The 94,056-nt window shown below is 72.6% G+C and carries 93 protein-coding genes and 3 pseudogenes (1 of these 96 only partly in view); 47 read left to right on the top strand and 49 right to left on the bottom strand.

Features of this window, described 5'->3' with window-relative positions:
* Positions 1 to 804, bottom strand: an 804-nt coding sequence (locus tag ABZ497_RS06000) for an acyl-CoA dehydrogenase family protein (RefSeq protein WP_359803658.1), incomplete at its 3' end; no start/stop codon positions are given.
* Between the two features lie 74 nt (positions 805 to 878).
* The gene (locus ABZ497_RS05995; protein ID WP_359803656.1) at positions 879 to 2,132 is read right to left on the bottom strand and encodes an LCP family protein; all 1,254 of its coding nucleotides are present in this window, start codon (positions 2,130 to 2,132) and stop codon (positions 879 to 881) included.
* Between the two features lie 214 nt (positions 2,133 to 2,346).
* On the opposite strand from ABZ497_RS05995, the gene ABZ497_RS05990 reads away from it, so the two are divergent.
* Positions 2,347 to 3,684 carry a UDP-glucose/GDP-mannose dehydrogenase family protein gene (locus tag ABZ497_RS05990; RefSeq protein WP_329487948.1) on the top strand — a complete coding sequence of 446 codons (1,338 nt, stop codon included), beginning with the start codon at positions 2,347 to 2,349 and terminating at the stop codon, positions 3,682 to 3,684.
* A gap of 56 nt (positions 3,685 to 3,740) precedes the next feature.
* On the opposite strand, the gene ABZ497_RS05985 is transcribed toward ABZ497_RS05990, so the two are convergent.
* From ABZ497_RS05985 to ABZ497_RS05970, 4 genes are all read right to left on the bottom strand, one after another.
* The gene (locus ABZ497_RS05985) at positions 3,741 to 4,166 is read right to left on the bottom strand and encodes a CoA-binding protein (RefSeq protein ID WP_359803654.1); all 426 of its coding nucleotides are present in this window, start codon (positions 4,164 to 4,166) and stop codon (positions 3,741 to 3,743) included.
* Between the two features lie 149 nt (positions 4,167 to 4,315).
* The gene (locus tag ABZ497_RS05980) at positions 4,316 to 5,551 is read right to left on the bottom strand and encodes a dipeptidase (protein WP_359803652.1); all 1,236 of its coding nucleotides are present in this window, start codon (positions 5,549 to 5,551) and stop codon (positions 4,316 to 4,318) included.
* Positions 5,552 to 5,574: 23 nt separating this feature from the next.
* Positions 5,575 to 6,111, bottom strand: coding sequence for a 5-(carboxyamino)imidazole ribonucleotide mutase (gene purE / locus ABZ497_RS05975; protein ID WP_329487951.1), 537 nt, complete (start codon positions 6,109 to 6,111; stop codon positions 5,575 to 5,577).
* The gene (locus ABZ497_RS05970; RefSeq protein ID WP_352297982.1) at positions 6,108 to 7,298 is read right to left on the bottom strand and encodes a 5-(carboxyamino)imidazole ribonucleotide synthase; all 1,191 of its coding nucleotides are present in this window, start codon (positions 7,296 to 7,298) and stop codon (positions 6,108 to 6,110) included. The genes purE and ABZ497_RS05970 overlap by 4 nt, the downstream gene beginning before the upstream one ends.
* A 207-nt stretch (positions 7,299 to 7,505) precedes the next feature.
* Between ABZ497_RS05970 and ABZ497_RS05965 the strand changes: the two genes are divergently transcribed.
* Complete coding sequence (locus ABZ497_RS05965; protein ID WP_329487953.1) at positions 7,506 to 8,045, top strand: GtrA family protein; 540 nt, start codon at positions 7,506 to 7,508, stop codon at positions 8,043 to 8,045.
* 103 nt (positions 8,046 to 8,148) lie between these two features.
* Positions 8,149 to 8,439, top strand: a pseudogene (locus tag ABZ497_RS05960) (ester cyclase); the annotation flags it as partial.
* A 53-nt stretch (positions 8,440 to 8,492) separates the two neighbouring features.
* Here ABZ497_RS05960 and ABZ497_RS05955 read toward each other — a convergent pair.
* Both ABZ497_RS05955 and ABZ497_RS05950 read right to left on the bottom strand, forming a co-directional pair.
* Positions 8,493 to 9,740: an ATP-binding protein gene (locus tag ABZ497_RS05955; protein WP_329487954.1), complete on the bottom strand. Its 1,248-nt coding sequence runs from the start codon at positions 9,738 to 9,740 to the stop codon at positions 8,493 to 8,495.
* A gap of 58 nt (positions 9,741 to 9,798) precedes the next feature.
* Complete coding sequence (locus tag ABZ497_RS05950) at positions 9,799 to 10,473, bottom strand: response regulator transcription factor (protein WP_073924168.1); 675 nt, start codon at positions 10,471 to 10,473, stop codon at positions 9,799 to 9,801.
* A 327-nt stretch (positions 10,474 to 10,800) separates the two neighbouring features.
* Here ABZ497_RS05950 and ABZ497_RS05945 point away from each other — a divergent pair, with 327 nt between their 5' ends.
* Together ABZ497_RS05945 and ABZ497_RS05940 are read left to right on the top strand one after the other, a co-directional pair.
* The gene (locus tag ABZ497_RS05945; RefSeq protein ID WP_359803648.1) at positions 10,801 to 12,309 is read left to right on the top strand and encodes an oligopeptide:H+ symporter; all 1,509 of its coding nucleotides are present in this window, start codon (positions 10,801 to 10,803) and stop codon (positions 12,307 to 12,309) included.
* A 118-nt stretch (positions 12,310 to 12,427) separates the two neighbouring features.
* Positions 12,428 to 14,521, top strand: a complete 2,094-nt coding sequence (locus ABZ497_RS05940) for a prolyl oligopeptidase family serine peptidase (RefSeq protein WP_359803646.1) — start codon at positions 12,428 to 12,430, stop codon at positions 14,519 to 14,521.
* A 55-nt stretch (positions 14,522 to 14,576) separates the two neighbouring features.
* On the opposite strand, the gene hutI is transcribed toward ABZ497_RS05940, so the two are convergent.
* The 6 genes from hutI to ABZ497_RS05910 form a co-directional block, all read right to left on the bottom strand.
* Positions 14,577 to 15,746 (bottom strand): imidazolonepropionase, encoded by a 1,170-nt coding sequence (gene hutI / locus ABZ497_RS05935; protein WP_359803644.1) that lies wholly within the window; start codon positions 15,744 to 15,746, stop codon positions 14,577 to 14,579.
* A gap of 103 nt (positions 15,747 to 15,849) precedes the next feature.
* Positions 15,850 to 17,196: a formimidoylglutamate deiminase gene (locus ABZ497_RS05930; protein WP_359803642.1), complete on the bottom strand. Its 1,347-nt coding sequence runs from the start codon at positions 17,194 to 17,196 to the stop codon at positions 15,850 to 15,852.
* 20 nt (positions 17,197 to 17,216) lie between these two features.
* Positions 17,217 to 18,419, bottom strand: coding sequence for an allantoate amidohydrolase (locus ABZ497_RS05925; protein WP_359803686.1), 1,203 nt, complete (start codon positions 18,417 to 18,419; stop codon positions 17,217 to 17,219).
* Positions 18,420 to 18,430: 11 nt separating this feature from the next.
* Complete coding sequence (gene hutU / locus ABZ497_RS05920; protein WP_359803640.1) at positions 18,431 to 20,119, bottom strand: urocanate hydratase; 1,689 nt, start codon at positions 20,117 to 20,119, stop codon at positions 18,431 to 18,433.
* A 319-nt stretch (positions 20,120 to 20,438) separates the two neighbouring features.
* The gene (locus ABZ497_RS05915; RefSeq protein ID WP_359803638.1) at positions 20,439 to 20,786 is read right to left on the bottom strand and encodes a hypothetical protein; all 348 of its coding nucleotides are present in this window, start codon (positions 20,784 to 20,786) and stop codon (positions 20,439 to 20,441) included.
* Positions 20,787 to 20,855: 69 nt separating this feature from the next.
* Positions 20,856 to 21,725 (bottom strand): MurR/RpiR family transcriptional regulator, encoded by an 870-nt coding sequence (locus ABZ497_RS05910; RefSeq protein WP_359803636.1) that lies wholly within the window; start codon positions 21,723 to 21,725, stop codon positions 20,856 to 20,858.
* A 210-nt stretch (positions 21,726 to 21,935) separates the two neighbouring features.
* Between ABZ497_RS05910 and ABZ497_RS05905 the strand changes: the two genes are divergently transcribed.
* Positions 21,936 to 22,349 carry a hypothetical protein gene (locus tag ABZ497_RS05905; protein WP_359803634.1) on the top strand — a complete coding sequence of 138 codons (414 nt, stop codon included), beginning with the start codon at positions 21,936 to 21,938 and terminating at the stop codon, positions 22,347 to 22,349.
* Between the two features lie 31 nt (positions 22,350 to 22,380).
* Here the strand turns inward: ABZ497_RS05905 and hutH are convergent, their stop codons facing one another.
* Positions 22,381 to 23,964, bottom strand: a complete 1,584-nt coding sequence (gene hutH, locus ABZ497_RS05900) for a histidine ammonia-lyase (protein ID WP_359803632.1) — start codon at positions 23,962 to 23,964, stop codon at positions 22,381 to 22,383.
* A gap of 323 nt (positions 23,965 to 24,287) precedes the next feature.
* Here hutH and fdhD point away from each other — a divergent pair, with 323 nt between their 5' ends.
* The gene (fdhD, locus tag ABZ497_RS05895) at positions 24,288 to 25,112 is read left to right on the top strand and encodes a formate dehydrogenase accessory sulfurtransferase FdhD (protein ID WP_359803630.1); all 825 of its coding nucleotides are present in this window, start codon (positions 24,288 to 24,290) and stop codon (positions 25,110 to 25,112) included.
* 116 nt (positions 25,113 to 25,228) lie between these two features.
* Complete coding sequence (locus ABZ497_RS05890) at positions 25,229 to 25,825, top strand: TetR/AcrR family transcriptional regulator (RefSeq protein ID WP_359803628.1); 597 nt, start codon at positions 25,229 to 25,231, stop codon at positions 25,823 to 25,825.
* A 51-nt stretch (positions 25,826 to 25,876) separates the two neighbouring features.
* On the opposite strand, the gene ABZ497_RS05885 is transcribed toward ABZ497_RS05890, so the two are convergent.
* From ABZ497_RS05885 to ABZ497_RS05870, 4 genes and pseudogenes are all read right to left on the bottom strand, one after another.
* The gene (locus tag ABZ497_RS05885; RefSeq protein WP_359803626.1) at positions 25,877 to 26,236 is read right to left on the bottom strand and encodes a hypothetical protein; all 360 of its coding nucleotides are present in this window, start codon (positions 26,234 to 26,236) and stop codon (positions 25,877 to 25,879) included.
* An 882-nt stretch (positions 26,237 to 27,118) separates the two neighbouring features.
* A pseudogene (locus tag ABZ497_RS05880) lies at positions 27,119 to 28,144 on the bottom strand (sensor domain-containing diguanylate cyclase); the annotation flags it as partial.
* 413 nt (positions 28,145 to 28,557) lie between these two features.
* A complete protein-coding gene (locus ABZ497_RS05875; RefSeq protein WP_329487966.1) occupies positions 28,558 to 29,682 on the bottom strand; it encodes an adenylate/guanylate cyclase domain-containing protein in 1,125 nt (374 codons plus the stop codon).
* 169 nt (positions 29,683 to 29,851) lie between these two features.
* A complete protein-coding gene (locus ABZ497_RS05870) occupies positions 29,852 to 30,745 on the bottom strand; it encodes a biotin--[acetyl-CoA-carboxylase] ligase (protein WP_359803624.1) in 894 nt (297 codons plus the stop codon).
* Between the two features lie 236 nt (positions 30,746 to 30,981).
* On the opposite strand from ABZ497_RS05870, the gene ABZ497_RS05865 reads away from it, so the two are divergent.
* From ABZ497_RS05865 to ABZ497_RS05840, 6 genes are all read left to right on the top strand, one after another.
* Positions 30,982 to 32,574: an acyl-CoA carboxylase subunit beta gene (locus ABZ497_RS05865; protein WP_329487968.1), complete on the top strand. Its 1,593-nt coding sequence runs from the start codon at positions 30,982 to 30,984 to the stop codon at positions 32,572 to 32,574.
* A gap of 24 nt (positions 32,575 to 32,598) precedes the next feature.
* Positions 32,599 to 32,820 carry an acyl-CoA carboxylase subunit epsilon gene (locus ABZ497_RS05860; RefSeq protein WP_093861821.1) on the top strand — a complete coding sequence of 74 codons (222 nt, stop codon included), beginning with the start codon at positions 32,599 to 32,601 and terminating at the stop codon, positions 32,818 to 32,820.
* A 126-nt stretch (positions 32,821 to 32,946) separates the two neighbouring features.
* Complete coding sequence (locus ABZ497_RS05855) at positions 32,947 to 33,072, top strand: hypothetical protein (protein WP_329487969.1); 126 nt, start codon at positions 32,947 to 32,949, stop codon at positions 33,070 to 33,072.
* Positions 33,073 to 33,152: 80 nt separating this feature from the next.
* On the top strand, positions 33,153 to 33,752 hold the full coding sequence (locus tag ABZ497_RS05850; protein WP_329487970.1) for a nucleoside triphosphate pyrophosphatase: 600 nt from the start codon (positions 33,153 to 33,155) through the stop codon (positions 33,750 to 33,752).
* Positions 33,753 to 33,870: 118 nt separating this feature from the next.
* Positions 33,871 to 34,608, top strand: coding sequence for a hypothetical protein (locus ABZ497_RS05845; protein WP_359803621.1), 738 nt, complete (start codon positions 33,871 to 33,873; stop codon positions 34,606 to 34,608).
* Positions 34,609 to 34,828: 220 nt separating this feature from the next.
* Positions 34,829 to 36,604 carry a biotin carboxylase N-terminal domain-containing protein gene (locus ABZ497_RS05840; protein ID WP_329487972.1) on the top strand — a complete coding sequence of 592 codons (1,776 nt, stop codon included), beginning with the start codon at positions 34,829 to 34,831 and terminating at the stop codon, positions 36,602 to 36,604.
* A gap of 123 nt (positions 36,605 to 36,727) precedes the next feature.
* Here ABZ497_RS05840 and ABZ497_RS05835 read toward each other — a convergent pair whose 3' ends face one another.
* The gene (locus ABZ497_RS05835) at positions 36,728 to 37,687 is read right to left on the bottom strand and encodes a DeoR/GlpR family DNA-binding transcription regulator (RefSeq protein WP_359803684.1); all 960 of its coding nucleotides are present in this window, start codon (positions 37,685 to 37,687) and stop codon (positions 36,728 to 36,730) included.
* Between the two features lie 236 nt (positions 37,688 to 37,923).
* Positions 37,924 to 39,378, bottom strand: coding sequence for an NAD(P)H-quinone dehydrogenase (locus tag ABZ497_RS05830; RefSeq protein WP_352295404.1), 1,455 nt, complete (start codon positions 39,376 to 39,378; stop codon positions 37,924 to 37,926).
* A gap of 78 nt (positions 39,379 to 39,456) precedes the next feature.
* On the opposite strand from ABZ497_RS05830, the gene ABZ497_RS05825 reads away from it, so the two are divergent.
* The 3 genes from ABZ497_RS05825 (at position 39,457) to ABZ497_RS05815 (ending at position 42,836) form a co-directional block, all read left to right on the top strand.
* The gene (locus ABZ497_RS05825) at positions 39,457 to 39,894 is read left to right on the top strand and encodes a gamma-glutamylcyclotransferase (protein ID WP_329487974.1); all 438 of its coding nucleotides are present in this window, start codon (positions 39,457 to 39,459) and stop codon (positions 39,892 to 39,894) included.
* Positions 39,895 to 40,144: 250 nt separating this feature from the next.
* Positions 40,145 to 40,966: a purine-nucleoside phosphorylase gene (locus ABZ497_RS05820; RefSeq protein ID WP_329487975.1), complete on the top strand. Its 822-nt coding sequence runs from the start codon at positions 40,145 to 40,147 to the stop codon at positions 40,964 to 40,966.
* Between the two features lie 154 nt (positions 40,967 to 41,120).
* The gene (locus ABZ497_RS05815) at positions 41,121 to 42,836 is read left to right on the top strand and encodes a phospho-sugar mutase (protein WP_359803618.1); all 1,716 of its coding nucleotides are present in this window, start codon (positions 41,121 to 41,123) and stop codon (positions 42,834 to 42,836) included.
* Between the two features lie 67 nt (positions 42,837 to 42,903).
* Here ABZ497_RS05815 and ABZ497_RS05810 read toward each other — a convergent pair whose 3' ends face one another.
* A complete protein-coding gene (locus tag ABZ497_RS05810; protein WP_329487977.1) occupies positions 42,904 to 43,581 on the bottom strand; it encodes a PH domain-containing protein in 678 nt (225 codons plus the stop codon).
* A gap of 249 nt (positions 43,582 to 43,830) precedes the next feature.
* Between ABZ497_RS05810 and deoC the strand changes: the two genes are divergently transcribed.
* From deoC to ABZ497_RS05785, 5 genes are all read left to right on the top strand, one after another.
* A complete protein-coding gene (gene deoC, locus ABZ497_RS05805) occupies positions 43,831 to 44,817 on the top strand; it encodes a deoxyribose-phosphate aldolase (RefSeq protein ID WP_329487978.1) in 987 nt (328 codons plus the stop codon).
* 5 nt (positions 44,818 to 44,822) lie between these two features.
* Positions 44,823 to 46,304, top strand: a complete 1,482-nt coding sequence (locus ABZ497_RS05800; RefSeq protein WP_359803615.1) for an aldehyde dehydrogenase family protein — start codon at positions 44,823 to 44,825, stop codon at positions 46,302 to 46,304.
* A complete protein-coding gene (locus tag ABZ497_RS05795; protein WP_329487980.1) occupies positions 46,297 to 47,199 on the top strand; it encodes an aldehyde dehydrogenase family protein in 903 nt (300 codons plus the stop codon). The genes ABZ497_RS05800 and ABZ497_RS05795 overlap by 8 nt, the downstream gene beginning before the upstream one ends.
* 282 nt (positions 47,200 to 47,481) lie before the next feature.
* Positions 47,482 to 47,901, top strand: coding sequence for a hypothetical protein (locus ABZ497_RS05790; protein WP_359803614.1), 420 nt, complete (start codon positions 47,482 to 47,484; stop codon positions 47,899 to 47,901).
* 47 nt (positions 47,902 to 47,948) lie between these two features.
* Positions 47,949 to 48,584, top strand: a complete 636-nt coding sequence (locus ABZ497_RS05785) for an ATP-binding protein (protein ID WP_359803612.1) — start codon at positions 47,949 to 47,951, stop codon at positions 48,582 to 48,584.
* Between the two features lie 231 nt (positions 48,585 to 48,815).
* On the opposite strand, the gene ABZ497_RS05780 is transcribed toward ABZ497_RS05785, so the two are convergent.
* Positions 48,816 to 49,478 (bottom strand): SigE family RNA polymerase sigma factor, encoded by a 663-nt coding sequence (locus ABZ497_RS05780; protein WP_329492126.1) that lies wholly within the window; start codon positions 49,476 to 49,478, stop codon positions 48,816 to 48,818.
* A 600-nt stretch (positions 49,479 to 50,078) separates the two neighbouring features.
* Here ABZ497_RS05780 and ABZ497_RS05775 point away from each other — a divergent pair.
* The 4 genes from ABZ497_RS05775 (at position 50,079) to ABZ497_RS05760 (ending at position 53,601) form a co-directional block, all read left to right on the top strand.
* Positions 50,079 to 50,756 (top strand): response regulator transcription factor, encoded by a 678-nt coding sequence (locus ABZ497_RS05775; protein ID WP_329487983.1) that lies wholly within the window; start codon positions 50,079 to 50,081, stop codon positions 50,754 to 50,756.
* 66 nt (positions 50,757 to 50,822) lie between these two features.
* Positions 50,823 to 52,415 (top strand): HAMP domain-containing sensor histidine kinase, encoded by a 1,593-nt coding sequence (locus tag ABZ497_RS05770; RefSeq protein ID WP_359803610.1) that lies wholly within the window; start codon positions 50,823 to 50,825, stop codon positions 52,413 to 52,415.
* Positions 52,412 to 52,840, top strand: coding sequence for a hypothetical protein (locus tag ABZ497_RS05765; protein WP_359803608.1), 429 nt, complete (start codon positions 52,412 to 52,414; stop codon positions 52,838 to 52,840). Before ABZ497_RS05770 ends, ABZ497_RS05765 begins: the two co-directional genes overlap by 4 nt.
* 188 nt (positions 52,841 to 53,028) lie before the next feature.
* Positions 53,029 to 53,601, top strand: a complete 573-nt coding sequence (locus ABZ497_RS05760) for a VanZ family protein (protein WP_359803606.1) — start codon at positions 53,029 to 53,031, stop codon at positions 53,599 to 53,601.
* On the opposite strand, the gene ABZ497_RS05755 is transcribed toward ABZ497_RS05760, so the two are convergent.
* The 3 genes from ABZ497_RS05755 to ABZ497_RS05745 form a co-directional block, all read right to left on the bottom strand.
* Positions 53,568 to 53,924, bottom strand: coding sequence for a hypothetical protein (locus tag ABZ497_RS05755; protein ID WP_359803605.1), 357 nt, complete (start codon positions 53,922 to 53,924; stop codon positions 53,568 to 53,570). The genes ABZ497_RS05760 and ABZ497_RS05755 overlap by 34 nt on opposite strands.
* 113 nt (positions 53,925 to 54,037) lie before the next feature.
* Positions 54,038 to 55,465, bottom strand: coding sequence for a hypothetical protein (locus tag ABZ497_RS05750; protein WP_359803603.1), 1,428 nt, complete (start codon positions 55,463 to 55,465; stop codon positions 54,038 to 54,040).
* Positions 55,466 to 55,659: 194 nt separating this feature from the next.
* Positions 55,660 to 56,304 carry a PhzF family phenazine biosynthesis protein gene (locus ABZ497_RS05745; protein WP_359803602.1) on the bottom strand — a complete coding sequence of 215 codons (645 nt, stop codon included), beginning with the start codon at positions 56,302 to 56,304 and terminating at the stop codon, positions 55,660 to 55,662.
* 141 nt (positions 56,305 to 56,445) lie between these two features.
* Here ABZ497_RS05745 and ABZ497_RS05740 point away from each other — a divergent pair, with 141 nt between their 5' ends.
* The gene (locus tag ABZ497_RS05740; RefSeq protein ID WP_359803601.1) at positions 56,446 to 56,889 is read left to right on the top strand and encodes a hypothetical protein; all 444 of its coding nucleotides are present in this window, start codon (positions 56,446 to 56,448) and stop codon (positions 56,887 to 56,889) included.
* Between the two features lie 106 nt (positions 56,890 to 56,995).
* On the opposite strand, the gene ABZ497_RS05735 is transcribed toward ABZ497_RS05740, so the two are convergent.
* The 3 genes from ABZ497_RS05735 to ABZ497_RS05725 are packed head-to-tail and all read right to left on the bottom strand — an operon-like array spanning position 56,996 to position 58,613.
* Complete coding sequence (locus ABZ497_RS05735) at positions 56,996 to 57,844, bottom strand: helix-turn-helix transcriptional regulator (protein ID WP_359803599.1); 849 nt, start codon at positions 57,842 to 57,844, stop codon at positions 56,996 to 56,998.
* Positions 57,845 to 57,847: 3 nt separating this feature from the next.
* Positions 57,848 to 58,366, bottom strand: coding sequence for a DUF6879 family protein (locus tag ABZ497_RS05730; RefSeq protein ID WP_359803598.1), 519 nt, complete (start codon positions 58,364 to 58,366; stop codon positions 57,848 to 57,850).
* On the bottom strand, positions 58,347 to 58,613 hold the full coding sequence (locus tag ABZ497_RS05725; RefSeq protein WP_359803596.1) for a hypothetical protein: 267 nt from the start codon (positions 58,611 to 58,613) through the stop codon (positions 58,347 to 58,349). The genes ABZ497_RS05730 and ABZ497_RS05725 overlap by 20 nt, the downstream gene beginning before the upstream one ends.
* 341 nt (positions 58,614 to 58,954) lie before the next feature.
* On the opposite strand from ABZ497_RS05725, the gene ABZ497_RS05720 reads away from it, so the two are divergent.
* Together ABZ497_RS05720 and ABZ497_RS05715 are read left to right on the top strand one after the other, a co-directional pair.
* The gene (locus tag ABZ497_RS05720; protein WP_359803595.1) at positions 58,955 to 59,107 is read left to right on the top strand and encodes a hypothetical protein; all 153 of its coding nucleotides are present in this window, start codon (positions 58,955 to 58,957) and stop codon (positions 59,105 to 59,107) included.
* Positions 59,104 to 60,297: a methyltransferase domain-containing protein gene (locus tag ABZ497_RS05715; RefSeq protein ID WP_359803593.1), complete on the top strand. Its 1,194-nt coding sequence runs from the start codon at positions 59,104 to 59,106 to the stop codon at positions 60,295 to 60,297. The genes ABZ497_RS05720 and ABZ497_RS05715 overlap by 4 nt, the downstream gene beginning before the upstream one ends.
* Positions 60,298 to 60,351: 54 nt before the next feature.
* Here ABZ497_RS05715 and ABZ497_RS05710 read toward each other — a convergent pair whose 3' ends face one another.
* The 3 genes from ABZ497_RS05710 to ABZ497_RS05700 form a co-directional block, all read right to left on the bottom strand.
* Positions 60,352 to 60,552: a DUF397 domain-containing protein gene (locus ABZ497_RS05710; RefSeq protein ID WP_359803591.1), complete on the bottom strand. Its 201-nt coding sequence runs from the start codon at positions 60,550 to 60,552 to the stop codon at positions 60,352 to 60,354.
* A 313-nt stretch (positions 60,553 to 60,865) separates the two neighbouring features.
* Positions 60,866 to 61,066: a DUF397 domain-containing protein gene (locus ABZ497_RS05705; RefSeq protein WP_359803589.1), complete on the bottom strand. Its 201-nt coding sequence runs from the start codon at positions 61,064 to 61,066 to the stop codon at positions 60,866 to 60,868.
* 10 nt (positions 61,067 to 61,076) lie between these two features.
* Positions 61,077 to 61,967, bottom strand: coding sequence for a helix-turn-helix transcriptional regulator (locus tag ABZ497_RS05700; RefSeq protein ID WP_359803587.1), 891 nt, complete (start codon positions 61,965 to 61,967; stop codon positions 61,077 to 61,079).
* Between the two features lie 261 nt (positions 61,968 to 62,228).
* Here ABZ497_RS05700 and ABZ497_RS05695 point away from each other — a divergent pair, with 261 nt between their 5' ends.
* The 5 genes from ABZ497_RS05695 (at position 62,229) to ABZ497_RS05675 (ending at position 64,176) form a co-directional block, all read left to right on the top strand.
* Positions 62,229 to 62,594: an ATP-binding protein gene (locus ABZ497_RS05695; RefSeq protein WP_359803585.1), complete on the top strand. Its 366-nt coding sequence runs from the start codon at positions 62,229 to 62,231 to the stop codon at positions 62,592 to 62,594.
* Positions 62,591 to 62,854, top strand: coding sequence for a hypothetical protein (locus ABZ497_RS05690; protein ID WP_359803584.1), 264 nt, complete (start codon positions 62,591 to 62,593; stop codon positions 62,852 to 62,854). Before ABZ497_RS05695 ends, ABZ497_RS05690 begins: the two co-directional genes overlap by 4 nt.
* Positions 62,842 to 63,081: a hypothetical protein gene (locus ABZ497_RS05685; protein ID WP_359803582.1), complete on the top strand. Its 240-nt coding sequence runs from the start codon at positions 62,842 to 62,844 to the stop codon at positions 63,079 to 63,081. Before ABZ497_RS05690 ends, ABZ497_RS05685 begins: the two co-directional genes overlap by 13 nt.
* Positions 63,078 to 63,233 carry a hypothetical protein gene (locus tag ABZ497_RS05680; protein WP_359803580.1) on the top strand — a complete coding sequence of 52 codons (156 nt, stop codon included), beginning with the start codon at positions 63,078 to 63,080 and terminating at the stop codon, positions 63,231 to 63,233. The genes ABZ497_RS05685 and ABZ497_RS05680 overlap by 4 nt, the downstream gene beginning before the upstream one ends.
* A 715-nt stretch (positions 63,234 to 63,948) precedes the next feature.
* Complete coding sequence (locus ABZ497_RS05675; protein ID WP_359803579.1) at positions 63,949 to 64,176, top strand: hypothetical protein; 228 nt, start codon at positions 63,949 to 63,951, stop codon at positions 64,174 to 64,176.
* Between the two features lie 260 nt (positions 64,177 to 64,436).
* On the opposite strand, the gene ABZ497_RS05670 is transcribed toward ABZ497_RS05675, so the two are convergent.
* From ABZ497_RS05670 to ABZ497_RS05660, 3 genes are read right to left on the bottom strand one after another with little or no spacing between them, the layout of a single operon-like run.
* Positions 64,437 to 65,528 carry a hypothetical protein gene (locus tag ABZ497_RS05670; protein WP_359803577.1) on the bottom strand — a complete coding sequence of 364 codons (1,092 nt, stop codon included), beginning with the start codon at positions 65,526 to 65,528 and terminating at the stop codon, positions 64,437 to 64,439.
* The gene (locus tag ABZ497_RS05665) at positions 65,525 to 66,484 is read right to left on the bottom strand and encodes an ABC transporter ATP-binding protein (protein ID WP_359803575.1); all 960 of its coding nucleotides are present in this window, start codon (positions 66,482 to 66,484) and stop codon (positions 65,525 to 65,527) included. The genes ABZ497_RS05670 and ABZ497_RS05665 overlap by 4 nt, the downstream gene beginning before the upstream one ends.
* A complete protein-coding gene (locus ABZ497_RS05660; RefSeq protein ID WP_359803681.1) occupies positions 66,481 to 66,891 on the bottom strand; it encodes a GntR family transcriptional regulator in 411 nt (136 codons plus the stop codon). Before ABZ497_RS05660 ends, ABZ497_RS05665 begins: the two co-directional genes overlap by 4 nt.
* A 322-nt stretch (positions 66,892 to 67,213) precedes the next feature.
* On the opposite strand from ABZ497_RS05660, the gene ABZ497_RS05655 reads away from it, so the two are divergent.
* Positions 67,214 to 67,396, top strand: a complete 183-nt coding sequence (locus ABZ497_RS05655) for a PspC domain-containing protein (RefSeq protein ID WP_329488007.1) — start codon at positions 67,214 to 67,216, stop codon at positions 67,394 to 67,396.
* 146 nt (positions 67,397 to 67,542) lie between these two features.
* On the opposite strand, the gene ABZ497_RS05650 is transcribed toward ABZ497_RS05655, so the two are convergent.
* From ABZ497_RS05650 to ABZ497_RS05640, 3 genes are all read right to left on the bottom strand, one after another.
* A complete protein-coding gene (locus tag ABZ497_RS05650) occupies positions 67,543 to 67,896 on the bottom strand; it encodes a hypothetical protein (protein WP_359803573.1) in 354 nt (117 codons plus the stop codon).
* Positions 67,897 to 68,100: 204 nt separating this feature from the next.
* Positions 68,101 to 69,249, bottom strand: coding sequence for an adenosine deaminase (locus tag ABZ497_RS05645; protein ID WP_329488009.1), 1,149 nt, complete (start codon positions 69,247 to 69,249; stop codon positions 68,101 to 68,103).
* A 112-nt stretch (positions 69,250 to 69,361) separates the two neighbouring features.
* Positions 69,362 to 70,276 (bottom strand): LysR family transcriptional regulator, encoded by a 915-nt coding sequence (locus ABZ497_RS05640; RefSeq protein ID WP_359803679.1) that lies wholly within the window; start codon positions 70,274 to 70,276, stop codon positions 69,362 to 69,364.
* A gap of 155 nt (positions 70,277 to 70,431) precedes the next feature.
* Here ABZ497_RS05640 and ABZ497_RS05635 point away from each other — a divergent pair, with 155 nt between their 5' ends.
* The 3 genes from ABZ497_RS05635 to ABZ497_RS05625 all read left to right on the top strand — a co-directional run bounded on the left by ABZ497_RS05635 (position 70,432) and on the right by ABZ497_RS05625 (position 73,107).
* Positions 70,432 to 71,721 (top strand): MFS transporter, encoded by a 1,290-nt coding sequence (locus ABZ497_RS05635; RefSeq protein ID WP_359803571.1) that lies wholly within the window; start codon positions 70,432 to 70,434, stop codon positions 71,719 to 71,721.
* A 115-nt stretch (positions 71,722 to 71,836) separates the two neighbouring features.
* Positions 71,837 to 72,511, top strand: coding sequence for an alpha/beta hydrolase (locus ABZ497_RS05630; protein ID WP_359803569.1), 675 nt, complete (start codon positions 71,837 to 71,839; stop codon positions 72,509 to 72,511).
* A gap of 41 nt (positions 72,512 to 72,552) precedes the next feature.
* Positions 72,553 to 73,107 carry a Uma2 family endonuclease gene (locus ABZ497_RS05625; RefSeq protein ID WP_359803567.1) on the top strand — a complete coding sequence of 185 codons (555 nt, stop codon included), beginning with the start codon at positions 72,553 to 72,555 and terminating at the stop codon, positions 73,105 to 73,107.
* 27 nt (positions 73,108 to 73,134) lie between these two features.
* Here ABZ497_RS05625 and ABZ497_RS05620 read toward each other — a convergent pair whose 3' ends face one another.
* The 7 genes from ABZ497_RS05620 to ABZ497_RS05590 form a co-directional block, all read right to left on the bottom strand.
* Positions 73,135 to 74,412 (bottom strand): thymidine phosphorylase, encoded by a 1,278-nt coding sequence (locus ABZ497_RS05620; RefSeq protein WP_359803565.1) that lies wholly within the window; start codon positions 74,410 to 74,412, stop codon positions 73,135 to 73,137.
* Positions 74,413 to 74,509: 97 nt separating this feature from the next.
* Positions 74,510 to 74,908 carry a cytidine deaminase gene (locus ABZ497_RS05615; RefSeq protein ID WP_329488014.1) on the bottom strand — a complete coding sequence of 133 codons (399 nt, stop codon included), beginning with the start codon at positions 74,906 to 74,908 and terminating at the stop codon, positions 74,510 to 74,512.
* Complete coding sequence (locus ABZ497_RS05610; protein ID WP_352291250.1) at positions 74,905 to 76,170, bottom strand: ABC transporter permease; 1,266 nt, start codon at positions 76,168 to 76,170, stop codon at positions 74,905 to 74,907. Before ABZ497_RS05610 ends, ABZ497_RS05615 begins: the two co-directional genes overlap by 4 nt.
* Positions 76,167 to 77,321 (bottom strand): ABC transporter permease, encoded by a 1,155-nt coding sequence (locus ABZ497_RS05605; protein ID WP_359803563.1) that lies wholly within the window; start codon positions 77,319 to 77,321, stop codon positions 76,167 to 76,169. The genes ABZ497_RS05610 and ABZ497_RS05605 overlap by 4 nt, the downstream gene beginning before the upstream one ends.
* Before the next feature lie 4 nt (positions 77,322 to 77,325).
* A complete protein-coding gene (locus ABZ497_RS05600; protein WP_359803677.1) occupies positions 77,326 to 78,984 on the bottom strand; it encodes an ABC transporter ATP-binding protein in 1,659 nt (552 codons plus the stop codon).
* 251 nt (positions 78,985 to 79,235) lie between these two features.
* Positions 79,236 to 80,288 (bottom strand): BMP family ABC transporter substrate-binding protein, encoded by a 1,053-nt coding sequence (locus ABZ497_RS05595; RefSeq protein ID WP_329488017.1) that lies wholly within the window; start codon positions 80,286 to 80,288, stop codon positions 79,236 to 79,238.
* A gap of 309 nt (positions 80,289 to 80,597) precedes the next feature.
* Complete coding sequence (locus ABZ497_RS05590) at positions 80,598 to 81,842, bottom strand: amidohydrolase (protein ID WP_359803675.1); 1,245 nt, start codon at positions 81,840 to 81,842, stop codon at positions 80,598 to 80,600.
* A gap of 354 nt (positions 81,843 to 82,196) precedes the next feature.
* Here ABZ497_RS05590 and ABZ497_RS05585 point away from each other — a divergent pair, with 354 nt between their 5' ends.
* From ABZ497_RS05585 to ABZ497_RS05575, 3 genes are all read left to right on the top strand, one after another.
* Positions 82,197 to 82,937: an SDR family oxidoreductase gene (locus tag ABZ497_RS05585; protein WP_359803561.1), complete on the top strand. Its 741-nt coding sequence runs from the start codon at positions 82,197 to 82,199 to the stop codon at positions 82,935 to 82,937.
* Between the two features lie 78 nt (positions 82,938 to 83,015).
* Positions 83,016 to 84,677 (top strand): alpha/beta hydrolase, encoded by a 1,662-nt coding sequence (locus ABZ497_RS05580; RefSeq protein ID WP_359803560.1) that lies wholly within the window; start codon positions 83,016 to 83,018, stop codon positions 84,675 to 84,677.
* 312 nt (positions 84,678 to 84,989) lie between these two features.
* Positions 84,990 to 85,475, top strand: coding sequence for a 2-oxo-4-hydroxy-4-carboxy-5-ureidoimidazoline decarboxylase (locus tag ABZ497_RS05575; protein WP_329488020.1), 486 nt, complete (start codon positions 84,990 to 84,992; stop codon positions 85,473 to 85,475).
* Between the two features lie 13 nt (positions 85,476 to 85,488).
* Here ABZ497_RS05575 and ABZ497_RS05570 read toward each other — a convergent pair whose 3' ends face one another.
* Entirely contained in the window at positions 85,489 to 86,256 is a 768-nt protein-coding gene (locus tag ABZ497_RS05570) for a hypothetical protein (protein ID WP_359803558.1), read from the bottom strand.
* Between the two features lie 265 nt (positions 86,257 to 86,521).
* Between ABZ497_RS05570 and sdhC the strand changes: the two genes are divergently transcribed.
* The 4 genes from sdhC to ABZ497_RS05550 are packed head-to-tail and all read left to right on the top strand — an operon-like array spanning position 86,522 to position 89,950.
* Positions 86,522 to 86,902: a succinate dehydrogenase, cytochrome b556 subunit gene (sdhC, locus tag ABZ497_RS05565; protein WP_329488022.1), complete on the top strand. Its 381-nt coding sequence runs from the start codon at positions 86,522 to 86,524 to the stop codon at positions 86,900 to 86,902.
* Positions 86,903 to 86,910: 8 nt separating this feature from the next.
* Complete coding sequence (locus ABZ497_RS05560; protein WP_329488023.1) at positions 86,911 to 87,402, top strand: succinate dehydrogenase hydrophobic membrane anchor subunit; 492 nt, start codon at positions 86,911 to 86,913, stop codon at positions 87,400 to 87,402.
* A 32-nt stretch (positions 87,403 to 87,434) separates the two neighbouring features.
* Complete coding sequence (sdhA, locus tag ABZ497_RS05555) at positions 87,435 to 89,177, top strand: succinate dehydrogenase flavoprotein subunit (RefSeq protein WP_329488024.1); 1,743 nt, start codon at positions 87,435 to 87,437, stop codon at positions 89,175 to 89,177.
* Entirely contained in the window at positions 89,177 to 89,950 is a 774-nt protein-coding gene (locus tag ABZ497_RS05550) for a succinate dehydrogenase iron-sulfur subunit (RefSeq protein ID WP_352291254.1), read from the top strand. The genes sdhA and ABZ497_RS05550 overlap by 1 nt, the downstream gene beginning before the upstream one ends.
* 64 nt (positions 89,951 to 90,014) lie before the next feature.
* Here the strand turns inward: ABZ497_RS05550 and ABZ497_RS05545 are convergent, their stop codons facing one another.
* The gene (locus ABZ497_RS05545) at positions 90,015 to 90,272 is read right to left on the bottom strand and encodes an SCO4848 family membrane protein (RefSeq protein WP_352291255.1); all 258 of its coding nucleotides are present in this window, start codon (positions 90,270 to 90,272) and stop codon (positions 90,015 to 90,017) included.
* Positions 90,273 to 90,414: 142 nt separating this feature from the next.
* Between ABZ497_RS05545 and ABZ497_RS05540 the strand changes: the two genes are divergently transcribed.
* Positions 90,415 to 91,629, top strand: a complete 1,215-nt coding sequence (locus tag ABZ497_RS05540; protein WP_359803555.1) for a D-alanyl-D-alanine carboxypeptidase — start codon at positions 90,415 to 90,417, stop codon at positions 91,627 to 91,629.
* 25 nt (positions 91,630 to 91,654) lie between these two features.
* Here the strand turns inward: ABZ497_RS05540 and ABZ497_RS05535 are convergent, their stop codons facing one another.
* Complete coding sequence (locus ABZ497_RS05535) at positions 91,655 to 92,710, bottom strand: YihY/virulence factor BrkB family protein (RefSeq protein ID WP_359803553.1); 1,056 nt, start codon at positions 92,708 to 92,710, stop codon at positions 91,655 to 91,657.
* Between the two features lie 230 nt (positions 92,711 to 92,940).
* A pseudogene (locus ABZ497_RS05530) lies at positions 92,941 to 93,795 on the bottom strand (glycosyltransferase); the annotation flags it as partial.
* A gap of 196 nt (positions 93,796 to 93,991) precedes the next feature.
* On the opposite strand from ABZ497_RS05530, the gene ABZ497_RS05525 reads away from it, so the two are divergent.
* Positions 93,992 to 94,056 carry the 5' end (the start) of a bifunctional glycosyltransferase family 2 protein/CDP-glycerol:glycerophosphate glycerophosphotransferase gene (locus tag ABZ497_RS05525; RefSeq protein WP_359803551.1) on the top strand. 3,508 nt of this gene lie beyond the right edge of the window, so 65 of the gene's 3,573 nt are visible here — the first part of the coding sequence; the start codon lies at positions 93,992 to 93,994; its stop codon lies off the right edge, out of view.

The raw sequence follows: 94,056 nt of genomic DNA, 5'->3' as shown, positions 1-94,056 counted from the left end.
GTCCAACGCCCCCTGCGCGATCCCCACCGCCTGCGCCGCGATCGTCACCCGCGTGTGGTCCAGCGTCCGCATCGCCGTCGCGAACCCCGACCCCTCCACACCGATCATCCGATCCGCCGGAATCCGCACATCGTCGAAGTACACCTCACGCGTCGGCGACCCCTTGATCCCCAACTTCCGCTCCGGCGCCCCGAACGACACCCCCTCGTCACCCTTCTCCACCACGAACGCCGAGATCCCCTTCGACCGAAGCTCCGGATCCGTCACCGCCATCACCGTATAGAACTCCGACACCCCCGCGTTCGTGATCCAGCGCTTCACCCCGTTCAACACCCAGAAATCACCGTCCCGCACCGCACGCGTACGCATCCCCGCCGCGTCCGAACCCGCCTCCGGCTCCGACAGGCAGTACGAGAACATCCCCTCACCCCGCGCCAGCGCCCCCAGGTACTTCGCCTTCAACTCCTGCGACCCCGCCAACTGCACCGGCAACGACCCCAGCTTGTTCACCGCCGGGATCAACGACGACGAGGCACACACCCGCGCCACCTCCTCGATCACGATCACCGTCGCCAGCGCGTCCGCCCCCGCACCACCGAACTCCTCCGGCACGTGCACCGCGTGCAGGTCATTGCCCCGCAACGCGTCCAACGCCTCCTGCGGGAACCGACCCTCCTCGTCCACCTCCGCCGCGAACGGAGCGATCTTCGCCTCGGCCAGCGAACGCACCGCCTCACGCAGCATCTCGTGCTCCTCGGAGATCCGGAAGAGATCGAAGTCCGCCGACCCTGCGCTGCCCGCCATGATGCCTGCCTCGCCGCTCAGTTGTTAGTTACCGTTAAGTAGATCCTAGGGCTCCGACCTGCGGCTGCCTAGGTTCAGTCGACGTCGGACCCGAGGGTGTCGCCGGCCCGGTGCTCCTGGAAGTACTCCGGCATCCGGTCGTTGCGCATCGCCTCCCAGAGCTGCGCCGCCGGACGCTCGTCCAGCAGCACGACGCTCTGGCCGTCGCGGGTGTCGAAGCCGCCGAACGGCGCGTTCATGAAGCGGACATCGTCGGCGCGCAGCGAGCGCAGGCCCCAGGCGAGCTGGAAGAGGTCGGTGTTGGAGAGCCGGTCGTCCACGCTGACCACCTCGCCGACCGACTGCAGCAGGCCGCCGAGGCGGGACGGACTGGCCAGCGTGCCGGAGTCCATGACCCGGAGCATCAGCGCGCGCAGGAAGTTCTGCTGCCGCTTCGTGCGGTCGAGGTCCCCACCGGGCAGGCCGTAGCGCTCACGGACGTACAGCAGCGCCTGGGCGCCGTCCATGTGATGGGTCCCGGCCTCCCAGGCGCGGGCCTCGCCGGCCGCCTCGATGGTGCGCGGAATGGTGATGTCCACGCCACCGACGGCGTCGGTGAGGGCGCGGAAGCCGTTCCAGTCGACCACGGCGAGGTGGTCGATCCGGATGCCGGTGAGGTTCTGCACGGTCTCGGTCATCAGGGCCGGGCCTCCCCAGGAGTACGCGGCGTTCAGCTTGGCCTTGCCGTGCCCGGGGACGTCCACCCAGGTGTCGCGGGCCAGCGAGACCAGCGAGGCGCTGCGGCCGTCCTCGGACAGGTGCAGCAGCATCATGGTGTCACTGCGGGCCGCGCCCTCCTGCCAGACCGGGGCCTTCGCCACGCTGCCGGTGGTCGGCACGTCGGAGCGGGCGTCCAGGCCGACCAGCAGCAGGTTGAGGCCGCTCGCCGGGACGGGCCTCGGCTGGGCGGACTCCGGCGCGGTCGGGAAGGCGTCCGGGATCCGGGTGACCGAGGAGGCGTAGTGCTCGGCCGCCCAGAAGAGCGCGCCGCCCGTACCGAGGACCAGCACCAGCAGCGCGGAGAGCGTCCACAGCAGGACGCGGCGGGTGCGACGGCGGCGGGCCGGCGGCTCGGGGCCCCGGCCCGGCCCGGCGGCCTCCGCGCCGCCGGCGCGCGGCTCGAAGAGGCTGAGCCCCTCCGCCCGCCCGCCGGACCCGTCGGGACGCGGCGGTTCTTCGGTGGGGGGCGCCTCGTCGGCGTGGGGCGGTTCTGCGGCGTGGGGCGGGCGCGGCGGTTCTTCGGCGTGGGGTGTGTCCGGTGTGTCCGTGCTCTCGGGCTTCGGATCCATGCGCGCATTGTGCCGCCGGTCACAGCACCCGTGTGGGGGTTCCGCCGGATCGCGCCCGGCGCACACCCGGCGCCCGGCGGCAGCGCCCGGGTGCCCGAAACATCGGCGCAGGCGGGACGGCCTGGGCCGGGTCCGGACGGGCGGATAGCATCGGTGCTCACACGTCCTGCCCGTCCCACGGCAGGCAAGGTCGAGATTCCGCAAAGGGGAACCCGTGACCCTCCGCATCTCCGTGATCGGCACCGGCTATCTCGGTGCCACCCACGCCGCCGCCATGGCGGAGTTCGGCTTCGAGGTGCTGGGTCTGGACATCGACCCCGAGAAGATCGCCACGCTGACCGCCGGCCGGGTGCCGATGTACGAGCCGGGCCTGTCCGAGCTGCTGCTCAAGCACGTGGCGGGCCACGAGGGTTCGACCGGCCGGCTGCGCTTCACCACCTCCGCCCAGGAGGCCGCGGAGTTCGGCGACGTGCACTTCGTCTGCGTCAACACCCCGCAGCGCAAGGGCGAGTTCGCCGCCGACATGTCCTACGTGGACGCCGCGATCGACGAGCTGGCCCCGCACCTGACCCGGCCGGTGCTGGTGGTCGGCAAGTCCACCGTGCCGGTCGGCTCCGCGAACCGGCTGGCCGAGCGGCTGGCCGCGCTGGCGCCGGTCGGCGAGGACGCCGAGCTCGCCTGGAACCCGGAGTTCCTGCGCGAGGGCTTCGCCGTCCAGGACACCCTGCGGCCGGACCGGATCGTGGTCGGCGCCCGCAGCGAGCGCGCCGAGCGGCTGCTGCGCGAGGTGTACGCCGAGCCGATCGCGGCCGGCGTGCCGTTCGTGGTCACCGACTTCGCCACCGCCGAGCTGGTCAAGGCCGCCGCCAACTCCTTCCTGGCCACCAAGATCTCGTTCATCAACGCGATGGCCGAGGTCTGCGAGGCGGCCGGCGCCGACGTCACCCTGCTCTCCACCGCGCTCGGCCACGACGACCGGATCGGCCGCAAGTTCCTCAACGCGGGCCTGGGCTTCGGCGGCGGCTGCCTGCCCAAGGACATCCGCGCGTTCATGGCCCGGGCCGGGGAGCTGGGCGCCGACCAGGCGCTGGCCTTCCTGCGCGAGGTCGACTCGATCAACATGCGGCGCCGCTCCCGGATGGTCGAGCTGGCCCGCGAGCAGTGCGGCGGCGGCTTCCTCGGCCGCCGGGTCGCCGTCCTCGGCGCCGCCTTCAAGCCCAACTCCGACGACATCCGGGACTCCCCCGCGCTCAACGTCGCCGCCCAGATCCAGCTCCAGGGCGCGCAGGTCACGGTGTACGACCCGAAGGCGATGGACAACGCCCGCAAGATGTTCCCGGGACTGGCCTACGCGCAGTCCCCGCTGGAGGCCGCCGAGGGCGCGCACGTGGTCCTGCACCTCACCGAGTGGCAGGAGTTCCGCGACCTCGACCCGGCCGAGCTGGGCACGGTGGTCGCCGAGCGCCGCCTGCTGGACGGCCGCAACGCCCTGGACGCCGACGCCTGGCGCGCGGCCGGCTGGACGTACCGGGCGCTGGGCCGCCCGAGCTGACGCGGCACGCGCCGAGGCCCGCCGGTCGTTCCGACGACCGGCGGGCCTCGTGCGTGCTAACCGAACCGCCCGCCGAGCCCGAGCCGGGGGATCTCGATGGCGGGGCACTTGTCCATCACCATCGCGAGACCGGCCGCGCGGGCCCGCTCGTAGGCGGCCTCGTCCACCACGTCGAGCTGGAACCAGACGCCCTTGGCACCGATGGCCACGGCTTCGTCGGCCACCGCGCCGGCGAGGTCGGACCGGACGAAGGTGTCGACCACGTCGACCTCGAACGGGATGTCCGCCAGCGAGGCGTACCCCTGCTCCCCGTGAACGGTCTCGGCCTTCGGGTGCACGGGCACGATCCGCTTCCCGAAGCGCTGCAGCACCTCGGCGACGCCGTACGCGGCGCGCCGGCGGTTGGACGACAGGCCGACCACGGCCCAGGTGTCGCCCAGCTCGGTAAGGATCTTGCGGACCGTCTCCGGGTCGCCGTACATGCCCTGCCTCCTCGCAGCCGCGGACTCAACCACTGGCAGCACCCCGGTCCGTCCGGCCATTCCCGGGCGGACCGGGCCGGGAACGGCCGTCCGTGCTGGTGCTCAGCCGTCGAGGCCGTGGACGTCGTGCTCAGCCGTCGACGTCGTGCTCAGCCGTCGAGGCCGTCGAGCTGCGCGAGGGTGGCGATGGACGGACGGCGGGTGGTCCGCAGCTCACGCGCGACGGCCTCGGCGTCGCGCAGCACGCGTACCGCGTTGTGCCAGGTGAGCTTCCCGAGGTCGGTCGGCGACCAGCCCCGGCCGAGCAGTTCGGCGATCAGGTTGGGGTAGCCGGCCACGTCGTCCAGCCCGGCCGGGAGGAACGCCGTGCCGTCGAAGTCGCCGCCGATGCCGATGTGGTCGATGCCGGCCACCTCGCGCATGTGGTCGAGGTGGTCGGCGACGGTGGCCGGGGTGGCGACCGGGCGCGGGGTGGCCTGCTCGAAGGCCCGCTGGCAGGCCATCCCGGCCGGGGTGGTGTCGAGGTGGTCGAAGCCGTGGGCGCGCATGTTCTCGTCCGCGGCGGCGGTCCACTCGATGGCGGCGGGCAGGATGAACTTCGGGACGAAGGTGGCCATCGCCACGCCGCCGTTGGCCGCCAGCCGGCCGAGCACGTCGTCCGGGACGTTGCGCGGGTGGTCGCAGACGGCGCGCGCCGAGGAGTGCGAGAAGAGCACCGGCGCCTCGCTGACCCGCAGCGCGTCGCGCATGGTGTCGGCGGAGACGTGCGAGAGGTCGACCAGCATGCCGAGCCGGTTCATCTCCCGGACGACCTCCTCGCCGAACCGGGTCAGGCCCCCGGCCGCCGGCTTGTCGGTCGCGGAGTCGGCCCACGGGGTGTTGTCGTTGTGGGTGAGCGTCAGGTACCGGACGCCGAGCTCGTACAGGGCGCGCAGGGTGGCCAGCGAGGAGTCGATGGAGTGGCCGCCCTCGGCGCCCATCAGGGAGGCGATCCGGCCGTCGGCGCGGGCGGCCTCCATGTCCTCGGCGGTGAACGCGAGGCGGAGCCGGTCGGGGAAGCGCGCGGCCAGGGCCCGGACGAAGTCGATCTGCTCCAGGGTGGCGCTGACGGCGTGGTCGCCGGCCAGCCGCGAGGGGACGTAGACGGACCAGAACTGCGCGCCGACCCCGCCCGCGGCGAGGCGGGCGAGGTCGGTGTGCAGCCGTGAACTCTGGTCGGCGGCCAGGTCGAGCGTGTCGAGGTCGTAGCCGACCTGCTCGCGCATCGCCCAGGGGAGGTCGTTGTGGCCGTCCACCACGGGGGTGTCGCGGAGGAGGGCGCGGGCACGGTCCAGCAGGGCGGCCGGGTCGGGCTGCTCAGCGGAGTCCAACAGCTCAGAGGTCATACGAGCTGTTGTATCCGATATGACTACTTTCCAAAGCCGAAGGAGGCGGAACCCGCCACCTTGGCCCGCAGCTTCTTCCCCTTCTCGGTGGCCTGGCTGTTCAGCTCGGCCTGGAAGTCGGTCATCTTCTCGGTCAGCTCCGGGTCGAACGCGGCCAGCATCCGCACCGCCAGCAGGCCCGCGTTGCGCGCGCCCGCCACCGAGACGGTGGCCACCGGCACCCCGGCCGGCATCTGGACGATCGACAGCAGGCTGTCCATGCCGTCCAGGTAGCGCAGCGGCACCGGGACGCCGATGACCGGCAGCGGGGTGACCGAGGCGAGCATGCCCGGCAGGTGGGCGGCGCCGCCGGCGCCCGCGATGATCGCCTTCAGGCCGCGCCGGTGGGCCTCCTCGCCGTACGCGACCATCTCGCGCGGCATCCGGTGCGCGGAGACGACGTCCACCTCGTAGGGGATCTCGAACTCGTCGAGGGCCTGGGCCGCGGCCTCCATGACCGGCCAGTCGGAGTCCGAGCCCATCACGATGCCGACCAGGGGGCCGTGGGAAGAGGAGGTCATTCGGTGATCGTTCCTCGCAGGTAGGCGGCCGCGTGACGGGCGCGCTCGCGGACGTCGTCGAGGTCGTCCCCGAAGACGTTGACGTGACCGACCTTGCGGCCGGGCTTCACGTCCTTCCCGTACATGTGGATCCGCAGGCCGGGGTCACGGGCCATGCAGTGCAGGAAGGCGTGGTACATGTCCGGGTAGTCGCCGCCGAGCACGTTGACCATGACGGTCCACTTGGCGCGCGGCCGGGGGTCGCCGAGCGGCAGGTCGAGCACGGCCCGCAGGTGGTTCTCGAACTGCGAGGTGACGGCGCCGTCCTGGGACCAGTGCCCGGAGTTGTGCGGGCGCATGGCCAGCTCGTTGACCAGGATCCGGCCGTCCCGGGTCTGGAACAGCTCGACCGCCAGGTGGCCGGTGATGTCCAGCTCGCCGGCGATCCGCAGGGCCAGCTGCTGGGCCTCGTCGGACAGCGCCGGGTCGAGGTCCGGCGCCGGGGCGGTCACCTCGGCGCAGACGCCGTTCTCCTGGACGCTCTCCACCACCGGGTAGGCGACGGCCTGGCCGCTGGGCGAGCGGACCACGTTGGCGGCCAGCTCGCGGACGAAGTCCACCTTCTCCTCGGCCAGCACGGGGACGCCGGCCAGGAACGGCGCGTGCGCCTGCTCCTCGTCGTCGACGACCCAGACGCCCTTGCCGTCGTAGCCGCCGCGGACGGTCTTGAGGACGACCGGGTAGCCGGCGCCCTCCTCGGCGAAGGCCGTCACGTCGGCCGGGCCGGAGACGATCCGGTGCCGGGGGCAGGGCACCCCGATGGAGTCGAGCCTGGCCCGCATCACGCCCTTGTCCTGGGCGTTGACCAGCGCCTCCGGGCCGGGCCGGACGGCCACGCCGTCGGCCTGCAGGGCCCGCAGGTGCTCGGTCGGCACGTGCTCGTGGTCGAAGGTGATCACATCGCAGCCGGCCGCGAAGCGGCGCAGCGTGTCGAGGTCGCGGTAGTCGCCGAGGACGGTGTCGGAGACCACCTGCGCGGCGGAGTCCTGGGGCGTGTCGGCGAGGAGTTTGAACCGGACCCCGAGCGGGATGCCCGCCTGGTGTGCCATCCGGGCCAGCTGCCCGCCGCCGATCATGCCCACTACTGGAAAATTCGCATTGCCCGGGGAAGTCACCCCGCCAGGATATCCGGGCCGGTCGGGGGCCATGGAACCGCCATGGAACCGCACGGCCGGCGGGCACCGTCCCAGGGAGCGAGGAGCCCGGGGGGCTGAGCCGATCGGCGGAACCGGGTAGCCTGGACCGCTAGGTCCTGGTACGCGTGGTCCGATCATGTGCGTGCACGCAGGGCTCAAGGGGCCAGCCGCGCATCCGCTCCGGGCCCCCTCGTCCGCAGCACATGGAGGCAGCCCGGTATGGCGACGACCGCAGCGTCGAACCCCCCGCTGACGCAGAGACTGCGCGGTCTGTCGGGCGAGGTGGTGAAGTTCGGCATCGTCGGCCTGAGCGGTGTGGTGGTCAACTTCGCCGTCTTCTGGATCTGCATCAACGGGTTCCACCTGGCCTCGCTACGGTCCAACATCGCCGCCACCCTGGTGGCCATCGCGACCAACTACCTCGGCTACCGCTACTGGCTGTACCGGGACCGCGACGCCGCCTCGCGCAAGCGCGAGATCACGCTGTTCCTGCTGTTCAGCGGCGCCGGGATGCTGATCGAGACCGGGGTGCTGGGCTTCTCGGTCTACGTGCTCGGCCTGGACTCGCACTTCGAGCAGCTGGCCGCCAAGGTGGCCGGCCTCGCGGTGGCCACGGTGTTCCGCTTCGTCTCCTACCGGACGTGGGTCTTCACGGCCGTCCCGGAGACCGGCGCCGAGCCCGCCCCGGCGGCCGAGGTCGTCGCGCAGGCCGAGCTGGTGCTCGCCGCCGAGGAGATCCGGTACGCCAAGGCCGAATAGGCCCACCCCCTTGCCCCGCCCGCTCGGGCGGGAGGACAGTGGTGACCGAGGGCGAGCACGGCCGGCGAACGATCGAGGCCCGGGGGATCACAGGAGGCTCGCCATGGCGTTCGTCCAGATCATCGACTGCAAGACCGACAAGGTGGACGACCTCAACCGGCTGATGGACAGCTGGGCCGAACAGACCGAGGGCCGGCGGACGGTCGGACACGCGATGGTCGGCGCCGACCGCGCGGACCCGCGGCACCTGGTGGAGATCGTCGAGTTCGCCTCCTACGAGGACGCGATGAAGAACTCCGCGCTGCCCGAGACCGACCGGATCTTCCGGGAGATGGTCGCGCTCTGCGACGAGCCGCCGACCTTCACCGACCTGGACGTGGTCCGCGACACCCGGTTCTGAGGGCACCGCACGGGCCGGACCGGGAGCGCCGCGCGAAGACCTGCCGCTCAGGCCTCGCGCTGGCTGCGGCCCAGGAAGATGGCGAACACCGGCGGCTTCAGCGAGAGCAGTTCGAGCCGGCCGCCGTCCGCCTCCGCGAGGTCGCGGGCCACCGCCAGGCCGATCCCCGTCGAGTTGCGCCCGCTGACCGCCCGTTCGAAGACCCGGTTGCCCAGCTCCGGCGGCACCCCGGCGCCCTGGTCCTGCACCTCGACCACCACCGACGTCCCCGACGGCCGCACCCGCAGGGTGATCAGCCCGGCGCCGTGCATCAGCGAGTTCTCGATCAGGGTGGCCAGCACCTGGGCCACCGTGCCGGGGGTGCCGACGGCGGTGACCCCGTGCAGGCCCTCCACCTGGAGCACCCGGCCGGTGCCGCGCAGCGACGGGCCCCACTCCTCCACCTGCTGCTTGACCACGTCGTCCAGGTCGAAGGCGACGGCGGTGGGGCTGCGCGGGTCCCGCTGGGTGGTGAGCAGCCGCTGGACGACGTCGGTGAGCCGCTCGACCTGCTGGAGGGCGATGGTCGCCTCCTCCTTGACGGTCTCCGGATCCTCGGCGACCGCGGTGATCTCCTCCAGCCGCATGGAGAGCGCGGTGAGCGGGGTGCGCAGCTGGTGCGAGGCGTCGGCGGCGAGCCGCCGTTCGGCGGTGAGCATCCGGGCGATCCGCTCGGCGCTGACGTCCAGCACCTCGGCGACCCGGTCCAGCTCGGGCACGCCGTAGCGGCGGTCGCGCGGGCGCGGGTCGCCGGAGCCGAGCCGCTCGGCCGTCTCGGCGAGGTCGGTGAGCGGCCGGGCCAGCCGCTTGGCCTGCCAGACGGCCAGGGCGACGGCCGCCTGGACGGCGAGCAGTGCCACCACGCCGAGCAGCAGCAGCATGTTGGCGATCTCGTGGTCGACGCCGGCCCGGGACTGCTCGACGGTGACGGTCTCCCCGCTGGCGCCCTGCTCGACGGACTTCAGCAGATGGGTCCCGGCCGGCCGCTCGCCGCTGGAGACGACGGACTTGCCGGGGATGTCCACCTCGACGTACTGGCCGTCGGTGACCTGGTTGGCGAACTTGTCGCCGGTGACCGGCTCGCCCGCGGAGAGCCGGTTCTCCACCAGCGCGAGCACCCGGACGGCGGCCGCGTCCACCCGGTCCTGCGCCGAGTTCACGATGGTGCGCTTCTCGACCAGGGCGAGCGGGACGCAGAACACCGCGACCACCACCAGGACGACGCCCAGCAGCGAGTTGATCATCCGGCGCTTCACGCTGCCGCTCCCCGTGGTGGTTCGTTCCCCTTACGGGGGCCAGTTCTTCTTACAGGGGCTAGTTCTTCTCGAAGCGGAAGCCCACTCCGCGCACGGTGGCGATGTAGCGGGGGTTGGCCGCGTCGTCGCCGAGCTTCTTGCGCAGCCAGGAGATGTGCATGTCCAGCGTCTTGGTGGAGGTCCACCAGGTGGTGTCCCAGACCTGGCGCATGATCTCCTCCCGGGTGACCACCCGCCCGGCGTCCCGAACCAGCACCCGCAGCAGCTCGAACTCCTTGGCGGAGAGCGTCAGCTCCTCCTCGCCGAGCCAGGCGCGGTGGGACTCGATGTCGATCTTCACCCCGTGCGCGCCGGTGGTGAGCTGGTCCACGTTGCCGCGCCGGAGCAGGGCCCGGACGCGGGCGAGCAGTTCGGCGAGGCGGAAGGGCTTGGTGACGTAGTCGTCGGCACCGGCGTCCAGGCCGACCACGGTGTCCACCTCGTCCGCACGGGCGGTGAGGACGAGGACGGGGCAGCTCTTGCCGTCGGCCCGCAGGCGGCGGCAGACCTCCAGGCCGTCCATCTCGGGAAGACCGAGGTCGAGGACGACGAGGTCGACCTCCTCGGTGAGCCCGGCGGCCAGTGCGGCCGGACCGTCCTCGCGGACGAGCACCTCATAGCCCTCGCGTCGCAGGGCCCGGGCGAGCGGTTCGGAGATCGCCGGATCGTCCTCGGCGAGCAGCACACAGGTCATGTGGTGATGGTAGTCCGCCGGGGATAGGGGGCCTGCGCTGTGAGGTAGTTCACAGAGCGTGATCGTTATACGGAGCGCGATCACCGCTCAACGGACATGCCCCAACCGCCTGTTCGGCGAAGATTCCACGGCTGGGTCTTGCATCCGAAGGAACATGTCCAGCCCTACCATGGATCTATCGATCAGATTGATCGCAGACTTTGCCATCGCCATACCTAATTGGCGTGTTTTGTCAGCTGATAACGCCAAATCTGGCCACGTACAGTGGTTTGGTCCACGTCCGCCGTACCCCCCTAGGCGGACGCTGTCAGCAAGGAACCACTACACATGGCGTCTACGACCCTGGAGTCCGGCGTTCAGTCGGCCTCTCCCAGCGGCAAGACCTTCCTCGGGCACCCCCGTGGACTCGCCACTCTCTTCATGAGTGAGATGTGGGAGCGCTTCAGCTACTACGGCATGCGCGCCCTGCTGGTCCTTTACATGACCGCCTCCATCACGGAGGGCGGTCTCGGCATGAAGATGGCCGTGGCCAGCGCGGTCTACAGCGTGTACACGGCCATGGTCTACCTGCTGGCCCTGCCGGGCGGCTGGATCGCCGACCGATTCCTCGGTGCCCGCAAGACCGTCGCGGTGGGCGGCTCGATCATCATGATCGGCCACTTCCTGCTGGCCGTTCCGGCGAGCGTGTCGTTCTTCGTCGGCCTGGCGTTCATCGCGCTCGGCTCCGGCCTGCTGAAGGCCAACATCTCGACGATGGTCGGCCACCTGTACGACGGTCCGAACGACCCGCGCCGTGACGGTGGCTTCACCATCTTCTACATGGGCATCAACCTCGGTGCCTTCGCGGCGCCGCTGGTGATCGGCACCATCGGCCAGAGCGTCAACTGGCACCTCGGTTTCGCCCTCGCCGGTGTCGGCATGGCGATCGGCCTGATCCAGTTCATGCTGGGCAGCCGCCACCTGAGCGCCAAGAGCGACGTGGTGACCTCGCCGATCTCGGCAGCCGAGAAGCGCGTGATCTTCAGGAAGGCCGGCTTCTGGCTGGCGCTGGCCACCGTGTTCTACGCGGTCGTCGCGCTGACCGGCCACTTCACGATCAACTGGGCGATCTGGCCGCTCTCCATCGCCGGCATCGCGCTTCCCGTGTTCGTCTTCGCCAAGGTGAAGCGCGACAAGGACCTCGACGCGGGCGAGCAGTCCAAGATGAGCGGTTACATCTGGTTCTTCGTGGCCGCCGCCGTGTTCTGGATGATCTACGACCAGTCGGGCTCGACTCTGAGCATCTTCGCGGACGAGAACACCTCGTCCACGCTGTTCGGCTTCGACTTCCCGTCGACCTGGTTCCAGTCGCTGAACCCGCTGTACATCATGGCGCTGGCCCCGGTCTTCGCCTGGCTCTGGGTGGCCCTGTCCCGCAAGGCCAAGAACCCCAGCACCACCATGAAGTTCGCGTTCGGTCTGCTGATGATCGGCGCCTCCTTCCTCGTCATGATGCTGGCCATGGCGGCTGCCGCGGGCGGCACCAAGGTCACCCCGCTCTGGCTGGCCATGGTGTACCTGATCCAGACCGTCGGTGAGCTGACGCTCTCCCCCGTGGGCCTGTCCGTCACCACCAAGCTGGCCCCGGCGAAGTACGCCAGCCAGATGATGGGCGTCTGGTTCCTCGCCGTCACCGCCGGTGACTGCGTCGCGGCCATCTTCCAGCTCGTCCTCGGCGACAGCGTGGTCGGCAGCACCTGGTACTTCGCGGTCCAGGGTGCGATGGCGATCGTCGCGGGCATCGGTCTGGCGATGTACCGCAAGAAGGTCGTGAAGCTGATGGGCAACGTCCACTGACGCACCCCGAAGCACCGCCGGGCACGCCCCGGCACGAGGGGCCGGTACGGATCGGAAGATCCGTACCGGCCCCTTTTTCGGACGCGTGACCGCCCCGAGGCGTGTCAGGGTGTCGGGCATGTCGAGTGAATCGCTGCCCCGTCAGCTCGCCCGTACCCGTCGGTTCTCCCTCGGGGTGCCCGCCCATCCGGTCGTCTGCGACGGCGGGCGGACGGTGCTGTTCCTGCGCAGCCGGGCCGGGGACGACCCGGCCGGCTGTCTCTGGGCGCTGGACGCCGACAGCGGCGAGGAGCGGCTGCTGGCCGATCCGGCCGGGCTGGGCGGCGAGGGCCGGGACGTCCCCGAGGCGGAGCGGATCCGCCGCGAGCGCTCCCGCGTGCACGCCACCGGAATCACCGCCTTCGCCGCCGACCGGGCCGGCCGGACGGTCGTCTTCGCCCTGGGCGGGGAGCTCTGGGTGGCGGACCCCGTCGGTGGCGGCGTCCGCCGGATACCGACCGCCACCGGCGTCTACGACCCGCGCCCGGACCCGACCGGCCGCCGGATCGCCTACGTGGGCGACGGGGCGCTGCGCGTCATCGGGGTGGACGGCACCGGGGACCGCGCGCTGGCCGAGCCCGAGCACGCCGAGGTCGCGTACGGCGTCCCCGACCACGTCGCCGCCGAGTCCATGCACCGCACCCGGGCGTACTGGTGGTCGCCGGACGGCACCCGGCTGCTGGCCGCCCGGGTGGACAACGGCCCGCTCGCCCGCCTCCACCTCGCCGACCCGGCCGATCCGGCGCGGCCGCCGCGCGTCCTGCGCTACCCGCTGGCCGGCACCGCCAACGCCGACGTCTCGCTCTGGCTGCTGGACCTCGACGGCGGCCGTACCGAGGCCCGCTGGGACCGCGCCGGGTTCGAGTACCTGGCCGCCGCCGGCTGGGACGCCCACGGCCCCTTCGCCGCCGTGCAGAGCCGGGACCAGCGCACCGTCCGCACCCTCGCCGTGGATCCGGCCGACGGCGCCACCCGGACGCTCGCCGAGCAGCGGGACGAGCACTGGGTCGAACTCGTCCCCGGCCTGCCCGTCCGCACCGCCGCCGGGGTCCTGGTCGACGCCGCGGACCTCGGCGACACCCGCCGGCTCACCGTGGGCGGCGAGCCCGTCACCCCGCCCGGTCTCCAACTGCGCTCGGTGCTCGGGACCGACGGCGAACAGGTCCTCTTCACCGCCTCCACCGAGCCGACCGAAACCCACCTGTGGTCGTACGACCCGGCCGAGGGCGCCGTACAACTCAGCTCCGCGCCCGGCGCGCACACCGGCGTACGGAGCGACGGCACCCTCGTCCACACCGCGCGGACGCCCGGTGCGCCCGGCGGGCACACCACCGTCCACCGGAACGGGCGCCCCGCCGTCGACCTGCGCTCGCACGCGCAGCGCCCCGTCCTCACCGCCCGGCCCGAGCTGCTCCGGCTGGGCCCGCGCGAGCTTCGCGCGACGCTCTTCCGGCCCACCGGCCACCGCCCCGGCGACGGCCCGCTGCCCGTCCTGCTCGACCCCTACGGCGGGCCCGCGCTGCAGAAGGCCACCGCGGCCGGCGGCTGGCCCGACCTGGTCGCGCAGTGGTTCGCCGACCAGGGCTTCGCCGTCCTGGTGGTGGACGGGCGTGGCACTCCCGGCCGGGGCCCGCAGTGGGAGAAGGCCGTGTTCGCGGACATCGCCACGCCGGTCCTGGACGACCAGGTCGAGGCCCTGCGGGAGGCCGCACTGGCCCGCCCGGGGCTGCTGGACCTCGACCGGGTGGCCGTCCGGGGCTGGTCCTTCGGCGGCTTCCTGGCCGCCCTGGCCGTGCTGCGCCGCCCGGACGTCTTCCACGCCGCGGTGGCCGGGGCCGCGCCCACCGACCACCGGCTGTACGACACCCACTGGAAGGAGCGCTTCCTCGGCCACCCGGACGAGCACCCGGAGCGCTACGACGCCTGCTCGCTGATCCCCGACGCCGCCGGCCTGCGCCGGCCGCTGCTGCTGGTGCACGGCCTGGCCGACGACAACGTGCTGCCCGCGCACACGCTGAGGCTCTCCGCCGCCCTGCTCGCCGCCGGCCGCCCGCACGAGCTGCTGCCGCTCAGCGGGGCCACCCACTCCCCCAGCGACGAGACGGTGGCGGAGAACCTGCTGCTGCACCAGCTGGACTTCCTGCGCCGCGGCCTCGCCGCGCGGGGCCGGTAACGGCCGGGGGGCGACGGCGGTCGCCGTCGCCCCCCGGCCCCCGGAGCCGTGAAGGTCAGACCTCGCGGACCCCGGCCCGCCAGACCGCCGCCGTCAGCGGGACGCCCGGCCGGTACGCGAGGTGGACGTGCGAGGGCGCCTCCAGCAGCTGGAGGTCGGCCCGGGCGCCGACCGTCACCACGCCGACGTCGGTGCGCCGCAGCGCCCGGGCGCCGCCCGCGGTGGCGGCCCAGACCGCCTCGTCCGGCGTCATCCCCATCTCCCGGACCGCGACCGCGATGCAGAACGCCATCGAACTGGTGAAGCTGGAGCCCGGGTTGCAGTCGGTGGAGAGCGCGACGACGGCGCCCGCGGCGAGCAGCCGGCGCGCGTCCGGGTAGGCGGCGCGGGTGGAGAACTCCGCGCCCGGCAGCAGCGTCGCCACCGTCTCCGAGCCGGCCAGCGCGGCCACGTCCTCGTCGGTGAGGTGGGTGCAGTGGTCGGCCGAGGCCGCCCCCAGCTCGACGGCGAGCTGGACGCCCGGGCCGTAGGAGAGCTGGTTGGCGTGCACCCGGGGGGTGAGACCGCGCTCGATCCCGGCGGTCAGGATCGCCCGGGCCTGGTCCCCGTCGAAGGCGCCGTTCTCGCAGAAGACGTCCACCCAGCGGGCGTAGGGCGCGCAGGCGTCCAGCATGTCGCCGGTGACCAGGTCCACGTAGCCCGCCGGGTCGTCGGCGTACTCGGGGGCGACCACGTGGGCGCCCAGGTAGGTGGTCTCGGAGGTGTACGAGGAGGCGATCCGCAGCGCCCGGGCCTCGTCGACGATGGTCAGCCCGTAGCCGGACTTGCACTCGATCGCGGTCGTCCCCTGCCGCAGCGCCTCGCGCACGAACCGGGCCAGGTTGGCGTCGAGTTCGGCGTCGCTCGCGGCCCGGGTGGCGGCCACCGTCGTCCGGATCCCGCCCGCGGTGTACGACTGGCCGGACATCCGGGCGTTGAACTCCGCGGTGCGGTCCCCGGCGAACACCAGGTGGGCGTGCGAGTCGACGAAGCCGGGCAGCAGCGCCCGCCCGGCCGCGTCGAACCGCTCGTCCGCGGCGGGCGCCTCGGCCGCCGGCCCGACCCAGGCGACCGTGCCGCCGTCCACCACCACGGCCGCGTCGGTGAGCAGGCCGAGCGGCCCGGTCCCGTACGCGGGGTCGTTGGTGACCAGGCTGCCGATCCCGGTGATCAGGGTGCTCGGCATGCCCTGACTCTGCGGGCTGCTCGGGGTGCTCACATCAGGCCTTTCGGGGCTGGACCCGGGGCGGGCGGGGTCGGCCCCGCCCGCCCCCGGGAGGTACGGGGACTCAGCAGCTCAGCGCGGCGATCGAGGACCGCAGCGCGGCCGGGACGTCGGGCACCAGCTGGTGGACGCCGTCCCGGACGATCTGCCGTCCGCCGACCACCACGTGCCGCACGTCGGCGGCCGAGGCGGCGAACACCGCGATCTCGGCGCCGAGCCGGCTCGGCGGCCCGGCGGTGCGCACCGAGTCCAGGGCGATCACGGTGAAGTCGGCCAGGGCGCCGGCCTCGATCCGCCCGGCCTCCGGCCAGCCGAGCGAGGCGTGTCCGTCCTCGGTGCCCGCCCGCAGCAGCGAGTTGGCCGTCCAGTGGCCCCGGGTCCTGGTCCGCAGCCGCTCGTCCAGCTCCAGCGCGCGGGCCTCCTCGAACGGGTCGATGACGGCGTGGCTGTCACTGCCCAGGGTGATCGGGCAGCCCGCCGAGGCGAGCCGGCGGGCCGGACCGATGCCGTCGGCGAGGTCCCGCTCGGTGGTGGGGCACATGCAGATGGCGGTCGAGGAGTCGCTGAGGAGCTTGATGTCCTCGTCGGTGAGGTGGGTGGCGTGCACCGCCGAGGTGCGCGGGCCGAGCGCGCCGTGGTCGGCGAGCAGCCTGGTCGGGGTGACGCCGTGCGCGGTGAGGCAGGCGTCGTTCTCGGCGGTCTGCTCGGAGAGGTGGACGTGCAGCGGGGCCCGGCGGCCGTCCGTCCACCGCGCGACAGTGCCGAGCTGCTCGGCCGGTACCGCCCGCACCGAGTGGATCGCGGCGCCGATCCGGGCGTGCTCGCGCGGCTTGAGCGCCTCCACCCGCTCGGCCCAGGCGTCGGCGTCGCCGTCGCTGAACCGGAGCTGCGGCCTGGTCGGCTCGGCGCCGAAGCCGGCCGACAGGTAGCAGGTGTCCAGCAGGGTGATCCGGATCCCGGCCCGGGCGGCGGCCTCGATCAGCGCCTCGCCCATCGCGTTCGGATCGTCGTAGCGGCTCCCGCCGGGCGCGTGGTGCAGGTAGTGGAACTCCCCCACCGCGGTGATCCCGGCCAGCGCCATCTCGGCGTAGACGGCGGTGGCGAGCTCCAGGTAGCTGTCCGGGTCGAGCGCCCCGGCGAACCGGTACATGGTGTCGCGCCAGGTCCAGAAGGTGCCGGAGCCGACCTGCACGTGGCCGCGCAGCGCCCGGTGGAAGGCGTGCGAGTGCGCGTTGGCCTGGCCGGGCAGCAGCAGCCCGGCCAGCCGGACGGCGCCGGGCGGGCAGGGCCCGCTGTCCGGCGTCACCGCGGTGATCCGGCCGCCGGGGCCGGTGGCGATCAGCACGTCCTGCTCGACCACCGGCCCGTTGGCGTGCGGCAGCCAGGCGTGCTCCGCCCAGTAAGTCGTCATGTGCGCGCCTCCGGCACGGCCTACTGACACGCCAGGTCCTCCAGTACGTCGGCGAGGGCGGTCACGCCGGCCAGGCAGTCGGCCGTCTCCGCGTGCTCGGCCGGGGAGTGCGAGACCCCGCTCGGGTTACGTACGAACAGCATGGCGGTCGGGATCGCCGATGCCAGGATTCCGGCGTCGTGTCCCGCGCCGGTGGGCAGGACGGGCACGCCGTCGGGGGCGCCCGCCGCGTTGAGCCGCCGGGCGAGCCGGTCGCGCAGCGGGCCGTCGAACTCCACCACCGGGGTGTAGGACTCGCGGGTCAGTTCGACCCGGACGCCGTCGCGGTCGCCGCGCTCGTACGCCGCCCGCTCGATCTCCTCGACCAGGGCGGTGAGCGTCTGCTCGTCGGCGGCCCGGGAGTCCAGCCAGCCGCGCACCAGGGAGGCGATCGCGTTGGTGCCGTTGGGCTCGACCGCGACCTTGCCGAAGGTGGCCAGCGCCCCTGCCGTCCGCGCCTTCTTCCGCGCCGCGAGCACGGTGTTGGCGTAGGTGAGCATCGGGTCGCGGCGGTCCTCGATCCGGGTGGTGCCGGCGTGGTTCGCCTCCCCGTGGAAGTCGAACCGCCAGCGGCCGTGCGGCCAGATCGCGCCGGCCACGCCGACCGGCTGGTCCTCGGCGAGGTAGCGGCCCTGCTCGACGTGGAGTTCGACGAAGGCGCCGATCCGGGCCAGCCGATCGCCGTCCGCGCCGATCCCGGCCGGGTCGTAGCCGGCCTTCTCCATCGCGTCGGGCAGCCGGACGCCGTCGGCGTCGCGCAGCTCGTACGCCTGGTCGCGGCCGAGCACGCCCGCGCTCAGCCGGGAGCCGATGCAGGCCACGCCGAACCGGGCGCCCTCCTCGTCACCGAAGTTGACGATGGCCAGCGGCCGGTCGAACTCGGCTCCCCGCCCGCGGAGTTCGTCCAGCGCGGCGAAGGAGGAGACCACCCCTAGCGGGCCGTCGAAGGCGCCGCCGTCGGGGACGGAGTCCAGATGCGAGCCGGTGACGATCGCGCCCTCGCCCGCCGGGTCGCCCAGCCAGGCCCACTGGTTGCCGTTGCGGTCCAGCTCGTAGGTCAGCCCGCGGCCGCGGGCCTGCTCCTCGAACCAGGACCGGCACTCGGCGTCGGCGGAGTTCCAGGCGAAGCGGCGGTAGCCGCCGGAGGAGGCGGAGCGGCCCACCGGGAGCAGCTCCGCCCACATCTCTTCGAAGGTCACAGCTCACCCATCGGGCCGTGCTCGTTCATCGGGACGCGGACGCCGCGCTCGGCGGCGACCTCGTCGGCCCGGTCGTAGCCGGCGTCGACGTGGCGGATCACGCCCATGCCCGGGTCGTTGGTGAGCACCCGGCGGATCTTCTCGCCGGCCAGCGCGGTGCCGTCGGCCACCGTGACCTGGCCCGCGTGGATCGAGCGGCCGATGCCGACGCCGCCGCCGTGGTGGATGGAGACCCAGGACGCGCCGGAGGCGACGTTGACCATGGCGTTGAGCAGCGGCCAGTCGGCGATCGCGTCGGAGCCGTCCAGCATCGCCTCGGTCTCCCGGTACGGGGAGGCGACCGAGCCGCAGTCCAGGTGGTCGCGGCCGATCACGATCGGCGCGGACAGCTCGCCGGAGGCGACCATGTCGTTGAACCGCTCGCCGGCCTTGTCGCGCTCGCCGTAGCCGAGCCAGCAGATCCGCGCCGGCAGGCCCTGGAAGTGCACCTTCTCCTGGGCCATCTTGATCCAGCGGTGCAGCGACTCGTTCTCCGGGAAGAGGTCGAGCACGGCCTTGTCGGTCTTGGCGATGTCCTGCGGGTCGCCGGAGAGCGCCGCCCAGCGGAACGGGCCCTTGCCCTCGCAGAACAGCGGTCGGATGTAGGCCGGGACGAAGCCCGGGAAGGCGAACGCGCGTTCGTAGCCGGCCAGCTGGGCCTCACCGCGGATCGAGTTGCCGTAGTCGAACACCTCGGCGCCGGCGTCCATGAAGCCGACCATCGCCTCGACGTGCCGGGCCATCGACTCGCGCGAGCGCTGGGTGAACTCGGCGGGCTTCTCGGCCGCGTAGGTCGCCATGTCGTCGAAGGCGACGCCGACCGGCAGGTAGCTCAGCGGGTCGTGGGCGCTGGTCTGGTCGGTGACGATGTCGATCGGCGCGTCCATCGAGAGCAGCTGCGGGAACACCTCGGCGGCGTTGCCCAGCAGGCCGATGGAGAGCGGCTCGCGGCGGTCGCGGGCGGCGGTGGCCAGCTCCAGCGCGTGCGCGAGGTTCTTGGCCTCGACGTCCAGGTAGCGGTGCTCGATCCGGCGGGAGATCCGGGACGGGTCGCAGTCGACGCAGATCGCCACGCCGCCGTTCATCGTCACGGCCAGCGGCTGGGCGCCGCCCATGCCGCCGAGGCCGGCGGTGAGGGTGATCGTCCCCGCCAGGGTGCCGTCGAACCGCTTGTTGGCGACCGCGGCGAAGGTCTCGTAGGTGCCCTGGAGGATGCCCTGGGTGCCGATGTAGATCCACGATCCGGCGGTCATCTGGCCGTACATGGTGAGGCCGAGGCTCTCCAGCCGCCGGAACTCCTCCCAGTTCGCCCAGTCGCCGACCAGGTTGGAGTTGGCGATCAGCACGCGCGGCGCCCACTCGTGCGTCTGCATGACGCCGACCGGCCGCCCGGACTGGACCAGCATGGTCTCGTCCTGCTTCAGCGTCTCCAGCGTGCGCACCATGGCGTCGAACGAGCGCCAGTCCCGCGCCGCCTTGCCGGTGCCGCCGTAGACGACGAGCTTCGACGGGTGCTCGGCCACCTCGGGGTCGAGGTTGTTCATCAGCATCCGCAGGGCAGCCTCCTGCTGCCAGCCCTGCGCCGTCAGCCCTGTACCGCGCGCCGCCCGCACCTCGCGCGGCCCGCTCGCCTGCTGCTGCACCATGTCCCGGCTCCCTACGGATGAATTCATTCAAGCTCGACTTGGCTGAATATATCCAATCATTCAGTCTCCGGCCAGACCTGAGCGCATCCGATCAGCCGGCATCGCGACAACCCCGCCGCGCTACCCCGAGTCGGGCGAACACCAGCCACTCGGCCCAGGCGCCGCCGGGTGGAGGGCACGGCGACGCCCCCCGCCGTACGCCCCGGACGGCCGCCGCGGAGTCCGGGCGAGGCATGGGCCGGCGCGCGCGGGATCGTCGCGGGAGCCGCCCGGCCCTGCGCGGCGGGCGCGCGAGGCGGACGGCCGACCCGACCCGGCGTCAGGCCGCCGCGCCGCCGTCCCAGTCGATGCCGATCTCGGCGAGCCAGCGGCGGTCGTCGGCGTCGGGGTCCGCGGGCGCGGCCGGGGCGGCCTCTGCGGCCGGGCGCGGCGGGCGGGGGATCTCCTGGACGGGGCCGAGGCCGTACTTGTCGGCGGCCGCCGCGGCGCGGCCGTCGGGCTCGATGACGCCGACGTGGACGGCGCTCTCGTCACCGGCGTCGAGGACGACGAGTTCGGGTTCGGGCAGCCGCCGCAGAGTGACGCGGCGTCCGCAGGCCGGGCAGGACCATTCGTCGGCGCCCGAGGCGAGTCGGCCGACGAACTTCATCTCGTGGATCACGCGCATCACAGGCTCCCCCTGCCGGTCGGCCCTGCTCCGGGGCCTGTTGACAGGATTCCCGCCCCGGGTACGGTCCTACTCCAAAAACAGCCCACGAGCCGTCGCGGACTGCTCGATCGACTCCAACCGGGCCTCGGCGCCGGGGAGTTCGTCGCACATCGTCTGGAGCAGCACCCGGCCGAGCATCATCGGCGCGCACGCGGTGTCGAAGACCAGGCCGGTGCCGACGGCGGCCGGCAGCATCAGGTCGGAGAGCTTGGCGACCGGCGCGAAGGCGCTGTCGGCGACGGTCAGCACCGTCAGACCGCAGTCCCGGGCCACCGTCAGGGCGTCCATCAGCTCGCGCGGGTAGCGCGGCAGGGCGAAGCAGAGCAGCGCGGAGGCGCCGGCGGCGGCGGCCTGTTCCAGGCGGTCGGCGAGCATGCTGCCGCCCTCGTCGAGCAGCCGGATGTCCGGGTGCACCTTGGCCGCGAAGTAGGCGAAGCCGCGGGCCTGCGCGGAGGCGGCCCGCAGGCCGAGGACGGGCAGCGGACGGGAGGCGGCGAGCAGCCGGGCCGCGCGGATGATCGGCTCGGGGTCGGCGAGCAGCTCGGCGAGCAGCCGCAGGTGCTCGATCTCGGCGAGGACGGCCTGCTGATGCTCGTTGCGCACCACGTCGTCCGGGGTCTCCGGGGCGCTCGGCTCCCCCGCGCCCAGCTCGCGCAGCTGCTTGCGCAGTGCCGGGTAGCCGTCGTAGCCGAGGGCCACCGCGAAGCGGGTGACCGAGGGCTGGCTGACGCCGGCCAGTTCGGCGACCTCGACGCTGGAGAGGAACGGCGCCTCGGTGGCGTGCCGGACGAGCGAGTGGGCGATCCGGCGCTGGGTGGGGGTGAGCCGGTGGCCCTCGAAGAGCTGGAGGAGTCGGGCGGAGGGGCCTACCGTGCCGGTGTCGTCGGTGGCGGTCATCAGCGGTACCTCCGGGTGCGAGCTGTTCGGACGACGACTGTGCAGCAGCGGACTGCCGCTGGCAAAGACGTCTCGTACGCCGGGACGCCCGATGAGACCCCCCGGCGGTGCGGATCACCCCTCCGGGTGACCCTGATTTCCCCCTGATCCGCCCCGATCCCGGCGCGAACCGATGGACTGGAGCCCCGGCGCTGCACCAGGCTGAGCGCCATGGACACACGCCAGGACGAACTGCGACGCGACCTCGACGCGGCTCTGCAGACCCGCAAGGAGCTGGGCGAGGAGTACGAGTCGGAGATCGTCGACTCGTTCCTCGCCCGGCTGGACGCCCGGTTGGACGCCCGTCTCGACGCCCGGGTGGAGCGCCGGGTCGCGGAGCGGCTCGACGGCTACGGCCCGGCGGAGCACCTGCGCCGGCGCCCCTTCGGCCGTTCCGGCTCGAAGCTGCCGCTGATCTCGCTGGTCCTCGGCATCCCGCTGACCGGCATCGCGACCAGCGGCTCGAACGGCTTCATGGGCCTGCTGGTCTGCTGGGCCGGCATCGTCGGCGTCAACTACGCCGCCATCGCCGCCGACCGGCGCGAGGAGAAGCGCGCCCGGCCGCCGCGGGGCGAGTGGGACTGACTCCCGCCCGCCCCGGGCGGTGGCGGCCTCGTCAGGCCAGCGGCCCGGTGACCTTCTCGACGGCCCGCACCAGCTCGCCGGAGGCGACCAGCGCGGCGGCGGCCTCCAGGTCCGGCGAGAGGAAGCGGTCGCGGCCGGCGCCGCCGACCCCGGCCTCCCGGGCGACGGCCAGCGCGGCGAGGGTCGCCGGCGAGGGCGTGCCGCTGGCGTCGGCCTGCCGACGGATCTCCAGCGCGCGGGAGGCGGCGGTCAGCTCGACGGCCAGGATCCGGCCGAGGTTCTCGACGGACTGGCGCAGCTTGCGGGCGGCCGACCAGCCCATCGAGACGTGGTCCTCCTGCATCGCGGAGGACGGGATCGAGTCGACCGAGGCCGGCACGGCGAGCCGCTTGTTCTCGCTGACCAGGGCCGCCTGGGTGTACTGGGCGATCATCAGACCGGAGTCCACGCCCGGGTCGTCGGCGAGGAAGGCCGGCAGGCCGTGCGAGCGGGCCTTGTCCAGCAGCCGGTCGGTACGGCGCTCGGAGATCGAGCCGAGGTCGGCGGCGGCGATGGCGAGGAAGTCCAGCACGTAGGCGACCGGGGCGCCGTGGAAGTTGCCGTTGGACTCGACCCGGCCGTCCGGCAGCACCACCGGGTTGTCGACCGAGGCGGCCAGCTCGCGGGAGGCGACCAGGGCGGCGTGGGCCACCGTGTCGCGGCCGGCGCCGGCGACCTGGGGGGCGCAGCGGATCGAGTAGGCGTCCTGGACGCGCGGAGCGTCGTCCTGGTGGTGGCCGGTGAGGCCGGAGCCCTTGAGGACGGCCAGCATGTTGGCGGCGCTCAGCGCCTGGCCGGGGTGGGGGCGGATCGGGGCGTGCAGCTCGGGGGCGAGCACCTTGTCGGTGCCGAGCAGCGCCTCCAGGGTCATCGCGGCGGTGATGTCGGCGGTGGTGAACAGGCGCTGGAGGTCGGCGATGGCCATCACCAGCATGCCGAGCATGCCGTCGGTGCCGTTGATGAGGGCCAGGCCCTCCTTCTCCAGCAGCTCGACCGGCTCGATGCCGGCCGCGGCGAGCAGCTCGCCGGAGGGCTTGTCGACGCCGTCCGGGCCGGTCGCCACGCCCTCGCCCATCAGGACCAGCGCACAGTGCGAGAGCGGGGCGAGGTCGCCGGAGCAGCCGAGCGAGCCGAACTCGCGGACCACCGGCGTGATGCCGGCGTTCAGGATGGCCGCCATGGTCTGGGCGACCACCGGGCGCACGCCGGTCCGGCCGGAGGCCAGCGTCTTCATCCGCAGGAACATCAGCGCGCGGACCACCTCGCGCTCCACCGCCGGGCCCATCCCGGCGGCGTGCGAACGCACCAGCGAGCGCTGCAGCTGGGCGCGGAGCTCGGGGCTGATGTGCCGGACGGCGAGCGCGCCGAAGCCGGTGGAGACGCCGTAGACGGGGCGCGGCTCGGCCGCGAGGGCCTCGATCCGGGCCCGCGCGGTCGCCATCTCGGCGAGCGCGTCCGGACCGATCTCTACCCGGGCGTTGCCCCGGGCGACGGCCAGCACGTCCTCGGCGCTGACGTCGGCCTTGCCGACCTGGACGAGGGGCGCATCGGGGGCCACAGCACTGTGCATATCCATATGCATCATCACACCAGCTGAATGAAGATATGACAACCAGTGGATCCCACCTGGCGGACTCCCGCCCGCCGGACGGAGCCGGCCGCGGCCGCCCTCCACGTCCCGCCGGAGGACGCGCCGGCTCCGACGGCCCCGGCCGGGACCTCCACGCCACCTTCGCCGATGGCGGGCGCCGGCCGCCTCACGGCATCGCCGATCAGGTGACGGGCGCCCGCCCACGAGTCGCCCCCACCGGCGCCCGGCCACCGGCCCCACCCCGATTTCCGAAGCGCCACCCCGATACCGCACGCTGGGGTCGACGGACGGCACGGAGCGGAGGACCGATGACGCGGGCGACGGCACGGCGGCGAGTGGTGCGGCTGCACGGGGACGGCCGCAGCACGCGACCGGACGCCCTCGCGGCGGAGGAGCCGCTGGAGATCCGGGTCGGCGGCGAGCCGCTGACGGTGACCATGCGCACGCCCGGCCAGGACTTCGACCTGGTGGCCGGCTTCCTGGTCGGCGAGGGGCTGGTGCACACGGCCGAGGACCTCGCGGCCCTGCGCTACTGCGCCGGGACGGACGAGGACGGCGCGAACACCTACAACGTGGTGGACGCGGCCCTGCGCGGCGCCCGCGCCCTCCCGCTCTCCGCCCACCGCAACCTGCTCACCACCAGCGCCTGCGGCCTCTGCGGCCGCGACACGGTGGACGCCGTCCGCACCCACGTCCGCCACCCCGTCGGGGACGACCCGCTGACCGTCCCCCCGGCCCTGCTGTACGGGCTGGCGGACCGGCTCCGGGCCACCCAGCGGACCTTCGACTCGACCGGCGGCCTGCACGCGGCCGGGCTGTTCGACGGGGCGAGCGGCGCACTGCTCTGCGCCCGCGAGGACGTGGGCCGGCACAACGCGGTGGACAAGGTGGTCGGCTGGGCGCTGCGCGCGGGCCGGCTACCGCTGACCGGGCACGTGCTGCTGGTCAGCGGTCGCGCCTCGTTCGAGCTGACCCAGAAGGCCGCGCTGGCGGGCGTCCCGCTGCTGGCCGCCGTCTCCGCGCCGTCCTCCCTCGCGGTGGACCTCGCCGAGGAGCTGGGCCTGACCCTGGTCGGCTTCCTGCGCGGCGAACGCGCCAACGTCTACACCCGCCCGGACCGGATCAGCGGCTGACCGGCCGGTCACCGCCCGCCCCACCGGCGAGCCGACCCGCCGCGGAGCGTGCGGGCTCGGTCCGAACCTCCAGTAAGACGAGACGTATCGTTTCGTCAGCGCCCTAGAATGGGCCCATGACCCGCAGCAGCTCTCCCGATCCCGCCCGCCGCAGCGAGCGCTCCCGCCAGGCCGTCCTCACCGCCGCCGCCGAACTGGTGGCCGAGGTGGGCTTCGGCAAGCTGACCATCGAAGCGATCGCCGCCCGGGCCGGCGTCGGCAAGCAGACCATCTACCGCTGGTGGCCCTCCAAGGGCGCGGTGGTCTTCGACGCCTTCCAGGCCGCCAACGAGAACGCCTCCGGCAGTCTGGCGCTGCCCGACACCGGCGACCTCGCCGCCGATCTGCGCGCCGTCCTGCGGCCGACGGCCGACCAGCTCGCCGACCCGGGCTTCGACAACACCGGCCGCGGCCTGGTCTCCGAGCACCTGCGCGACCCGGCCCTGCTGCGGGAGTACCGCGAGCGCCTGCTGGACCCTCTGCTGGAGGTCACCCGGGAGCGCCTGCGCACCGCCCGCGAGGCCGGGCAGATCACCGCCGACGCCGACCTCGACCTCGCCGTCGAACTGCTCTACGGCCCGATGTACTACCGCTGGCTGCACGGCCTCGGCCCGCTCGACCACGCCTACGCGGACCGCCTGGTGGCGGGCGTCCTGCGCGCCCTGCGGCCGTGACCGGTCCGGCGGCCGGCCCGTGGACCCACCGGGTCCACGGGCCCGCGCGGTCTACTGCCGGTTGCGGCGGCGGAGCATCACGACCACCGCGATGATCACGGCGATCACGATCAGCACCACCACGATGCCGATCACCACACCGATGATCTTGCCGAAGAAGCCCTTCTTCTTTTTCTTCGACTTCGACTTGGACTTGTCCTTGGACCCGGCCAGCCGGGTGCCGTCCTGCTGCCCGGCCACGGCCGGGGCCGCCTGGGCCGCCTGGACGGCGCCCCCCGCGGCGGCAGCACCGGCGGCGGTGCTGACCGCGGCGGCGCGCGGCGCGGCCTCGGCCGCCGGGGCGGCTGCCAGCGTGGCACCGCCCAGCGCCAGCACCGCGGAGAGGACAAGGCTCGTCAGACGAGCGCGCATGGGTTTCGACCCCCGTTCCGGCCCGGCCCCCGTGGCCCGCCGACGGCGGATACCATCCCACGTCCGGGGCTCGCCGCCCAGCCCCGCGGCAGCCTCCGCACCGGACCGCGACCGGCTCGGAACAGGCCGGTCACCGAACCGGCACAAGCCCCCCGCCCGGTCCGTCCACGAACCGGGCCCGCCTCAGCCCGGCGGCGGGGAGGCCGGGCCGGAGAGCGCCACGGCGACCAGGGCCCGCATCGCGCTGGCGACCTGTCCGAGCGGCAGCGTCGCGTCGTCGGCGAACAGTTCCACCAGCCAGCCGCCGGCCGGGTTCTGGCCACCCGCCGCGACCATCCCCCGGTAGCCGCTGACCACCAGCATGGCCTCCTCGGACGGGTCGTTCCCGGCCGCGCCCGCGCGCAGCGCGAAGGACCCGCCGCGCACCGCCTGCCGGGTCATCGGGTAGTGCCGCAGGTCGAAGACGGCGTCCGGGGCCTCGATCTGGGCCCGCTGGGTCTCCGCCCGCGAGCTGCTCGGTCCGCTGGTCATCCGGTACACGGCGTGCTGGGCGGTGCGCATCAGGTGCGAGCCGGGCGGCACGTAGGAGACCCACCAGCCGACCGCGTCGAGCAGCCGGGAGGCCGTCTCCGCGACCACCGCCAGCTTGCCGATGGTGTCGGCGGGGTGGACCGAGCGGGTGACCCCGCGCTGGTCCAGGGCGGCGAGCACGGCGGTGAGCAGCTGTCCCGGGTCGGCGCTGTGCGCGGCGCCGCGGAACCGCCGCCGGTCGCCGGCGCCCGGCCGGCCCGGGACGCGCCCCCGGCCGTCGGCCCGGTGGTGCGGATCGGCGGCGTCGGCCAGCAGCACCGTCGGGTCCGGCGACAGGCCGGGGCCGTGGCTGCGGCCGGCCACCACGGGATGTGCGGCGCGGGCGGCCTTGGCCCGGTACTGCGCGGCGTCGGCGAGCCGGAACAGCCGGTCGGGCGTGGTGACCGGGCCGATCGAGTCCCCGGTGGAGGCGACCCCGCAGGCGACGCCCTCGCCCTCGGCCAGCGCCAGGGCCCGCGCGCACAGCTCCTCGGCGACGGCGACCACCTCGTCCGCCTTCTGGCCCTCCACCAGCAGGCAGAACTCGTCGCCGCCGAGACGGGCGGCGAGGCTGCCGGGCAGCCTGGCGGCGGCCAGCGACAGCTGGTGGGCGAAGCGCTCCAGCAGCCGGTCGCCCATCTCGTGCCCGAGCTGGTCGTTGACCCGCTTCAGGCCGTTGACGTCGCAGACCACCAGCGAGACCACCGTGCCGTCGCGGTTGTGCGCCTCCAGCGCGCTCTCCAGCCGGGCGTCCACCGCCCGCCGGTTGGCCAGCCCGGTCAGCGGGTCGGAGAAGGCGAGCTTGCGCAGGTCGGCGAGGCGTTCGGTCTGCGCGAGCCCGGCCGAGATCTGGGCGGCGAGCAGGGTGGCGTACTCGGCGTCGCCCTCGGTGAACTCCGCCGTCCCGGTGGACCTGGCCAGGTAGAGCTCCCCCCAGGCCTGTCCGTGCAGCACGATCGGGGCGACCACGCAGCAGCCCCGGCCGCGCCGGCGCAGCGCGGCGGCCCGCTCCTGGCAGTAGGCCCCGGCGGTGGGGTGGGCGTGCCCGGCGTGGAGTTCGGTGTTCTCGGCGCTCTGCAGCCAGGCGCGGGGCAGCCGTCCGGTGGTCCAGCGCTCCTCCAGGTAGGTGACGATCTCGGGGAAGTCCGCCACCGGGTAGGACTCGTCCTCCGGCAGCTCCTCCTCGCCCGGCGCCAGCTCCCCGTAGTTGACCAGGACCCGCAGCCGGCCGGACTCCCGGTCCCAGACCGAGACGGCCGCCATGGTGGCGCCGAGGGCCTCGGTGGCGCGGACGGCGGCCGCGCGGACCGCCTCCAGCGGGGTGAGCGCCCCCGCCATGTCCTGGGCGAGCTCCACCACGGACGTCAGCCGCGGGTCGGGGACGGCCGGCAGCTCCGGGCGGTCGCACACGCAACCGCGGTCCGTCGTGATCGCCTCACTGCCCACCGGCTCGCCCCGTTCCCTGTGCTCGGTCCCGTCCGGCGCGGTGGCTCACCCACCGCGAACCGGACCCGTCCGCCTGCACCAAGACTAGGGCGGTTTCGCTCGGTTATGCCCCGTTTGCCCGCACGGATCCGCCCGGCCGGACCGGTTTCAGCCGTACGGCTTTCGGACGACGGCCACCGGCCCCGCCGGGTGACCGTGCCGCCGGCCCGGACTCCGCCGCGCCCTGCCCGGACGTCGGCCTACCCCGTGAGCGGCCGGGTACTCCCCGCGGCCTCCGGGAGCCCGGCGGTACGTGGCGGCGCCCGCTACTCGCCGCGCGGCCGCCGCGACAGCAGCCACGGCTCGACCAGCCCCAGCCCGCGCACCGGCCGGCGCCACATCGGCTGGAGGCTGAACCGGCGCCCCGCGTCCGGCGCCGGCACCGGGAGCCCGGAGGCGGGCAGTCCGGAGGCGGCCGACAGCGCCTCGGCCAGCCCCGGCCCGTCCGCGTCGGCCGGGGCGACACTGCCGTTCTGCTCCAGCGCGGCCGCGAACTCGCCGTCGATCAGCACCGCGTCCTTCGGGGCGATCGAGGTGAGCCGGCTGGCCAGGTTGACCGTGGTGCCGAAGACGTCGCCCATCCGCGAGGTGACGGTGCCGAAGGCCATGCCGACCCGCAGCGCGGGGATGGTGTCGTCCTCGGCCAGCGCCTCGATCAGGCTGAACGCGATCTCGGCGGCCGTCCCCGGGTCCTCGGAGACGTACAGGATCTCGTCGCCGAGGGTCTTGATCACCCGGCCGCCCTGGCCGGCGATCAGGTCGGAGCAGGTGTTCTCGAAGGTCTCGACCAGCTCGCCGAGCTCCTCCTCCTCCAGCCGGCGCGAGAGCCGGGTGAAGCCGACCAGGTCGGCGAAGCCGACGGCCAGCCGGCCACTGGTGATCTCGGTGTCCTCGGCGGCCTGCACCACCCGGCCGGTGACGGCGGCCAGCTGGCGGCGCCAGACGTACACCAGGAACTGCTCCAGCTCCGGCAGCAGCAGCTCGACCAGCGGGTAGGCCACGTCGGCGCGGGTCAGCCCGGGCTCGACGGACTGGGTGAGGTTCTCCAGGAAGGTGTCCATCTGCCAGCCGGCCAGCCGGGCGGTGGTCTGCCCGGTCGAGCGGGCGACCTGGATCGCCATCGGCTCGCTGAGCAGGCCCGACTCCACCAGACCGGCGAGCCGGCGCAGCGCGATCACGTCGCCGTCGGTGAGCGCCCGGGACTGCCCGATGTCCGGGAAGCCCATCGCCCGCCAGAAGCGGGTGGCCAGCTCCATCGGGACGTCGGCGGCCCGCGCGGCCTGGTACGGGGTGTAGCGGCGTGGCGCGTCCAGGATCAGGCGTTCCAGGTCGAGCGCGACCGTCTGGTCGTCGGAGCCCGCCGTACCGCCGTTGCCGCCGTCCTCTGCCACCGGTCCGTCCCCGTGCGGTCGCCGCACTTGCCTCGTGTCCTGCCTGTCCGAACGCGCCCGCCACCCGCCGGGCAGTGGCGCGCCTCACACTGCTGCCAGGTGGAATGTTCGCACGGAATCCCGCGATCCGGGGCATCCGCCCGGGTCAAGGAGAGGTGAAGAGTGCCGCTCAGCGCGGCTCGGGGCGCACATGGACGACGTCTCCCGCGCCCACCGGACGCCGTGCACCGTCGGGGGTGCGGACCACCAGCCGGCCGTCGCCGTCGATCGCCACCGCCTCGCCGACGAGCTCACGGTCGCCCGGCAGGTGGACCTTGACCGGACGGCCGAGCGTGGTGCACCGGTCCGCGTAGGCGGCCAGCAGACCGCTGGCGTGCGGGTCGCCGGCCGCGGCCGTCCACTCGGTGTAGAGGACGGCGAACTCGCGCAGCAGCGCGCGGAGCAGGGTGGACCGGTCGGTCACCGCGGCGCCGGCCAGCAGCAGCGAGGCGGCGGTCGGGACGGGCAGCTCGCCCTCGCGCAGCGACACGTTGAGGCCGAGGCCGGCCACCACCGCGCCACCGCTGAGCTCGGTGAGGATGCCGCCGAGCTTGCGCTCCGCGCCGTCGACGGTGACCTGGAGGTCGTTGGGCCACTTCAGGCCGACCTCGACCTCGGCGACCCGGCTCAGCGTGGCGGCCGCGGCGACGCCGACCAGGATCGGCAACCAGCCGTACCGTTCGACGGGTACCTCGTCCGGGCGAAGCAGGACGGAGAGGAAGAGCCCCGACCGGGGCGGCGCCGTCCACTGCCGCTCCAGCCGCCCGCGCCCGGCGCTCTGCGCCTCGGCGACCAGCACGGCGCCCTGCGGCGCGCCGGCCCCGGCCCGGGCGGCGAGGTCGCTGTTGGTGGAACCGGTCTCGGTGACGATGTCCAGCGCGGTCCAGAACCCGCCCGGCCGGACGAGGTCGCGGCGCAGCGCCTCGGCGTCCAGCGGCGGCCGGTCCAGATCGGTCCAGGGCGACGGCCCGGCGTGGCCGAAGCCGCGCAGTCCACTGCGGCGGGGGGTGTCGGATTCGGTCATGACCACGAGACTAGGGGTTTCGCCCCGCCCGCCGCGCGGTGGCCGTAGGCCGCCATATCGTCCCGCAGAACGGGCGTTGACACACTGTGTCGCTGGCCATAACCGGAAAGCCCCGGTGCTGGCTACGCTACTCGACGGTAGTTCGTTGCGCCGCCCTGCCCTCATGCGCGTGTCCCCGCCCAGACGCGCGTACCACCGAACAGGCCGCGGCCCATGGATCAGGGAGAGCCCACCCGATGACCGAGGCCCCGTACGACCCCCACACCACCGCCGGCAAGCTCGCCGACCTGCGGCGCAGGATCGACGAGGCGGTGCACTCCGGCTCCGCCAAGGCCGTGGAGAAGCAGCACGCCAAGGGGAAGCTGACCGCGCGTGAGCGCGTCGTCGAGCTGATGGACGAGGGCTCCTTCGTGGAGTTCGACGAGTTCGCCCGGCACCGCTCGACCAACTTCGGCCAGGAGAAGAACCGCCCGTACGGCGACGGCGTGGTGACCGGCTACGGCACCGTCGACGGCCGTCAGGTCGCCGTCTTCGCGCAGGACTTCACCGTCTTCGGCGGCTCGCTCGGCGAGGTGTTCGGCGAGAAGATCGTCAAGGTGATGGACTTCGCGCTGAAGACCGGCTGCCCGGTCATCGGCATCAACGACTCCGGCGGCGCCCGGATCCAGGAGGGCGTGGTCTCGCTCGGCCTGTACGGCGAGATCTTCCGCCGCAACGTGCACGCCTCCGGGGTCGTCCCGCAGATCTCGCTGATCATGGGCCCCTGCGCGGGCGGCGCGGTGTACTCGCCCGCGATCACCGACTTCGTGGTGATGGCCGATCAGACCTCGCACATGTTCATCACCGGCCCGGACGTGATCAAGACCGTCACCGGTGAGGACGTCGGCATGGAGGAGCTGGGCGGCGCGCGCACCCACAACACCAAGTCCGGCAACGCGCACTACCTGGCCGCGGACGAGAAGGAGGCGATCGAGTACGTCAAGAGCCTGCTCTCGTACCTGCCCTCCAACAACCTCTCCGACCCGCCGGCCTTCCCCGAGGAGGCGGACCTCTCCGTCACCGACGAGGACCTCGAACTCGACACCCTCGTGCCGGACTCGGCGAACCAGCCGTACGACATGCACACGGTGATCGAGCACGTCCTGGACGACGGCGAGTTCCTGGAGACCCAGGCGCTGTACGCGGGCAACATCATCACCGGCTTCGGCCGGGTCGAGGGCCACCCGGTCGGCATCGTCGGCAACCAGCCGATGGACCTGGCCGGCTGCCTGGACATCAACGCCAGCGAGAAGGCCGCCCGGTTCATCCGGACCTGCGACAGCTTCAACATCCCGGTGATCACCTTCGTGGACGTGCCCGGCTTCCTGCCCGGCACCGAGCAGGAGTGGGACGGCATCATCCGCCGCGGCGCCAAGCTGATCTACGCCTACGCCGAGGCCACCGTGCCGATGATCACCGTGATCACCCGCAAGGCCTTCGGCGGCGCGTACGACGTCATGGGCTCCAAGCACCTGGGCGCCGACCTCAACCTGGCCTGGCCGACCGCGCAGATCGCGGTGATGGGCGCGCAGGGCGCGGCCAACATCGTCTACCGGCGCGAGCTGGCCGAGGCCGCCGCCGCGGGCGCCGACGTCGACGCCCGCCGGGCCGAGCTGGTCTCCGAGTACGAGGACACCCTGCTCAACCCGTACCTGGCCGCCGAGCGCGGCTACGTGGACGCCGTCATCGCGCCGAGCGACACCCGCCGGCACATCGTCCGCGGGCTGCGCGCGCTGCGCGGCAAGCGTGAGGTGCTGCCGCCGAAGAAGCACGGAAACATCCCCCTGTAAGCGCTGCCGCGAGAGGATTGAGCCATGGCCCCGATCCACGTGCTGCACGGGCAGCCGACCCCCGAGGAGCTGGCCACCGTCCTGGCGGTGGTCCAGTCCCGGGCCGCCGCCGCGCAGGCGGCCGCCGAGGCGGCCCGCCGGGCCGGCGCCGGCCCGGACTCCGCCTGGAACGACCGCGCCCGCCGGCTGCGCGCCACCCCCCGCCCGGGCGTCAACGCCTGGCGCACCTCGGGCTGGGCCGGCTAGCACCGCCGGGAGGGGGTGGGAGGCCGGCCCGTCCGGCGTCCCACCCCCTTCGCGCGCCCGGATTGCCCCGAAAGCTGAGTACGCGTACTCAGGCGTCACCGCGGCGGCGCGACGCACCCTGGACAGGTGCTCTGGTCCGACCCCCGCGACGAGCCCTCCCCGGAGGCCCGCCGACTGCAGGAGAGGCTCCGCCGCGCCGGCCATGTGCTCGCGGCCTGCCTCCTGCTGATCGCCGTCCTGCTGATGGTCTGACCGGTGTGGTCTGACCGGCGCCCGGACCGGCCCCCGGCGGGCGGGCGGAGCGACGGCGGCCACCCCCTACCCTGGTGGGCATGACCGACCGCCGCGCCCTCGTCCTCGCCTCCGCCTCCCCCGCCCGCCTCGGGCTGCTGCGCCAGGCGGGCCTCGACCCGCGCGTGGTGGTCAGCGGCGTCGACGAGGACGCGATCACCGCCGCGAGCCCCGCCGAGCTCGCCCTCGTCCTCGCCGAGGCCAAGGCCAAGGCGGTCGCCGCCGAGCTGACCGGCGGCGAGCTGGTGATCGGCTGCGACTCGGTGCTGGAGCTGGACGGGCAGGCGCTCGGCAAGCCCGCCGACGCCGCCGAGGCCCTCGCCCGCTGGCAGGCGATGCGCGGCCGGTCCGGGGTGCTGCGCACCGGGCACTGCGTGATCGACACCGCCACCGGCGAGCAGTCCTCGGCCACCGCCTCCACCACCGTCCGCTTCGGCACCCCGGACGACGACGAGGTCGCCGCCTACATCGCCTCCGGCGAGCCGCTGCACGTGGCCGGCGCGTTCACCCTGGACGGCCGCTCGGCGCCGTTCGTCGAGGGCATCGACGGCGACCCGGGCAACGTCATCGGCCTCTCCCTGCCGCTGCTCCGCCGGCTGCTCGCCGACCTCGGCGTCCGGATCACCGACCTCTGGGCCTGATCCGCCGCCGGCTCCCCCGCCACGAGGCCCGACCGGTCCCCTCACCGGCCGTCCCCGTGGCCCTCGCGGGAGCCCGCTAGGCTGACCGCCGCCGTTCGAACGGGGAGGGGACAGGCCGATGACCGACAGTCTGCTCAACGTGCTGCTGGGGCTGGTGGCGAGCGCGATCAGTGCCGCGCTCGCCTGGCTCGCGCAGAACCTGCGCCGCCGCCGGCGGCTGGAGCGGGTCCGCGCCTTCTTCGGCCTGCCGGCCGGCAGCGAGTGCCTGATCGTGGTGAACCGCAGCGTCGGGGTCGGGGCGCACGCCCGGACGGTCACCCGGCGCGACGCCTACGCGCTGATGGAGCTGGCCGCACTGGTGAAGGAGTGCGACGCGCGGACCGACCTGGTCGCGCACGACGCCGTCCACCGCGGCCTGGGCACCAAGACCGAGTTCTGCTTCGGCGGCCCCAGCAGCAACGAGCGGATGGCCGCCCACCTGGCCTGGGGGCTGCCCGGAGTGACGGTCACCAACGGCTCGGAGGGCCCGAACAACGTCATCGTGGTGGGCGACCGGACCTTCACCGTCGACTGGGACACCGAGGTGTACGCCCTGCTGGCGCGCCTCGCCACCCCCGAGGGCGGGCACCCGGTCTTCCTGATATCCGGCCAGACCGGCATCGCCAACCACGCCGGCGTCCGCTACCTCGTCGCCAACCACCGCCGGCTCGCCCGCCGGTACGGTGAGGACGGTTCGTTCGCCCTGGTCCTGAAGGTCGTCAACCCGAAGGCCTACGGCCCCGATGTGGTGGAACTGGCCGCCGACATCACCGCGCCGGCCCGCGAGCGGGCCGCCTCCGCGGCCCCCGCGGGGTGAGTGTGGCCAAGGCCACCGCGTCGCCGCGCCGCCCCGTCACCGTCCGCACGGGACGGCTCGCGGCGACGGCACCGGCACCCACCTGGGAAGACCCCGACCGGGTCGCGGATCGGGTCCCCGAACGCATCACCCTCCGTGTGGGATAGTTCACAACCTGGGGCTACTCGCCGGTACCACCCAGAAATCCATAAACTCGACCAGGTTCAAGAAGGGAGCCACAGTGCGCAAGGTGCTCATCGCCAACCGCGGAGAAATCGCCGTCCGCGTCGCCCGGGCCTGCTCGGACGCCGGTATCGCCAGCGTCGCCGTCTACGCCGAGCCGGACCGGGATGCGCTGCACGTCCGCGCGGCCGACGAGGCTTACGCGCTGGGCGGCGACACCCCCGGTACCAGCTACCTCGACATCGCGAAGGTCCTGAAGGCCGCCGCCGACTCGGGGGCGGACGCCGTCCACCCCGGCTACGGCTTCCTGTCGGAGAACGCCGAGTTCGCCCAGGCCGTCCTCGACGCGGGCCTGACCTGGATCGGCCCGCCCCCGCAGGCCATCCGCGACCTCGGTGACAAGGTCACCGCCCGGCACGTGGCGCAGCGCGCCGGTGCCCCGCTGGTCGCCGGCACGCCGGACCCGGTCTCGGGCGCCGACGAGGTCGTCGTCTTCGCCCAGGAGCACGGCCTCCCGGTCGCCATCAAGGCGGCGTTCGGCGGTGGCGGCCGCGGCCTCAAGGTCGCCCGCACGCTGGAGGAGATCCCGGAGCTCTACGAGTCCGCGGTTCGCGAGGCGGTCGCCGCCTTCGGTCGCGGCGAGTGTTTCGTCGAGCAGTACCTGGACAACCCCCGGCACGTCGAGACCCAGTGCCTGGCCGACCGGCACGGCAACGTGGTGGTCGTCTCCACCCGTGACTGCTCGCTGCAGCGCCGGCACCAGAAGCTCGTCGAGGAGGCGCCCGCGCCGTTCCTCACCCCCGAGCAGAACGCCGAGCTGTACCGGGCGTCCAAGGCCATCCTCAAGGAGGCCGGCTACGTCGGCGCCGGGACCTGCGAGTTCCTGGTCTCCCAGGACGGGCTGATCTCCTTCCTGGAGGTCAACACCCGCCTCCAGGTCGAGCACCCGGTCTCCGAGGAGGTCACCGGGATCGACCTGGTCCGCGAGATGTTCCGGATCGCCGACGGCGAGGAGCTCGGGTACGACGACCCGGAGGTGCGGGGTCACTCGATCGAGTTCCGCATCAACGGCGAGGACCCGGGCCGCGGCTTCCTGCCCGCGCCCGGCACGGTGACGCTGTTCGCGCCGCCGTCCGGCCCCGGCGTCCGGCTGGACGCGGGCGTCGAGACCGGCTCGGTCATCGGCCCCGCCTGGGACTCGCTGCTCGCCAAGCTGATCGTCACCGGCACCACCCGCAAGCAGGCGCTGCAGCGCGCCGCCCGGGCGCTGGCCGAGTTCAAGGTCGAGGGCATGGCCACGGCCATCCCGTTCCACCGCGCGGTCGTGACCGACCCGGCGTTCGCGCCCGAGGTGCACGGCGGCGACGGACCGTTCACGGTCTTCACCCGGTGGATCGAGACCGAGTTCCAGAACACCATCCCCGCGTTCGCCGGTGCGCCCGGCGAGGGCGAGGAGGCCGAGGGCCGCGAGACCGTGGTGGTCGAGGTGGGCGGCAAGCGGATCGAGGTCTCGCTGCCGTCCTCGCTGGGCGTCGCGTCCGCCCCGGCGGCCGCCACCGGCGGTGCGGCCAAGGCCAAGCGCCGGGTCGGCGCCAAGAAGGCCGGCTCGGCGGTCAGCGGTGACACCCTGGCCTCCCCGATGCAGGGCACCATCGTCAAGGTCGCCGTCGAGGAGGGCCAGGTCGTCGCCGAGGGCGAGCTGATCGTCGTCCTGGAGGCGATGAAGATGGAGCAGCCGCTGAACGCCCACAAGGCGGGCACCGTGGTCGGCCTCAAGGCCGAGGTCGGCGGCAGCGTCAGCAGCGGCGCCGCGCTCTGCGAGATCAAGGACTGACGGCTCAGGCCGCCGGACCGGTCCGTACGCCCCTCGGGGTGTGCGGACCGGTTCCGTTTCCGGCCCCGCGACGGCGGTACCGGTCGGCGCCGCCACCGGCACGGCGCCCGCCCGGTGGCGGCGTCAGCGCCCGCGCGGGACGGCCCCCAGCTCGGCGAGCCGGGCCGGCAGTGGGCCGCCCGGCCCACCGGGGCCGCCGTGCGCGCCGGGGCGGCGCTGACCGGGCAGCGGGGCACCGGGCGGCGGGGCCGCGCGCCGGGCCAGCGGGCCGGGCTGGGTCTGGTGGACGGGCCCGCTGCCGGTGCCGTGCACGGGGGCGTCCCCGGTCGGCGCGGCGCTCAGCGGCGCCAGGCCGATCTGCACCCCGCAGTCGGCGAGCGCGTCCAGCTCGCGGGCGGTGGTGTCGTCGGCGGCGGCGTGCTCGTCGGTGACCAGCCGGGTGATGGTCTCGGTCGGGACGGTCTGGAACATGGTGTCCGCGCCGAGCTTGGTGTGGTCGGCGAGGACGATGACCTCGGCAGCCGACTGCACCAGAGCCCGGTCCACGCTCGCGGAGAGCATGTTCGTGGTCGACAGCCCGCGCTCGGCGGTCAGTCCACTGCCGGAGATGAACGCCTTGGAGACCCGCAGCCCGTGCAGCGACTGCTCGGCGCCACTGCCCACCAGGGCGTAGTTGGAACCCCGCAGGGTGCCGCCGGTCATCACCACCTCCACCCGGTTGGCGTGCGCCAGCGCCTGCGCGACCAGCAGGGAGTTGGTGACCACCGTCAGCCCGGGCACCCGGGCCAGTCGGCGGGCCAGCTCCTGCGTGGTGGTACCGGCGCCGACCACCACCGCGTCACCCTCCTCCACCAGGCCCGCGGCGAGATCGGCGATGGCGCTCTTCTCGGCCGCGGAGAGGTGGGTCTTCTGCGGATAGCCGGGTTCGCGGCTGAAGCCGCCGGGGAGCACCGCGCCGCCGTGCCGGCGGTCGAGGAGCCCTTCTGCCTCCAGTGCCCGTACGTCACGACGTACGGTCACTTCCGAGGTCTGGACGACGCGGGCCAGTTCGCGGAGCGACACAGCTCCGTTGGCGCGCACCATTTCGAGGATCAACTGGCGACGTTCTGCTGCAAACACAGAACCGACGGTAACCTGCGTGACCGTCTGCTTTCAGGCGTTTGCAGCTAGTAGCGGGAATTGCTCACGCACGAGCGGCGCGTGACCGTACAATACGCGCCGTCAGCAATCCGGGACTGCGCCCGCCGTCCGGGTGACGGGCCCGCCCGCGCGAAGGGCGGCCACCGACCGGCAGCCGCCCCCAACTGCGCGTCCGGTGCTCAGGATTCGCCGTCGGCCCGCTTGCGGATGTGCAGCTGCCGGGCGGCCTCGGCGGTCGAGCCGGAGACGGACGGGTAGACGGTGAAGGCGCTGGCCACCTGTTCGACCGTCAGATTGGCGTCCACCGCGAGCGCGATCGGGTGGATCAGCTCGCTGGCGCGCGGGGCGACCACCACGCCGCCGACCACGATGCCGGTGCCCGGGCGGCAGAACAGCTTCACGAAGCCGTCCCGGATGCCCTGCATCTTCGCCCGCGGGTTGCCCCGCAGCGGCAGCTTGACCTCGACCGCGTCCATCTTGCCGCAACTCACGTCGGCGGCGGTGTAGCCGACGGTGGCGATCTCCGGGTCGGTGAAGACGTTGGAGGCCACGGTCTTCAGGTTCAGCGGCTGCACCGCGTCGCCGAGCGCGTGGTACATCGCGATCCGGCCCTGCATGGCCGCCACCGAGGCGAGCATGAAGACGCCGGTGCAGTCACCGGCCGCGTACACGCCGGGGGCACTGGTGCGGGAGACCCGGTCGACCTTGATCTGACCCCAGTCGTTGAGCTTCACCCCCGCCTCCTCCAGGCCCATCTCGGCGGTGTTGGGGATCGAGCCGACCGCCATCAGGCAGTGCGTGCCCCTGATCACCTTGCCGTCGGAGAGCGTCACCTCGACGTGGTCGCCGACCCGCTTGACCGTCTCGGCCCGGCTGCGGCCCATCACGTTCATGCCGCGGCGGCGGAAGACCTCCTCCAGCACCTCGGCGGCGTCCGGGTCCTCGCCCGGCAGCACCCGGTCGCGGCTCGACACCAGGGTGACCTTGGAACCGAGCGCCTGGTAGGCGCCCGCGAACTCGGCGCCGGTCACACCGGAGCCGACCACGATCAGCTCGGCCGGCAGCTCCTCCAGGTCGTACACCTGGGTCCAGGTCAGGATCCGCTCGCCGTCCGGCTGGGCGTCCGGCAGCTCGCGCGGGTGCGCGCCGGTGGCGATCAGCACCGCGTCCGCGTGCAGCGACTGGACGCTGCCGTCGGGCGCGTCCACCAGCACCTCGCGGGAGCCGTCCACGGCCTGCCCGCCGCCGCCGAGCCGGCCCCGGCCGCGCAGCACGGTGACCCCGGCCCGGGTCACCGACTGGGTGATGTCGTGGGACTGCGCGATGGCGAGGCGCTTGACGCGTCGGTTGACCTTGCCGAGGTCCACGCCGACCACCCGGGCCTGCCGCTCCAGCGGTGGGGTGTCGTCGGCGACGATGATGCCCAGCTCTTCGTACGAGCTGTCGAAGGTCGTCATCACCTCCGCGGTCGCGATCAGGGTCTTCGACGGCACGCAGTCCGTGAGCACCGCCGATCCGCCCAGACCGTCGCGGTCGACGACGGTCACCTCCGCGCCGAGCTGGGAGGCGACGAGCGCCGCCTCGTAGCCGCCGGGTCCGCCACCGATGATCACGATCCGAGTCACGTCCACCATTGTCCCGTATGCCGAGCGCGCTGCCACGCCGGGGTCGGGGCTTCTGTCCGATCGCCCAGTCGCCGTAGGCTGCACCCCATGCCCCTCTACGCCGCGTATGCCACCAACCTCGATGCTCGGCAGATGACCCGCCGCGCTCCGCACTCCCCGCTGCGCGGTACCGGGTGGCTGGACGGCTGGCGGCTCACCTTCGGCGGCGAGCAGCTCGGCTGGGAGGGCTCGCTGGCCACCGTGGTCGAGGACGAGAAGGAGCAGGTCTTCGTCTCGCTCTACGACGTCGCGCCGATGGACGAGGAGGGCCTGGACCGCTGGGAGGGCGTCCAGCTCGGCATCTACCGCAAGATCAAGCTGCGCGCGCACACCCTGGACGGCGACATCCCGGTCTGGACGTACGTGCTCAACGACTACGAGGGCGGCCTGCCCGCCGCCCGCTACCTGGGCCTGGTCGCCGACGCGGCGGAGAGCGCCGGGGCGCCGCACGACTACGTCCTGGACCTGCGCCGCCGCCCCTGCTGACCTCCGGGCCCGCGCGGCACCGCCGCCCTCGACTCCCCCCGGCCCCGACTCCCCCCGGCCCGGGCGCCCGCCGCCCCGGGCCGGCGCACGGCTCGGCGGCCGCGCGGCGCCGGACGGCTGTAGCTTGCTCCCACCAGAGCCGCCGGAAGCAGGCCTGCGAGCTGTACTTTCACGCCATCCGGGTAACGATCCGGCACGTCGTACCGGGATCTTCTACGCGCGTAGCCGATTCCCGTCTATCCTCGGACCTGTGAACGCATCTCCTCAGTCGGTCGTCTCCGCCGACCCCTACGCCGCCGCCCAGGCCGCCGCCGAGCGCCTGCGCGAGCTGACCGGCGCCGAGCGCCACGACGTCGCCCTGGTGATGGGCTCCGGCTGGGTGCCGGCCGCCGACGCCCTCGGCGAGACCGTGGCGGAGTTCCCGGTCACCGACCTCCCGGGCTTCCCCGCCCCCGCCGTGGCCGGCCACGCCGGCACGATCCGCTCGGTGAAGATCGGCGACAAGCGCGCCCTGATCTTCCTGGGCCGCAACCACTACTACGAGGGCCACGGCGTGGCCACCGTGGTCCACGGCGTGCGCACCGCCGCCGCCGCCGGCTGCGGCATCATCGTGCTGACCAACGGCTGCGGCGGTCTGCGCGACGGCTGGGTCCCCGGCCAGCCGGTCCTGATCAGCGACCACATCAACCTGACCGCGGACTCCCCGATCGTCGGCGCCAACTTCGTCGACCTGACGGACCTCTACTCCAAGCGGCTGCGCGACCTCTGCCGCGAGGTGGACTCCACCCTCGACGAGGCCGTCTACGTGCAGTTCCGCGGCCCGCACTACGAGACCCCGGCCGAGGTCCACATGGCCCGGGTGATCGGTGGCGAGCTGGTCGGCATGTCCACCACGCTGGAGGCCATCGCCGCCCGCGAGGCCGGCGCCGAGGTGCTCGGCATCTCGCTGGTCACCAACCTGGCGGCCGGCATCACCGGTGAGCCGCTCAACCACGCCGAGGTGCTGGAGGCCGGCAAGGCCTCCGCCGAGCGCATGGGCGCGCTGCTCGCGAAGGTCCTTGAGCGGATCTGATCCGGCTCTGACGCACAATCGTGAGCGACGGGGTTCGCGGGCGGCTGTGATCCGCTGATCACACCCGCCCGCGGGCCCCGTCCGCATGCGCGCCCCACTCTCGCGGAACCCTCCGGCCGACCGAACCGACGCACTTCCCCATGGAGTCGCAGCCATGACGCAGGCACCCACCACCGATCTCCTCGCCCGGGCCCGGACCTGGCTGGCCGAGGACCCCGACCCGCAGACCCGCGAGGAGCTGGCCGCGCTGCTGGCCGCGGCCGAGGGCCCGGACGCCGAGTCGGACAGCAAGCTCGCCTGGTCGCGGCTGGCCGAGCGGTTCTCCGACCGCCTCCAGTTCGGCACCGCCGGCCTGCGCGGCGAGCTGGGCGCGGGCCCGATGCGGATGAACCGCGCCGTGGTGATCCGGGCCGCCGCCGGCCTGGTGGCGTACGTGAAGAAGGAGAACCTGGGCGACCTCGTCGTCATCGGCTACGACGCCCGGCACAAGTCCTTCGACTTCGCCCGGGACACCGCCGCCGTGGTGGTCGGCGCCGGCCTGCGGGCCGCCCTGCTGCCGCGCGCGCTGCCCACCCCGGTGCTCGCCTTCGCGGTCCGCCACCTGGGCGCGGCCGCCGGCGTCACCGTGACCGCCAGTCACAACCCGCCGCAGGACAACGGCTACAAGGTCTACCTGGGCGACGGCTCGCAGATCGTCCCGCCGGCCGACGCCGGGATCGCCGCCGAGATCGACGCGATCGGCTCGCTCGCCGAGGTCCCGCTCGCCGAGGACGGCTGGGACGTCGTCGGCGAGGACGTCGTGGACGCCTACCTGGCCCGCGCCGTCTCCATCGTGGACCCGCACAGCCCGCGCGACCTGGCCGTCGTCTACACCCCGATGCACGGCGTCGGCCGGGACACCCTGGTCGCCGCCTTCGACCGGGCCGGCTTCCCCGCGCCCACCGTGGTCGCCGAACAGGCCGAGCCCGACCCGGACTTCCCGACCGTGGCCTTCCCCAACCCGGAGGAGCCGGGGGCGATGGACCTCGCCTTCCGCACCGCCGCCGCGGTCGGCCCGGACATCGTCATCGCCAACGACCCGGACGCCGACCGCTGCGCGGTGGCCGTCCCGGCCAACGGCACCGCCGACGGCGACGGCACCGGCTGGCGGATGCTGCGCGGCGACGACGTGGGGGCGCTGCTGGGCGCCGCGCTGGTCGCCAAGCGGGCCACCGGCACCTTCGCCACCACCATCGTCTCCTCCACCCTGCTCGGCCGGATCGCCGAGGCGGCCGGGCTTGGTTACGCCGAGACGCTGACCGGCTTCAAGTGGATCGCCCGCGCCGACGGCCTGCGCTACGGCTTCGAGGAGGCGCTGGGCTACTGCGTCGACCCGCAGGGCGTGCGCGACAAGGACGGCATCACCGCCGCCCTGCTGGTCGCCGAGCTGGCCGCGACCCTCAAGCGGTCCGGCCGCACCCTGGCCGACCTGCTGGACGACCTGGCGCTGGAGCACGGCCTGCACGCCACCGACCAGCTCTCCGTCCGGGTGGAGGACCTCGCGCTGATCGCGGAGGCGATGCAGCGCCTGCGCGAGCGGCCGCCGACCGTGCTGGCCGGCCTGACGGTCACCCGGGCCGACGACCTGACCGCCGGCTCCGCCGACCTGCCGCCCACCGACGGCCTGCGCTACTACCTGGCTGGCGAGGGCGTGCGCTCGGCCCGGATCGTGGTCCGGCCGTCCGGCACCGAGCCCAAGCTGAAGTGCTACCTGGAGGTCGTCCTCCCGGTCGGCTCGGCCGCCGACCTGGCCCCCGCCCGGGAGCGCGCCGCCGAGCTGCTGGGCGCGATCAAGCGCGACCTGGCCGCGGCCGCCGGCATCGACGCCTGATCCACCCGCGCATGCCGAAGGGGCCCGCCGTTCCCGGCGGGCCCCTTCGTCGTGCTCCTCGGCGTGCTCAGGCGACGATCGCGGCGATCAGCGCGACCAGACCGAGCAGGGTCGGCGCGATGATCCACCAGCACCACCGCACGACCAGCGGGCCTGCCGCGTCGGGGCGGCCCGCGTTCCGCTCGGCGGTCTCCTGGAGGATCGCGACCACCTGGTCGGACCAGGCCCGGTTCGGGTCCGGCGCGCCCTCGACCACCGACGGCGCCGGCCGCCCGAAGGCCGTGCCCAGCCGGGACGCGTGCTGCTGCCCGCCGCCGCGCTGCTGGATCCGGTTGGCCCGCTTGCGCTGGCGCAGCGACACCGGCACGGCCCACACCTGGTACTTGTGGCCCCCGGCCAGCAGTTCCACCGAGTACCCCGCGCGCAGGGCGTCCACGGCCGCCCACGGCGCGGTGATCGTCCGCAGCGGGTTGCGCACCACCAGCCGGCGGTCGTTCACCCGCACGGCCGGCCGCAGCGTGTAGGCGATCACCGGGAAGGCGAACACCGGTACCGCGGCCAGCGCGACGTACGGGGTCCTGCCCGTCCCGTTCAGCACCGCGTCCCCGATCAGCCACCCGGCCACGGCCAGCAGGAGCACACCGGAGATCACACCGGGAATGGAGCGGTACACGCGGTCGGCGTACACGGGCTCCCCGTCGGAGCCGGCCGAGCCCTGGTGGGGCTTGCCGTCGGATTCGGTCATGGCGACGATTCTGCCCCATGCACCCCGTGATCTACAGGGGTGGCGATCACCGTGGTGGCCCCGGCCGTCGCCCCCCGGCCCGACGGCCGGACCCCGCCGTTCCTCCCGCCGCTCCCCGCCACTCCCCGGCCACTCCCCCGCCGCGAGCCGCTCCCGGGCCGCGCCCACCGGGCCGAGATCTCGGTCCGGCATCGAAAAGCGGGCCCCCTAGCGGTTGGCTACGCGCGTAGATATGCTGGTGTGGTGACTATGTCCACTCTTGCAGCCAATGCCCCCGGCGCTGCGGGCAGCGGTCTTGAGGACGTTGCGGCGTCCGAGGCCTCGCTCCGCCGCTTCCTGCACGGCCTGCCCGGCGTCGACCAGGTCGGCCTGGAGGCGCGCGCCGCCACTCTCGGTACCCGCTCGATCAAGACCTCGGCGAAGGCGTACGCCATCGACCTGGCCATCTCGATGATCGACCTGACCACCCTCGAAGGCGCGGACACCGCCGGCAAGGTGCGCGCGCTGTGCGCCAAGGGCCGGACCCCGGATCCGTCCGACCCGGCCACCCCGCGCGTCGCCGCCATCTGTGTCTATCCGGACATGGTCGCCACCGCGAAGGACGCCCTGCGCGGCACCGACATCCAGGTCGCCTCCGTCGCCACCGCCTTCCCCGCCGGGCGCGCCGCGCTCCCGGTCAAGCTCGCCGACACCGCCGACGCGGTCGCGGCCGGCGCCGACGAGATCGACATGGTGATCGACCGGGGTGCCTTCCTCTCCGGCCGCTACCTGGACGTCTTCAACGAGATCGTCGCCGTCAAGGAGGCGTGCAAGCGCCCCGACGGCACCGCCGCCCACCTCAAGGTGATCTTCGAGACCGGCGAGCTGCAGACGTACGACAACGTGCGCCGCGTCTCCTGGCTGGCGATGCTGGCCGGCGCCGACTTCATCAAGACCTCCACCGGCAAGGTCGCCGTCAACGCGACCCCGCCGGTCACCCTGCTGATGCTGGAGGCCGTCCGCGACTTCAAGGCGCAGACCGGCGTCCAGGTCGGCGTGAAGCCCGCCGGTGGCATCAAGACCACCAAGGACGCCATGAAGTACCTGGTGATGGTCAACGAGACCCTCGGCGACGACTGGCTGACCCCGCACTGGTTCCGCTTCGGCGCCTCCAGCCTGCTCAACGACCTGCTGATGCAGCGTCAGAAGCTGACCACCGGACGGTACTCCGGCCCCGACTACGTGACGGTGGACTGATCACCATGGCCAAGAAGAAGAACATCGAGGAGCCCGCGGCCCAGCCGACCGGCGGCCTCTTCAGCTACGCCCCGGCACCCGAGTCCCCCGCCGCCGCGGGTGACATCGCCACCTCGTACGGCCACTTCATCGGCGGCGAGTTCGTCGACTCCTCCGGCAGCGAGGCCCTGAAGACGGTCAACCCGGCCACCGAGCAGGTGCTCGCCGAGTTCGCCCAGGGCACCGAGGAGGACGTCGACCGCGCGGTCGCCGCCGCCCGCAGGGCCTTCACCGACTGGTCGGCGCTGCCCGGCAGCGAGCGCGCCAAGTACCTGTTCCGGATCGCCCGGATCATCCAGGAGCGCAGCCGCGAGCTGGCCGTGCTGGAGTCCATCGACAACGGCAAGCCGATCCGCGAGACCCGCGACGTCGACCTGCCGCTGGTCGCCGCGCACTTCTTCTACTACGCGGGCTGGGCCGACAAGCTCGACTTCGCCGGCTACGGCGCGAACCCGCGCCCGCTGGGCGTGGCCGGCCAGGTCATCCCGTGGAACTTCCCGCTGCTGATGCTGGCGTGGAAGATCGCCCCGGCGCTGGCCACCGGCAACACCGTGGTGCTGAAGCCGGCCGAGACCACCCCGCTGACCGCGCTGCGCTTCGCCGAGATCTGCCGCCAGGCGGGCCTGCCGAAGGGTGTCGTCAACATCGTCACCGGTGACGGCCGCACCGGCGCCGCGCTCACCTCGCACCCGGACGTCAACAAGGTCGCCTTCACCGGCTCCACCCCGGTCGGCCGGGCGATCGCCAAGCAGATCGCGGGCACCCGCAAGAAGCTCTCGCTGGAGCTCGGCGGCAAGGCCGCGAACATCGTCTTCGACGACGCGCCGATCGACCAGGCGGTCGAGGGCATCGTCAACGGCATCTTCTTCAACCAGGGCCACGTCTGCTGCGCGGGTTCGCGCCTGCTGGTCCAGGAGTCGATCCACGACGAGCTGCTGGACGCCCTGAAGCGCCGGATGGGCACCCTGCGGGTCGGCGACCCGCTGGACAAGAACACCGACATCGGCGCCATCAACTCGGCCGCCCAGCTGGCCCGGATCACCGCGCTGACCGACGCCGGCGAGGCCGAGGGCGCCGAGCGCTGGTCGCCCGCCTGCGAGCTGCCCGGCACCGGCTTCTGGTTCAGGCCGACCGTCTTCACCGGCGTCAGCCAGGCCCACCGGATCGCCCAGGAGGAGATCTTCGGGCCGGTCCTGTCGGTGCTGACCTTCCGCACCCCGGCCGAGGCGGTCGACAAGGCCAACAACACCCCCTACGGCCTCTCCGCCGGCATCTGGACGGAGAAGGGCTCGCGCATCCTCTGGACCGCAAACCGGCTCAAGGCCGGCGTGGTCTGGGCCAACACCTTCAACAAGTTCGACCCGACCTCGCCGTTCGGCGGCTACAAGGAGTCGGGTTACGGCCGCGAAGGTGGCCGCCACGGTCTGGAGGCCTACCTCGATGTCTGATGTCGTGAGCCGTCTTGATGTCCTCAAGACCTACAAGCTGTACGTCGGCGGGAAGTTCCCGCGCTCCGAGAGCGGGCGGGTGTACGAGGTGACGGACTCGAAGGGCGAGTGGCTGGCCAACGCCCCGCTCGGCACCCGCAAGGACGCCCGGGACGCCGTGCTGGCGGCCCGCGCGGCCGTCAAGGGCTGGGCCGGCACCACCGCGTACAACCGCGGCCAGGTGCTGTACCGCGTCGCCGAGATGCTGCAGGGCCGGCGCGAGCAGTTCGCCGCCGAGGTGGCGCTCTCCGAGGGCGTCGGCCCGAAGAAGGCCGCCGCCCTGGTGGACGCCGCCATCGACCGCTGGGTCTGGTACGCGGGCTGGACCGACAAGGTCGCCCAGATCGCGGGCGGCGCCAACCCGGTCGCCGGGCCGTTCTTCAACCTCTCCACCCCGGAGCCGACCGGTGTGGTCGGGATCGTCGCCCCGCAGGCCGGTTACGGGCACTCGCTGCTCGGCCTGGTCTCGGTGATCGCGCCCGCCATCGCCACCGGCAACACCGTGGTGGTCGCGGCGGCCGCGGACGCCCCGCTGCCGGCCCTGTCGCTGGGCGAGGTGCTGGCCACCTCGGACGTCCCCGGCGGCGTGGTCAACATCATCTCGGGCCGGACCGCCGACATCGCGCCCACCCTGGCCTCGCACCAGGACGTCAACGCGGTGGACCTCACCGGCGCCATTGCCGCCGACGGTCCCGGCGCGGCGGGCGCGCTGGAAGCCGCCGCCGCGGATACCCTGAAGAGGGTGGTCCGTCCGGAGCTGGACCCGTTCGCCCAGGACTGGACCAATGCTCCCGGTACCGACCGGCTACTCTCGTTCCTGGAGACGAAGACGGTCTGGCACCCGATGGGGATCTGACCTCCTCGTCACCCCCGGGCCCGGTGGGCCCACCGAGTAACAACTCCACAAGCTGGCCGTCCCCAGTGCCCTCACCCCCCCAGGGCCCGGACGGTCATTGGACGGACCCGCGCCTCTCCCCCCCTGGCGCGGGTCCGTCGACTTTCCGCCTCCGGTGTCCCCGGCGGCTCTCCTCCCTGGATCCGTCGACTTTCGTCGCCGGCCCGCCATCCTTTCGGCGCTCCCGGCCGGCCCCCGCCCCCGCGCAGACTGGGGCGACACCGCACACCGAGGGGGCACCGCGTGGGAGAGATCGCCGGCGAGCTGATGGCACTGTTCGCGGACGGGTTCGTCCGCAGGCTGTTCGTGGCCCGCGCCCGGCGCCGGCTGGCCGCCGGCAAACCGGTCCGGATCCCCTGCTCGGCCCGCTCCGACGGTCCCGGCTGGCCGCCGCGCTACGTCAACGGGGGGATCCGCGTCACACCGGGCGCCGCGAGCGCCGAGTTCGGCTCGCGCGAGCTCGACGGCGCCGGCCCGGTCGTACTGGCCGCCGGCGGGGCCTTCCGGGCCCCCGAGCCGGACACCTGGCACGACCACGACTGGGCCGCCACCGCCTACCTGGCGCCCGGCGCCGGGCAGCCGGTCTTCCTCCAGGCCGACAGCCGGTACCTGCCGCTGCTGCACCTCGCCCTCGCCGCACCGCGGTCGCCGCACAAGGGGTGACCCGACGGGTTTCGGCATCCGGCCCCGATGCGTCAGACTGGTGTCCCGTGAGTGACTCCCCGCTGAATGCCGCGCCGATAGCCCGTGCCCGAGTGGTCCTGCTGTCCGGTCCCTCCGGATCGGGGAAGTCCTCACTGGCGGAACGGAGCGGCCTGCCGGTGCTCCAGCTCGACGACTTCTACAAGGACGGGGACGACCCCACCCTGCCGCTGCTGGACGACGGCGCGGTCGACTGGGACTCCCCGCTCGCCTGGCACCGTGACGAGGCCCTGGCGGCGATCCGCGGCCTCCACGAGAGCGGCCGCGCCGAAGTCCCGGTGTACTCGATCCCGGCCAACGGCCGCGTCTCCACCCAGGTGCTGGACCTCGCCGGGGCGCCCGCGTTCATCGCCGAGGGCATCTTCGCCGCCGAGATCGCCGGCGCCTGCGCCGCCGAGGGCCTGCTGGGCGACGCCCTGTGCCTGCGCAACGGCGCGCTCACCACCGCCTGGCGGCGGCTGCGCCGGGACGTCCGGGAGAGCCGCAAGTCGCTGCCCGTCCTGGTGCGCCGCGGCTGGCGGCTGATGCGGGCCGAGCGCTCGATCGTCGGCCGGCAGGTCGAACTGGGCGCCCACCCCTGCACCGGCCCGGAGGCGGACCGGCGGATCCGCGCGGCGGCCGGACGGCAGCTCTCCGCGGTCTGAGCTCCACCGCGGGCCGGCACGCCCGCAGGCACGCTTGCACGTCCGCACTCACGCACTCACGCACGAAGAACGGCGGGCCCGGTGCGTCTCCCCCGCACCGGGCCCGCCGCCTTCCCGGACGGTCATCGGGCTCCCCCGGTTACGCCGCTCCCCCGAGCCGGCGCTGCCAGTTTCCCTGACCGTCCTCACCCGTCCCCCGACGGGAGTCCCTCGCCCCTCGCGGGGCCGTTCTCAGGCGACCAGCTCGCCGAACGCCCGGGCGGTGTCGCCCGACTTGTTCAGGTGCTCGTCGTCGCGCAGCCGGCGCAGCGCGCGCCAGATGCTGCTCTTGACCGTGCCGACGCTGATGCCGAGCACGTCGGCGATCTCCGGGTCGGTCTTGCCCTCGTAGTAGCGCAGCACCAGCATGGTGCGCTGGTTCTCCGGCAGCTTGGCCAACGCCTGCCAGAGCACGGCGCGCAGCTCGGTGCCGCCCATCGCGTCGGTGTCGCCGACCGTCTCCGGCAGCTCCTCGGTCGGGTACTCGTTGACCTTGCGGCGCCGCCAGGCGGAGATGTGCAGGTTGGTCATGGTGCGGCGGAGGTAGCCCCCCACCGCGGCCTTGTCGGTGATCCGGCCCCAGGCCCGGTAGGTGCTGAAGAGCGCGCTCTGCAGCAGGTCCTCGGCCTCGAAGCGGTCACCGGTCAGGTGGTACGCCGTGGCGTACAGGGAGGCGCGGCGCTCGCGCACGTACGCGGTGAACTCCGTGGTGTAGTCCTCCGCGACGGCCGGGTGCTCCCCCTGCGCGTCTCCCTGTCCCGCCTCGGCGGTGCGGGTCGCCGCGGGGTTCAGCCGCAGCAGCGTCGCACCCGCGGCCCCGCGGCCGGCCGACTCCCCCGAGTCGACCTTCCGCAGCCCGCTCCCCCCGATCCCCCGGGTTCCCCCGTTCCCCCCCAGGGTGTCCTTGCCCTCGACGCGGACGGGGAGGATCCCCCGCAGCGTCAGGGTGTTGGCGGAGTCGGCCACGTTCCCCCGGTGGCCGATCCCGTACAGCTCCCCCTGCCTGCCGCCGCCGCTCACCCGGCGGGCGACAGTGTTTCCACCGGCGCTGTGCGCGCACCCCCGCACGGTCACGGCACCGGAGGTCTCGTCGGTCCTGACCTCGTAACGGGTCCGGTGGGTGGCCGATGACGAACGCGCGGTGCGGTCAGCCGGGTTGGTCCGGGTCTGCAGCCTGGCGTTCATCGTGCGCCCCCTTGGTCGGTACGAGCGGTTCCTGTTGCCGCCGTTCAGCCGGCCAGTTGGCCCGCTGTCCTGCGGCGACATGGAAAATCTTGCCCGCCGGTTGTGATGACGCTGTCCGTCGACTGTCACAGGGCTGTCACAGGGGCGGGGCTTTCGTCCCGCATCGCCTCCCGCCGTGACGGACGCCGGTGGCTCGGGTTCCGGTTCCCACCCGGTCGGTGCCCGGTGCCGGGGGGTGATTCGGCGCTCCGGGTGAGCCAGAATGAGGCCGTGCCTTTCCTCCTACTGATCGAGGACGACGACGCCATCCGTACCGGCCTCGAACTCGCTCTCACCCGCCAGGGCCACAAAGTGGCCACCGCCGCCTCCGGCGAGGACGGTCTGAGGCTCTTCAAGGAGCAGCGGCCGGACCTCATCGTGCTGGACGTCATGCTGCCCGGAATCGACGGCTTCGAGGTCTGCCGCCGGATCCGCCGCACCGACCAGCTTCCGATCATCCTGCTCACCGCCCGGTCCGACGACATCGATGTCGTGGTCGGCCTGGAGTCCGGCGCGGACGACTACGTCGTCAAGCCGGTGCAGCCGCGCGTCCTGGACGCCCGGATCCGGGCCGTGCTGCGACGCGGTGAGCGGGAGAGCTCGGACTCCTCCGCGTACGGGACCGTGGTGATCGACCGCGCGGCGATGACCGTCACCAAGGACGGCGAGGACCTCCAGCTCACGCCGACCGAGCTGCGGCTGCTGCTGGAGCTCAGCCGCCGGCCCGGGCAGGCCCTCTCCCGCCAGCAACTGCTGCGCCTGGTCTGGGAACACGACTACCTCGGCGACTCCCGGCTGGTGGACGCGTGCGTCCAGCGGCTGCGGGCGAAGGTCGAGGACGTGCCCTCGGCGCCCACCCTGATCCGCACGGTGCGCGGGGTCGGCTACCGTCTGGACCCGCCGGCGTGACCGCGCCCGGCAGCGCCCCGCTGCTGATATCCCGCCTCTCCTGATCTTCCGCAACGACAGGCTCCCGTGACTGACCTTCAGACGACCAGCCGCTTCTCCTCGGGCCCGTGGCGACGGCTGCGTTCCCTGCGGGTGCGGCTGATCGCGGTGTTCGCCGCGGTCGCGCTGCTCGCCGCCGTCTCGGCCTCCGGCATCGCGTACTGGCTCAACCGGGACGCGGTGCTCAAGCGCGCCCAGAACACCGCGCTCAACGACTTCCGGGTCTCGCTCACCCGCAACGTCTCCGAGCTGCCGCTGAACGCCACCTGCGCCGAGCTGAACCAGCTCGCCGCCAGCGTCGCCAGCTCCGGGCTCAGCTACGAGGTGGTGGTCTCCGACCCCGCCCACCCGGACTGCCTCGCCTCCTCGGCCCCGCTGACCTACACGCTCGCCGACGTCCCGGCCAAGCTGCGGGACACCGTCGCGAAGCCGCGCGAGCTCACCGAGAACAACCCGTACGCGTTCCACCTGTACTGGCAGCGGCAGAACCTGGAGGGGCGGCCGTTCGTGATCGGCGGCACCAAGGTGGTGCCGACCGGGCCGACGGCCTACATGTTCAAGTCGCTGGAGAACGAGCGGGCCGACCTGAGCACGCTCGGCTGGTCGCTGGCGATCGCCACGCTGCTGGCGCTGATCGGCTCGGCGCTGCTCGCCCAGGCCGCGTCGGCGACGGTGCTGCGCCCGGTCAAGCGGCTCGGCGAGGCCGCCCGGCGGCTCGGCGAGGGCCATCTGGACACCCGGCTCGAAGTCGAGGGCTCGGACGAACTCGCCGATCTGGCAAGGACGTTCAACCGCACCGCGGAGTCGCTGCACGAGCAGGTCGAGGAGCTGAGCGCGCGGGAGGCGCAGAGCCGGCGGTTCGTCGCCGACATGTCGCACGAGCTGCGGACGCCGCTGACCGCGATGACCGCCGTGACGGACATCCTGGAGGACGAGGCAGAGTCGCTGGACCCGATGATCGAGCCGGCCGTGCGGCTGGTGGTCAACGAGACGCGCCGGCTCTCCGACCTGGTGGAGAACCTGATGGAGGTGACCCGCTTCGACGCCGGTACGGCCAAGCTGGTCGCCGACGAGGTGGACATCGCCGATCTGATCATGTCCTGCATCGACGGCCGGGCCTGGTACGACGCGGTGGAGCTGGACGCGCCGCGCGGTGTCCGGGCCGTGGTCGACCCGCGCCGGCTGGACGTCGTCTTCGCCAACCTGATCGGCAACGCGCTCAAGCACGGCGGCTCGCCGGTGCGGGTGACGGTCCGGGAGGAGGGCCCCGCGCAGGCTCCGGCGGACGGCCCGGCCGACGGCCCGACGGACGGCCGGGAGGATGACGGCCCGGTGGTCGGCCCGGCGGTCGGAACGGTGATCGTCGAGGTCTCGGACAGCGGCCCCGGCATCCCCGAGGACGTGCTGCCGCACGTCTTCGACCGGTTCTACAAGGCGGACAAGGGGCGGGCGCGTTCGGAGGGCAGCGGTCTGGGCCTGTCGATCGCGATGGCCAACGCGCAGATCCACGGGGGGACGATCACGGCCGCGAACGGGGAGGTGGGGGCGGTGTTCACGCTGACGCTGCCGCGAACCCAGCCTCCGCCGTCGGCCGACGACTCCGAGGAGAGTGCGCTGTGACCTCCCGCCCGTCCGTTCCGGCGGGTCCGGCCGACCGGGCCCGCGCCGTCCGCGGTTCCGGCCCGGGCCGCGGTTCCCGCCCGGACCGTGGTTCCCGCCCGGGCCGGGTGTTCGGCGCCGCCGCCCTGGTGGCGCTGGCCGCCCTCGCCGCCGGGTGCGGCATCCGCCCGACCGCCGTCCCGGTGGACGCCGGCGCGCCCGCCAGCCGGACGGCCTGCCCGACCGCGCCGCAGATACCGACGGTGCCGGCCGCACCGTCACCGGTCGGCCCGACTCCGCCCGCCGCGCACTCCTCGGCGAAGTACTTCGGGAGCCCGTCCCCGTCGGTCACCCGAGTGACCCCGGGGCCGTCCACCCCGCCGGCGGACAACGTGTTCACCGCGGTGGCGACGCCGTCGCCGACGGCGTCGGCCACCTGCCGCTGATCGACTCCGTGGGATCCGGGCCGCATCTCGACCGGATCGGGTCCGAACGGGGGCGCTCCGGGCCGTTTCGGTCCGCTCCGGGCGTGCGGCGGAATGTTCACGCCGGGCGTGGAACCGCCGCGCCACCGGCTCACGTCCTTCCCCGCGTGCAGCGAGATGGCACCAGGGCACGCGACGAGCGTTCCGGCGTGCGGACCGAGACCGGGCCGGCGGCGGCCGTCCACCGTCCCCTACGGCTGGTCGGCCTCGTCGGCCTCACCCTCCACCTGGCCCTGGCGGGCTGGCTGGTGCTGAGACCGTTGCCGGTGGCCTGGGTCTACGACGCCAACCTGACGCCGCTGGCCTCGCTCCGCTCCTCCACCGCCTGGCAGGTCCTCGGCGAACTGCTGCTGCTGGCCCCGCTCGGCGTCCTGCTCCCGCTCGCGGGCGGCCGCCTGCGAGCCCCCTGGCTCCCGTCCTTCCTCCGCACCACCGGCGCCTCCGCCCTGCTGGCCACCGCCCTGGAGTTCCTCTCCTCCTGGGCCCCGGGCCACATCCTGAACGTGGACCACATACTGCTCGCCAGCGTCGGCGTGGCGATCGTCCACCTGGCCCTGGTGCCCGGCTGCCGGTCCCTGCTGCTCCGGCCCCGCCGCGCGGGCGCCGACCGCCCGGCGCCCGCCCGGGCCCCCGCGCCGGCCCACACGCCGCCTCGCACGCCGGTCCACGCACCGACCCACGCTCCCGTCTACGCGGAGCCCGTCTCCTCCCACGGCCGCTGAGGCGGCTCGCTGCTCGCCGGGCAGGAAAGGCAGCCGGGAGCCGCCACCGCGCACGAGCCCGGGTCGAGCAGCCGCCCGTCGTCGGGGGCGACCCGCCCGCACGCCCGGCAGCGCACCGCGACCCGCCCGCCCGCCGCCCGCAGGCGGGCCACCGCGACGTCGAGGTCCCGCAGGTTTCCGTCCCGCACGGGTGCGGGCAGGTCGTCCAGCAGCAGCCTGCCGCGCCAGAGGCTCAGCCCGGTCACGGCGCGGAGGGCGCGGAGCAGCTCGATCCGCCGCTCCCCCGCGCCGGTCAGCTCGGCGACGAACTCCGGTTCCTCCATCCGCCCGGCCCTCCCCGGCCTGCCCGCTCCGGCCCGCCCGCTCCGGCCCGCCCGCTCCGGCCCGCCTGCCCGCTCCGGCTCGCTCCGCCCGGCCGGGCGTACCCGGCGGGCGGTCAGCGGCCGGGGCGCTGCGTGCGCTGCCGGCGGCGCAGCACCACCAGGGCACCCAGCCCCATCGCGATCGCCATGCCGCCGGTGATAGCCATCGGCGCGGAGGAGGACCCGCCGCCCGTCGACGCCAGCCCGGAGGCCTGGTCCGGCACGGGGACGGGCACCGGCACCGGAGCAGCCGTGGTCGCCGGGCCGTTCGGCGCCGAGGCGGTGACCTGCGCGACGACCACCGCGGCCGCCGACGGCGCGGTCGGCACCGGAGCGGGGCTCGCCGGAGCGCTCGCCGTCCCGGTGGCGGTCGCGGTGGCGGAGGGCGTCGCAGACGCCGTGGCGGACGGCGTACCGGCGCCGCCCGGCGCCGCGATGCCGAACGGGACCGCCCGGCTGGACGTCGTGACGCCGAGCCCGCTGACCTCCGGCATGCTGTGCCCGGTGAGCAGCACGGACGCGGCACCGACCGGGGCATCCTTGGCGAAGGCCAGCCGGACGTTGATCGTGCGGGACTCGCCGTCGTGCAGCTTCACGAGGTCGGCGTCCTTGCTGCCCGACGGGAGCCCCAGGATCAGCCTGCTCGTCGCCGCCTCTGGGAGGGGCCTGGCGGCCAGCCACTCGCCCTCCGGGGTCTGGAACTCGAACCGGACCGCGTCGGCGGGCAGCGTGCTCCCGGCCTGGAGGGTGACCTCGGGGAGGACGCGGATGTCCTTGCCGCTGTGGTTGGCGAGGACCAGCTTGAACGCCTTCGCCTCGCCGCCCGTGGTGAAGGAGGCGGGGACGCCCTCGACGCTCGGCTCGGCCGGGCCGGGAGCGGTCACCGGCGGGGTGCTGGGGCCGCCCACCGGGTCGATGGTGAAACGTCCGAACTCGCTGGCCGGGGTGGAGATCCGCTGCTCCGGGGGCAGCGTCGGGTCCGACACCACGGCCCGGAACCCGGCCGTGGCCGTGCCGCCGACGGCGCCGGTGGTGACGGCGAGACGCAGCCGGTAGGTGACCGAAGCACCGGCCGGCACGCTGATCCTGGTGGCGAAGGTGTCCAGCTCCCACACCGCGCCGACCGTCTGGCCGGGGCTGAGCAGGGCGTTCTTCCACTGCGTGCCGCCGGGCGACTGGAACTCCAGCTTGAGCTGGGTCTCCTTGATGCCGGAGTTGACGTCGGCCAGGGTGAAGCCGGTCGTGGCGTCGACCGCGTGGTCGGCGGAGTTCTTCAGGGTCGCGGTGAACTCGACCGGCGCCGCACCCGCGGTGAAGGTGCTGGGCAGGCCGCTCAGCGTGATCGACACGGGCCCGTTCTGGGCCTGGGCGCCCAGGGTGCCCTGGGTGTGCCGGGTGATCGAGGGGGCGGCGAGCGCCGCCGGGGCGGCGGCGACGGCGGTGCCGGAGACCAGGGTGGCTGTGGCCGCCAGAGCGAGGAGACTGCGGTGCTGAGTGCGCAAGGGGACCTCACGGAGGAGAGCGGGCCGAGCCCGGCAGACGATGGGTCGCCTGGACTGAGAGGGAACCTCGTCGCAGGCCATGTCCGTCCCGCTGCTTCGCCCCCAAACCTCCAGCAACGGCGGCATCATATCCGAACGTGTGGACCATTCGTGAAGGAGTATCGGTCGCCGGGACGAACGCCGGGTGACGGCTGTCACGCCGCTCGCCGCACCCGGCCGCCGACCTCGATCAGGCCGCCGGGCCGGACGCCGGTGACGAGCTGGGAGCCGACGCCTTGAGTGATGATCAGGTCGCGCCCGAGCTCGGCCGTGAGCAGGATCGCGGCGGCGCCGGTGGCCTCGTCCTCGTCGATCCCGTCACCGCGGCCGGGGAAGGCTCGCGCCCGTACCGTACCCGCCCGCTCGTCCTGCCAGGCCCAGGCGTAGATCCACTCCCCCGGCGGCGGGACGTCCAGCGCGTCCACCTCGGCGGCGGACCCGTACCGCCTCAGCGTGCGGCCCGGCGCCCAGGCGGCGCGGCCCTCGATCCGGGTGAACTCGCCGTCGCGGCGCACCCCGACGGCGCCGGCGGCGGTCACGAGCTGGTCCACGCCCAGCAGCCAGGCCGCACCGACGCAGGGGTGTCCGGCGAAGGGCAGGCGAAGGCTCGGCGTGTAGATGTCGATCACACCGCGCTCCGCGTCGTCGACGAAGACGGTCTCGCTGAAACCGAGCTGCCGGGCGACGGCCAGCCGGTCGGCCGCACCGGGAACGGCGGCGCCGTCGCGGACCACGCCGAGCGGGTTCCCGTGGCCGCCGTCGGGGCCGCAAAAGACCCGAAGGACCTCATAGTCAGTCATTCACCCACCCAACCACGGGTGGGGGCGCCGCCGGTATACGAGTTCGTGACGAAAACGTGGCGGCGATTGTCCGCGGGGTCCAGTACTGTGCCCACTCGTCCCAAGGATTTCTTTCTCTCACCTCCCACAGGAATTGACTCCGTGAATCTCGACTTCACCGCTGACCCGCTTTTCTCCTGGTACGTCGTGCTGCTGGCCATCAGCGGCATCGCCATGGTCGTGCTCGGCGCCGTCAACGTCGGCGGCGGCCTGAGCGGCGGCTGGCGGGTCATCAACGTGATCGCCGGCATCGCGTTCGCCGGCTACGCGTACTACCTCGCGTTCGTCTTCGAGGGCGGTGAGTACCGGATGTTCTTCCAGGCGTTCATCCTCCCCGTGCTGCTGATCGCCAACGCCGTGAAGGCCCTGGTCGCCCGCAGCAACGCCCCGGCGGCCCCGCAGCCGGCGGCCTACCAGGCCCCGTACGACCCGAACGCCCCGTACAACCCGAACGCGGCGCAGAACCCCTACGCCCAGCCCGCCCCGGCCCCGCAGGCGGCCCCGGTCGCCCAGCCGCCGGCCCCGCAGGCTCCCCCAGCCGGCTGACCGGCTCGCATCCCCACGCCGTCCGCCGGGCACCCGCCCGGCGGACTGCGGCGAGCGAGAACAGCATTCACGGGCGGGGAATCTGCTGGCGCAGATTCCCCGCCCGTCACGCCAGCGCCTCCATCGCCGCACCGATCAGGGCCCGGGCCTGCTCCCCGTGGACGGCCTGGTCGGCCAGTTCGCCGAAGGCCTGGGCGTAGAGGGCGATCTCGCTGGGCTGGGTGATGGTGAGGTAGCCGGAGACCAGTTCCACGTTGACCTGGGCGGTGTCGTAGATCCAGAAGCCCTCGACCGGCATCCGGGAGCGGCCCGGCCCCATGGGGACGATGCCGAGACTGACATGGGGCAGCGCGCCCACGGTCAGCAGGTGCGCCAGTTGCTCGCGCTGAACATCCCGGCTGCCGGGGCCGGACCGCAGGACGGACTCCTCCAGGAGAACGGCGAACCGCCGGTCACCTTCGCGGAGGATCCGCTGCCGCTCCATCCGGACTTCCACAGCGGCGTCCACATCGTCCACCACGACCCGGCGCCGCTGCACGGCCCGCAGCACCGCGTCGGTGTAGGCCCGCGTCTGGAGCAATCCGGTCACCAGCCACGACGAATACGCCCGGAAGCGGCGCGTGCGCTCGTAGCGCGGTAGGACTGACTCCTGCACGCGCTTCAAACCGTCACGCTCGATGCGGCGCCATTCGACGAACATGCCCTCGACAGCCCGCAACGAGGCAATGAGATCCGAGGCCTGGTCATCGGCTCCGGAAACCCGACACCAAGCCAGAAGATCTGCGGGTGAAGGCACCGTCCGGGCATTCTCGATTCGGGACGTCTTGGACGGATGCCAGCCACAGAGCTGCGCGAGTTCCCGCCCGGTGATCCCCGCCTCCCGCCGGATCTCGCCGAGCCGATCGGCGAGATCCCGGCGCGCCTGCTGAACGCTTGACGATGCTGACAGAGTCACGGATCAGGTCGGCCGGTACTCCGAGTGGGGGACGGCGCGCAGCCAGACGGATTCGAATGCCCTGGCGTACAGCTCTACCAGAGCCGGGTCCGTGCAGACCTCCATGCCCGAGCCGGCCCACTGCCCATCACCGCTGAAGTGATGGAGGATCAGCGTCTCGCTGTCCACTACCCAGCAGTCCAGAGCGGGCAACAACAGATCACGCGCTGTCGATCGAGGCAGCCAGCGCACCTGCTCACCTGCCGCGATATTCGTGAACGTGCCGTCGTACTCGTACTGGATGTAGTCACTGACAGGCTCCGACACGACGCGGGCCCGCCGCACCGAAACGCCTCGTCCGGTCGTCTCGGCCACGACATCGAGCCATGGCCGCCACCAGGATTCACGATCCTCCGGATCTTCCCGGTGCCCTCCCTGCCAGGAGATGAACGCCGGGTCGTCACGCATGTAGCTGTCACGCATCTCAAGGTGCACGGCCGACCGCCGGGCCTTGGCGAGCGCCTCACGAACCGCAGTGGCCACCGTTGACCTCGCCATCGACTCGGGGGACGAACTGAAGCATGTTGGCGGGGAGCCTGATCACGGTCTCGTGATCGGGAACGTCCGTTGAGTGCCCAGGAATCGACCCGATCTCCTGGCAGCGCCTGATGGTCTCCTCGTCTGCTTTCCACGATTGAATGACCAGGTCACCACTGGTCTCATCGAGCCAGATGGTCGGAGATCCGTCGTCCGGGGTGTTGGGGTAGATCCCGAGGAACTTGAGCGGCATTCCTGTCTCCCTCTGTGTCGAGTGAGTCACTTCTGCCGCAAGGGTTCACCGCCCGTCGATCCTGGGTCAAGGCCACGACCCGGCGCACCGGAGTGAGGCCCGGCGCGGGGGCGCATCAGTGCAATTCGCCGCAACTCTCTTGGAGACAAGGGAGATCGCTACCTACCGTGGCGATGGCTCGACGTATCGAGCCATCGCCACCATGCGAGAGGTGTCTTCATGACCGCCCCCGGAGATCGCCCGAAGCCCCCAGAGCGTCCGCCCGGTCCGATGCCGCCGGACGTCCGGGGTCGCGCGACTTGATTCACCTCAACCACCCTCAGCAGCAGAGGAGAAGGACCATGGCATGGGGAACCGGCAAGGGCGGCAGCTCCGGCGGAGGCAGCGGCCCCAACGACGGCGGGCAGGGCAGGCACGCCGGCAACAAGGACCCGGGCAAGGCTGCGCCGAGCCCTGACACCGACAAGGCGAAACCGGAGCCGAAGCACAAGTGACCCAGATCCAGCAGGAGGAGGAGCAGGTCGCCATTCGCGGCCTGCTCCTCTCCGTACGTGATGAGCTCGGTCACGAGGTCGCCGCCGAATGGCGGACGGCGGCACTCGCCCTCCCGCGACACCGCTTCCTTCCCGATCTGATCTGGCTCCGGGACGACCGGGGCCGCTACCGAGCTTGTGATCGCCGGACAGATCCCGCAGCTTGGTTCACCGCGGCCTACACCGACGAGGCAGTGGTGACACAGATCAATGACGGTGCGTCTCCGGCGGAGGGCGACCGGCCGTGGCCGTCGTCCTCCGCCTCTGCGCCGTCTGTGGTCTTCCGCATGCTCGAAGCACTCGATCTCTCGGCCGGCATAAGAGTCCTGGAGATCGGCACCGGTACCGGCCTCACCTCGGCCTACCTCGCACACCGGCTCGGCGATGCCAATGTGGTCACCATCGAGGTGGATCCGGCACTCACGGAGAAGGCCCGGGCAGTGCTGGCGGCGAACTCGGCGAAGCCGACGGTGATCTGCGGGGACGGGCAGAAGGGTTGGCGGCGAGATGCACCGTACGACCGGGTGGCTGCCACCTGCTCCGTCACTCGCGTACCGGACGCATGGGTTCAGCAGACCAGGCCCGGCGGGGTGATCCTCACGCCGTGGGACAACCCCTGGATCTGCTGGGGCCTGTTGAGGCTCACGGTCAGAGGGGACGGCACGGCAGAGGGCCGGTTCAGTCCGTACAGCGCCTTCATGACGTTGCGCGACCAGCGGCAACAGCACCGGATCTACCGTGACGTGGTGCGGGACGAACACGAGCCGAAGGAGTCCTCGACCGGGCTCGCCCCCCGGCTCGTGGCCGGCGGTGAATGGGAGTCGGACTTCGCCGTCGGCCACCGGCTCGGTGACGTCTGGTACGTCTGGCACGACGATCCCGAGGTGGAGGGAGTACAGCGGCGACTGTGGCTCGCCACGACGGACTGCACGTCGTGGGCCGCCGTCGACTGGGACGGTGATGAGAACGCCGAGCGGTACGCGGTATGGCAGTACGGTTCGCGGCGCCTCTGGGAGGAGGCCGAGGCGGCATACCGATGGTGGGGTGACCACGGACGGCCAGGACCGGAGCGATTCGGCCTCACGGTGAGTGGCGAAGGCCACCAGGTCTGGCTGGACGACCCTGCGAACAGTTGGTTACTGCGCGGTTGAGCGATTGTGTGGGGGCGGGCGGCCTGGTGGCCGCCCGCCCTCCGCGCTCGCTACTCAGATGAAGTGGTCGAACTCGCCGGCCTTGACCCCGAGGATGAACGCCCGGAGCTTGGCCACGTCGGTCGTGACGACGACATCGGGGTCGTCCGACTCGCGCAGATGGCGCAGGTCGCCGGTGCCGGAGGCCAGTTCGAGGCAGTTGTTCGAGGCATCTCCTCCGCTGAATGACGACTTCTGCCACAGGACTTCTGACATCACAGGCCTTTCAGACTTGGATCAGGTAGAGAAGGTGGTGGAGGAGGCCCCATGAGTCACGGAAGGCCATCCCACGCCGAGGCTCGGCCGCGCTGACAGCAGGAAGGGCCAGATCCTTCAACTGATCGAACATCTGCCGGTAGGCCGCGATGCTCTCCGGGTCACCATAATGCTCGGCACGACGCAGGAGGCCCGGTAGGCGTCATCCGTCTCCCGGGGTCCCGACCCGGTCAAGAAGAGCCGCCCTGGCGCCCGGAGGCGCAAGGACGGCGCAGGGACGCACCGGCGACTCGGCAGTGGCGGCACGCGCTGCTCAGACCAAGTGGTCGAACTCGCCGGCCTTGACCCCGAGGATGAACGCCCGGAGCCTGGCCACGTCGGTCGTGACGACGACATCGGGGTCGTCCGACTCACGCAGGTGGCACAGGTCGCCGGCGCCGGGGGCCAGTTCGAGGCAGTTGTTGGAGCCTTCCCCTTCACTGTAAGAGGACTTCTGCCAGGAGAGATGGGACATCGGGCACCCTTCAGGACTGAAGCAGATAGACGAGATGTTGGATGAGCCCCAGAGAGCTGCGAGCAGGAAGGTTACGCAGGGACTTGCTCGTGTCAACGGCAGGAAGTGCAACGTCACTCAGCTGCTGGAGCTTCCGACGATAGGCCGCGATGTCGGCCTGGTCACCGAGGTGCTCGGCACGCCGGGGAGCGTCCAGAATCACGGTCGATAGATCGGCACAGCCAGGATCGCACAGGAGGAACGAGGCCGAGAGGGGCGCATGCCTCGGAGCCGTGAACGGCAACACCTGGACAGTGACATTGGGAAGTGCCGCCATATCAACAAGGTGGAGCAATTGAGCCATCATGACGTCGTCGCCAGCGAACCGCATGCGCAGTGCAGCCTCGTGAATGACGAACCGGAACTCACGCTGCCTGTCGTCCGACAGAATTCGTTGCCGCTCCGTCCTGAACCGAACCTGCGTCTTGGAATCCCACACAGTCGTCTGGTTCGGACTCTCATAGATCGCTATGGCGTACGCAGGGAGCTGGAAGACTCCTGGGATGTAGAGGCTGTCATAACTGGCCAGTGAGGTTGCCCGGTCCTCTACCTCGGCCAGATCCAGCGCGAGGGTCGGGACCTTCCCCTTGAACTCCGTCCACCAGCCCTTGCCGTCGCTGGCACCCAGCTCGTGCAGGATGGCCATGTAGGTCTCATCCGTGCACCCATAGGTGGACAACAGAGTCGTGAGTCGGGCCGGGTCGAGCCCGGTCCGTGCCGCCTCGATGTGGCTCAGTTGCGGACCGCCCATGCCGATCGTGGCTCCGGCATCCTTCACCGCCAGCCCAGCGGCCTCACGAAGTCTCCTCAGCTCAGCGCCGAACCGCTTCTGCCGCTCGCTGATTTGAGTCCTGAGTGCCAAGGGTCTTCCTTCCGTGTCGGAGCAGTTTCCCCCTTCGAGGGCGCGAGGCGCCACCCACAAGAGTGAGGCTACTCAACTGACGAGCCCATCTTGGCCGATTGTGTTGCACGCGTGGAACTTGTGGTCCTACTCTCAGTGTTGCACCGATCACACGACGGAGCGTCAGTAATGCCCTGTCCGGGCGCCGCAGAGCAGCCGACACAGCCTGGCTCACGGTCTCGCCTTCGTCGCGAACTCCCTCTCCCCTCCCGGAGGTTCTTCGTGCGCGCCCTCACCCCTCCCGACTGGTCCGCCGCCCGGCGCGAACTGCGTGCGGCCCTCGCCTCCTCCGGGTGGCCGCCCGACCCCATCGCCGACGCCGAACTCGCCCTCCACGAGCTCTTCGTCAACGCCTGGCGCCACGCAGGCAGCCAGGCGCCCCTCGTGGTCGTCGTCCTCGCGAACCGCACCCTCCGGGTCTCGGTCGCCGACGACAGCCCCACCCTCCCCGAGCAGCGCACCTCCGCCGACCCCTACGAACTCTCGGGCCGCGGCATCCACTTGGTCCGCTCGCTCACCCACCGCTTCGGCGCCGACGCCCGCAAGGACGGCAAGGTCGTCTGGTTCGAGCTGGACGCCGCCGCATGACCCACCACGCCCCGGTCGCACCGGACGCCCCCCGGACGCGCGACTACACCGAACCCCAGGTCGCCGCGCTGCTCGCCGAACTCCACGAGCGCGGGCGCCCGTTCGGCATCGCCTGGGGCTCGGCCGCCACGAACGGCAGCGCCGACGGCCGCGTCCTCATCGGCTTCGGCAACGCCCCCGTCGCCACCCTCCTCAACCCCCTCGGCCTCCTGCGCGCCGCCGCGAGCGCCGCCGAACGGGGTGACCCGTGGGCGTCCTGATCCCGCTCCTCACCCAGGCGATCCACACCGAGCGCACCACCGTCGCCTACCTCGCCGTGGAGGCCGTCCCCGACGCCGCGCTCCAACTCCGCGTCGCCGTCGACCTCGACGTCAACGCCGGCCCCGGCGAGCACCTCGCCCTCCCGCTCACCCGCGACCAGGCCGACGAACTGCTCCACGCACTCGCCGCCCGTCTCGGCCGCCGCGTCATCGGCGTCCGGCGGTGAGGGCCGGCGGCACCGCCGGCTTCCTCGTCGCCACCGCCTTCGTGCTCCTCCTCGCCCTCGCGCTCCTCACCGTCGTGCTCGGCGTGATCACCGCGCTCAGCGTGAACCGGCGCGCCGAGGACGATCCCGAACGCGAGCGCCTGCCCCGCTGACCCACCCGGGCCCGGCGGCTGCCGCCCCAGCCGCCGCGACCTACCGACGCACAGGAAGCCGGCCCGGCCGACGTCCCACTCCATTGCAGAGTTGTCACCTCGTCCGAGCGCGTGTGCTCAACCCCACCGGTCGTCTCGCCATCTTGTACGGCCGGAAGCCGAAAGGGGCGCCCTGGCGGCCCGACAGTCTGGTCCGGATTCTGACCAGCGAAGCCGCAAGGGGCTACCTCATAAGCGGTGGCCGGGCCGTGATCGGCGACGACGGCACGCCTGTCCGTATCGCGCCGCCCCCCTGGGGGACCGGGCCAGGTACGACGCCCTGGTGCCGAAGTTCGGCTCGAAGCGCAAGGCCCCGAGGAAGAGACCCCGGCGGATTCCCGCTGGGGTCGGCACACCCGCGTGTACGCCGAGCTGTGCGAAAAGCTCGGCGGGTTCGTCCACCACTACCCGGAGCGCCACGATGAGGCGGCTCTGGTCCGGACCGTCGCCCTGATCGAGGAGGCCGGGTACACGCCCGACCACGAACTCTGGACCGGCCCGACCCGCTCCCTGGTGTCCGTGGCCGCGAACTGCTCCCACACTCCGGTGCCCGGTGGTTGCGGGCCGATCAACCCCGGAGGGTGCGCATCGCACTGCAACGGGGGTGGCGGAGGCGGCGGAGGTGGTGACGGCGCCCGCTAGCCTGGGCGCACCGAACTCCGAAAGGGCGGGAAACGTGGACGAGAACGAAGCCCAGCAGATGGCCAACACCCTCCGGCGGTTGGGCGTTCGGGGGATCGTCTCCCCCGAAGACCTCGACAATCCGAACGGCCGCTGGCGGGTGTACGACAGTGCCGATGTCACTACCCGGCGGGACATCACCGACGAAGCACTGACCGTCATTGCGGGTAGGTCCCAACAGGGCGGTCCGGCGCGAGGGTTCGTCGTTCCGCAGTCTCGCTGAGTCACCCATCGAAACGGCCCCGTCCCGGTTCGCCGAGGCGGGGCTACTCCTTCGTCCGATCCTTCACGTAGCTGCCGCGTCGCGCCACGGTGAACGCGTACCCCTCGCGCCTGAGCGTGAACCGGCGCGCCCCGACGCGCAGGAAGTCGGCCCGCCCGACGTCCCGCTCCGCCGCAGAGTCGCCACCTCATCCGGGCAAGCGGAAGGCAGGACCCCCCGGGAGAAGAAGGCCCTGCCCGACAACCGCACCCCACGCCGACTCAGCGCACCCGGCGCACCCACAGCGCGCAGAAGACCAGCAGCGCCGCCGTGGCCAGCAGGCTCAGCCCGGTCTGCGTCCAGTGCATCACCCACTCGTCGGCCGGCGGGTGGTAGAGCGTGTAGAACCGGTCGATGGTGTCGTAGTGGGCCTGGCAGGCCTCGCTGGGGCAGACGGCCGTCCCGTCCGGGAGGGTGCCGATCCAGTCGCCGTCGGAAGGGATCCGCAGGCCGTCCCGGGTCAGGAAACCGTTCTCCACGATGTGCGATTCGAGCGGCGAGGACGTCGTCACCCGTCCGGTCTGGACCACGGACATCGGGCCGACCGCATCGGGCGCAGCCATCCGGACGCTCGCCAGCGCCTCCCGCGCCGGCGTCAGCAGGTACCGCCCGGAGTCCACCGCGAACCGTACGGCGACGGTCAGCACCGCCGTGACCACGATCGAGGCCACCACCCGCCGCACCACCAGTCCGACGGCGGCCCCGAGCGCGACGGAGAGCAGGCAGGACGCGACCAGCGACGGCCCGGAGGCACCGCGGCTCATCCAGCTGAACCAGTGGTACAGGCCGGGGAGGGAGAACCGCCCCTCGACCTGGTGGACGAACCGGGTCGAGACGACCGCGAGCAGGCTCGACCCCACCAGGGTCAGCAGCAGCGGCACGCCCAGCCGGGCCGCCAGCCAGCGCTGCCGCGACACGGACTGCGTCCAGGCCAGCGCGTACGTCCCGGTCTCGAACTCCCGTGCCAGCAAAGGCGCGGCGTAGAAGACGCCGAAGGCGATCGGCAGGATCACCAGCAGCCAGCCGGTGATCATCACGGCGACGCCCCAGTGCGCGTCGAGCGTGATCGCCTGACTGGTCTCGCACTCCGCCGGGAAGTAGACGACGGTGCAGCCCTGGAGATGCCATTCGGCTATCTGGTCGGCGATCCGGCTGTGCAGGTAGACCATCCAGCCGCAGAGCAGCACCAGGACGGAACCGGCGATCAGGAGCGGCGTGCGGTCCTGGCGCAGGCCCAGCCAGGTGGTGCCGCTCAGCAGGCGACGCCCGGACGGGCGGCTCCGCGGCAGGGGGGCGAGGTCGGCGGTGCTCATCGGGCCGCCACCTCCTCGCGACCGGCGGTGTGCGCGCCGACCTCGACCGGGGGCCGGCCCTGCGGGGCGGCGGTACGCAGATAGGCGATCAGAATCTCCTCCAGGTTCGGCCGGCTGACGTCCCAGCGCGGGTCGATCTCTCCGTGGGGCCTGAGCAGCGCGGTCGCCTGGCGGCCGGTGCGGCGCAGCTCGACGAGCTCGTGGCGCGCCAGCTCGGCCGGGGTGCCGTCGGTGCCCTCGGTGGCGCCGACCACCAGGCGGTGGTCGTCCAGCAGGTCGTCGACGTCACCGCTGAGCCGGATCCGCCCGTCGCGCAGCACGGTGACGTGGTCGCAGACGCCGTCCAGCTCGGCGAGGACGTGCGAGGAGATGAGGATGGTCGTCCCGTGCTCCGCCGCCTCGGCCATCAGGATGCCGGTGAGTTCCTGGCGGGCCACCGGGTCGACGTCGGCGAGCGGCTCGTCGAGCATCAGCAGGTCGGGGCGCTTGCCGAGGACGAGCGCGAGGGCGACCCGGGTGCGCTGGCCGGCGGTGAGCGTGCCCACCCTGGCGTTCTGCGGGAGGTCGCCCAGCCGGACGATCCGCTCAGCGATCTCCTGGTCCCAGCCCGGGTTGAGCTCCCGGCCGGCGCGCAGGGTCTCCGCGACGGTGAACCGCGGGTAGAGCGGCTTGTCCTGCCGCAGGTAGGCGGTGCGCCGCAGGGCGGCGGCTCCGCTCGGTCCGGTCCCGAACACCGCGACCGTTCCCTCGGTCGGCGCGAGGAGTCCGGCGGCGAGCGCCATCAGGGTGCTCTTGCCGGCGCCGTTCGGGCCGACGAGCGCGCAGACGCGGCCGGCCGGGAGCCGGAGTTCGCAGTCGCGCAGGGCCCAGCGCCGGCGGTACTTCAGACCGAGGCCGGTCGCCTCCAGGGCGGGGGCGTCCTCGGTCGGTCGGTGCTCTGCTGCGGGGTGGTTCACCCGGACTCCTCGGGGGCCTCGGTGCTGGTGGGGTAGGCGCGGTCGAGGGCGGTGTCGACGAGAGCGGCGATGTCCTCGCGTTCCAGGCCCGCGTCCCGCGCCCGGGCGATCCAGTCGGCGAGGTCGACGCGCAGGGCCGAGTCCTCGACGGTCGGCGGTTTGGCGAGGGACTTCCGGACGAAGGTCCCGACGCCCCTCCTGCTCTCGACCAGGCCTTCGCGTTCGAGCTCGCGGTAGGCCTTGAGCACGGTGTTCGGATTGATCGCCGTCGCCTCCACCACCTCGCGGGCGGTGGGGAGTTGGTCACCGGGTCGGAGCACTCCGAGCCGCAGTGCCCGCTTCGTCTGCTCGATGATCTGCAGATACGGCGAGAGGCCGCCGCGACGGTCGATGAGGTACTCGACGATGACATCCACCTTTCCACTAGTTAACTAGTGGAATAGTGCACCGGAGATGATCGGCCGTCAACTCCGAACCGGACCGTCGCCCCCACGAGCGGCCCTCCGACCCCCTCGCACCGGAAGTCGGCCTGCCCGACTTCCCACTCCTGCGCAGGCGAACCTCCGGGGCACCCCCGAGACAAACCCCGAGGTCGGGTCCTCCTCACCGGGGACAAAGGCCAGGGTCGGGATCGCCGCCGAGGCTGAGGATCCGGGGGCGGAGGCGGCGGAGTATGGAAGTACGCCCTCCGGAGAGCCCGGACCGGGCGCCAGGAACACGGAGACCGCCATGAGCCGCCTCGCCCGCCCCCGCCACAACCGCGTCATCGCCGGCGTCTGCGCCGGGATCGCCGAGCGCTTCGGCCTGACCCCGTGGACCGTCCGGATCATCTTCCTCGCGTCCTGCCTGCTCCCCGGCCCGCAGTTCCTGATCTACCTGGCGCTCTGGCTGCTCCTCCCCCAGGAGCCGTGAGCCCGGCGCCCCCACGCCCCCTTCGCCTCTGGCGCCCAGCACCCACGCACCCACGCACCCACGCACCTGAGTCCGAACGCCGAAACGGGCCGCCCGCACCCCGGGATCACCGGGGTGCGGGCGGCCCGTCGGCCGTGGCGGGAGCGTCAGCCGCCGAGGCCGGGCAGCGGGAGGGCCTGGGTCAGGCCACCGACCGGGGTGCTGCCGAGACCCGGGATGCTCGGCACGCCGGCGCGGGGAGCGGCGTCCGCGGCCGGGGCCATCGCCTGGCCGGCGCTCGGGGTCAGGGTGCCGAGGGTGCCGGCGACCTTGTCACCGCCGGGCAGCTTGCTCGCGGTGTCGGTGACCGCGCCGGTCACGGCGGGGTTGGTCACGGCGCCGGTGGGAAGCCCGAGGCCACCCGCGGCGACCGGGTCGGCGGACGCGCTGCCGGCGCCGACCGCCGCGATGGCGAGCCCGAGCACGGCGGTGCCGGCGGCCTTGAGAGTGGCCTGCTTCATGTTCGTCCCCTTGGATCCTCGTCGGTGGCCGACATTCACGGCGGGGTAGCGGGTTCCGCCACCTCCGCCGGTCGGCGTTGACTGCCACACCGTAGTGATCGGATCGCACGGGGACCAAAGGCCGTTAACCCACACGAGTGGGTAGTCAGATGAACGCCAACACCCAGGGGTGACCAGGGCGTTCACCCGACCGACCGCACCGCCTCAGGAGGTCGCGCTGAACAGCCACTCCGCCTTGAGCTCGGCGTAGCCCGGCTTGATCACGTCGTTGATCATCGCCAGCCGCTCGTCGAACGGCAGGAACGCCGACTTCATCGCGTTCACCGTGAACCACTCCATGTCGCCCAGCGTGTAGCCGAACGCCTCCACCAGGTGCCCGAACTCGCGGCTCATGCTGGTGCCGCTCATCAGCCGGTTGTCGGTGTTGACCGTGACCCGGAACTTCAGCCGGCTGAGCAGCCCGATCGGGTGCTCGGCGTACGACGTGGCGGCCGCCGTCTGCAGGTTGGAGGTCGGGCACATCTCCAGCGGGACGCGCTTGTCGCGCACGTACGCGGCCAGCCGGCCCAGCTCGACGCTGCCGTCCTCGTTCACCGTGATGTCGTCGACGATCCGCACGCCGTGGCCGAGCCGGTCGGCGCCGCAGCACTGCAGGGCCTCCCAGATCGACGGCAGGCCGAAGGCCTCGCCCGCGTGGATGGTGAAGTGGTTGTTCTCGCCCTTGAGGTAGTCGAAGGCGGCCTGGTGGCGGGTGGGGGGGTACCCCGCCTCGGCACCGGCGATGTCGAAGCCGACCACGCCGCGGTCGCGGTGGCGGTTGGCCAGCTCGGCGATCTCCGAGGAGCGGGCCGCGTGCCGCATCGCGGTGATCAGGGTGCCGACGCGGATCCGGTGACCGGCCGCGCGGGCGTTGGCCTCGCCGAGGCGGAAACCCTCGTTGACGGCGTCGACGACCTCGTCGAGGGTGAGGCCGGCCTCCAGGTGCTGCTCGGGGGCGTAGCGGACCTCGGCGTACACGACGCCGTCGGCGGCCAGGTCCTCGGCGCAGTCCGCGGCGACCTTGATCAGGGCCTCGCGGGTCTGCATCACCGCACAGGTGTGCGCGAAGGTCTCCAGGTAGCGGACCAGCGAGCCGGAGTCGGCGGCCTCGCGGAACCACTCGCCGAGTTCCTTCGGGTCGGTGGTGGGGAGGCCCTCGTAGCCGACCGCGGCGGCCAGCTCGACGATGGTCTCGGGCCGCAGCCCGCCGTCGAGGTGGTCGTGCAGGAGCACCTTCGGGGCGCGGGCGATCTGGTCGGGGGTGGGGATCCGGGGGCCGGTGCCCGCGGTGGTGACAGGGGTCTGGTTCTCCATTGCGGGAGTGTAGCTCCTACGCGCGTAGACAGGCCACACCCGCGCGGCCGGTTCGGCCAATGTGCACCGGGAATTCCTCCGAAGGGCCGAGCGCGGCGCGCGGCGCGCCAGCTCAGTCGTGCTGCAGCAACCGCCCCCGGCGGGCCAGCACGAAGTCGCGGAACGCCGCCACCGGCGGGGTCGGCGGCCGACCCGCCGCCCAGGCCAGGCCGATCGCCCGCCGGGTGCGCGGCGCCGTCACCTCCAGCTCGACCGCCCCCGGCCGGGGCACCAGCGCGGGCGGCAGCAGCGCCACCCCGAGCCCGGCCGCGACCAGGCCGCGCAGCGTCTCGGCGTCCTCGCCCTCGAAGGCGAGCCGCGGCACGAACCCGGCCTCGGCGCAGAAGCCGTCGGTGATCGCGCGCAGCCCGTAGCCGCGCTCCAGCCCGACGAACGGGTCCCGGGCCACCTCGGCCAGCCGGATCCGGCGCCGCCCGGCCAGCCGGTGGTCGGCCGGCACCACCAGGTGCAGCCGCTGCTCGTCCAGCGGGCGGGCCACCAGCGCCGGGTCGTCCGGCACCGGCGAGACCAGGCAGAGGTCCAGCTCGCCGGCCAGCAACCGCTCCAGCATCGCGCCGACGTAGTCCTGCACCAGCTGGAACCGCACCTGCGGGTGCGCCGCCCGGAACCCCCGCAGCAGCGCCGGCACCGCGTCCGTCCCCATCGTGTGCAGGAAGCCGAAGACCACCCGCCCGGCCGCCGGGTCCGCCTCCGCCCGGGCCGCCTCCGCACCGCGTTCGACCTCGGCCAGCGCCCGCTCCACCGAGGCCAGCAGCAGCCGTCCGGCCCTGGTCAGCCGGACGGTCCGGCCCTGACGGGCCAGCAGGTCCACGCCCAGCTCGGCCTCCAGCCGGGCCACCGCCCGGGACAGCGTCGGCTGCGGCACGCCCAGCAGCGCGGCCGCCTGCGTCATGTGCTCCAGCCGGGCCACCGCCGCGAACTGCGCCAGCCGGGGCGCGAGTTGGACGGCCGGCAACTCCGGCCCCAGCTCCGCCGGCCGGTGCGGGCGATCGGCCTCGTCCGTGCTCTCCGCCACTCCCGCGCCATCCTCACCGCTTCGAACTGCACTCATACCCCTGCGCATCGATTCTCCCGCATTCATGCATTGGACGCATCAGAGCGGCCGGTCCTAACGTCGACGACATGCAGCCCGCCAGTACCGGGGCGTCCGCGACCGTGCCGGATGCCCTCGCCAAGCCGTCCCCGCTCGCCACCGACGACGCCCGCCACCGCCCCGGGCAGCGCGCCTTCCGCCGCGCCAACCTGGCCCTCTTCGCCGCCGGCATCGCGACGTTCGTCCTCCTCTACTCCACCCAGGGCCTGCTGCCGGTCCTCTCGGCCGACCTCGACCTCACCCCCGGCCAGGCCAGCTGGACGGCCTCCGCCGCCACCCTCGGCCTCGCCCTCGCCCTGCTCCCGGCCAGCGCCCTCTCCGACCGGTACGGACGCACCGCGGTGATGACGGCCTCCGTGCTCGCCGCCTCCGCGCTCGCCCTGGCCCTGCCCTTCGCGCCGGACCTCACCACCCTGGTCGTGCTGCGCGTCCTCCAGGGCGCCGCCCTCGCCGGGCTCCCCGCCACCGCGATGGCGTACCTCGCCGAGGAGATCCACCCCAGCGCACTGGCCTCCGCGATGGGGCTGTACGTGGCGGGCAACAGCATCGGCGGCATGGGCGGGCGGCTGATCTCCGGCTGGACGGCCGCCGGCTTCGGCTGGCGCTGGGGCCTGGCCGCCTCCGCCGCCCTCGCGCTGCTGGCCGCGCTCGCCTTCCGGCTGCTGATCCCGCCCGCCCGCCACTTCACACCCGCCCCGGTGGACGCCCGCGCGCTGGCCCGCACCGTCGGCCGCCACCTGGGCAACCCGCTGCTGGTCCGGCTGTACGCGCTCGGGCTGCTCTTCATGGCGGTGTTCGGCGCGGTCTACAACACCGTCGGCTACCGCCTGATCTCCGCGCCGTTCCACCTGCCGGAGTCGGTGGCGGCCTCGATCTTCGTCGTCTACCTGGTCGGCACCGGCACCTCCGCCGCCGCCGGACGGCTCTCCGGCCGCCTCGGCCGACGCGGCGCGCTGTACGTGGCGATCGGCGTGACCACCGCCGGCCTGCTGCTCTCGCTCGCCGACTCGCTGCTCTGCGCGCTGCTCGGCCTGGTGCTGATCACCGCCGGCTTCTTCGCCGGCCACGCCACCGCGTCCTCCGCCGTCGGCCGCACCGCCACCGAGGGCCGCGCCCAGGCCTCCGCGCTGTACCTGATCGCCTACTACCTGGGCAACAGCCTCGGCGGCACCATCGGCGCCGACGCCTACCACTCCACCGGCTGGCCCGGCGCGGCCGCCGTCGGCCTCACCGCGATGACCCTCGCCGCCGGCGTCACCCTCTACGCCACCCGCCGCGCCCACACCACCCGCCGTGCGGCCGTCCCGGTGGGGCGCTGACGATCGGCTTCTCCCCGACGGATACCTGACACAGGGTGTCGGGTATCCGCCGTAGCTTCCTCTCGTCGCCCAGCCCGTTCGACCGCCGACCGATGGACCAGAGGAAGAAGACGCCATGGCCACCTACGTACTCGTCCCCGGCATGCTGCACGGCGCCTGGTGGTACCGGCCGCTCACCGAGGGGCTCCGCGCCGCCGGGCACGAGGTGTACCCGGTGACGCTGACCGGCGTCTCCGAGCGCGGGCACCTGAACAACGCGGCGGTCGACCTGGACACCCACGTCCAGGACGTGGTCGGACTGCTGGAGGCGGAGCGGCTCACCGACGTGGTGCTGGTCGGGCACAGCTACGGCGGGATGGTCCTCTCCGGGGTCGCCGACCGGGTGCCGGAGCGGGTCGGGGCGCTGGTGTACGCGGACGCCTTCGTCCCCCGCGACGGCGAGTCGGCCTACCGGATCGTCAACGAGGTCTGGAAGCAGCGCTACCTGGCCGGCGCCGCGGCGGGCGGCGGTGTCACCGTGGTCGGATCGAACCCCGCCCTCGACCCGCGCGCCACCGTCCACCCGGTGGCCAGCCTCCTCCAGCCGATCGCCCTCACCGGCGCGGCCGACGCCGTCACCCGCCGGGTCTACATCCACGCCGAGCGCTTCGAGGACAGCCCGCTGCTGGAGACCTTCGACCGCCTGCGCGACGACCCGGCCTGGACCGTGCACACCCTCCCGGTCGGCCACGACCTGATCCACGAGGCCCCCGAGGAGTTCCTGAAGATCGCCCTCACGGCGGCCGGCTGAGCGACGGCGCGGCTGTCGGGGCCCGTCGATACATTCCGAGCATGAGCATCGATCCTGCTGTGTACGCTCGGTTGCGCGAGATCGCCGATCAGCTGCCGCAGATTCCCGGCATAGGGAAGGTCGAGATCGCCGACGGCGAGATCGTCATGACGATGTCGCCGGTGAAACGGCACGAGCTCGCCGTGATCCGCCTGGCCCGGCAACTGAACGCCCAGTTGCCGAACACCCACCCCGGCTACATCGCCCACGGTGGCGCGGATCTGGAGGACATCGGACTGGGACGGCTGCGCAATCCCGACCTGATGGTGTTCCCCGAAGCCGCCCTGGACGACGAGGGACGAGCTCTGCTCCCCCACGAGATCCTGCTGGTGGCGGAGATCGTCTCGAAGTCGAACCCGGAGAACGACTACCACGGCAAGGTCCGCGACTACGCGGCCATGGGCATCCCGCTCTACCTGCTGGTCGACCCCCGCAAGGGCACCGGCATCGTCCACGACGGGCCCGGCTACCCGTCCCGCAGGGAGTTCGCCTTCGGCGACACCGTCACCGTCGGCCCGTGGACGCTGGACACCGGTGTCCTGCGCACGTACGCCTGAGCGGCCGCACGTGCGCAGGACGGCGGGTCACGCGATGCGGTCCAGCACGATCGGGTTCGGGGTGAACGCGGTGCCCGCCGGGGCGACCTCGATGCCGCCGGCCAGCGCCTCGATCGCGTAGTCGTAGCGCTCGGGGGTGTCGGTGTGCAGGGTCAGCAGCGGCTGGCCGGCCACCACGGTGTCGCCGGGCTTGGCGTGCATCTCGACGCCGGCGCCGGCCTGCACCGGGTCCTCCTTGCGGGCCCGGCCGGCGCCCAGGCGCCAGGCGCAGACGCCCACCGCGTACGCGTCCAGCGCGGTGAGCACGCCCGAGGCCGGGGCCGGGATGACGTGCTGCTCGCGGGCGACCGGCAGCGGGGCGTCGACGTCGCCGCCCTGGGCGGAGATCATGCGGCGCCAGTGGTCCATCGCGGAGCCGTCGCGCAGCGCGTCGGCCGGGTCCTTGCCGTGCACGCCGGCCGCGGCGAGCATCTCGCGGGCCAGCGCCAGGGTGAGCTCGACGACGTCGGCCGGGCCGCCGCCGGCCAGTACCTCGACCGACTCGCGGACCTCCAGCGCGTTGCCGGCGGTGAGGCCGAGCGGGGTCGACATGTCGGTCAGCAGCGCGACGGTGTTGACGCCGGCCGCGGTGCCCAGGCCGACCATGGTGCGGGCCAGCTCGCGGGCGTTGTCCAGGTTCTTCATGAAGGCGCCGGAGCCGACCTTCACGTCCAGGACGAGGGCGCCGGTGCCCTCGGCGATCTTCTTGGACATGATCGAGGAGGCGATCAGCGGGATGGCCTCGACGGTGCCGGTGACGTCGCGTAGCGCGTACAGCTTCTTGTCGGCGGGGGCCAGACCGTCACCGGCGGCGCAGATGACGGCGCCGGCGTCGTGCAGCACCTTCATCATCTCGTCGTTGGAGAGCAGGGCGCGCCAGCCGGGGATCGACTCCAGCTTGTCCAGGGTGCCGCCGGTGTGGCCGAGGCCGCGGCCGGAGAGCTGCGGGACGGCGGCGCCGCAGGCGGCGACCAGCGGGGCGAGCGGCAGGGTGATCTTGTCGCCGACGCCACCGGTGGAGTGCTTGTCGCTGGTGGGCTGCGCGAGGGAGGAGAAGTCCATCCGGACGCCGGAGCGGATCATAGCGTCGGTCCAGCGGCTGATCTCGCGCGGGTTCATGCCGTTCAGCAGGATCGCCATGGCGAGGGCGGACATCTGCTCGTCGGCGACGTCGCCGCGGGTGTAGGCGTCGATGACCCAGTCGATCTGAGCGTCGCTCAGCTCTCCGCGGTCGCGCTTGGTCCTGATGACGGAGATGGCGTCCATGGCTGCTCCAAGAGGGGTTCAAAATGCGAAGAGTGTCGCGAGCTGGCCGGATTGCGGCCCCACTCGCGACACTCTACGCGCGTAACAGAAACAAAGACTAGAGCCGCTCCGGCCCGAACGCGTCGGGCAGGACCTCGCTCATCGGCTTCACGCCGGACGGCAGCTCGACCAGCAGATCGGGCCCGCCGTGCTCGTACAGCAGCTGGCGGCAGCGGCCGCACGGCATCAGCAGACCGCCGCTGCCGTCCACACAGGTGAACGCGGTCAGCCGGCCGCCACCGGTGGCGTGCAGCATGGAGACCAGGCCGCACTCGGCGCAGAGCGCGAGTCCGTACGAGGCGTTCTCCACGTTGCAGCCGGTGACCACCCGACCGTCGTCCACCAGCGCGGCCGCGCCGACCGGGAACCTGCTGTACGGGGCGTAGGCGTGGGTCATCGCCTCGCGCGCCGCCGCCCGCAGTGCCTCCCAGTCGACCGCCGCCGCGGGGGCCGTCACTTGCCCTGGCCCTTGCGGTAGATCTGGCCGTCGGCCTTCGGCGGCCGCAGCCGCTGCGAGGCCAGCGAGAGCACCACCAGGGTGATCACGTACGGCGTCGCCACGATCAGCGGACGCTGCACCTCCTCGGTGGTGGCGTACCAGACCGCCAGGCCGCCGGCCACCACGAAGGTGATCAGCGCGGCCGGGATCTTGCGGCGGTACAGGTTCCAGAGGGCCAGCAGGAACATCGCGATGGCGACCACCAGGATCAGCACGTGCACCGACTCCGGGTCACGGAGCTGGAGGCTGTCGGTGAAGCCGAACAGACCGGCGCCCATGGCCAGGCCCCCCGGCATCCAGTTGCCGAAGATCATCGCCGCGAGGCCGATGAAGCCTCGGCCGTTGGTCTGGCCGTCCTTGTAGAAGTGCGCCGCGACCAGCGAGAGGTACGCGCCGCCGAGGCCCGCGAAGGCGCCGGAGGTGATGACCGCGAGGTACTTGTACTTGTAGACGTTGACGCCCAGCGACTCGGCCGCCGTCGGGTTCTCGCCGCAGGAGCGCAGGCGCAGGCCGAACACGGTGCGCCAGAGGGCGAAGTAGCTGACCACGATCAGCGCGCCGGCCAGCAGCACGACCACCGAGATGTTGGTGACCAGACCGCCGAGCACGCCCGCGACGTCGGACACCAGGAACCAGTGGTGGGTCTCGATGTCCTTCAGCCCGGAGGAGAGCCCGGGGATGGTGATGTACGGCAGCGGATCGGCCGGCGGGGACTGGTTCGCCCCGGCGCCGACGGAGATGTAGTCCTTGTAGTAGATCCGGTTGACGTACGCGCAGATGCCGGGGATCAGCAGGTTGACGCCGACACCGGAGACGATGTGGTCGACGCCGAAGGTCACCGTGATGACGGCGTGCAGCAGACCGCCGAGCGCACCGCCGAGCATGCCGGCCACCAGGCCGAACCACGGGTTGACCAGGTAGCCGCCCCAGGCGCCGCAGAAGGTGCCGGCGACCATCATGCCTTCGAGGCCGATGTTGACCACGCCGGCCCGCTCGGACCAGAGGCCGCCCAGACCGGCCATGCCGATCGGCACGGCGGCGCTGAGCGCGGCGGTGACCTGGCCGGAGGAGGTCAGCGAGTGGTTGCCGGTGGCCATGCCCACGGCGGAGAAGAGGACCAGGGCGCCCGCGATCAGCAGCAGCACCACCGGCCAGGACAACTTGCGCTTCTTGGCGGGAGCGCCCGGCGCCTTCGCGCGGGCAGCGGTGGCCGTGCTCATGCGGACACCTCCTTCTTCTCGTTGGCGGCAGCCTGGGCCGCGAGCTCGGCGCCGACCTTCTGCTGCTGGCGCTTGAGGCCGTAGCGGCGCACCAGCTCGTAGGCGACGACGACGCAGATGACGATGGTGCCCTGCATGACCGGGACGATCTCGAACGGGAAGCCGCCCTGGAGGGGCAGCTGCGAGCCGGTGGCGTCCAGGAAGGCGAACAGCAGCGCGGCGAAGGCCATGCCGATCGGGCTGTTGCGGCCGAGCAGGGCGACCGAGATGCCGAGGAAGCCGAGGCCGCCCTGGAAGCTCTGACCGAAGTTGTACGAGTTCTGCAGCAGCTCGGGCATGCCGATCAGGCCGGCCAGCGCACCGGAGACCACCATCGAGGTGACGACCATGCGCTTGACGTTCACGCCGGAGGCGGTCGCGGCGGTCTCGGAGCGGCCGGTGGCGCGCAGGTCGAAGCCGAAGCGGGTGCGGGTCAGGGTGAACTGGAAGGCCACGCCGACCAGGATCGCGATGAAGAGGAAGCCGTAGAGCGGCCCGCCGTCGGTGTTGATCGCGAAGAAGTGGCTGGACTCCGAGACCGGGCTGGTCTGGATGGAGTTGCTGGTCGAGCTCTTCTCCGGCGCGAAGATGCCGGGGACGAGCAGCAGACCGACGATCGCCACCGCGATGGCGTTCAGCATGATGGTCGAGATGACCTCGCTGACGCCGCGGAAGACCTTCAGCAGACCGGCGATGCTCGCGTACAGGCCACCGACCAGCATGGCGGTGATCAGCAGCAGCGGGATCTGGATGAACGACGGCAGGTCGAGCCGGCTGCCGACGAACGCCGCGAACAGCGCCGCCACCTTGTACTGGCCCTCGACACCGATGTTGAAGAGGTTCATCCGGAAGCCGAAGGCGGCGGCCGCGGCGGCCAGGTAGTACGTGGTGGACCGGTTGAGGATGGCCACCTGGCCGTCCGACTTGGTGGCGTACGTGATCATCACGTTCCAGGCGTCGAACGGGTTCTTGCCCGAGGTCGCCAGGAGCACCGAACAGATCGCGACGGAGAGCAGCACGGCGAGCACCGGCGCTGCGAGGGCGAGCACGATCTTCTCGCCGTCGAACCGCTGCGCCAGCTTGCTCTTGGCCGCGGGGTTGGGACTGGTCATGTGGCTACTCCCCCGCCTGCGGGTCGGCGGTGTCGGTGGGGGTGTCGGACGAGGTGGCGTCCTGGGCGGCGGCGTCCTCGGTGGAGCCGGTCCCGGCGGCCTCGGCCTCGGTGCCCTCCGCGGTGACCGCGTGGAACTCCTCGACGGCCTCGGGCTCGGACTCGATGTGGCCGCGGGCGGCACCGGTCATCGCGGTACCCAGGTCCTCGGCGGTGACCGTGGCCGGGTCGGCGTCGGCCACCAGACGGCCGCGGTAGATCACCCGGATGGTGTCGGAGAGGCCGATCAGCTCGTCCAGGTCGGCGGAGATCAGCAGCACCGCGAGACCGGCCCGCTGGGCGGTCCGGATGTGCTCCCAGATCTGCGCCTGCGCGCCGACGTCCACCCCGCGGGTGGGGTGGGCGGCGATCAGCAGCTTGGGGTCGTGGCTCATCTCGCGGCCGATGATCAGCTTCTGCTGGTTGCCGCCGGAGAGCGACGCCGCGGTGACCTCGATGCCGGGGGTGCGGACGTCGTACTCGTCGACGATCCGCTGGGTGTCCTTGCGGGCACCGGCCGGGTCGAGCAGCATGCCCTTGGAGTTCGGGCTCTCGGTGACGTGACCGAGGATCCGGTTCTCCCAGAGCGGGGCCTCCAGCAGCAGGCCGTGGCGGTGGCGGTCCTCGGGGATGTAGCCGATGCCGGCCTCGCGGCGGCTGCGGGTGAGCGAGCCGGAGAGGTCCTTGCCGTCCAGTGTGACGGCGCCGCCGTCCAGCGGCAGCATGCCCATGATGGCCTCGACCAGCTCGGCCTGGCCGTTGCCCTCGACACCGGCGATGCCGAGGATCTCGCCCTTGTGGATCCGCAGCGAGATGTCGTCGAGCACCACGCGCTCGATGCCCTCGGCGTCGGTCTTGGCGATCCGCAGGTCCCGGACGTCGAGCATCTCGGTGGTGGTGACGGTCGACTCGCGGCTCCCCGGGGAGGGCAGCTCGGCACCGACCATCAGCTCGGCCAGCTGGCGCGCGGTGACGTTCGCCGGGTCGGCGTCGCCGACCGTGGTGCCGCGCCGGATGACGCTGATCGCGTCCGCCACCGACAGCACCTCGTGCAGCTTGTGCGAGATGAAGATGACGGTGACGCCCTCGGCCTTGAGCTCGCGCAGGTTGCCGAAGAGCGCCTCGACCTCCTGCGGGACGAGCACCGCGGTGGGCTCGTCGAGGATCAGGATCTTGGCGCCGCGGTAGAGCACCTTGAGGATCTCGACCCGCTGGCGGTCGGCCACGCCGAGGTCCTCGACCAGCGCGTCCGGGCGCACGCCCAGGCCGTACTGGTCGGAGATCTCCTTGATCTTCGCCTTCGCCTTGGCCCCGATGCCGTGGAGCTTCTCGCCGCCGAGGACGACGTTCTCCCAGACGGTGAGGTTGTCGGCGAGCATGAAGTGCTGGTGCACCATGCCGATGCCGCGCGAGATGGCGTCACCCGGGGTGTTGAACTCGCACTGCTCGCCGTTGATCGCGATGGTGCCCTCGTCCGGCTTCTGCATGCCGTAGAGGATCTTCATCAGCGTCGACTTGCCGGCGCCGTTCTCACCCATGAGGGCGTGCACGGTGCCGGTGCGGACGGTGAGGTTGATGTCGTGGTTGGCCACGACGCCGGGGAAGCGCTTGGTGATGCCGCGCAGTTCGACGGCCGGTGTCGCCGTCCCCGCGCTGGGGGTACCGCCCTTGCTGAGGGCGGGGTCGGATGCGGTGATGGCGATCTCCTGGTGGTCTGGAGGCGCGTCGTTGCGCTGGAGGGCCAAGAAAAAACGGTGGGGTACGGGACGGGGCCCGGGGGTACGCACTGAGCGCACCCTTCCGGGCCCCTCCCTGATGCTGCGTCAATCATTGCGCTGCCGGGCAGGCGGCAGCGGCAGCGACGTCCGGGCGCGCCTTACGGAGCGGTCGGGACGGTGGTGGCGCCGCTCTTGATGGCGGTGGCGGCGTCGTTGAGCTTGCCCTGGATGTCGTCGATCTTGCCGCCGGTGGTGGCGAGCGAGACGCCGTCGGCCTTCAGGTCGAAGTTCTTCACGCCGGTGAAGGGGGAGCCCTTCTTGGCGGAGTCGATGTAGGCGAAGACGGCCTTGTCGACGTTCTTCACCATCGAGGTGAGGATGCTGGCCTTGTACTTCGCCAGGGCGGGCTGGGCGGCCTGGTCGGAGTCGACGCCGATCGCCAGCTTGCCGGCGTTGGCGACGGCCTCGATGGCACCGTTGCCGGAGGAGCCGGCGGCGGTGTAGATGACGTCCGCGCCCTTGTCCAGCTGACCCTGCGCGGCCTCCTTGCCCTTGTCGGGCGAGTTGAAGCCGGAGAAGTCCGGGGGGGTGGTCAGGTAGGTGGTCTCGACCGCCATGCTCGGGTCGACGGACTTCACGCCCGCCTTGTAACCGGCCTCGAACTTCTTGATCAGCTCGGACTGCACACCGCCGATGAAGCCGACGTGCTTGGTCTTCGTCTTGAGGGCGGCGGCCACACCGGCCAGGTACGAACCCTCCTGCTCCGAGAACGTCAGCGAGGTGACGTTGCTCGGCTGGGTGTCGGACGCCGAGTCGATGATCGCGAACTTGGTGTTCGGGTTGTCCTTGGCGACCTTCTCGACGGCGCCCTGGTACACGAAGCCGACCGCGATGATCGGGTTGTAGCCGGCGGTGACCAGGTTCTTGAGCCGGGTCTCCTTGTCGGCCTCGGCCTCACCGGTCTTGGCGTCGGCCTCGGTGACGGCGACGCCCAGGTCGGCCTTGGCCTTGTCGAGACCGCGGGCGGCGGAGTCGTTGAACGACTGGTCGCCACGACCACCGATGTCGTAGGCCATACCGACCTTCAGGCCGCCCTCGGACGAGCCGGAGGAAGCGGTGGTGTCGTTGCTCTTTGCGCCGCAAGCGGCGAGCGAGGCGATGCCCAGGGAACCCGAGAGCACAACCGCAGCGAGCTTAGTAGAACGGCGCAAGGGAGTATCTCCTTCTCACACGCACCCGTTTAGCGTGGTCGGACGCCACCGTAACGCGCGTAGAACACGGTTGGGTCACAGGTCGCCGGAGCATTCGGGTTGTTATCAAACCGTGGTCTGACAGTCTTCCCGGGGCCCCTTTCCCGTACGCGGAGGGTGATCGGAACTGGCGCTGCCCAGTGTACGTAACCGGACAAAAAGCCAGGAAGCAGATAACTCGGGCGTTGCTCGATCGAGGCCCGGCCCGGTGAACCGACGACGGGCCCGGTCCGTTGCGGACCGGGCCCGGGACGCCCACCGGGGAGCGGACTACGCCCCCTCGGTCTCCAGTGCCAGCGCCGCGAACAGCTCCACGCCGATCCCGATCGCCCGCTCGTCCGCGTCGAAACGGCCCTGGTGAAGGTCACGGACCGTGCTGTCGCCGGGAGTGCGGACGCCGAGCCGGGCCAGCGCGCCCGGGGCGTGCTCCAGGTACCAGGAGAAGTCCTCGCCGCCGAGGCTCTGCTCGGTGTCCTCCACCACCTGCTCGGCGGCCGCCGTGGCGCGCCCCTCGTCCCGGTGCCCGAAACGGGCCGTCATCGCGGCCTCCAGCAGGCCCACCGAGACGGCCTCGTTGACCACCGGCGGCACCCCGCGGTGGTAGTCGAGCGTCCACTTCGCCCGGTAGGTCTCGGCCAGCTTGGCGATCAGCTCGTGCAGCAGGTCCGGCGCCTCGCGCCAGCCCTCCAGCTCCAGGCAGCGGACGGTGCCCTCCAGCTCGGCGTGCTGCGGGATGACGTTGGGGGCCGAGCCCGAGGCGATCCGGCCCCAGACCAGGCTGACGCCCCAGCGCGGGTCCATCCGGCGGGACAGCGCGGCCGGCAGGTCGGCGGCCATCCGGGCGATCGCGGTCACCAGGTCGGTGGTCAGGTGCGGGCGGGCGGTGTGGCCGCCGGGGCCGTCCAGGTGCAGCACCAGGCGGTCGCAGGCCGAGGTGATCGCCCCGGTGCGCAGCGCGATCCGGCCGGCCTCCACCTTCGGGTCGCAGTGCACCGCGAAGATCCGGCCGACGCGGTCCATCCCGCCGGCGGCGATCACGTCCAGCGCGCCGCCGGGCATCAGCTCCTCGGCGGGCTGGAAGATCAGCCGGACCGGGCGGCGCAGCTCGCCGGACCGGGCCGCCTCGGCGAGCACCAGGGCGGTGCCCAGCACGACGGAGGTGTGCACGTCGTGGCCGCAGGCGTGGGCCCGGCCGGCGACGGTCGACCGGTACGGCACGTCCGTCTTGGCGTCGTCGATGGGCAGCGCGTCGATGTCGGCGCGGAAGGCCAGGAACTCGGCGCCGCGCGGGGCGCCCTCCGGGACGATGTCGACGATCATCCCGGTGCCGCCGGGCAGCACCCGGGGGGCCAGACCGGCGGCCGTCAGCCGGTCGCGCAGCAGGGCGGTGGTGCGGAACTCCTGGCGGCCCAGCTCCGGGTGGCGGTGCAGATCGCGGCGGAACGCGATCAGCTCCGACTCCAGCGCCGCGACACGGTCGCGCAGGGCGGCGACGGGGCGGGCAGCGGTGGGCATGACGGCCGGCTGGGCGGACTCAGGACGGTTCATCTCAACAAGGGTAGGCCTGTTGGGGGGATTTGGCCCGACTTCCCGAAAAGAAGTCCCCGTATGGGCGCATAGGGGCTGAGCAGGTGGGTATGACATCTCGTTTCAGTCGCCTTCCCCGGGTTGCGTGCCCTGTGCAACGACGACCCGCACCGGCGGTCACGGGGCCACTCCGACGGGGGATTGACGCCGTTCGGGACGGCTGGAGGACCCACCGGGGTGGACGTCCCCCACCGCGGCGCGAGCCCGGTCGGCGTCATTGAGATGATCGGACGAGCGACCGACGTACTTCCCCCGACCGACGCGTTCCTCCAGGGAGTGGCAATGACCGAGCACAAGGTGGCCGTGGTCACCGGAGCCAGCAGTGGAATCGGCGCGGCGACCGCCCGCCGGCTCGCGGCCGAGGGCTTCGAGGTGGTGCTGACCGCCCGCCGCACCGAGCGGATCGAGGAGCTCGCCAAGGAGCTCGGCGGCCGCGCCCACACCCTGGACGTCACCGACCGGGCGGCCGTGGACGCCTTCGCGGCCGAGGTCGGCCGGGTGGACGTCCTGGTCAACAACGCCGGCGGGGCGATCGGCGCGGAGCCGGTCGAGACCGCCGACCCGGCCGACTGGCTGGCGATGTACCAGGTGAACGTGCTCGGCGTGCTGCACATGACCCAGGCCCTGCTGCCCGCGCTGCGGGCGAGCGGCGACGGCACCGTGCTGGTGCTCTCCTCCACCGCGGCGCTGGCCGCGTACGAGGGCGGCGGCGGCTACGTGGCGGCCAAGCACGCGGCCCACACCATCGCGGCCACCCTGCGGCTGGAGCTGTGCGGGGAGCCGATCCGGGTGATCGAGATCGCCCCCGGCATGGTCAAGTCCGAGGGCTTCGCCGTCACCCGCTTCCGGGGCGACGAGGAGAAGGCCGCGGCCGTGTACGCGGGCGTCGCCGAGCCGCTGACCGCGGACGACGTCGCGGACACCGTCGCCTGGGCGGTGACCCGGCCCCCGCACGTCAACATCGACCTGCTGGTCGTCCGCCCACGCGCCCAGGCCGCCAACCACAAGGTGCACCGGGTCTGACGTCCGGGCGGCGCGGGCGGGCGGTCCGACGCCGGGGCCATGATCCACGCGGTCCCCCGGCAGTGATACATACGTGCGATGAGATCTCTTCGGGCCGCCCGCCCGCGCTTTCTGCTGACCGCTTTCGCGGCCGGCACCCTGCTTCTCGGCTCCGCCTGCAACGACAGCACCAAGCCCGCCCAGGACGGGGCCGCCGCGGCCCCGTCGGCCGCCCAGGCCACCCCGACGGCCACCTCGACGGCCACCCCGACGCCGACCGCCAAGCCCACCGGCGCCGACGACCCCGCGCTCAAGCCGTTCTACGGCCAGCAGATCGCCTGGGCCGCCTGCCCGGCCGACCCGCAGGCCGCCCGGGCCAAGATCGACATATCCGCGATGCTCTGCGGCCGGCTGCACGTCCCGCTCGACTACACCGCCCCCGCCGCCGACGCCCTCGACCTCGCGCTGATCAAGCTGCCCGCCGCCCGGCCGGACCAGCGGCTCGGCTCGCTCATGGTCAACCCGGGCGGCCCGGGCGCCTCCGGCGTCGAGATGGTCAAGTACGGCGCCACGGAGTACGACGGCACCCTGCACGACCGCTTCGACGTGGTCGGCTTCGACCCGCGCGGCACCGGCGAGAGCTCCCCGGTGGTCTGCTACGACGACAAGCAGCACGACGAGGTCAACCAGCGTGACACCCCGCTGGAGCCGGCCGCCCGCACCGCAGACCGGGTCGGGAACGCCACCGACCACGCCGCCGCCTGCCAGGCGAAGTCCGGCCGGCTGCTGCCCTTCGTCGGCACCCGCAACACCGCCCGCGACCTGGACGTGCTGCGCGCCGCCGTCGGCGACCGGAAGCTCAACTACCTCGGCATCTCCTACGGCACCTACCTCGGCGCGCTCTACGCCGAGGAGTTCCCGCAGAACACCGGCCGGCTGGTCCTGGACGGCGCCGTCGACCCCGCCCAGGACCGGCTGGACCACGGCGTCGACCAGCAGATCGGCTTCGAGAAGTCCTTCGAGCGCTTCGCCGCCGACTGCGTGAAGAACCACGCGGCCGAGTGCCCGCTCGGCAAGGACCCGGCCAGGGCCGCCCAGAAGGCCGCCGACTTCCTGGACGGCCTGTACGGCCACCCGATGACCGCCTCCGACGGCCGGAAGGTCGGCCGCGACCTCGCCTGGACGGGCGTCATCAGCGCGCTCTACGGCGACGAGAAGACGTCCTGGACGTACCTGCGCAACGCGCTCGGCTGGGCCATGGTCGGCCACAAGGTGGACCCGCTGCTCGCCTCCGCCGACGGCTACGACGGCCGCGACGAGAAGGGCCACTTCAGCCCGATGGAGGAGGCGAACCGCGCGATCAGCTGCGCCGACGCCGCCCCGCCGGCGCCCACCGCGGAGCGCGCCCAGCAGGCGGTGGCCAGGCTCCTGGCCGAGGCCCCGCTGGTCTCCAAGGGCGTCACGGTGGAGGACTACAGCGAGGCCGGCTGCGCCCGCTGGCCGTTCCGGACGACGGAGCGGCCGCACGCCGTCCGCGCCGAGGGCAGCGCGCCGATCCTGGTGGTCGGCACCACCGGCGACCCGGCCACCCCGTACGCCTCCGCCGAGGCGCTCGCCAAGGGCTTCGCCGACGCCACCCTGCTGACCCGGGTCGGCGAGGGGCACGGCGCCTTCGGCAAGGGCAACGGCTGCGTCGACGCCGCCCTGACCGCGTACCTCGTCGAGGGGACGATGCCGGCGCCGGGGACGCGCTGCTCCTGAGTGGAGCCGGCGGCCGAAAGGCCTGGACGATTAGCAGATGTGAACGGGGAGGGCGCTGACACCGAGGTGTCAACGTCACAACTTGATAGCTCGATCGGATGAATTCCGCGTGCGCTCTCCCCAACTGATGACTGCTCAACTACCGTTGAGCCGCTGCCCGGCGGGTCTCGAACACCGCCCCGCGGCCTCATACTTCACCTGCTTCACCACCCCCTTTCACCGGCACCTTCCCGCCCTCACGAGGAGGACCCGCTGGCCAGCGACATCCCGTCACCGCGGCTCGATCCCAGCTCCGAGCCGACCCTCCTCGGGTTGCACCGCTTCAACGAGGCCGACGCCGGCGCGGCCGAGGAGGCCCTCCTGGCCTGCTGCGGCAGCCACCGCTGGGCCCTGCGGCTCACCGCCCACCGGCCCTACCCCGACATAGAGTCCCTGCTGGCCGCGGCCAGCGAGGCCTCCTACGACCTGCGACCGGCCGACCTGGCCGAGGCGCTGGCGGACGAGAGCTGGATGCCGCAGCCGCTCCTGGGCATGCGCGCACCCGGCAGCCAGGCGGCGCACACCGCCCTTCGCGCCGCCCACGCCGCGTACGAGGCCCGGTTCGGGCACGTCTTCGTGGTCTGCCTGGAAGGGGTGGCCCCCGAGGAGATGCTCGACACCGTGCTCAGCTCGATCCGCACCCGGCTGGCGCACGACCCGGACGAGGAACGGCTGATCGCCTCGGACGAGCTCCGCCGGATCGCCCTGACCCGGTTGGAGCACCTGGTCGCCACCCACTCCGAGGCCGGAGCCCGCTGAGCCGGGCCCGCCCTCACCCGTGCGCCTGCGCGGCGCGGAGCTTCGCCACCTGCTGCCGGACGATCCGCTCGTCCGGCACGGGGGCGGGCTCCGCGCCGACGCCGACGGTGGTGAGCACCGCCAGCACCGGTCCGACCCGGGCCACCACGGCACGCTGGGCGAGCACCACGCTGCCCGACTCACTCGTCAGGGTGAACCCGGTCACCGCGTCGGCTCCCCCGGGCGTGGGCGTGTCGTCCCGGATCAACCGGTGCCTGGTCCGCACCGGCTTGCGGCTCTTCTCCGCCGGCGGCGGCGGCGCGCTGGAGACGAACGAGGCGCACGGGCCGAACAGCTTCTCCAGCTCCGACTGCAGCAGCGCCGCCCGCCCGGTCCGGTAGCCGAGCAGTCCTCCGTACACGCCCCCCTGGGGATCGGCCGCCCGCGCCACGCTCAGATCGGTCTCCGCGTACGGATCCCCCGGGCCCGGCGAGGCGGTGGCGCCGCCCGCCGCCACCGCCGGGGTCACCGCGTCCAGCAGCGGCTGGCAGACGGGCAGGTCGGAGACCTCCCGGCCGCCGCCCGAGCCGGTCTCGCCGTGACCGGGCGTCATCACCGTCACCGTGTACCCGGCCCCCAGGTCGCCGTCGGCCACCGCGGCCGCCCGCAACTCGGCGGCGGACAGCTCGCGGGCCGGCGCGGCCCGGTCGGCGGAGCCGCCGACCGTGGTGCAGCCCGCGGCGAGCAGCAGGGCGCAGACCGCGACGGCGGGGGACGGGCGGCGGGGCGGGCTGAGCGGCACGGGGGCCTCGGCAGAGTGTCGGCGACGGAAGCGGCGGCCACGGTAGCGCAGTCGAACGGTCACGCTGCGTGGCCGTGGGGCCTCCGGAGCCGCCCGGGTTCCCGCCGCACTAGGCCAGTCGTGCCTGATTGATCACACCTCGGGCCCCCGGAGGCGGTTCGCAATAACGCGTCGATAGGATGCTGGCGGCCGGTGGACCGTACCCGGCCGGGCTGACCGACACCGAAGCCGGCCGAGCCCCCAATCGCTTCCGGAGGGTTTTTCCGTGCCGGCTGGAACGCTGTACCGCGGCCGGGAAGGCATGTGGAGCTGGGTGGCTCATCGAGTCACCGGCGTCCTCATCTTCTTCTTCCTGTTCGCTCATGTCCTGGACACCGCACTGGTGCGAGTGTCGCCCGAGGCGTACGACTCTGTGATTCAGACGTACAAGACGCCCCTGGTGAACCTGATGGAGTACGGCCTGGTGGCCGCCATCCTGTTCCACGCCCTCAACGGCCTGCGGGTCGTCGCCGTCGACTTCTGGTCGAAGGGTCCGAAGTTCCAGAAGCAGATGCTCTGGACCGTGGTCGGGGTGTGGGTCGTCCTGATGGCGGGCGCCTTCTACCCGATCCTTCAGCACACGCTGACCACCTGGTTCGGGAAGTGATCTGAGACATGTCCACGGAAATCTCCGACGCCCTGGTGGTCCCCTCCGCCCACGCGCACACCGGCAAGGGCCTCGGCACCGGCAACCCCGCCGACGCCTTCGTGGTCGAGCCGGCCCGCCAGCGGACCAAGAAGACCCCGCGCCGCACCCGGACCAACTTCGAGATGCTGGCGTGGCTCTTCATGCGCCTGTCCGGCATCGTCCTGGTGGTCCTGATCCTCGGCCACCTGCTGATCATGCTGGTGCTCGACGGTGGCGTCTCCAAGATCGGCTTCGCCTTCGTGGCCGGCCGCTGGGCCTCGCCGTTCTGGCAGGGCTGGGACCTCCTGATGCTCTGGCTCGCCATGCTGCACGGCGCCAACGGCATGCGGACGGTCATCAACGACTACGCCGAGAAGGACTCCACCCGGCTCTGGCTGAAGGGCCTCATGGGCGCCGCAACGGTCTTCACCGTGCTGCTCGGCACCCTGGTCATCTTCACCTTCGACCCGAACATCTAATCGGCAGAGGCCAGAGGCGAGTTAGAACCCCCATGCAGATTCACCAGTACGACACCGTCATCGTCGGCGCCGGCGGCGCCGGCATGCGCGCGGCCATCGAGTCGACCCAGCGCAGCCGCACCGCGGTGCTCACCAAGCTCTACCCCACCCGGTCCCACACCGGCGCGGCCCAGGGCGGCATGTGCGCCGCCCTCGCCAACGTCGAGGAGGACAACTGGGAGTGGCACACCTTCGACACGGTCAAGGGCGGTGACTACCTGGTCGACCAGGACGCCGCCGAGATCATGTGCAAGGAGGCCATCGACGCCGTCCTCGACCTGGAGAAGATGGGCCTGCCCTTCTCCCGCACCGAGCAGGGCCGGATCGACCAGCGCCGCTTCGGCGGTCACTCCCGCAACCACGGCGAGGCCCCGGTCCGCCGGTCCTGCTACGCGGCGGACCGCACCGGCCACATGATCCTCCAGACGCTGTTCCAGAACTGCGTCAAGCACGGTGTCGAGTTCTTCAACGAGTTCTACGTCCTCGACCTGCTGATCAACGAGGGCAGGACGGCCGGCGTCGTCGCCTACGAGCTGGCCACCGGCGAGATCCACGTCTTCCAGGCCAAGTCGGTCGTGTTCGCCTCCGGCGGCACCGGCAAGTTCTTCAAGGTCTCCTCCAACGCCCACACCCTCACCGGTGACGGCCAGGCCCTGGTGTACCGCCGCGGCCTGCCGCTGGAGGACATGGAGTTCTTCCAGTTCCACCCGACGGGCATCTGGCGCATGGGCATCCTCCTCACCGAGGGCGCCCGCGGCGAGGGCGGCATCCTGCGCAACAAGGACGGCGAGCGCTTCATGGAGCGCTACGCCCCCGTCATGAAGGACCTCGCGTCCCGTGACGTCTGCTCCCGCGCGATCTACACCGAGATCCGCGAAGGCCGCGGCTGCGGTCCGGACGGCGACCACGTCTACCTGGACCTCACCCACCTGCCGCCGGAGCAGCTGGACGCCAAGCTCCCGGACATCACCGAGTTCGCGCGCACCTACCTCGGCATCGAGCCCTACACGGACCCGATCCCGATCCAGCCCACCGCGCACTACGCGATGGGCGGCATCCCGACCAACGTCGCCGGTGAGGTGCTGCGCAACAACACCGACGTCGTCCCGGGCCTGTACGCGGCCGGCGAGGTCGCCTGCGTCTCGGTGCACGGCGCCAACCGCCTGGGCACCAACTCGCTGCTGGACATCAACGTGTTCGGCAAGCGCGCGGGCATCGCCGCCGCCGACTACGCGCAGACGGTGGACTACACCGAGCTGCCCGAGAACCCGGCCGAGAAGGTGCAGGCGCTGGTCGAGGGCCTGCGCGAGTCCACCGGCACCGAGTCCGTGGCGCAGATCCGCAAGGAGCTGCAGGAGACCATGGACACCAACGCCATGGTCTACCGCACCGGCGCGACGCTGAAGCAGGCGGTCGAGGACATCGCCGCGCTGCGCGAGCGCTACAAGAACGTCTCCATCCAGGACAAGGGCTTCCGTTACAACACGGACCTCCTGGAAGCCGTCGAGCTGGGCAACCTGCTCGACCTGGCCGAGGTGCTGGCCGTCTCCGCGCTCGCCCGCGAGGAGTCGCGCGGCGGTCACTACCGCGAGGACTTCCCGACCCGTGACGACGTGAAGTTCATGCAGCACACCATGGCGTACCAGGAGGTCGCCGAGGACGGCACCACCTCCATCCGCCTCGACTACAAGCCGGTCGTCACGACCCGGTACCAGCCGATGGAGCGTAAGTACTGATGAGCACTCCTACTGCGGAGAAGCACTCGGCCGCTCTGGACGCGGCCGAGGCGGGCGGCGTCCAGCTGATCACCGTCACCTTCCGGATCCGCCGGTTCAACCCGGAGGAGCACCCGGACCCGGTGTGGGTCGACTACCAGCTGACCCTCGACCCGAAGGAGCGCGTCCTGGACGCGCTCAACAAGATCAAGTGGGAGCAGGACGGCACCCTCACCTACCGCCGCTCCTGCGCGCACGGCATCTGCGGCTCCGACGCGATGCGGATCAACGGGCGCAACCGGCTGGCGTGCAAGACCCTGATCAAGGACGTCAACCCGGAGAAGCCGATCACGATCGAGGCCATCAAGGGCCTCACGGTCCTCAAGGACCTGGTCGTGGACATGGACCCGTTCTTCCAGGCGTACAAGGACGTCATGCCGTTCCTCATCACCAAGGGGAACGACCCGACCCGCGAGCGCCTGCAGTCCGCCGAGGACCGCGAGCGGTTCGACGACACCACCAAGTGCATCCTGTGCGCCGCGTGCACGTCGTCCTGCCCGGTCTTCTGGAACGACGGCCAGTACTTCGGACCGGCCGCGATCGTCAACGCGCACCGCTTCATCTTCGACTCGCGCGACGAGGGTGCGGAGCAGCGGCTGGAGATCCTGAACGACCGTGAGGGCGTCTGGCGCTGCCGGACCACCTTCAACTGCTCGGAGGCCTGCCCCCGCGGCATCGAGGTCACCAAGGCGATCCAGGAAGTGAAGCGGGCCCTGGTCACCCGCCGCTTCTAGTTCCTGCCCGAGCACGCCGAGGCCCCGTCCGATCACCCGATCGGACGGGGCCTCGGCGTTGCGGCTACTCGGCGGCGGGCTCGCGGCGGGTGGCGCGGAGGCCGCGGAGACCGATGGCGCCGACGGCGACGCCGAGGACGAAGGAGGTCACGGCGAGCAGGAGGTGGATCCAGAAGAAGGCGGTCGGCTGGGAGTGGTCGCCGTCGGTGAAGGCCTGGCCGCCGGAGTCCTTCCAGAGGTTCTTGACGAAGGTGATCCAGATGATCATGGACCAGACGCCGAAGGCGGTCAGGAACCAGGAGGTGCGGCGGCTGAGCTTCATGGAGCGTCCTCGGCGGCTGAGGTGAAGATGGTGTGCGGTTCCAGTATGCGCGGGCGGCCGTTCGACGTACGGTGGCCCCCTCCTGCGGAGGACGGGCCCGGAGGGGCGGACGGCGGCGGCCCCGACTGGGTACGGTCTGCTGGTGCCCACACGCCGTAAGCTCGCACACCTGCTCGTCGCGTACGCCGCGGCGCTCCCCGTCCTCCTCGCCGCCCCGGTGGCCGTCGCGGCCCCGCACGAGCCGCCGCCCCCGCCGGCCGCGATCGGGGGCGAGAGACTGGGGCTCTCCGGTGCCCAGGTGGCACCCCTGCCCGGCGCCCCGGCCCTGCCGGGGGATCTCACCGGGCGGTCCTGGATAGTCGCCGACGCGACGTCAGGAGAGGTGCTGGCGGCCAGCAACCCCCATCTGCGGCTCGCGCCGGCCAGCACCCTGAAGATCCTCTTCGCGGACACCGTGCTGCCGAAGTTCGACCGCAACCTGGTGCACCGGGTCCAGGACGCGGAGATCCAGGGGATCGGCGCCGGCAGCAGCCTGGTCGGCATCAAGGAGAACCTGGACTACCGGGTCGAGGACCTCTGGCGCGGGGTCTTCCTCAGCTCGGGCAACGACGCGGTGCACGTCCTGTCGCACATGAACGGCGGGGTCCAGCAGACCGTCGCCGAGATGCAGGCCCGCGCGGACGCGCTGCAGGCCCGGGACACCCGGGTGATCTCCCCGGACGGCTACGACATGGACGGCCAGCTCTCCTCGGCCTACGACCTGACCCTGTTCGCCCGGGCCGGGCTGCGCAATCCCGACTTCCGGATGTACTGCGCCACCCGGGACGCGCAGTTCCCCGGCGCGGTGGACAAGAACACCGGGCAGCGGGGCAGCTTCGGGATCGCCAACACCGACCGGCTGCTCGGCAAGTACCCGGGCCTGATCGGCGTGAAGAACGGTTTCACCACCGAGGCCGGCTCGACCTTCGTCGGCGCCGCCGAACGGAACGGCCGCACCCTGCTGGTGACGGTGATGCACCCCTCGACGTACCAGAAGGTCTACGACGAGACGGCGGCGCTGCTGGACTGGGGGTTCGCGGCGGCCGACAAGGTCACTCCGGTCGGCAGGCTGGTGGACGAGGCGCCGGCCGGCGGGGAGCCGACCGGACAGGCGGGTGGCACCGCCGGTGCGCCCGCGCCGCCGCCGCACCCCTCCCCGAGCGCCTCCCCGACCGCCCCGGCGGCCGCCGCGGCCGGTGGTGACGGGGGCTCGGGCCCCGGCCCGGTCGGCTGGGTGGGGATCGCGCTGGCCCTCGCGGCGGGCGGCGCCGGTGCGCTGTTCCTGCTACGGCGGCGCGGCGGCCCCGCCGCCGACTGACGGCGGTGCCGTCGGGGGCCCGGTCTCACTCCTGGGGCCGGGCCTTCGGCCTGCCGTCCCCGCCGTCCCCGTCACCCCCGCCGTCCCCGTCACCCCCGCCGTCCTTGCCGTGCTTGCCGTGCTTGCCTTCCTTGCCCGTGGTGGCGGCGTCGTCCCGCTCGGCCGCCTCCGCCTCGTTCGCGGCCTTCAGCATGGCCCCGGCGCGCTCGCGGGCCCGGTCGCGGGCGGCGGCCGGGTCGGCCAGCGCCGTCCAGGCGACGCAGTACATCAGCAGCCGGGAGACGAAGTTGATCCAGAGCAGCAGCGCCACCGGCACCCCGAAGGCCCCGTAGAGGCTCTTGCCCGCGACCGAGCCCAGGTAGGAGGCGAGCAGGATCTTCAGCAGCTCGAAGCCGACCCCGCCGATCAGCGCGCCCTGCACCACGTCCCACCGGTGCTGGCCGCCGATCCGGGGGAAGGGCGCCAGCAGGTAGGCGAAGAGCACCATGTCGGAGGCGACGGCGATCAGCAGGCCGACGCCGGTCAGCAGGTAGCCGCCGGGCCCGCCCGTCCCCAGGCCGATCCAGCCGGCGATCCGGCCGGCCAGCGTCGTCCCGGCGGCGGAGGCCGCCAGCGAGAACAGCGAGACCAGGCCCAGGCCGCCCAGCACCAGGCAGTCCCAGGCCTTGCGCAGGATCGGGTTGCCCTCCTCCTCCGGGAGCTGCCAGACGTCCCGGATCGAGGTGCGCATGGTGTCGACCCAGCCGAGGCCGGAGATCAGCAGCAGCACGCCGCTGACCAGGCCGACGGCGCCCGCGTTGGCCACCAGCGCGTTGAGGTTGAGCGCGTCCGAGATCCCCGGCAGCTGGTCGGAGATGTGCTTCTGGATCTCGTCGACCCGGGAGTCGGTCAGGGTGGCGACCGCGATCGCCAGCGCCACGGTGAGCAGCGGGAAGAGCGCCAGGAAGCCGAAGAAGGTGACCGCGCCCGCCAGCCGGTTGCCGCGCGCGGCGGTGAAGTGCTCGTACACGCGGTACGGGTGGCTGCGCAGGACCCGCGCCACGAGCGGGCCGATGACCGGGAGCCGGGTGAGGAAGTCCACCTGTCCGGTTATACCGGCCGTTCGCCCGAACGGCCGTCAGGCTCGGCGGGCGGCAAGGGGTTCGACGGGCGCCGCGGCCGCCGGGGTCAGCGCTTCAGCAGACGGCGGGCCCCGGCCAGCACCCGGACCGTGCGGTAGGCGCCGTACCGGCCGTGGCTCAGCAGCTCGGTGCGCACCCCCGCCACCCCGGCGGGCGGCGTGTAGCCGGCCGGGCGCAGCCGGGCGCAGTGCTCGGCGGCCCGGCGGAAGTACTCGCGGCGGTCGCGGGGCGGGACCCGGCCGGGCTTGGAGACCACGGTGTTCAGGTGGTGCAGCATCCGGCCGTAGACCACCGGGCGCCAGCGGTCGAGGTCCGGGCGGCCGTCCAGGAAGGCGAAGACCAGGTCGTACTGGGCGAAGACGTCGAAGTGCTTGCGCGAGGCGGTGGCGAGGATGTTGCCGCCCTCCTGGCGCTGGCGGTAGTGCACGCCGACCTGGTCGAGCAGGGTGATGCTCCCGGCGGCGAGCAGCGCCGGGTAGGTCCAGGGGGTGTCCTCGTAGTACCCGGCGGGGAAGGTGAGGCCCTGCTCGGCGACGAAGCCGCGGCGGTAGGCCTTGTTCCAGACCACCTGGAGGAGGTCCAGCAGGTCGGGGCGGCGGTCGAGGTCGAAGACGTCCGGGGAGTCGGCGCCGAAGACGTGCGCCGAGGCGGCCTTGGTGATCCGGCCGTCGGCGTAGGTGCGGGCGTAGTCGTAGACCAGGACGTCCGGGTCGCCGCCGGCCGCCAGCCGGTCGTCGACGGCCTTGAGCAGGCCGGGGGTGAACGTGTCGTCGCTGTCCAGGAAGATCACGTAGTCGCCGGTGGCGACCGCCAGGCCGGCGTTGCGGGCCCGGCCGAGGCCGACGTTCTCCGCCAGGTGCAGCACCCGCACGCGCGGGTCGCGGGCGGCGGCCTCGTCGAGGATCGCGCCGCAGCCGTCCGGGGAGCGGTCGTCCACCGCGATCAGTTCGAAGTCCGGACCGCCCTGGCCGAGCACCGAGTCGAGGCACTCGGGAAGGTATTCCTCGACCTTGTGGACGGGGACGATGACGCTGAAGCGGGGCATGGCCACAGAGTAGTGGCCCCCCGGACGGCCGGACCCACCGCGCCCGGGCAGCCGGGCGCCCGCGGGCGGGCCGAAGGCCCCGGAGTGCCCCCGGGACCGGACGGTAGGATCGGTGGGCACGTACGCACCGGTTCAAAGTGCGGCCAGACCCCGACCGGGCTGCCACGCTCCTTCCCAAGAAAGGCCTGCGTAGCCGATGGCTCCCCGCCTCTCCATCGTCGTTCCGATCTACAACGTCGAGCGCTACCTCGTGGAATGCCT

Source organism: Kitasatospora sp. NPDC005751 (genome assembly GCF_040630835.1).
In the GTDB taxonomy this organism is placed as follows: Bacteria; Actinomycetota; Actinomycetes; order Streptomycetales; family Streptomycetaceae; genus Kitasatospora.
Note: the sequence above shows the minus strand (reverse complement) of the source record. Positions and strands in the feature narration are given on the sequence as shown.

Bases quoted from the DNA above. Each gene is read 5' to 3' on its own strand.
- hutH (WP_359803632.1), bottom strand. From the start codon at position 23,964: ATGGATATGCACAGTGCTGTGGCCCCCGATGCGCCCCTCGTCCAGGTC.
- hutU (WP_359803640.1), bottom strand. From the start codon at position 20,119: ATGGTGCAGCAGCAGGCGAGCGGGCCGCGCGAGGTGCGGGCGGCGCGC.
- ABZ497_RS05815 (WP_359803618.1), top strand. From the start codon at position 41,121: ATGACGCAGGCACCCACCACCGATCTCCTCGCCCGGGCCCGGACCTGG.
- ABZ497_RS05835 (WP_359803684.1), bottom strand. From the start codon at position 37,687: ATGGTGCGCGCCAACGGAGCTGTGTCGCTCCGCGAACTGGCCCGCGTC.
- ABZ497_RS05890 (WP_359803628.1), top strand. From the start codon at position 25,229: ATGACCCGCAGCAGCTCTCCCGATCCCGCCCGCCGCAGCGAGCGCTCC.
- ABZ497_RS05850 (WP_329487970.1), top strand. From the start codon at position 33,153: ATGACCGACCGCCGCGCCCTCGTCCTCGCCTCCGCCTCCCCCGCCCGC.
- ABZ497_RS05755 (WP_359803605.1), bottom strand. From the start codon at position 53,924: ATGGAGGAACCGGAGTTCGTCGCCGAGCTGACCGGCGCGGGGGAGCGG.
- ABZ497_RS05620 (WP_359803565.1), bottom strand. From the start codon at position 74,412: ATGGACGCCATCTCCGTCATCAGGACCAAGCGCGACCGCGGAGAGCTG.
- ABZ497_RS05910 (WP_359803636.1), bottom strand. From the start codon at position 21,725: ATGACCGCCACCGACGACACCGGCACGGTAGGCCCCTCCGCCCGACTC.
- ABZ497_RS05830 (WP_352295404.1), bottom strand. From the start codon at position 39,378: ATGGTGGACGTGACTCGGATCGTGATCATCGGTGGCGGACCCGGCGGC.
- ABZ497_RS05690 (WP_359803584.1), top strand. From the start codon at position 62,591: ATGACCCACCACGCCCCGGTCGCACCGGACGCCCCCCGGACGCGCGAC.
- ABZ497_RS05995 (WP_359803656.1), bottom strand. From the start codon at position 2,132: ATGGATCCGAAGCCCGAGAGCACGGACACACCGGACACACCCCACGCC.
- ABZ497_RS05800 (WP_359803615.1), top strand. From the start codon at position 44,823: ATGGCCAAGAAGAAGAACATCGAGGAGCCCGCGGCCCAGCCGACCGGC.
- ABZ497_RS05630 (WP_359803569.1), top strand. From the start codon at position 71,837: ATGGCCACCTACGTACTCGTCCCCGGCATGCTGCACGGCGCCTGGTGG.
- ABZ497_RS05860 (WP_093861821.1), top strand. From the start codon at position 32,599: ATGGCCCCGATCCACGTGCTGCACGGGCAGCCGACCCCCGAGGAGCTG.
- ABZ497_RS05940 (WP_359803646.1), top strand. From the start codon at position 12,428: ATGTCGAGTGAATCGCTGCCCCGTCAGCTCGCCCGTACCCGTCGGTTC.
- sdhA (WP_329488024.1), top strand. From the start codon at position 87,435: ATGCAGATTCACCAGTACGACACCGTCATCGTCGGCGCCGGCGGCGCC.
- hutI (WP_359803644.1), bottom strand. From the start codon at position 15,746: ATGCCGAGCACCCTGATCACCGGGATCGGCAGCCTGGTCACCAACGAC.
- ABZ497_RS05635 (WP_359803571.1), top strand. From the start codon at position 70,432: ATGCAGCCCGCCAGTACCGGGGCGTCCGCGACCGTGCCGGATGCCCTC.
- ABZ497_RS05810 (WP_329487977.1), bottom strand. From the start codon at position 43,581: ATGACCGAATCCGACGGCAAGCCCCACCAGGGCTCGGCCGGCTCCGAC.
- ABZ497_RS05580 (WP_359803560.1), top strand. From the start codon at position 83,016: ATGAGATCTCTTCGGGCCGCCCGCCCGCGCTTTCTGCTGACCGCTTTC.
- ABZ497_RS05985 (WP_359803654.1), bottom strand. From the start codon at position 4,166: ATGTACGGCGACCCGGAGACGGTCCGCAAGATCCTTACCGAGCTGGGC.
- deoC (WP_329487978.1), top strand. From the start codon at position 43,831: ATGTCCACTCTTGCAGCCAATGCCCCCGGCGCTGCGGGCAGCGGTCTT.
- ABZ497_RS05625 (WP_359803567.1), top strand. From the start codon at position 72,553: ATGAGCATCGATCCTGCTGTGTACGCTCGGTTGCGCGAGATCGCCGAT.
- ABZ497_RS05670 (WP_359803577.1), bottom strand. From the start codon at position 65,528: ATGAGCACCGCCGACCTCGCCCCCCTGCCGCGGAGCCGCCCGTCCGGG.
- ABZ497_RS05560 (WP_329488023.1), top strand. From the start codon at position 86,911: ATGTCCACGGAAATCTCCGACGCCCTGGTGGTCCCCTCCGCCCACGCG.
- ABZ497_RS05725 (WP_359803596.1), bottom strand. From the start codon at position 58,613: ATGCCGCTCAAGTTCCTCGGGATCTACCCCAACACCCCGGACGACGGA.
- ABZ497_RS05970 (WP_352297982.1), bottom strand. From the start codon at position 7,298: ATGGCCCCCGACCGGCCCGGATATCCTGGCGGGGTGACTTCCCCGGGC.
- ABZ497_RS05590 (WP_359803675.1), bottom strand. From the start codon at position 81,842: ATGCCCACCGCTGCCCGCCCCGTCGCCGCCCTGCGCGACCGTGTCGCG.
- ABZ497_RS05845 (WP_359803621.1), top strand. From the start codon at position 33,871: ATGACCGACAGTCTGCTCAACGTGCTGCTGGGGCTGGTGGCGAGCGCG.
- ABZ497_RS05915 (WP_359803638.1), bottom strand. From the start codon at position 20,786: ATGCGCGTGATCCACGAGATGAAGTTCGTCGGCCGACTCGCCTCGGGC.
- ABZ497_RS05865 (WP_329487968.1), top strand. From the start codon at position 30,982: ATGACCGAGGCCCCGTACGACCCCCACACCACCGCCGGCAAGCTCGCC.
- ABZ497_RS05605 (WP_359803563.1), bottom strand. From the start codon at position 77,321: ATGACCAGTCCCAACCCCGCGGCCAAGAGCAAGCTGGCGCAGCGGTTC.
- ABZ497_RS05905 (WP_359803634.1), top strand. From the start codon at position 21,936: ATGGACACACGCCAGGACGAACTGCGACGCGACCTCGACGCGGCTCTG.
- ABZ497_RS05825 (WP_329487974.1), top strand. From the start codon at position 39,457: ATGCCCCTCTACGCCGCGTATGCCACCAACCTCGATGCTCGGCAGATG.
- ABZ497_RS05925 (WP_359803686.1), bottom strand. From the start codon at position 18,419: ATGTGGGCGGAGCTGCTCCCGGTGGGCCGCTCCGCCTCCTCCGGCGGC.
- fdhD (WP_359803630.1), top strand. From the start codon at position 24,288: ATGACGCGGGCGACGGCACGGCGGCGAGTGGTGCGGCTGCACGGGGAC.
- ABZ497_RS05930 (WP_359803642.1), bottom strand. From the start codon at position 17,196: ATGACGACTTACTGGGCGGAGCACGCCTGGCTGCCGCACGCCAACGGG.
- ABZ497_RS05650 (WP_359803573.1), bottom strand. From the start codon at position 67,896: ATGAAGCAGGCCACTCTCAAGGCCGCCGGCACCGCCGTGCTCGGGCTC.
- ABZ497_RS05550 (WP_352291254.1), top strand. From the start codon at position 89,177: ATGAGCACTCCTACTGCGGAGAAGCACTCGGCCGCTCTGGACGCGGCC.
- ABZ497_RS05885 (WP_359803626.1), bottom strand. From the start codon at position 26,236: ATGCGCGCTCGTCTGACGAGCCTTGTCCTCTCCGCGGTGCTGGCGCTG.
- ABZ497_RS05655 (WP_329488007.1), top strand. From the start codon at position 67,214: ATGAGCCGCCTCGCCCGCCCCCGCCACAACCGCGTCATCGCCGGCGTC.
- ABZ497_RS05870 (WP_359803624.1), bottom strand. From the start codon at position 30,745: ATGACCGAATCCGACACCCCCCGCCGCAGTGGACTGCGCGGCTTCGGC.
- purE (WP_329487951.1), bottom strand. From the start codon at position 6,111: ATGACCTCCTCTTCCCACGGCCCCCTGGTCGGCATCGTGATGGGCTCG.
- ABZ497_RS05950 (WP_073924168.1), bottom strand. From the start codon at position 10,473: ATGACCTGTGTGCTGCTCGCCGAGGACGATCCGGCGATCTCCGAACCG.
- ABZ497_RS05585 (WP_359803561.1), top strand. From the start codon at position 82,197: ATGACCGAGCACAAGGTGGCCGTGGTCACCGGAGCCAGCAGTGGAATC.
- ABZ497_RS05980 (WP_359803652.1), bottom strand. From the start codon at position 5,551: ATGACCTCTGAGCTGTTGGACTCCGCTGAGCAGCCCGACCCGGCCGCC.
- ABZ497_RS05720 (WP_359803595.1), top strand. From the start codon at position 58,955: ATGGCATGGGGAACCGGCAAGGGCGGCAGCTCCGGCGGAGGCAGCGGC.
- ABZ497_RS05705 (WP_359803589.1), bottom strand. From the start codon at position 61,066: ATGTCCCATCTCTCCTGGCAGAAGTCCTCTTACAGTGAAGGGGAAGGC.
- ABZ497_RS05945 (WP_359803648.1), top strand. From the start codon at position 10,801: ATGGCGTCTACGACCCTGGAGTCCGGCGTTCAGTCGGCCTCTCCCAGC.
- ABZ497_RS05545 (WP_352291255.1), bottom strand. From the start codon at position 90,272: ATGAAGCTCAGCCGCCGCACCTCCTGGTTCCTGACCGCCTTCGGCGTC.
- ABZ497_RS05795 (WP_329487980.1), top strand. From the start codon at position 46,297: ATGTCTGATGTCGTGAGCCGTCTTGATGTCCTCAAGACCTACAAGCTG.
- ABZ497_RS05645 (WP_329488009.1), bottom strand. From the start codon at position 69,249: ATGGAGAACCAGACCCCTGTCACCACCGCGGGCACCGGCCCCCGGATC.
- ABZ497_RS05610 (WP_352291250.1), bottom strand. From the start codon at position 76,170: ATGAGCACGGCCACCGCTGCCCGCGCGAAGGCGCCGGGCGCTCCCGCC.
- ABZ497_RS05745 (WP_359803602.1), bottom strand. From the start codon at position 56,304: ATGACTGACTATGAGGTCCTTCGGGTCTTTTGCGGCCCCGACGGCGGC.
- ABZ497_RS05710 (WP_359803591.1), bottom strand. From the start codon at position 60,552: ATGTCAGAAGTCCTGTGGCAGAAGTCGTCATTCAGCGGAGGAGATGCC.
- ABZ497_RS05965 (WP_329487953.1), top strand. From the start codon at position 7,506: ATGGCGACGACCGCAGCGTCGAACCCCCCGCTGACGCAGAGACTGCGC.